We start from the raw sequence: 111,030 nt of genomic DNA on the forward strand, positions 1-111,030 counted from the left end.
GCGGGACCCGCGCCGTCACCGAGGCCGCCGCCCCGGACGCGGCCCTCGCCGCCGTCCGCACGGTCTTCACCCGCTGGGACGAGCGTTTCAGCCTGTACCGGCCCGACTCGGAGATCAGCAGGATCGCGCGGGGGGACATCCGTCTCACCCAGGCGAGCGCCGAGCTACGGGACTGCTACGCGATCGCGCTCGACTGGCGCGACCGCACGGACGGCGTATTCACGCCGCACCGCGCCGACGGCGTGCTCGACCTTTCCGGGGTCGTGAAGAGCCTCGCGATCGCGGAGGCGGGGAGGCCCTGCGGGGTCTCGGACTCTCGGAGTGGTCGGTCAATGCGGGCGGCGACCTGCTCGTGAGCGGCGACCAGTCACCGGGCCAGGACTGGGTCGCCGGAATCGTCGACCCGGCAAGCCGGCATGAACTCCTGGCCTCCGTGCCGCTCGTCGCCCCGGTGCGGGCCGTCGCGACCTCGGGAAGTGCCGAGCGCGGCGAGCACATCTGGACCAGCGCGGGCGGCGGACCCTCGCCGTACCGGCAAGTCAGCGTGATCGGTCTCGACATCGTGACCGTCGACGTGCTCGCCACCACGATCATCGCGGGCGGCGAGGCGGCACTGGGCCGCAGCATCGAGACCTTCCCGATCGAGGTCCTCGCGGTCCTGCGGGACGGTTCGCTCGTCGCCACAGCCGGGCTTCGCTCCGGCCAGAGCTGAGCCGCAGGAGGGTTCCCGAGGGTTCCGGACGGTTCCGCACCGATTTCCACCGGTTGTGCACAGGGACGACCCGGCCCTTGTCGGTGGCGGGGCGGGAGCGTACCGTTGCTCGCGCGGGGGCACCCAGCGGGGGACGTCCCTCTTCCGACGAGGAGGCAGCCACAATGAGAATTGACCCGGACGGGCTCTGGCCACGGCGAACGGACTCCGGCAGCGACGGTCTCGACGAAGACCGCGACATCGACGACGTCGAGCTCACCCTCGAGGAGGGCCTGGTCCCGGAAGACGACCCGGACGATGATCTCGACTGGTCGATCGACGCTGACGACCGCGTCGTCGACCAGGACGACGAGGACGAGGACGACCGCGGTGTCGACGAGCACAGCATCATCGACATCGATGATGCCGAGGAGTTCGACGACGTCGACGACTACGAACGGTAGACCGGGACGCACCGGGGACCGCAGAGCCTGAACCCGCCGTCCAGGCCGTGCCCGGCTCGGGCATGGCTGGACGGCGGCGGGCTCGGCGCGTGCCGGCTCAGCTCGGGCGGAGCAGGCGGTGGTCCGGGTCGAGGGTGCCGAGCAGGCTGCCGCAGATCTCGGAGAGTTGGCTGACCTGACCGGGCGTCAGGGAATCGAAGACGACCGAGCGCACCTCCTCGACGTGGCCGGGCGCGCTCGCGACGACCTTGGCCCAGCCGGCCTCGGTCAGCTGGGCGATCGAGGTGCGGCCGTCGCTCGGCGAGGCGCACCGGGTGAGCAGGCCCTGGACTTCGAGCCGGGCGATCACGTGCGACAGGCGGGACAGCGACGAGTTCGTGCGTGCGGCGAGCTCGCTCAGGGCGAGGGAGCGCTCAAAGCTCTCCGAGATCATCGCGAGCACGTAGTACTCGAAGTGGCTCAGCCCGGCATCCCGTTTCAGCTGCGTCTCGAGTCGCCCCGGCAGGAGCATGGTCACGGCCATCAGGCGCAGCCAGGCCTCGCGTTCGTCATCTGTCAGCCAGCGCGGTTCGGTCATGCCGAGAATTCTACCGGTTAACTTGACGGTTCAACTAAAGAGTCGTAGTCTTTAGTTGTTGCTTCAAGTAATTGTGACGGGAATCCCGCCGGAGGCAGCATCCATCTGACACTCTTCCGGAGGAAAAACAACTATGACGAACATCACGATCATCGGCAGCGGCAACATGGCTCGCGGCATCGGCACCCGTGCCGTCGTCGCCGGAAGCGGCCTCCAGATCCTTGATCGCGACCCGGCCAAGGCTGCGTCCCTCGCCGCCGAGCTCGGCGCCCAGGTCACTTCGGGCACTCTCACCAGCCCGCTCACCGGTGACATCGTGGTGCTCGCGCTCCCGTTCGACGCAGCCAAGGAAATCGTCACCACCCTCGGTGCCGCCCTGTCCGGCAAGACCGTGATCGACATCACCAACCCCGTCGACTTCAGCACCTTCGACTCCCTCGTCGTCGCCCCCGGCACCTCCGCCGCCGAAGAACTCGCAGCGCTCGCCGCGCCCGGAGTGACCATCGTCAAGGCATTCAACACGACCTTCGCCGGTGCCCTCGTCGCGGGCACCGCCGCGGGCCTCCCGCTCGACGTGTTCATCGCCTCCGACTCCGACGAGGCGAACGCGACCGTCTCCGCCTTCGTCACCGCCGCCGGCCAGCGTCCGATCGTCGTCGGCCCGCTGCGTCGTGCCCGCGAGCTCGAGGGCTTCCAGTTCCTCGTGATGACCCTGCAGGCCAACCCGGCCTTCGAGGACTTCAACTGGAACACCTCGCTCAAGGTGCTCGTCTAACCGATTGATCCCCGCCACAGCCAGCGCCCGCATCCGCGGAGCGCTGGCTGTGGCGTCTCTTGGCGGGTCGGGGACCTAGGCTGGGCCCGTGACCTCCCGAGACCCGTTGCCGAGGCGCCGGGCTGTCTGGTATCTCGTGGCTGCCGCCGCGGGAGTCACCGCCGGGGCGCTCGCCCGGCTGCTGTTCGCGGTGCTTCCCGCGCCCTGGGACACCCTCGCGAACACGAGCGCGCTCTGGGGCCTCGTGCCGTTCCTCGTCACCGCCGGGTTCCGGGTGCACGGCAGGGCCGCGGCCGGAGTCGGGGCGGTCGGCCTGCTGACGATGGTCTCCGTGTGGGTGCTCCTGGCGCCGCAGCCGGCTCCGCCGCGCATCCTGCTGCTGTGGGGCGCCGTCGGCGTCGCCGCAGGGGCGTTGTGCGGATGGGCCGGCGCGCTGGCCAGCAGCCCCCTCGCGGGGCAGCGGATCGTTGCCGCGGCGATCATCGGAGGGCTCGTCCTCGGCGAGGGCCTGTACGGCATCGTGCTCATCGGCGGCCCGCAGTGGTGGTGCGAGGCCCTTGCCGGAGCCGGGTTCGCCGTCGCCTGGGGCGTGACACTGCCGGAACGGATGCGCGCGCTCGGCGCCGCGGCGCTCGTCGCGGCCGCGCTGTTCGCGGCCTTCCTCGGCTACGACGCGATCGCGGCCGGCTGAGGCTACTGGACCTGCGTCGAGGCCCGACGACGTGCCTGGATCCGGCGCACAAGCACCGCGATGCCGCGCCAGCCGACCAGGAACAGACCGAGCACGATCGCCGTCACGACGATGAAGCTCGGCTGAACGCCCTGGCCGCTCACGACCCGGAGCAGCAAACCGCCCGCGACCGTCCAGAGCCAGACACCGAGCCCGGTGTAGACGATCCGCTGCGGGGCGTGCCAGGCGCGCATGATCAGCCAGCCGATCGTGAGGCCGCCGAGGAACGGCCACCAGGTCGCCAGCACGCCGAGCAGGTCCTCGCCGTGGCTCGCGCGGCCGATCGCCGCGAAGACGAGCACAAGGGCGGCGTCGATGCCCGCCGCGAGCAGAGCGGATGCTGGGAGCGTGCGTGGTGAGGACATGGCACCAGCCTACGGTCAGACCGAGGTGCCGATCAGGCCGCCGATCGCCCAGGTCACGCCGAGGGCGAGCAGGCCTCCGACGAGGACACGCGAGATCGCGCGGCCGCGGGGGCTGCCGCCGAGGTAGGCGCTCAGCCAGCCGGTGACCACGAGGGCGACCGCTACGGCCAGGAACGTGGCAGGCAGCCGCCACGCCGGCGGTGGCAGCAGCACAGCGAGAAGCGGCAGGATCGCACCGACGGTGAACGCGAGCGCGGATGCGAACGCCGCGTGCCACGGGTTCGAGAGTTCCTCGGTGCCGATGTGCAGTTCCACCTCGAGATGCGCGGCGAGGGCGTCGTGCGCGGTGAGCTCGTCGGCGACGCGTCGGGCCGTCTCCACGCTGAGCCCCTTGGCCCGGTACATCTCGGCGAGCTCGGCGAGTTCCTGCTCCGGCAGGTTGGCGAGCTCCCAGCGTTCCTTGGCGATCAGGGTGCGCTCGGTGTCGCGTTGGCTGCTCACCGAGACGTATTCGCCGAGGGCCATCGAGATCGCCCCGGCGAGGAGGCTCGCGACTCCGGCGATCAGGATCGCCGCGGAAGCCGGCGTGGCCGCGGCGACGCCGACGACGAGTGCGGCGACGGAGACGATGCCGTCATTCGCGCCGAGCACACCGGCGCGCAGCCAGTTGAGCCGTTCGGCGTGGCCGGGGGCGTGCGGTTCGATGCCGTGGTCGAGTTCAGTCATGCCGGAAGTCAAGCAGCCCCCGGGCTTTCGCGCTACTCGCGGAGGCGCGGGACCGCCCTGATCCTGTCGTCCCCCTGTCCGCCGTCCCGATCGTCCCCGCCCCGACCGTTCGTGGTGCGTCGATCCCGTACGTCGCATTGCCGCGCCGGGCCGTCGTGCTGGAGGATGGACTCGTGATCCTCGTGGTCGTGCTCACTCTCGCGTCCGCGCTGTCCTATGGCGTTTCGGACTTCTTCGGAACCCTCGGCGCACGGCGGTTCGGAGTGATGCCCGCGACAACCCTGACCTACCTGTGGGCGACGGTCGCGCTCGTCGCGGGCCTGTTGGTCGTGGGCGGGACCTGGTCGGAGGGCGCCGTGTTCTGGGGTGCGGTCTCGGGGGTGGCGGCTGTTGTCGGCTTCGTGCTGTTCTACCAGGCGCTCACCGTGGGTCCCGTGAGCGTGCTCTCCCCGGTGATCGGCCTCCTGGTCGCCGGTGTGCCGGTCGGCGTCGCGACCGTGGGCGGCACGCGGCTCTCTGGTGCGGCCTGGATCGCCGTCGGTCTCGCCCTCGCGAGCGCGGTGCTGGTGTCGACCTCGCGCCGCGACGGGAGCGTGCGGGTGTCCCGGCAGGCCTGGATCGTCGGTATCGGTTCCGGGATCGCGTTCGGCCTGTCCGTCGTCGCGCTCTCCTTCGCCCCCGGATCCGCCGGTCTTGTCCCGGCGTTCGTGGAGATCGCACTCGGTCTCCTGCTCCTCCTGGTGCTCGGGATGTGGCGCCGCAGGTCCGCCGGCCGGCGCCCGTTCTCGCTGGGTCCGCTTCGGTCGGCCGGGCCGCGCTGGATCGCCGGGAGCATGGTCGCCGGCGTGTTGCTCGGCATCGGGGACGCCCTCCTGCTCATCGCCCTGTACTCCGGCAACCTCGCCGTGGTCGGCGTGCTGGTCGCCCTGTATCCGGTTGCGACGATCCTGTTGTCGATCGCGGTCCTCGGGGAACGCCTCACGCTGCCGCAGTCCATCGGCGTCGGCACCGCCCTCGCCTCCTCCGCCCTCTTCGCGCTCGGCTGATCCCCGCATCCGCCCGCCGGGCCGACGACGGCTCCGGCCGAACGCGCCAGTTGCGCCGCTTCGCGCCAGGCATGCCTGGCGGGCACCGGCGCAACGGGCGCGCACGAGGCGGAAGGCCGCGCGGGCGGATGCGCGGCACAGGCTAGCCGGGAGGGGCGGTGCCGGCGAGGTCGGCGAGGGCGTCGTGGTACTGCCGGGTGCGGTAGTACTCTCCGTGGGTGCCGACCGCGCCCGTGTACCCGCTCGTATCGATCTCATCGGCGAACCGGTCGATCGGGTTGCCCGGCGCCCGGTTCGACCAGGCCGGGAAACCGAGCGGATCGGTCGCCCGCCACAGGCTGATCCAGCGCCGCACCGGCAACGCGGCAGCGGGCGAGGCCGCTTCCGGCACGGGCGGCGTCGCCAGCGCGTCGGCCAGCCACGGGTCCGTGCTCCACAGCCGGGGGCGCAGGCAGGGCAGGGTGCCGAGCACGTCCGGCCCGAGGATCTCGGGAAAGAACCGCCCGAAGTACGGCCGCACCTGCACGCCGAAGCTCAACAGCGTGACCCGGTCCCGCCGCGCCGACCAGTCCGGGTGCGCGGCGAGGGAGAAGAGGGCGGCGACCGCGACGACCGCGCCCATGCTGTGTGCTGCGAGCACGACCTCCCGCTGGCGCGGTGGTGTCCCTTCCTCCCTGCCGTCCAGCCACCAGAGCACCCGGCGGCAGACTTCGGGTACGGCCCGTTCGGTGTAGCAGGGAGCCCCGAGCGGATGCCCGGCGCGCGGCAGGAAACAGGCGAGGTCCCAGACGATCGCGAGCGGCCTCGTCGCCCGCCCGGGAGCCGGGGGGATGATGAGCCCGGCGAGGACGAGCACGGCGACGCCCGCCCATCCGGCCATCGACACGTCGAGCCACGCGAGCAGCCCGGGCGGTGCGGTGATGCCGCCGGTCGGGACGGACCCCGGTGCCGTTGCCGCGGCATCCGCCGGCAGCAGTCGGGGCACGACGGCGGTGAGAACCTCGGTCGCGAAGAGGGCGAGGAAGCCGGCCGAGGCGACGATCCCGGTGACCGGTTCGACGAGGTGCAGGCGAGCCGCGAGCGCGCGCTTGCGGTCGCGCACGGGGCGGAGCAGCGTCACGAGTTCGGCCTCGGATCCCGCCGGCATCGGGGTCTCGCCACCGGGGACGCCCGGGCCGTCGGGTCCACCGAAGCCGGGGTCTCCCGCGTGGCCGCCGGCCGCTCCCGCGGCGTCCGTTCCCGTACCGTCGCCGGACCCGGGCGAGAGGTCGTCCGGGCTCCACTCCGCGACGCGGGGGCCGACCCGGCGCGGCCGGATCAGGGCGCAGGCAACGGAGAGCGCCGCGACGGCGAGGAGCGCGAACGCGAGCCCGCCGAACCACGGGTACACGCCCGGCACGGTCAGGAGGGGCGTCGCCGGCGACCCTGCGGCATTCGTCGGCGCACCGAGGAGGGCGCTCGCACCGGCCCCGCCGTTCAGCCAGGTGCCGACCCCGACGGTGAGGAGGCTCGACAGGATGAGCCCGATGGCGAGCGCGAGGGTCAGGAACACGGCGGGCGCGAGGCCGTGCCACGCTTCGAACCGGAGCCGGCCGCGCGGGGCGGGGTAGCGGAACACGGCGCTCGCCACGACGCAGGCGAGCATGCCGCCGAGGAGTGCGAGCAGCGTGATCGAGGAGACCGGGGAGACGGAAGCAACCGCGGCTGCCGTGCCCTGGGCCGATCCGGGGGTCGCCGCCCCGTTGTCCCCAGGGGCGGGCGGGGCGAGCCCGAGGACGAGGAGCGCCGCGAGGTGTGTCACGATGCCGAGCAGCACGAGCGCGGTGTGCCACCGGGCGCCTGGAGTGCGCGCGATGGGCTCGACGGGAAGGGTGCGCGTGCAGACCGCGGTCACGAGGGCGGCCAGGAGCAGGGTCCCCGCGACCAGGAAGACGACGCCCGCCGCCGTTCCGGACGCGCCCGCGCGCACCCCGTCGCCCCCGCCGGCCAGGGCGGCGCAGGAGAGCAGCGAGGTGAGGCTCAGCCCGGCCGCGAGGTGGGCGAGCGAGAGCCGGTGCGTTTCACCGCGCCGATTCCAGAGGTGCGGGGACTCCAGCAGCGGCCGGGGCGTTTCGGCCGGCGTGCCGGGTCGCCCGTCCGCCGGGCGGGCGCCCGGTCGTGCCGCCGTTGGCGGCCGGGCGGCGAGATAGCGGTCGGCGACGTCATACCGCAGCCGCGCGCCGTTCGAGAGCTGCCAGATCCCGAGGATCATCGCGATCGGCGCGAGCGAGAAGACGGCCATCCGCTGCCCGGTCGTCCACGCGGCGAGGCCGCCGAGCGCGCCGGGCAGCCCGGAGCAGACCAGCGCCCCGTCGACGTAGCACTGCCGGGCGAGCAGGTCGATGCCGAGGTTCGCGACCGTCGCGACGAGCAGGAGCGTCAGCAGCACGCCGAACAGGCGGATGACCCCGGCCCGGACGCTGAGGCCGCGCGGCACCGCCTGGGTCGGGAGCCTCCAGCACCAGGCGGCAGCGTTGGCGATCGAGAACGGGAGCAGCAGGGCCCAGCCGATCCGGGCGAGTGCGGCGATGACCGCCCAGACCGGCCCGGCCCCACCGGGGGTGCTGCGCACCAGTCCGCCCCAGGAGTATGCCTCGCGGCGGATCCGGCGAGGGACGTAGCCGCGCTGCTCCGCGGCATCGGCTGCCCGGCGATGACGCCGGAGGGAATCTGGAGTCGGCGTCCAGAAGCTGCCGAGCACATCGCCGGCGGCGAGCTCGACCTCATCCGGCGGCAGGTCGAGCAGGGCGAACGGCGAGGTGTTGTTGATGCCGTGCACCCGCAGTTCGAGAACGTGCGGGGGAGCGGATGTCCTGAACGGTCCGGCCATGCGCGGTCCTTCCGGGCGGCGGGGGTGTGGCTGGCATGGTACTGCCGTCCGGAAGGTTTGGCGAGGCAGGGGCATGTGGGACGCTAGAGTTTGAACTGGTCAGATTGTCTCGACGTCGAGCTACATTCGATGGCGGACGCTGTGCCGGCACACCCCTCGTACCCAGCAGGAACGCTAAGACGCGGATTGGACAAAGCAGCGTGGACCTTTACGAATATCAGGCAAGAGACCTGTTTGAGCAGTATGGAGTCCCGGTTCTGCCGGGCATCATCGCGGACACACCCGAGGAGGTGCGCGCCGCAGCGGAGAAGCTCGGCGGTGTCGTCGTCGTCAAGGCCCAGGTGAAGGTCGGCGGTCGCGGCAAGGCGGGTGGCGTCAAGGTCGCCAAGACCCCCGACGACGCCTTCGCGGCCGGCCAGGCGATCCTCGGACTCGACATCAAGGGCCACACCGTCAACCGGGTCATGGTCGCCGGCGGCGCGCGCATCAAGCAGGAGTTCTACTTCTCGGTGCTGCTCGACCGGTCCAACCGCTCGTACCTCTCGCTCGCGAGCTACGAGGGCGGCGTCGAAATCGAGGTTCTCGCCGTCGAGAAGCCCGAGGCGCTCGCCTATGTCGCGATCGACCCGAACCTCGGGATCGACCTCGAAACGGCCCGGCGCATCGCGGTCGAGGCGAAGTTCCCCGCCGAGCTCGTCGAGAAGGTCGCCCCGGTCTTCGTGCAGCTCTACAACGTTTTCAAGGGCGAGGACGCGACTCTCGTCGAGGTCAACCCGCTTGTCCTGACCGAAGAAGGCGACATCATCGCCCTCGACGGCAAGGTCACCCTCGATGAGAACGCCGGCTTCCGCCACCCGAAGCACGCCCTGCTCGAGGACGCGGCAGCCGCCGACCCGCTCGAGGCCAAGGCCAAGCTCAACGACCTCAACTACGTCAAGCTCGACGGTGTCGTCGGCGTGATCGGCAACGGCGCCGGTCTCGTGATGTCCACGCTCGACGTGGTCGCGTACGCGGGCGAGAACTTCGGCGGCGTCAAGCCGGCCAACTTCCTCGACATCGGCGGCGGAGCATCCGCTGAGGTCATGGCGGCCGGACTCGACGTCATCCTCGGCGACCCGCAGGTCAAGAGCGTCTTCGTCAACGTCTTCGGCGGCATCACCGCCTGCGACGCGGTCGCCCGCGGCATCGTCGGCGCGCTCGCCGAGCTCGGCAGCGCCGCGAACAAGCCCCTCGTCGTGCGCCTCGACGGCAACAACGTCGAGGAAGGCCGCCGCATCCTCACCGAGGCCAACCACCCGCTGGTCACCTTGGCCGCCACCATGGACGAGGGCGCCGCCAAGGCCGCCGAGCTCGCCTACGCCGCGAAGTAAGGGATTTTCGAACATGTCTATCTTCCTCAACAAGGACTCCAAGGTCATCGTCCAGGGCATCACCGGCGGTGAGGGCACCAAGCACACCGCCCTCATGCTCAAGGCAGGCACCCAGGTCGTCGGCGGCGTCAACGCCCGCAAGGCCGGCACCACCGTCGTGCACGGCGACGTCGAACTGCCCGTCTTCGGCTCGGTCGCCGAGGCGATCGAGAAGACCGGGGCGGATGTCTCGATCGCCTTCGTCCCACCGGCCTTCACCAAGGACGCCGTCATCGAAGCCATCGACGCCGAGATCCCGCTGCTCGTCATCATCACAGAGGGCGTCCCGGTGCAGGACTCCGCCGAGTTCTGGGCATACGCCAAGGCCAAGGGCAACAAGACCCGCATCATCGGGCCGAACTGCCCCGGCATCATCACGCCGGGCGAAGCGCTCGTCGGCATCACGCCGGCGAACATCACCGGCAAGGGCCCGGTCGGCCTCGTCTCCAAGTCTGGCACCCTGACCTACCAGATGATGTACGAACTGCGCGACCTCGGCTTCTCGACCGCGATCGGCATCGGCGGCGACCCGATCATCGGCACCACGCACATCGACGCCCTCGAGGCCTTCGAGAACGACCCGGAGACCCTCGCGATCGTGATGATCGGCGAGATCGGCGGCGACGCGGAGGAGAAGGCGGCGGACTACATCCGGGCGCACGTCACCAAGCCCGTCGTCGGCTACGTCGCGGGCTTCACGGCGCCGGAGGGCAAGACCATGGGCCACGCAGGGGCGATCGTCTCCGACGGCGCAGGCACCGCCCAGGGCAAGAAGGAGGCCCTCGAGGCCGCAGGGGTCAAGGTCGGCAAGACGCCGAGCGAGACCGCGACCCTGCTGCGCGAGGTTCTCGCCGCACTGTAGCCCGGCATCCGCTCGCAGAGCCAGAAGAGGGGCCCGCCACCACGGCGGGCCCCCTTTTTCGCGCGTCACGGCGGGGGCGCGCGGGCCGGTCAGGCGGGCGAGGTAGGCTCCCACCGGATGAACCGCTTAACGACAGCCCTGCTCGCCGCACTCGAGGCGCTCATTGTCGTAGCCATCGGAGTGGGCGTCTCCCTGGTGCCCCTGACCATCCTGTGGGCCACCCAGTACGGCCTCTCGGTCGACTGGCTCGTCTTCTGGCGCGCTTCGGTCACGGTCTGGCTGCTCGGCAACGGCGTCGACCTCGCCGTCCAGCTCGACCCCACCATCGTCGCCGCGCTCGGCCTGCCCGGCGCGGAGGCCCCGTTCTCGCTCACGATCGCGCTCCTCGGCTTCGCCGTGCTCGCCCTGTTCCTCGGCAGGCACACCGGCCGCCGCGCGGCGGACTCGCCGCACCGCTGGACCGGCGTCCTGACCGCGATCCCCGTCTATGGGCTGCTCGCGACCCTGCTCACCCTCACCGTCGGCACGGATGCCCTGCAGCCGTCGATCCCGCAGGGCGTGCTCCTGCCCACGGCCGTGTTCGCCGCCGGGGTGTTCATCGGCGCCCGCCACCGGACCGAGTCGCCAGAGCATCCGGTTGCCGGCCAGGCGCCTCACCTGCAGGGAGCTCCGGCTCACCCGGCTCCTGGTCGCCCGGCAACCGGCCGTCCGGCCTGGCTGCGCGCCCTTCCCGCGCTCCCGGCCCTTCCGCGGTCGCCCCGGCTGCCCGAGGTGCCCGCCGAATGGCGCTCGGTTCTGGCCGGAGCCCTCCGTGCCGGCTTCGGCGCCGCGACCGGAACGGTCGGCGTCGCGGCCCTCGCCGTCTTCGTGCTGATCCTCGGCAACTTCGCGACGATCATCGGCCTCTACGAGACCGTGCAGGCCGGGGTGATGGGCGGCATCACCCTGACGATCGCCCAGCTCGCGCTCATCCCCAACCTCGTGATCTGGGCGGCAGCCTGGTTCATCGGGCCCGGCATCGCCGTCGGCCTCGGGTCGAGCGTCTCCCCGGTCGGCACCGTCCTCGGCCCGGTACCCGGACTGCCGCTGCTCGGCGTGCTCCCGCACGGCAGCCTCGCCTTCGGGTTCCTCGGGCTGCTCGTGCCCGTTCTGATCGGCTATCTCACGGCTTTCGCAACCCGGCAGCGCCAGCACCGTGCGGGCGAGCCCGGCGCCGATCGCGGCCGGCTGGCTCTCACCGGAGCACTGGCCGGTGTCGTCGCCGGCATTGTCCTCGGATTGCTGGCCTGGTGGTCCGGAGGGGCCCTCGGTCCAGGCCGGCTCGTGGACGTCGGGCCGAACCCCTTGCTGGTCGGCGCTTTCGCCGCGCTCGAGGTCGGCGTCGCCGCTGTTCTCGGAATGCTGACGCCCCCGATCCGGCGGCGCGGGGCCACCTCCGGCGCCACGGCCCCCGCCGCGGCCCCACCGGCGAGGACCGGCAAACGATAGGCTCGTCCAGTGCTGTCATTGGTCGTATTGATTTCCGGCGGGGGATCCAACCTCCGTTCCCTCCTGGAAGCGTGCCAGGACGCCGAGTACCCGGCGCGGGTCGTCGCGATCGGGGCAGACAGGGACGCGGACGGCCTCGACCTCGGTGAAGAGTACGGCGTGTCCACCTTCACGGTTCCGTACAGCTCGTTCGAGTCGCGCGAGGAGTGGGGCGACGAACTGCTCGCCGTGATCCGGCAATGGACGCCGGATCTCGTCGTGCTCAGCGGCTTCATGCGTCTCCTGCCCGCCAGGGTCGTCGCCGCACTGACCCCGAACCTCCTCAACACGCATCCGGCCTACCTGCCCGAATTTCCAGGAGCCCACGGGGTGCGCGACGCGCTCGCCGCCGGCGTCCCCGAGACCGGAGCCAGCCTCATCGTCGTCGACACCGGTGTCGACGACGGGCCCATCGTCGCGCAGGAGCGGGTGCCGGTGCTTCAGGACGACACCGAGGACTCCCTGCACGCCAGGATCAAGATCGTCGAACGGCGCCTGCTCGTGCAGGCCGTTCTCGACATCGCCAACGGAAACACGAACCTCAAGGAGCACTCCCAGATATGAGCGGGCACAGCAACGACCAGAGCCTTTACCGCGAACGCGATGTCGTCCCGGTGCGGCGGGCGCTCATCTCGGTGAGCGACAAGACCGGCCTGGTCGAGCTTGCGGCGGCCCTCGTGGCGACCGGCGTCGAAATCGTGTCGACGGGGTCGACCGCGGCGAGCATCCGTGCCGCGGGCTTCGCCGTGACCGATGTCGCCGCCGTCACGGGCTTCCCGGAGTCCCTCGACGGGCGGGTCAAGACCCTGCACCCCGGAGTGCACGCCGGCATCCTCGCCGACCTGCGGCTCGCCGCCCACGAGGCCCAGCTCACCGAGCTCGGCATCGCGCCCTTCGAACTCGTCGTGGTGAACCTCTACCCCTTCGTCGAGACCGTGAACTCCGGCGCACCCGCTGCCGAGGTCATCGAGCAGATCGACATCGGCGGCCCCGCACTTGTGCGCGCCGCGGCGAAGAACCACCCGAACGTCGCGATCGTGGTCGACCCGGAGAACTACGGCGAGATCGTCACCGCCGTCTCCGCAGGGGGAACGACGCTCGAGCTGCGCCGCAAGCTCGCCTCGCTCGCCTTCGAGCACACGGCCGGCTACGACCTGAGCGTCTCCGCATGGTTCACCGAGAACGTCTACGACCAGTGGCAGGACGACACCGAGGCCCTCGATGAGGCCATCCTCGACGAGTTCGACGCCGTGATCGGCACCGCCTTCGACGACGAGGGCCCCTTCCCCGGCACCCTCGCGATCGAGGCCACCCGCGGCAGCGTGCTGCGCTACGGCGAGAACTCGCACCAGGCCGCCGCGCTCTACCTCGGCGAAGGCGGAGAGGGCATCGCCCAGGCGGTGCAGCGCCACGGCAAGGAGATGTCCTACAACAACTACGTCGACGCCGATGCCGCCGTGCGCGCGGCCTTCGACTTCGCCGAACCGGCCGTCGCCATCATCAAGCACGCCAACCCGTGCGGCATCGCCGTGGCCAACACCAAGGCGCCGGATGCGATCGCCTCGGCCCACAAGCGGGCTCACGACTGCGACCCGGTCTCCGCATTCGGCGGGGTCATCGCGGCCAACCGAATCGTGACCCTCGGCATGGCCGAGACCGTCAGCCAGATCTTCACCGAGGTGCTCGTCGCACCCGGCTTCGAACCGGCCGCGTTCGAACTGCTCAGCCAGAAGAAGAACATCCGCCTGCTCGAGCTTCCGGAGAACTACCACCGTTCCTCGCTCGAGCTTCGCCAGATCTCCGGCGGGTTGCTCGTGCAGGAGACCGACTCGTTCGAAGACTTCGACTCCTCGACCTGGACCCTTGCCGCCGGCGAGGAGGTCGACGCGGCCACCCGCGCCGACCTCGAGTTCGCGTGGAAGGCGTGCCGGTCCGTGAAGTCGAACGCGATCCTGCTCGCCCGCTCCGGGGCATCCGTCGGCGTGGGCATGGGCCAGGTCAACCGGGTCGACTCGTGCCACCTCGCCGTGCTGCGCGCCGGGGACAGGGCCGCCGGCTCCGTCGCGGCCTCCGATGCGTTCTTCCCGTTCGCCGACGGACTGCAGGTCCTCCTCGAGGCCGGGGTCACCGCGGTCGTACAGCCAGGAGGTTCGGTGCGCGACCCCGAGGTCATCGCCGCTGCCGTAGAGGCCGGCGTCGCGATGTACTTCACCGGAGAGCGCCACTTCTTCCACTGATCCGCGGAGGCTCCTGCCAGCGGGGTCTGGCACGATGGAAGGGTCCGGTTCGCTAGTCGGCGGTCCGGTCGAAGGGACACCCGTGCCGCTGCTCGACGGTTTCATCGAACCCACCTTTCTGATCGCGTTCGTCGTCGCGGTGATCAGCGCCTTTGTGATCACCGCGGTCGCCGCGCTCGTCTTCCGGATGGCCGCGCGCAAGCGGGCCTGGGCGCGCGCGTTCATCCGCCTGTGCCGGCGTCCCTTCCGGATTGTGATCCTGATCGGCGCCCTCTGGATCGTGACGTCCGTGTACCTGACGACGACGCCGGACCTGACCCTCGCGGTCGACTTCATCATGCGCGCCCTGTTCATCGCGGCGGCGACCTGGCTCGTCGCGGCGCTGATGTACTTCTTCGAGGAAGTCATCGCCGCGCGGTACCGCATCGACGTGCGGGACAACCGGGTGGCCAGGCGGGTCCGCACCCAGCTGCGGATGCTCCGCCGGATCAGCGTCGTCGTGGTCATCGTCTGCGCGATCGGCACGGTGCTGCTCAGCATCCCAGGGGCCGCTGCGGTCGGGGCGAGCCTCTTCGCCTCGGCGGGTCTCCTGAGCGTCGTCGCCGGCCTCGCCGCCCAGTCGAGCCTCGCCAACGTCTTCGCCGGCATGCAGCTCTCCTTCAGCAACGCCCTGCGCGTCGACGACGTCGTCATCGTCGAGAACGAGTGGGGCCGGATCGAGGAGATCACCCTCACCTACATCGTCGTGCACATCTGGGACGACCGCAGGATGGTGCTGCCCTCGACCTATTTCACGACGACGCCGTTCCAGAACTGGACGCGCCGCACGAGCGAACTGCTCGGCTCCGTCGAGTTCGACGTCGACTGGAGGGTCAGCACCGGGGCCATGCGCGAGGAGCTGAACCGGATCGTCGTCCAGACGGAGCTCTGGGACCGGCGCGTTGCCGTGCTGCAGGTGACGGATGCCGTCGGCGGCTTCGTCCGCATCCGTGTTCTGGTCTCGGCCGGGGACGCCGCGATGCTCTGGGACCTGCGCTGCATCGTGCGAGAGAACCTCGTCGGGTGGCTCGTCGCCGAGAACCCGGACGCACTCCCGCTCGGCCGCGTCGAGGTTCGGCAGCCGGCCCGCCGCCCCACGACGTCGGCCACGAGCGCCCCGAGGGAACAACGCCCCGTCACCGAGGCACCCGGCCTGTTCTCCGGAGACTCCGAAGCCGTGCACCGCGGCGAGGAATTCACCCGCTCGATGCCGATCCAGGAGATCAGCGACAAGAAGCTCTGACCGGCGGGGCACCTGCGCGCGGCCGGCGAAGCCGCACCCGGCGAGCCCATACACTGTCGGGATGGACATCCCCGCATTCGAACCCGCCGCTCGCCGGATCGCCCTGGTCCGTCGCCCCGCCGACAACCTCGCCGAGGGCCAGCTCACGCACATCGAGCGCGTCCCCGTCGACCTCGGGCTCGCCCGCACCCAGTGGGCCGGCTACGTCGCAGCGCTCGCCGCGGAGGGCTGGGACGTGATCGAGGTCGAACCGGCCCCGCTGCTCCCTGACTCGGTCTTCATCGAGGATGCCGTCATCTCCTTCGGCGACATCGCCGTGCTGACCAGCCCGGGGGCCCCGAGCCGCCGGGACGAGACCGCGGGGGCGGAGGCCGCCGTCCGCGGCCTCGGCATCCCGGTGCACCGCCTCGCGCTGCCCGGCACCCTCGACGGCGGCGACGTACTCAAGATCGGCCGGACCGTGTACGTCGGCCGCAGCCTGCGCACGAACGACGCCGGCATCGACCAGCTCCGCGACATCCTGGTCCCGCGCGGTTACACCGTCGTCGCGGTCCCGATCAGCAAGGTGCTGCATCTCAAGTCCGCCGTCACCGCCCTGCCCGACGCGACCGTGATCGGCTATCCGCCCCTCGTCGACGACTCGACGGTGTTCGAACCCTTCCTGCCCGTCCCGGAGGAGTGCGGCACCGCTGTCGTTGTGCTGGCCCCGGACGCGGTGCTGATGTCGAGCGCGGCCCCGCGCTCGGCCGCCCTGTTCGCCGCCCGCGGTTACCGCGTCGTCACCGTCGACATCTCCGAATTCGAGAAGCTCGAGGGCTGCGTCACCTGCCTGAGCGTACGCATCCGCTGACCGGGAGTCCGCGGACCCGACTCTCAAAGAGGTGCTTGCGCCGACGCACGGTGGGGTCGTAGTCTGGAAGGCTGCCTGACACGGGGAGCACAACGAGGATTCGACGCGCTCAGGAGGCCGACATGACACAGACAGCACAGCCACAGCTCGCTGGGAATGCGATCACCGGCGCTGGCTCTGCCGTGGGCGTCCACGACAACGCGGCCTAGCCACTCCATCCGCATCGCGCGTCGGCTCCCTCCTCCAGCACCCCGCCCGTAACCCGCAGCCCGCGACCGGCGTCCCGTCGTCGCGACCGTATGGAAGCGCCCAGCTTCCCGCCCGCCGTCGAACGCGACTCCGACGCGACTTCTTCGACTCCTCGACGCCCAGCGCACCCCGCTGGCGTCCATCGGCACCATGTATCCGAACAGGCTCCACTCGTGACCCAGATCACACCAACCACTCCCATCGAAACCACACCACCCACTCCCATGGACACGACTCCGAACCCACCGACCGCCTCGACGCCACCCAGCACACCTGCTGCCACACCGGCAGCGGCCCCTGAGCAGCCCGGGAAGCGCGCGAGCACGCTGCGCACCCTGCTGCGCCTCTTCCCCTACGTGCGACCCGCGTTGCCCCGGCTCGTGCTGGGCATGATCGCCGCGCTCCTGGCCGCGGTCGTCGCCCTCGCGATCCCGCAAGTGCTGCAGGGCCTCGTCGACGGCGCCCTGTCCCGGCAGGACCCCGCCGGAATCTGGCCCGCCGTGCTGGTCGTCCTCGGCCTCGGCGTGCTCGAGGCCATCCTGATCGCCCTCCGCCGCTGGTTCGTGCTGGTCCCGGGCACCCACGTGGAGGCGAGCATGCGGAACGCGCTCTACGCGCGCCTGCAGGACCTGCCGGTTTCCTTCCACGATCGCTGGCCGAGCGGACAGCTCCTGTCCCGCGCGGTGAGCGACCTGAACCTGATCCGGCGCTGGATCTCCTTCGGCCTGGTCCTCCTGGTCGTCAATATCGTCACGATCGTGATCGGCGCCGCCGTGCTGGTCTCGATGAACTGGATCCTCGGCGTCGTTTTCATCGCCTGCTCGATTCCGCTCTGGATCGTCGGGTACCTGTTCGAGGAGAAGTACTCCGTCGTGGCCCGGCGCAGCCAGGACCAGGCCGGCGACCTCGCGACGGCCGTCGAGGAGTCCGTGCACGGCATCCGCGTGCTCAAGGCGTTCGGGCGCGGCGGTTTCGCGCTCAAGAACTTCTCGCAGCAGGCGGAAGACCTTCGTGGCACCGAGATCGAGAAGGCGCGCGCGATCGCCGGCATCTGGCTCTGGCTCCTGATGGTGCCCGATGTCGCGTTCGCGCTCTGCCTCGTGGTCGGAGTCTGGCTCGCCGCCCAGGGTGACCTCAGCGTCGGTGGCCTCGTCGCATTCTTCGCGACGGCGACCGTGCTGCGCTGGCCGGTCGAATCGATCGGGTTCCTGCTGTCGATGACGTTCGACGCCCGCACGGCGACCGACCGGTACTTCGACGTGCTCGACGCCCCAAACAGCATCACGGACCCCGACAGGCCCGTCACGCTCGCCGAGCCGCGCGGCCGACTCGCCTTCGAGGACGTGCACTTCCGCTACCCCGACTCGCCGGCGCGCTTCCCCGACCTGCTCGACGGCGTCAACCTCGTGCTGCAGCCGGGGAGACCATGGCCCTCGTCGGGCTGACCGGCTCGGGCAAGTCCACCCTCACCGCACTCACCACCCGCCTCTACGACGTCACCCAGGGCGCGGTCACGCTCGACGGTGTCGACGTGCGCTCGCTCGGCCGCGAAGACCTGCGCGGCCACCTCGCGATGGCGTTCGAGGACGCGACGCTGTTCTCGGCATCCGTGCGCGACAACGTGCTGCTCGGCAGGCCGGAGTTCGCCGAGCGGTCGGCGGCAGCGGATGCCGCGCTCGAGGAGGCCCTGCAGGTCGCGCAGGCCGGCTTCGTGCGTGACCTGCCCGACGGCGTCGACACCCTCGTCGGCGAGGAGGGCATGAGCCTCTCCGGCGGCCAGCGCCAACGGATCGCGCTCGCCCGCGCGGTCGCGGCGAAGCCGGCGGTGCTCGTGCTCGACGACCCGCTTTCCGCGCTCGACGTCGACACCGAGTCCCTCGTCGAGGCCGCCCTCCGCGAGGTGCTCGCCTCGACGACGGCGCTCATCGTCGCGCACCGGCCGTCGACGGTCACCCTCGCCGACCGGGTCGCCCTGCTCGAGGACGGCCGGATCACCGCGGTCGGCCGGCACTCCGAGCTCCTGCGCACCAACGAGCACTACCGGTTCGTCATCTCGAGCCTCGAAGACGAAGAACGGCGCGACGCCACCAGGCAGGTCGCCAGGGACGAATCGGCCGCACGGACAGAACAGACCGAGCGAGAGGAGGCCGCACGATGAGCGTCACCGGAGTCGAAGGCGAAGAACGCAACAATTTCACCGCGTCCGAAAGCAAGCAGATCCGGGCGCGCTCGCTGCGCCTGCTCGGTTCCCTGCTCCGCCCGGTGCGCTGGCGGGTCACCGCGGCGATGCTCGTCGTGGTGCTCTCGACCGCGGCCCAGGTCGCCGGTCCCGCCCTCATCGCGTTCGGGATCGACAAGGGACTGCCTGCCCTCCTCGCCCAGGACTGGCTCCCGCTCGCGGCGACCGGCGGGGTCTACCTCCTCACCGGCGTGATCGGGGCGATCCTGATCGCCTGGTACACGATGATGTCGGCCAGGATCAGCCAGGCAGTGCTGATCGACCTCCGCAAGCGGGTGTTCCTGCAGACCCAGCGGCTCAGCCTCGAGTTCCACGAGTCGTACACCTCCGGGCGGATCATCTCCCGGCAGACCAGCGACCTCGACGCGATCCGGGAACTGCTCGACTCGGGTATCAACCAGCTCGTGCAGGGCGTGTTGTACATGGCCTTCACGGCGATCGCGCTCGTGAGCCTCGACGGCGTCAGCGGGCTGGTGCTGCTCGGGTCCCTGGTGCCGCTGTTCGCGCTCACCCGCTGGTTCCAGGTGCGGTCGCAGACGTTGTTCCGGCGGTCGAGGACCGCATCGGCGAGCCTGATCGTGAAGTTCGTCGAGACGATGACGGGCATCCGCGCCGTCAAGGCGTTCCGGGCGGAGAGACGCAACGAGGAGGTCTTCGGCGAGCTCGTCGAGGACTACCGAAAGGTGAACGGCCGGGTGATCCAGCTGTTCGGCATCTTCGACCCCGGCCTCATCCTGATCGGCAACGTCGCGGTCGCCGTCGTGCTCCTGCTCGGCGGATTCCGCGTCGTCGACGGGCAGCTCGCGATCGGTGCGCTCCTCGCGGCGCTGCTCTACACCCGGCGGTTCTTCGATCCGATGGAGGAGATGGCGATGTTCTACAACTCGTACCAGTCCGCCGCGGCGGCGCTCGAGAAGATCTCCGGCGTGCTCGAGGAACTCCCCGGCGTGCCGGACCCGGTTGCCCCCGTCGACCTGTGGGAGGCGCGCGGCGCCGTCACCTTCACCGGGGTGCGCTTCGAGTACCAGTCCGACCGGGTGGTTCTGCCGACCTTCGACCTTGCGATTCCCGCAGGGCAGACGATCGCCCTCGTCGGCTCGACCGGGGCAGGCAAGTCGACGCTCGCGAAGCTGATGGCGCGGTTCTACGACCCCACCGACGGCCAGGTGCTGCTCGACGGGGTGGACCTGCGCCGGCTGCACCCCAAGGACCTCCGTCGCGCCATCGTGATGGTCACCCAGGAGGCGTACCTGTTCAGCGGTTCGGTCGCCGACAACATCGCGATCGGCAAACCGGACGCCTCTCCCGCCGAAATCGTGGCGGCGGCGCGTGCCGTCGGCGCGCACGAGTTCATCGAGAACCTTCCCGGCGGATACGACACCGACGTGAACAAACGCGGTGGCCGGGTGTCCGCCGGGCAGCGCCAGCTGATCTCGTTCGCGAGGGCCTTCCTCGCCGACCCGGCGGTGCTGATCCTCGACGAGGCGACGTCCTCGCTCGACATCCCGAGCGAGCGGCTCGTGCAGCAGGCGCTGCAGACCCTCCTCGCCGACCGCACGGCCGTCATCATCGCGCACCGGCTGTCCACGGTCGCGATCGCAGACCGGGTGCTCGTGATGGAGCGCGGGATCATCGTCGAGGACGGCGCGCCCGACGACCTGATCGACGGCACCGGACGGTTCGCCCAGCTGCACGCGGCCTGGCGGGAATCACTCGTGTAGCGGCATCCGCACGCGTTCACAGCGGATGCCGGTCCGCGAGAGTACGAAAATGGCCCCTTCGCTGCGCGCGAAGGGGCCATTTCTCCGCTCTCGCGGAACAGCCCGTCAGGAGGTGACGGTGAGGAAGAGGTCGCCGGCGGCAAGGTCGGCGCCGTCCGTGACGGCATCGGCGAGGTCGATGTTCTCGTGCGTGCGCTCGAGGATGATGACCGGCACGATGGGATTGCGGCCGCCCGCCTCGACGGCCGCGGAGTCCCAGGTCACGATCACGTCGCCGGCTGCAACCTGATCGCCCTGCTTCGCCCGCAGGGTGAATCCCTCGCCGCGGAGCTCGACCGTGTCGATGCCGAGGTGGACGAGGACGCCGATCCCGTCGGGGGAGAGGATCACAAAGGCGTGCGGGAAGACCTTGAGCAGCCTGCCGCTGATCGGCGCAATCGCGTCGACCATGCCCCGCGGCGGGTCGATCGCGGCGCCGGGACCCACGATCGCCTGGGCGAACGTGGGATCGGGGACCTCGGCGAGGCCGACGGCGCGACCGGGCACGGGCGCGAGGACGACGACGGGCGTCACGAGGACGACGGGAGCCCCACGGCTCACAGGAGGTCTTCGATGTCTTCGGCGAGGTTGTCGGCCTCTGGTCCGACGACGACCTGGACGATGGTGCCGGACCGGAAGACGCCGTGGGCGCCGGCCGCCTTGAGCGCAGGCTCGTTCACGAGGGCGGGGTCCTTCACCTCGGTGCGCAGTCGGGTGATGCACGCCTCGATCTCGACGAGGTTGCCTGATCCGCCGAGGCCGGCGAGGATTTGCTCCGCTTTGGTGCTCATGGTGTTTCCTCCAGTGATGGTGGGCCGGGAACCGGCTGCAGCGGCTTGGATACGCGCGAAGCGTTCCGGCCGTGAGCCAAGTCTGCGCCCTGTCTGATTCGGTTTCGGGTGTTCTCGGAGAACCCGAGCGGCTGGGGGTCTTGACAAGCAGGGTGCCGCGGCTTCATCATCGAACTATTGGATCGTACCAGTACGGACCACAAAGCGAAAGTGGTCCTATGCTGGTATCTACACACCCCAACCTTTCGGAGGACGCAGCGAGATGACCGACATCGATGAGGCCCCGGTTCTGGAATCAGGACCGGTCTCCAAGCACGCCCAGCTGCGCTCGATCCTGGAGGAGCTGGTCGAGACCAGCCTCGCTCCCCACGCCGCGATCCCGCCGGAGCGGAAGCTCATGACGCGGTACGGAGTCAGTCGCTCGACCGTGCGCGAAGCGATCCGCCAGCTCGTCGAGGAGGGCGTGCTCTACCGGGTGCAGGGCAAGGGCACCTTCGTGGCCGGCGAACGCGTGCAGAGCGACCTGCACCTCGCGTCCTTCACGGAGGACATGCGCCGGCGCGGCCTCGTCCCCGCGACGATCGTGCGTTCGTCCCGGTTGATCGAAGCGCCCCTCGCGGTACGGGCCGCCCTCGGACTCGGCGCGGGCGCCCAGGTGCTGGAGATCGAAAGACTCCGGCTCGCCGACGGGGTGCCGATGGCACTCGAACGCGGCTACTACCCGGCAGAGCTGCTCCCCGAGCTCGGCGCCAAAGACCTGACCCGGTCCCTGTACGCGACGTTCGCGACCGAGTATGGCCTGCGTATCGACAACGCGGAACAGGCCGTTTGGGCGGAGGGCGCCGACGCCCTGCTCGCGGCTACCCTCGGCATCGCCGCCAATGCCCCCGTGATGGTCTTCCGTCGGACGTCGTCCGCCGGGTCCGCCTTCCTCGAACACGTCACCTCGTGGTACCGCGGCGACCGCTACCAGATTCACATGACCCTCAACCTGCAGCACCAACCCTGACCCACAGACCATCCACGCAACATCCATACCGACAACGCACCACCAGGAGGAAATCAATGTCCAGCATCACCGCCGACGCCGGGACGAAAAGGCCGTTCCCCGGCCTCGCGCAACTTCAACGAGTCGGTCGCAGCCTCATGCTGCCGATCGCAGCACTCCCCGCGGCAGGACTCCTGCTGCGCCTCGGCCAGCCCGACCTGCTCGGGCGCATCCCGGGCTTCGAAACCGGTGCCGCCGTCATCGCCTCGGCCGGCGGTGCGCTCTTCGACGCCCTGCCGCTCCTCTTCGCGGTCGGCGTCGCTATCGGCTTCGCAAAGAAATCCGACGGTTCGACAGCCCTGGCCGCCGTCGTCGGCTACCTCGTCTTCTCCAAGGTCGGAGAGGCAATGTCGCCCCTGGTTCTCGGACTGCCCGCAGAGGGCGGGAAGCAGGTGCTGGTCAATTACAGTGTCCTCGGTGGCATCCTGATCGGCATCACGTCGGCCCTGCTCTGGCAGCGGTTCCATCGGATTTCTTTGCCGAGCTACCTGGCCTTCTTCGGCGGCCGCCGGTTCGTCCCGATCATCACCGCAGGCACGGCGCTGGTACTGGGAGTCCTGCTGGCCTTCGTCTACCCGGCCTTCGCGACCGGTCTCTCCGGCTTCGGCGAGTTCGTCTCCTCGAACAACATCTGGGGCGGTTTCCTCTACGGCACGACCAACCGGCTGCTGATCCCGGTCGGGCTGCACCACATCCTCAACTCGGTGATGTGGTTCGTGATCGGCGACTTCAACGGCGCCCACGGTGACATCGCCCGGTTCTTCGCCGGCGACCCCACCGCCGGCTCCTTCATGACCGGGTTCTTCCCGATCATGATGTTCGCGCTGCCGGCCGGCGCCCTCGCCATCTGGCAGGAAGCCAAGCCGTCCCAGAAGAAGATCGTCGGCGGCATCATGCTCTCCGGTGCGCTGACCGCCATGCTCACCGGCGTCACGGAGCCCCTCGAGTTCTCCTTCATGTTCGTCGCGTTCCCGCTCTACCTCATCCACGCGGTGCTGACCGGTTCCTCGCTCGCCCTCGTGAACGCCCTCGGGATCAGGGACGGGTTCACCTTCAGCGCGGGCACGTTCGACTACGTGCTCAACTTCGGCCTGGCCGAGAAGCCGCTGCTGCTCATCCCGATCGGGCTCGCGTACGCCGGTATCTACTACTTCCTGTTCCGCTTCGTGATCCGCAAGTGGAACCTGAAGACCCCCGGTCGCGGCGAGGACGAGGTTCCCGACGCGACAGTGCCCGACTCCGCGTCGTCCACGACGGTCTAATCCCACCAACGCCGGGGTCGCGGGCGAGCCCGTGACCCCGGCAGCACCACCACGCACCATCATTGTGAAACTGGAGCAGAACATTGGCTGAAGTAATCGTCCTCGACACCGAGACCGCAGCGGGAACGCTTGCTGCGGCATCCATCCGTGCCCTGATCATGCGCAAGCCGGATGCCGTCCTCGGCCTGGCCACCGGGTCCACGCCGCTCTCCGTGTACGCGGCGCTCGCAGCCTCCCTCGCGGAGGAACCCCTCGACATGTCCCGCGTGCGCGGCTTCGCCCTCGACGAATACGTCGGGCTGCCCGCAGGGCACCCGGAGAGCTACCGCGCCGTCATCACCCGCGACGTCGTCGTGCCCCTCGGTCTCGACCCCGCGAACATCCGCACCCCGAACGGCGACGTGGCCACCCTCGAGACCGCGGGACTCGACTACGAGGCCGCCATCGTCGCGGCCGGCGGCGTCGACGTGCAGATCCTCGGTATCGGGCAGACCGGTCACGTCGGCTTCAACGAGCCCGGCTCCTCCTTCGCGTCCGTCACCCGGATCAAGACCCTGACCGAGAAGACCCGGATCGACAACGCGCGCTTCTTCGCCTCTCCCGATGACGTGCCGATCCACTGCATGACCCAGGGCCTCGGCACGATTCGCCGCGCCAGGCACCTCATCCTGCTCGCGTTCGGCGAAGAGAAAGCGGATGCGATCGCGTCCGCCGTCGAGGGACCGGTCTCATCGAGCAAGCCCGGTTCGGTCATCCAGCTTCACCCGCACGTGACCGTCCTCGTCGACGAGGCCGCGGCATCCCGCCTCGCCAACCGGGACTACTACGCATACGCATACGCCCACAAGTACGCCTGGCAGGGAATCTAACCCCGTGGCCGACTCGATTCTGCTCAGCGCCGGCACGGTCGTCGCCGCGGACGCCGTGCACACCCCGGGCTGGGTCGAGGTCAGGGCCGGACGGATCATCGCCGTCGGCGCCGGCCTCCCGCCGCGCGTCGCCGATGCCCACTACCCGGACGGGATCCTCGCCCCCGGCTTCGTCGACGTGCACAATCACGGCGGTGGCGGATTCAGCTTCAACGATGCCGACACGGAGATCGCGGCGGCCGGGATCGCGGCGACCCACCGGGAACACGGCACGACCACGCTGATGGCGAGCCTCGTCACGGCACCGCTCGATGAGATGGAACGCCTGGTGGCCGGCCTCGCCGACCTCGTCGATTCCGGCCTGCTCGCAGGCATCCACCTCGAAGGACCCTGGCTGAGCCCGATCCATCGGGGCGCCCACACGGCGGAACTGCTCCGGGTGCCCGACAGGGGCAGCATCGACCGCCTCATGCGCGCCGGCCGCGGCACGGTGCGCATGGTCACGATCGCCCCTGAGCTCCCTGGCGGGCTCGACGCCGTCCGGCGGATCGTCGGATACGGCGCGGTCGCCGCGATCGGCCACACCGACGCCAATGACGCCATGACCAGGCAGGCGATCCAGGCGGGGGCCACGGCGGGCACGCATCTCTTCAACGCGATGCGTCCCCTGCACCATCGGGAACCCGGGCCGTCCCTCGCTCTGCTCGAGAACCCCGCCGTGTTCGCCGAACTGATCGCAGACGGGGTGCACCTGCATCCCGCGGTCGTCCGCTTCATCACGCAGAGCCCGTCGCGACCGGTGTTCGTGACCGACGCGATGGCCGCGGCCGGGGCGGACGAGGGCGAGTACACCCTCGGCGGCCTCCCCGTTAGCGTGCTGGACGGTGAAGCGCGCCTCGCGGACGGGACGATCGCCGGCAGTGTCCTCACCTTGAGCGAGGCCGTCCGGTTCGCCGTGCACGCGGCAGGGGTCGACCTCGCCACCGCGGTGCGAGCGGCCACGCAGAACCCGGCCGACATGATCGGCCTCACCGACTGCGGCCGCCTCGCCGCGGGGCAGCCGGCCGACCTGATCGTCCTCGATGCCGGGCTCTACGTCACCGCGACCATGCGGTCAGGCGACTGGTGCCTGCCGGCCTGAGCCGGCAGGGGAGACCGGCCTAGGCGAAGCCCCAGGCCTTCTCTTCGTCGCTCGAGGCGTCCGACAACGGGATGCCGATCAGCGGGCGCGGCGCCGGCCCGAGCGGGTGCAGGCTGGGATCGGGGGCGCGCACGGCCTGTTCCTTGAGCTCGACGAAGATCGCGTGGGTCGGCGTGGTGCCGATGTTCACGCCGGCGTGTTCCTGGGCGGGGAGCCAGGCGGTCTCGCCGGCCGGGAGTTCGACGTCGACCTCCCTGCCTTCGAAGGAGAGCCTCCGGGAGTATGCGCTCAGCGTGATCATCACGCTGTCTGGGTGCTCGTGCGGGTTGGTGGTGTCGCCGGGGGCATCGAGGAATTCGAGCACGCGAACGCGGTCGTTTTCGAGCAATACCCGGTAGACGCCGGGATCCGTCACGAGCGGATCGAGGGACTGTGTGGCGTTCTGTTCACTGGACATGCCGCACGCTAACACCGTTTGCCTGCGACTCGCTAGGAGAAGCCCCAGACGTTCGCCTCATCGTCGGTGTCCGGCGCAGACGGGGCGGCGGACTGCGGCCCGAGCGGCGGCTCGTCCGTGCGCCCTCGGGGATGCCGCGCCGGCTCCTTGAGTTCGATGAAGATCGAGTGCGTGTCGGTATGGCCGGTGTTCGCACCGGTGTGTTCCTGGGCGGGAAGCCATCGCGCGACCCCGGCGGGAAGCTCGACGTCGACGGCGCGGCCGTCCGACGAGATCCGCCGGCTGAATTCGCTCAGGGTGACCATGACGCTGTCCGGATGCCGGTGCGGCGCGGTCGCGGCACCGGGCGTGTCCCGGTATTCGAGGACGCGTACCCGCTCATTCTCGAGGATCACCCGGTAGAGGCCGGGATTGGTGACGACGGGGTCCTGAAAGCCTTCTTCACTGTCCATGCCGGCACCGTACCCGGTGCCGGCGGTGCCCGCGAGGGGCAGGTCAGGTCGGTGACCAGCGCGCAGCCCGGTAATCGACCCGGTAGCCGGACTCCGCGGTGCCCAGGAGGACGAGCGGGGTGCCTTCTTCGCGGTAGTGCGGCAGCGCCCTGGCCTCGTGTGCGACCGGCGGGTGGCCGCCGGCCCGGATCACCCGCCACCAGGGGACATCCGCCCCATAATGCGCCATGATCTGGCCGACGACACGGGCGCCGCGAGAGCCGAGCACCGCCGCGACGTCGCCGTAGGTCATCACCCGCCCGGCGGGAATCGAGTCGACGATGCCGAGGACATGCGTGACGAAGTCGCTGTCGGGGGCGAGGCGCATGGCCGGCGGGACCGTCTGGTCGCTACAGCTTGAGCGAACCGATCATCTCGCCGTATGCCGTCTCGCCGATGTCGACGAAGCCGATCCGGTGGAAGAACGACTCCGGGCCTTCTTCGCCGGGTTCCCAGATCACGGTGATGTGGTCGAAGCCCCGCTTCCTGGCCTCCTGGGCGAGTGACTCTGCTGCGAATTTGCCGACGCCCTTGCCCTGGGCGCTCGCGTCTACGTTGATCCTCCAGATGCAGGCCCGGAATTCCTCGTGCTCCGAATCGGGGTCGAAGTTGCCGTGGATGAACCCGGCCACCTCGCCGTCGAGCAACACGACGCGCTGCCACGCGGTCGCGGGATTGATCACGGAAGCCGCCACCGCATAGGAGACGGGAGCGATGTACAGCTCCTGGCCCGGTTTGAGACTGAGGCTATTGGCCGCAACAATGTTGCGTGCGGACAGTTCTTCCAGACGTAGTTCACCCATGGCAACAGGCTAACCTGCGGCCGACCGGCGTGGTAGTCGGGTTTTGTGCGCCGGGCAGGACCGGACTGGAAACTGTCTCGATGTCGAGACAGTTGCGGGGGCCTTGTAGAATTGGCTCGGCCACGTGGCCGGTACCATTCTGAGGAGAATTCATTGGCGAAGATCAAGGTTGAAGGCACCGTCGTCGAGCTCGACGGGGACGAGATGACGCGCATCATCTGGCAGGCCATCAAGGACACGCTCATCCACCCGTACCTCGACATCGACCTCGAGTACTACGACCTGTCGATCCAGAAACGCGATGAGACCGACGACCAGATCACGATCGACGCTGCCCACGCCATCCAGAAGCACGGCGTCGGCGTGAAGTGCGCGACCATCACCCCGGACGAGGCCAGGGTCGAGGAATTCGGCCTCAAGAAGATGTGGGCGTCTCCCAACGGCACGATCCGCAACATCCTCGGCGGAACGATTTTTCGTGAGCCGATCATCATTTCCAACATCCCGCGCCTGGTTCCCGGCTGGAACAAGCCGATCATCATCGGACGCCACGCCTTCGGCGACCAGTACCGCGCCACGAACTTCCGCTTCGAGGGTGAGGGCACGCTCAGCATGACCTTCACACCGAAGGACGGCTCGGAGGCGCAGACCTTCGAGGTCTTCCAGTCCCCGGGCAGCGGTGTCGCGATGGGCATGTACAACCTCGACAGCTCGATCCGTGACTTCGCCCGTGCCTCGCTCAACTACGGCCTCGTGCGGAACTACCCGGTCTACCTGTCGACCAAGAACACCATCCTCAAGGCATACGACGGCCGGTTCAAGGACATCTTCCAGGAGATCTTCGACACCGAGTTCAAGGCCCGCTATGAGGCTGCCGGCCTCACCTACGAGCACCGCCTGATCGACGACATGGTCGCATCCGCCATGAAGTGGGAAGGCGGCTACGTCTGGGCCTGCAAGAACTACGACGGCGACGTGCAGTCGGACACCGTCGCGCAGGGCTTCGGCTCGCTCGGCCTGATGACGAGCGTGCTCTCCACTCCCGATGGCAAGGTCGTTGAGGCAGAGGCAGCGCACGGCACCGTGACCCGCCACTACCGCCAGCACCAGCAGGGCAAGCCCACCTCGACGAACCCGATCGCCTCGATCTATGCCTGGACCCGCGGCCTCTCGCACCGGGCCAAGCTCGACGGCAACCCGGCGCTCGCCGAGTTCGCCGAGACCCTCGAGGACGTCGTCATCAAGACCGTCGAAAGCGGCCAGATGACCAAGGACCTCGCATTGCTGGTCGGCCCGGAGCAGGGCTACCAGACGACCGAGGAATTCCTCGCCGCCATCGGGACGAACCTGCAGACGCGCCTGGCCTAACCGGCCCCGCTCGTCCGGGAGAGGCCCTCGACCCCTGGGGTCGGGGGCCTCACCCGTGTGCCGATCACAACGGTTCCGTCGACGTCGTCGTGGTGCGCGGTACGGGGGAGCAGGCCGTTCCTGGCGAACAACGCGCTCGTCACCGGCGCCTGGCGCGCACTCGTCTCGATCAGGAGATGGCCGCCGGGGGCGAGCCAGCCTGCCGCCGCCGCCGCGACCCTTCGCTGCACGTCGAGCCCGTCAGAACCGCCGTCGAGCGCCAGCCGGTGCTCGTGCACCCGGGCCTCCGGCGGCATCCGCTCGATGGAGCCGGTCGGCACGTAGGGCGCGTTGACGAGCAGGAGCGCGATCCGACCGCGCAGGGCCAGGGGCAGGGGGGCGAAAAGATCGCCCTCGACCACGGTTCGGCCAGGGAGGTTGACGCGGGCGCAGCGGACTGCGACCGGGTCGAGGTCCGCCGCCAGGAGGTCGAGCCCCAGCCCCGGCAGGGTCGAGAGCAGGGCGGCACCGACCGCTCCCGTGCCGCAGCAGAGGTCGACGACGATCGCACCGGGACCGGCGAGCCCGGCGGCCTCGCGTACGAGCGCCTCTGTGCGTCGCCGCGGCACGAAGACCCCGGGTTCGACGTGCACCCGCAGCCCGCAGAACAGCGCCCAGCCGAGGACGTACTCGAGCGGCTCCCCGCCCACCCTGCGCTCGAGCAGGTCCTCGAGCTCGTCCGCCGACCGGGCCTCGCCAACGAGGAGCTCCGCTTCCTCCTCGGCGAAGACGCATCCCGCCGCGCGGAGGCGTTCGACGACGCCGGGGAAGGCCGCGGCGGGATCGACAGGGGACATCGGAACCTTTCGGGTATTGCGCGCGGCATGCGCACGGGAGTCGAATGCCCATAAAATCAGTGCAGGAGACATAGTTTCTCACCTGGACGAGAAAGCGGCGCGGCATGGCACCTGAATGGCATTCGGTGTCCCGCACGCGACCCTCGCGTCGGATGCGGCGCCGCGGGTGAACGCCATGGAACGGATCATCGACGAGGGCCTCCTCATCGCCCTCTCCGCGGTGCGGATGGCCGTGAAGAACCACATCATCGTCGGGGCTCTCCGCGAGCACGACAACTTCGACGAATCGTCCTACCGGACGGTCGCGCGCGATGAACTGCTCCTTCTTGCGGCGCAGAACGAAGAGGATGCCGCCCGCGTCGCGCAGGAAAGACGGGAACTCGCGTCCCGGCGCTGGTCGCAGGGCTTCACCGAGGATGAGCGGCTCGACATCGGCAGGCTCGGCCGCCGTCGTCGCGCCCACAAGGGTCTCGCGCTCATCCTGCACGCGGTCGCGGACGACGACAAGAAACTGGCCGCGATCGTCGAGGACGCGCAACACGACGCGAGTTATGAGATCCGGAAGGCCCTCGCCGCACGCCTGATCCGCCAGACGATCGACGGCCACGCCCCTGGCTACGCGCGGATGCGTGAGGAGCGGATCAAATACCTGCTCGCGATCGACTTCGCGATGCTTCGGGACCGGACATCCGGAACGAATCCATAGCGATTCTTCGGTTTTCACTCTGGCGGCTCACCTAGGATTGAAACAATTCAGGTCGTTGCTCTTGCTCCATTTTTCCCGCCCGATTTCCCGCCCGGGATGCGCCCCAGGTCGACGACGACCATCGGTCATCGCACGGGAAAGAACACCATGACAGGCTTCGCACACGTCCTCAAACCGGGTCGCATCGGTACCCTCGAACTCCCGAACCGGGTGATCATGGCGCCGATGGGCACCGAGATGGGCACCCCGGAGGGGCTCTTCACCGCTCAAGAAATCGCGTATTACACCGAACGCGCCCGCGGGGGCACTGGCCTCGTGATGACCGGCATCAGCGCCGTCTCCGAGGACTACGAGACGCTCAACGCCGGACTCTGCTGCGTGCACACCGATGCCGCGCTTCCGGGCCTCACCGCCCTCGCCGACTCGATCCACGCCGTCGGCGGGCTGGTCTCCCTGCAGCTCACCGCGGGCCTCGGGCGCAACATCAACGTGATCGACCCGGACCGGCTGCCGATATCCGCCTCCGACAACCCGCACTATGCAGACCCGAGCGTGCTCTGCCGGCCGCTCGAGATCGACGAGATCCACCTGCTCGTCCGCCGCTTCGGCGAAGCCGCTGCCCGCGCCGCCGCCGCGGGGATGGATGCGATCGACATCCATGGCCACACGGGCTACCTGATCGACCAGTTCATGAGCGCCTGCTGGAACCGCCGCACGGATGTCTACGGCGGCAGTGTCGAGAACCGCTGCCGGTTCGCGACCGAGATCATCGCCGCCGTCAAGGCCAACGCGCCCGGCCTGCCCGTCAGCTTCCGCCTCTCTGTCAACCACCGTTTCGCCGGGGGCCGCACGACGGCGGAGGGCCAGGCCATCGCCGTCGTGCTCGCCGCGGCTGGGCTCGACCTCATCATCGCCGACGACGGGTCATACGAAGCCATGGACTACGTCTTCCCGCCGTACTACCTCGGCGACGCGTGCATGGTCCCGGCGGCCCGCGCACTCAAGGACGTCGTCTCCATCCCGGTGATGGCCGTCGGCAACCTCACCCCGGAGAACGCGGAGGCCGCCCTCGCCGCGGGCGACGCCGACTTCGCCGGCATCGGGCGCGGACTGATCGCGGATCCGGAGTGGGCGGGCAAGCTCACCGCGGGCGATCGCGCGGACATCCGCCCGTGCATCCGCTGCAACTCGATGTGCGTCGGCAACGCCTTCTTCGCCCTGCCGCTCGGCTGCGCCGTGAACCCCCAGGTCGGCTTCGAACGCGAACGCCGCGTCGAGAAGGCGGATGTCCTCAAACACGTCGTCGTGATCGGCGGCGGCCCCGGCGGACTCGAATCCGCACGGGTCGCCGCGCTCCGCGGCCACTCCGTCGACCTCTACGAGGCAGGGCCCCAGCTCGGCGGCGTGCTGCTGCCCGCGGCGACCCCGGAGTTCAAGAAGGAACTGCGTGCGATGATCGGCTGGTGGGAACGCCAGTTCACCCACCTCCCCGTGACCGTGCACCTCGACACGACCATCGACGCGGACTCCCTCGCGACGTTCGAGGCCGACGAGATCATCGTCGCGACCGGTTCTCTTCCGCTCCTGCCGCCCATCCCCGGCCTCGACGGTGCGAACGTGATCGACGTGCTCGACTTCCACCGTGGCGTCCCCGTCGGCCATAGTGTCGTCATCGCGGGTGGCGGCCTCTCGGGCTGCGACGCCGCCCTCGAACTCGCCGGACAGGGCTGCAACGTCACGATCGTCGAACTCGCCGACGAGCTCGCCCGAGACATGATCGTGATCAACCGGATCACCCTGCTGCGCGAACTCAGTGAGAAGGGCGTCCGGATCCTCACCGGGCACACCGTCACCTCCGTCGACGCCGACGGCCTCACCGCGACCGGCCCGGACGGCGCCGTGCACGTCACCGCGTCCACGGTGATCGCGGCCTTCGGGGTGCGTCCGAACACGGCGCTCACGCTCGCGCTCGAAGGGCGAGCCAACGTGCATCCGCTCGGCGACTGCGTGCACCCGGCCAAGGTCGGCGAGGCCATCAACGCGGCCTTCCTGACCGCGCTCGTGCTCTGAGACGCCCGCCCTCGAGACGGATGCCCGGCGCTCGTCGCCGGCCGGGCATCCGCCCCGGACAGGCGAGCCTCACCTTGCTGGCGGTGAACGGGGGACGGGACAAGACTTGAAGCATGTCCCGTCTGTTCGCCGCCGTACGGCGGTATCCGCTCGTCGCCGCGACCATCGTGCTCGGGGTGGTCGGAATCGGGCTCGCCCTCGCCGGCTTCGCCGACAGCCTGGCCTGGCTGTTCGGCGGTTTCGGCCTGTTCGTCGCCGCGATCTCGGCCGTGGGCATGGTCAAGCAGCTGCGCCACGGCAGTTTCGGCGTCGACCTGCTCGCGATCACCGCCATCGTCGCAACGGTGCTCGTCGGCGAGTACGTCGCGACCATCCTGATCGTGCTGATGCTCACCGGGGGCGCCGCCCTCGAAGACTTCGCCGTGAACCGTGCCAAGCGCGAACTCAACGCCCTGCTCAACCGGGCACCGCAGATCGCGCACCGCCTGAGATCCGCAGATGACCTGGCCGACGTCGAGGACCTGCCAGCCACGGCTGTGCAGCCGGGTGACCTCCTGCTCGTGCGCCCGGCCGAGATCGTTCCCGTCGACGGTGTGCTCGAGTCCGCCAGCGCGGCCTTCGACGAGTCCTCGCTGACCGGGGAGAGCCTCCCCGTTGAACGCAACAAGGGCGAGGGCATCCTCTCGGGGTCGATCAACGGCCAGGCCGCCGCCACCATCCGCGCAACCGCGACCGCGGCGAACAGCCAGTACCAGCAGATCGTGGCCCTCGTCGAGGAGGCCTCCGCGAGCAAGGCACCCGTCGTCCGGCTCGCCGACCGGTACGCGGTGCCGTTCACCGCGGTCGCCCTGTCCCTGGCTGCCCTCGCCTGGATCCTGACCGGTGAGCCGGTCCGCTTCGCCGAGGTGCTCGTCGTCGCCACCCCGTGCCCGCTGCTGATCTCTGCTCCGATCGCGTTCATGGGAGGCATGAGCCGCGCGGCGCGCAACGGAATCATCGTCAAGGGCGGCGGGGTGCTCGAAGCGCTGTCCCGCGCCAGGACCATCGTCTTCGACAAGACCGGAACCCTGACCCACGGCACCCCCGCCATCGCCAGGGTGCTGCCCGCCGCCGGCTTCGACGCCGACGAGGTGCTGGCGCTCGCCGCGTCCGCCGAACAGTACTCGTCACACGTGCTCGCGGCATCCGTGATCGCGGAGGCTCGCAGCCGCGGCCTCGAGCTCCTCGCGACCGCGACGGCGAGCGAGGTGCCTGCACACGGCGTCGTCGCCAGGCTCGACGGCCGCGAGGTGACCGTGGGCAAGCTCTCCTTCGTGGCGGAGACCGCGCCGGCGGCCGTCGCCGCCCCGCTCGACGGCGGGGAACTCGCCATCTACGTCGCCGTGGACGGGAGCTTCGCCGGCAGCATCGTCGCGAGCGACCAGCTGCGCGGCAATGCCCGCCAGACGATCGACGCCCTCGGGGAGCTCGGAATCCGCAACACGGTCATGCTCACCGGGGACGCCCGGCCGACGGCCGAGCACATCGCCGCGCTCGTGGGAATCACGAACGTCCAGGCCGACTGCCTGCCTGTCGACAAGGTCGAGGGCGTGCGGGCGATCACGGAGCGTCCGGTGATCATGGTCGGCGACGGTGTCAATGACGCTCCCGTGCTCGCGGTGGCGGATGTCGGCATCGCGATGGGCGCGCGCGGCGCGACCGCGGCGAGCGAGTCAGCAGACGTCGTCATCCTGATCGACGACCTCTCGCGCACGGCCAGGGCGGTCGCGATCGGGCAGGACACGATCCGGATCGCGTTGCAGAGCATCTGGATCGGTATCGCGCTGAGCCTGGTCCTGATGGTCTTCGCCGCGTTCGGGCTGATCCCGGCGACGATCGGGGCGCTCCTGCAGGAGCTCGTCGACCTCGCGACGATCCTCAACGCGCTCCGTGCGATCGGCGGGCGGCGGGATGCCGCGCTCGCTGCCGGGAGCGTACCGGTGCACCGCGAATCAGCGACGGCGCTCGCGCGCTGAGCCGCGGCATCCGCCCGCGCGGCGACACCGCCGCGACGGCCTAGCCTGAGTAGATGCGCCTCTTCCGCCCCCGCACGCCGCCCACAGGGGCGGATGGGCAGCCGCGACTCTCCCGGGACGTGCTCGTCCTCGGCGTGATCGCCTTCTTCGTCATGGTCGGTTTCGGCGTCGTCGTCCCGGTGCTCCCGGTCTACGTGCGCAGCTTCGGCGTCGGCAACCTCGAGATCGGCGCGGTCGTCTCCGCGTTCGCGCTGATGCGGTTCGTCGCGAGCCCGTTCTGCGGGCGCCTGATCGACTGGGCGGGGGAGCGGACCATCCTCGCGGCGGGCATCGGCATCGTCGCACTCTCGAGCGGGCTCGCGGGCATCGCCCAGAACTACCCGCAACTGCTCCTGTTGCGCGGGGCAGGAGGCATCGGCTCGGCGATGTTCACCGTCTCGGCGATGACGCTCCTGCTCGGCTCGACTGCTCCGGGCATCCGCGGCCGCGCCATCGGCTTCTATCAGGGCGGGTTCCTGCTCGGCGGCATGGCCGGCCCCGCCCTCGGCGGCCTGCTCGCGACGATCTCGCTCACGGCGCCCTTCTTCTTCTACGCCGGCACGCTCGCGATCGCCGGTGTGCTCGGGCTGCTACTGCTGAGCCCCGGTTATCGCAACGCGACGGCGGATGCGTCCGGCGCGTCGGCGCCCAGGGTCCCGTTCCGCGCTGTGCTCGCCGACCCCCGGTTCCGGGCCGCGTGCCTGGCCAACTTCGCGCAGGGCTGGACCTCGTTCGGTGTGCGCAACGCGCTGATCCCTGTGCTCGTCGTCGAGGTGCTGCGCGGCCCCAGCTCCTGGACCGGTGTGGCCTTCGCTGTCGCGGCGGTCGCCCAGACCCTCGCACTCGCGCCCGCGGCCCGCTTCGTCGACACCGTCGGACGCCGCCCGGCGATCATCGGAGCCTGTCTGCTCGCCGCCGTGACCATCTTCGCGGTGCCGTTCGCGCCGAACATTGTGGTCCTCACGGTGCTGCTCTGCGTCTACGGCGTCGCGTCGGCGTTCCTCGGTACGGCTCCCGCCGCCGCGGTCGGCGACGCAGCGGGGGCAGGTGGCGGACGCCCGGTCGCGGTCTTCTCGATGTTCTCCGACTTCGGCGCGATCATCGGCCCGCTCGCGGCGGGCCTGCTCGCCGATTCCGTCTCGTACCCGGTCGCGTTCGGTGTCGGTGCGCTGTTCTTCCTCGCGACGAGCGCCCTCGCCCTGCGGATGCCGCGCGAGACTCGGGCGGTCCGTCCCGCCTGACCGCCCGGACGCGAGCGAGCTAGCGCAGCTCGGCGCGACCGGAGAGGACGCCGCTGACCGTCGCGACGACCGCGAAGACGCCGCCGATGATCGGCAGGCCCATGTCCCACCACGCGATCGCGGCGGCGCCGAACACCGCGATCTCGATGATCGCCTTGCCGAACGGGTCAAGCCGGAAGACGGCCTTCGGCGACCGGAACAAGGCCCAGAGGACGATCGCGAACGCGGGGGCGACGATGCCGACGAGCAGCGCGGGCCACGGGAACGGCCAGGTCGTGAAGCCCCAGACCGCGAGGGTGACGAACGCGAACAGTTCGAGCAGGAACCGCAGAACGTCGTTGAACCCGATCTTCGGCAGGGCACGGGAGTCAGTCACCCGCCCATCTTATCGATCGCGCGCCGCGGCATCCGGCGGCAGGGCCACGGGTGGCCTGGTGCCGAATTCAGGAGTTGAGCCCCAATCGGGCCGGATTAGGCCGGATTCTGCCCGGATTCGGGGCCAACTCCTGAATTCGGAACACCCCGGCGGGGTCTGGGGCCTGGCGGATGCCGGCGGCTACTTGAAGATGATCGTCCGGGCCCCGTCGAGCAGCACCCGGTGCTCGGCGAACCAGGTCACCGCCTGCGTGAGGGTGCGGCTCTCCTCGTCCTGGCCGATCGCGACGAGCTCGGCCGGCGTGCGGGAGTGGTCCACCCGGACCACGTTCCTGCTCGATGATCGGGCCTTCGTCGAGGTCGCGCGGTGACGTAGTGGGCCGTGGCACCGATCAGCTTGACCCCGCGCGCGTGGGCCTGCTTGTACGGGTTCGCACCCTTGAACCCCGGCAGGAACGAGTGGTGGATGTTGATGGCCCGGCCCTCGAGGACCGCGCACAGTTCAGGGGACAGGATCTGCATGTACCGCGCGAGCACGACGAGCTCGATGTCGTTGTCCTCGATAGCCTCGATCACCCGGGCTTCGAAGGCGGCCTTGCTCGCGGCATCCGTGATGGGGAGCGATTCGAACGGCACCCCGTAGAAGCCGACGAGGTCGCGCAGGGTGCCGTGGTTGCTCAGCACCAGCGGGATCTCGATCGGCACCTGGCCGCCCCGGTGTCGGAAGAGCAGGTCGTTCACGCAGTTGCCCGCCGTCGAGGCGAGCACGAGGGTGCGGAGCGGGCGGCCGACGACGTCGATCACCGACGTCATCGCGTAGCGCTCGGCGACGGGTGCGAGCGCCGCCGTGAGCGCCTCGCGTGAGGCGGGAGTCTCGATCTGGAGTCGCATGAAGAACCGGCCGGTGTCGGCGCTCGTGAACTGCTGGCTCTCGGTAATGTTGCCGTGAGCCTGCACGATGGCGCCGCTCACGGCGTGGACGATGCCCGGCTGGTCGACGCAGACGAGGGCGATGACCCAGTGGTGGTGTGCGGGCAGCGGAGTGGAACTAGTCATCCGTCTAGGCTATCGGCTGCTGTCAGGCTGTCGGTTAGGCTGGATGCGGCCGGCACAAGCGACAGGCCCCGGGCGCGCACGCTGCGCGCACACGATCCGGCTGGCGCCGGCCCGGCCCCGCGCGGGCTGCAGGCCCAGCCCTCTGTGAGCACACCCATGTCCCTGACTTCGCCGATCGAGCTGCCCCGCTTCGATCCCGCCAACTCCGCCACCGCGCACTCCGACCGCCCCCGCACCGGCTCGGTCGCCTCGACGCCTCCTGCCCGCTTCCCGTGGATCGGGCTGCTCGCCCTCTCCGGTGCCGTGTTCCTCTCCGTCACCAGCGAGATGCTGCCGACCGGCCTGCTCCCGGAGATGAGCGGATCGCTCGGAGTGCCGCAGTCGCAGACGGGCCTGCTTGTGAGCTGGTTCGCGTTCACCGTCGTGCTCACGAGCACGCCGCTGGCCCTGCTCACGAAACGGCTGCCCCGGCACGGACTCATCGTGTTCGTGCTCCTCGTTTTCGCGCTCAGCAACGTGCTCACCGCGCTCGCCCCGAGCTACGAACTCGTCGTCGCCACCCGGGTGCTCGGCGGCCTCGCCCACGGCCTGTTCTGGGGCGTCGTCGGGGCGTACTCCGCCCACCTCGTGCCCAAGGAACAGATCGGTCGGGCGATCTCGATCACGATCTCCGGCGGCACCCTCGCCTTCGTCTTCGGCGTGCCGCTCGGGACGGCGGCCGGGCATGCGCTCGGCTGGCGGCTGTCCTTCGTGCTGCTCGCCGTGCTCATGCTCATCGGCGCGGCCCTCGTCTGGCGGTTCCTGCCGAAGGTCGAGCACTACGTCTCCCCGCCGCGCGGCGACCAGGGCGTACCGGCGCAGGCAGCGGATGCCGCGGTATCCGCCCCCGATGCCCCGGACGCGAGCGCTGCGCCGCTCGAGACCACGTCAGCAGCCGTGACCGACCAGGCAGCCGTGACCGACCCGGCCCCGACAGCAGCCCCGCGCCCCCAGGCGCCCGCGCGCCGGGACCCCACGATCGCTCCCGTCGCCCTGATCTGCGTCATCGCAGCCCTGATCATGATCGGTCACTACTCCTTCTACACGTACATCGCGCCGTTCCTGATCGACGGCCTCGGGGTCGATCCGTCCGCGATCGCTCCGTTCCTCTTCGCCTACGGGATCGCCGGTGCCGTCGGACTGCTCCTCAGCGGCACGGTGTTCGCCGCCCGGCCCCAGCTCGGCATCGTGCTCGGCCTCGTCGTGAGTGCGGTCAGCGTCTCGGCGCTGAGCATCTGGAGCGGCATGCTCCCGGTCGCCATCGTCGCGTTCCTGCTTTGGGGCATCGCGTTCGGAGCGCTCCCCGCCCTCCTGCAGACCCGGCTGATGCACACCGCCTCCCGTCGCATCCGCGACACCGCGAGCGCTTTCTACACGACCGCGTTCAACACCGGGATCGGCGGCGGCGCCCTCCTCGGAGGGATCCTCCTCGAACGCTCGGGCATCACGTCAGTGCCGTTCGTCTACGTCGGGATCCTCGTCGCCGCGCTCGTGCTCGTGCTGGTGAGCCAGCTGGTGATCCGCCGCCGCTCGGCCGCGTAGCGCGGCATGCGGTGCCGCGTGCCTAGCCATGTGCGTAGCCGCGTGCGTCCCGCCGTGTGCCTCCGCGTGCGTCCCGCCGTGCGTCGACGCGAGCGCACCGCTGTGCGCTCCCGCATGCACTCCTGCGAGCGGATGCGCCGACTCGCGCACCCGGCGCACGGATGCCTCGAGGGCCGTCACGGCGACCGTGGTGGCGGGAGGCGGCGGCCGCACCGGTATTTCCGCCACCGCGTAGATGCTGCGGGCGGCGGCCCGCCGGTTGCTGCCCCTGACCCAGTCGGTGAAGTAGATCTTCGGCAGGATCTTGGCGACGGCCAGGACCACGTAGATGACGGTATTGATCCCGACGAAGGCCGAGAAGACGGCGAAGAACTCTGAGGCGAGGATCGTGTCGGGCAGCAGGATGCCTGCGGGCACCTGGCTGAGGACGTGGACCGGCATCAGGCGGCGCTCCCGGTTCCGACCTGCCTGCTCGCGTGTTCCCAGTCCGCCTGCCTGCCGAGGGTGATGTCGACGATGCCCTTGACGTAGACCACGTTCAGGAACATGTCGAAGCAGAGTTCGGGGAGCACGGTGACCGCGAGCAGGCGGGCCCGCCAGCCGCCCTTCCACACGGTGACCACGCGTTCGGTGACGAAGACGAGGCCCAGGCAGAGCCAGAACGGGAACCAGATCCAGGTGCTGACCGCGAGCAGGGTCAGCACCATCAGCGACAGGAACGAGGTCAGGGCGATGACGCTGTACCCGATGCCGAGTTGCTGCGCCCAGTAGCGGAGGGTCGCCGGGGTCAGGCCGTAGGTGCCGATATTCTCGAGGGCGCCGCGTTGCCAGCGCAGGCGCTGCTGCCAGAGCGCGGGGAGCGTCGGCATCAGCTCCGTCACCACGGTGCACTGGGTGGGGGAGGTGATCAGTCCGCCGAGGGACTTCAACGCGAGGGTCAGCTCGTTGTCCTCGGTGAGCGCGTACGTGTCGTAGACGTCGCCGGGCACCCCGGGAATGGTGACACCGCGGTTCTCGGCCACGGACCGCAGCGCGAGGGGCCGGAACAACGACGCCGTCCCGGTCAGGACGAAGACGCGGCCGCGCCGCCTGGCGAGTTCCCGCGAGTAGCGCACGTATTCGTTGCGCTGCAGCAGTCCGAGCAGGCCGAACCCCGGCTCCCCGTAGAAGAGGCCCCCGATCGCCATCAGGGCGCGATCGCTCGTGAACCGGGTGACCGCCTCGGCGAGGAAGCCGTCATCGAGCGCGGTGTCCGCGTCCATGATCATGACGACGTCGTTGTCGAGCTGTCCGGGCAGGACCCGTTTGAGGGCCTGGTTCAGGGCACCCGCCTTCTTCTGGGTGTTGCCCACGGATTCGACGACCTCGACGCCGTGTGCACGGGCGATGGTGACGGTGTCGTCGGTGCAGTTGTCCGCGACGACGATGACGCGCTCCGGCGGATGCGACTGGGTGAGAAGGGAGGCCAGGGTCACAGGGAGCGACAGGGCCTCGTTGTGAGCCGGGATCAGCACGGTCACCGTCACGGGCCCGGCGAAGACTCCTGCCGGCGGGACCATCACGATCTTCGGTGCGAGCGGGGTCAGGTGCGCGTTGGAGGACCGTCGGGACCGGTTCGTCGCGCGGCGTTCGAGCAGGGCGATGCCTGCGGCGAAGAGCACGGAGAGGGCGATGGCGCCGAGGATCGCCCGGGGCCCGGCGCGCTCGGGTCGTACGACACCGGGAGCACGCCGAAGAGCACGATCCGGGAGGGGGCCGCACCGGGGCGTGCTCGCCGGAGGCGACCAGGAACCAGAGCACGGCCGCCGCGCCCGTGGCGAGTCCCGCGATGACGAGGCCCACCGCCCGGCCCAGTTGTTGTGCCCCCATGCATCAGATCGTATCGGGCCGTGCGGAAGATTGTGCACAATATCGCGTGGTACCGCAGTGTCCCGGCGGGTGCGGTGCGGTGCGGCGTGGTGCGGTTTAGCGGGGAGGCCGCCCGGTCCCGTTCTCGTCGGCGAGCGGCCGGTTCGCCTTGATCGGGAAGGCCCCGGTCTTGCCGTCGCGGGCGAGCGCGATCTGCAGGATCCGGCCGCGGCACGCATACCAGCCGACCACGAGCGCCGGGATGATCACGATCAGGGAACTGATCGTGAGCGTGCCGACCGGCCAGTCGAAGGCCATCAGCACGAGAACCGTCGCCAGGAACCCGAGGCTCGCATAACCGGTGTATGGAGCCCCGAACAGGCGGAACGCCGGCCGTTTCAGGATCCCGCGCTTCGCCCAGGCCTGCAGGCGCAGCTGGCAGAGCACGATCATCCCCCACGCGCTGATGATCCCGATCGCCGCCATGTTGAGCACGATCTCGAACGCCTCATCCGGCACGATCGCATTGAGGCCGACACCGAGCAGGGTGACGAAGCCCGTCAAGAGGATGCCGCCGAACGGCACCCCGGTCCGGCTCACCTTTCCGGCGAAGCGCGGCGCCGATCCCGCGAGCGACATCGACCGGAGGATCCGTCCCGTCGAGTAGAGGCCGGCATTGAGCGACGACAGCGCCGCGGTCAGCACGACGAGGTTCATGATCACGTCGACCCCGCCGACGCCGATGCTGCCGAAGAACGTCACGAAGGGGCTGACGCCTGCCTGGTACGCGGTGTACGGCAGCAGCAGCGAGAGCAGCAGGATCGAGCCGACGTAGAAGACCGCGATGCGCACGATCACGGTGTTGATCGCCTTGGGCATCACCGTCTCCGGATGGGCGGTCTCTCCGGCGGTCGTGCCGACGAGTTCGATCGAGGCGTAGGCGAAGACGACGCCCTGCACGACGACGATCGAGGCGAGCACCCCGTTGGGGAACCAGCCGCCGTTGTCCGCGATCAGGCTGAAGCCGGCCTCCTGGCCCGGGATCGGGGTGCCGAAGATCACCATCCAGGTGCCGACGAGCAGGAAGGACACGATCGCAACGACCTTGATCAGCGCGAACCAGAACTCGAGCTCGCCGAAGACGCTCACCGACAGCAGGTTGAGGCACAGCACGACCGCGAGGGCCGTCAGCGCGTAGAGCCACTGCGGCACGCTCCCGAACGGCGCCCAGTACTTGGCGAAGAAGTTCATGTACAGCGCGACGGCGGTGACATCGACGATCGCCGTCATCACCCAGTTGATCCAGTACAGCCAGCCGGTGACGAACGCGGCCTTCTCGCCGAAGAATTCGCGCGCATACGAGACGAAGGAGCCGGACGACGGGCGGTGCAGGACGAGCTCGCCGAGTGCGCGCAGGATCAGGAACGCGAAGAACCCGCAGATCGCGTAGACGAAGACGAGGGAAGGACCCGCTGAGGCGAGCCGGCCGCCGGCGCCGAGGAAGAGCCCGGTGCCGATCGCGCCGCCGATCGCGATCATCTGCACCTGCCGGCCCTTGAGCCCCTTGTGCAGGCCCGCATCCTCGTGCACGCTCGTCGCATCGTGGATGTGCTCGAGCGGCGTCTCGACGGGCAGGCCGTGGTGCCCGTGCTCGTGAGGCTGCGCTGGCTCTGCCTCAGCCCCTGACCCGGTCGGATCGGGGCGTTGCGGCCCCCGGATGGCACTCGTCATGGGGGCACTTCCGATCCAGTTGCTTTTCGCCCACCCTACCCGTGGGGCGCCGGCGCCCCTAACAGGGTCCGTCCACCGGGCACTCGGTAGACTGGTTTTCCGTACCCCTGACCCGAGAAACAGAGCCGGAGGCCGCATGACGACGATCCTCCTCGCCTTCCTGGCGCTGTCCGTCCTGACGCCGGCGCTCACCCGCGTGCTGTCCACCAAGGTGTTCTACCTGATCGCGCTTCTGCCTGCGGCGGCGTTCGTCTTCACGCTCACGCAGACCGCGACCGTCACGCGCGGAGGTTCCGAAACCTCGAGCATCCCGTGGATCCCGCAGCTCGGCGTCGCGCTGTCCTTCCGCGTCGACACCCTCGCCTGGCTGCTCGCCCTCGTCGTGACCGGCGTCGGCGCCCTCGTGCTCGTGTACTGCGCCCGCTACTTCGACGCTGACGAACCGGCGCTCGGCCGCTTCGCAGCCTGCCTCCTCGCCTTCGCAGGCACCATGTACGGGCTCGTGACCGCGGACGACGTGGTCGTGATGTTCATGTTCTGGGAGATCACGAGCGTGCTCTCCTACCTGTTGATCGGCCATTACACCTTCCGCAGGGAGAGCAGGGGCGCCGCGCTCCAGGCCCTGATCGTGACGACCTTCGGCGGACTCGTCATGCTCGTCGGCGTCGTGATGCTCAGCGTCGAGGCAGGGACGACCTCGCTCGCCCTGCTCGTCGCCCAACCCGTCACCGGCCCGGTCGCGACCTGGGCCATCCTGCTCATCCTCGTCGGGGCCCTGTCCAAGTCGGCTCTCGTCCCCTTCCACTTCTGGCTCCCCGCCGCGATGGCCGCCCCCACCCCGGTCAGCGCCTACCTGCACGCCGCCGCCATGGTCAAGGCCGGCATCTACCTCGTCGCCCGGCTCGCCCCCGGGTATGCAGACACCGAGGGGTGGATGCCGGTGCTCATGACGATCGGCGTCTGGACCATGCTCGTGGGCGCCTGGCGTTCCCTGCGGCAGCACGACCTCAAGCTCGTGCTCGCCTACGGAACCGTGAGCCAGCTCGGCTTCATCATGGTCGTCGTCGGATTCGGCACCCGCGACGCGGCGCTCGCCGGGGCCGCGCTCCTCCTCGCCCACGCGCTCTACAAGGCGGCGCTCTTCCTCGTCGTGGGGATCATCGACCACCGCGCGGGCACCCGCGACCTCCGGAAGCTCTCCGGAATCGGCCGCAGCGACCCGGCGCTCGCCGTGATCGCGCTCGTCCCCGTGGCGTCGATGGCCGGACTTCCACCCCTGCTCGGATTCGTCGCCAAGGAGGCCGTCTTCACGGCGTTCCTCGAGGCGGCACTGCACGGCGACGGCTGGGGCTGGGTGGCGCTCGCCGGCACGGCGGTGGGCTCCCTGCTGACCGTGGCGTACAGCATCCGCTTTTTCCACGGCGCGTTCGGAACGAGGGGGCGCTGGTGCAGACGGCCCTGCACCCGAGCCGCTGGGACATCCTGATCGCCCCGGGACTACTCGCCGTCGCGACGATCGCGCTCGGCCCGCTGGCCGGCCGGCTCGACCCGCTGCTCGCGCCGTACGCGGACACCGTCCCCGGCGGAGGGCACGCGCACCTCGCCCTCTGGCACGGATTCGAACCCGCCCTGGGCATCACCGCTGTCGTGCTCACGCTCGGCGCCGTGATGTTCTGGAAGCGTCGCGGGGTCGCGGTGCTGCAGGAGCGGGTGCCGGGGGCCGTCGACGCCGGTCGGGGCTATGGGCTGCTGGTGCGCAGCGTCGATCGCACCGCGGCGAGGCTCACCCACTTCGCGCAGCGCGGCGGCCTGCCGCAGTACCTCGGCACGATCCTCGTGGTCTTCGTGCTCGCGCTCGGCTTCGCCTCCCTGGTCAACCGCACCTGGCCGGACTCGGTCGTGCTCTGGGACTACCCGGGCCAGGTCATCATCGCCGTGATCATGGGCGTTGCGGCGATCGCGGCGTCCCGCTCAGGGCAGCGGATGACGTCGGTGCTGCTCGCGGGAGTCACCGGCTATGGCCTCGTGGCCCTGTTCGCCTTCCACGGCGCACCCGACCTCGCCCTGACCCAGGCTCTCGTGGAGACGATGACCCTCGTGGTCTTCGTGCTCGTGCTGCGCCGGCTGCCGGCGAGGGTCACCCGCCCGAACGCGCCGTTGCATCGCAGGCGCCGCGCCCTGATCGGGGTGCTGGTCGGGGCGACGATGGGCACCATCGCCATGATCGCCCTCGGCGCCAGGCAGGCGCCGAGCATCGCGCTCGAGCTGCCGCGCCTGACGCTCGAGGCGCACGGCACCAACATCGTCAACGTCGCACTCGTCGACATCCGGGCCTGGGACACGATGGGGGAGGTGTCCGTGCTCATCGTCGTCGCGACCGGCGTCGCGAGCCTGCTCTTCGTGTCCGGGCGCACCGAGACCCTGCCGCGTCTGAAGGGCTCCCGCACCCAGCGGTCACCGCGCAACCGTCGCCGCGTCGTAGCCGACCCGCAGGCCTCCTCGGCCGGCCACGCCGTCACCCGGCAGTCCTGGCTGCTCGCCGGGCGCACGATCAAGCCGGAGGACCGGTCGATCCTGATCGAGGTCATCGTGCGGCTTCTCTTCCACCCCGCGATCGTCGTGTCGGTGTTCCTGCTCTTCGCCGGGCACAACGCGCCAGGGGGCGGATTCGCCGGCGGGCTCCTCGCCGGGCTCGCCCTCGTCGCCCGCTACCTCGCCGGAGGACGCTACGAACTCGGCGAAGCCGCCCCGATCGACCCGGGCAAGATCCTCGGCCTCGGAGTGATCCTCGCCGTCGGCACCGCGGTCGCCTCACTGTTCGTCACCGGGATCCCCCTGCAGTCGGCGTACGCGAGCGTCGACGTTCCCGTGCTCGGGCACCTCTCCTTCGGCACCTCCACTGTTTTCGACATCGGCGTCTACCTCGTCGTGATCGGCCTGGCACTCGACATCCTCCGCAGCCTCGGCAGCGAGATCGACCGGCAGAGCGAGGCCGGTGAGGCTCCGCCCGCCGGGTCCGACGCCTCCGCGACCGGTTCCGGCTCCGATGCCGCGGGTGCCCCGGTGTCAGAACCGGGCGCGGAGCCGGTGCCGGAGGTGGTCCCGTGAGCGCCTCCCTGACCCTCGTCGTCGTCATGGCCGTGCTCTACGCGGCCGGCGTCTACATCATGCTCGAGCGCAGCCTGACCCGGGTGCTGATCGGGTTCGTGCTCGTCGGGAACGCGACCAACCTGCTGATCTTCATCATGAGCGGCCGGCCGGGCAGCTCGCCGATCATCACCGGAACCGCGAGCGATGCCGACATGGTCGATCCCGTGCCGCAGATCCTGATGCTGACCGCGATAGTGATCAATTTCGGCGTGACCGCCCTCATCCTCGCCCTGGTCTATCGCGCCTGGTGGCTTGCCCAGCTCGGCGACGAGGGCGACACCCTCACCGACGAGCACGCTGCGGAGACCGCGTCCTCCGCGGAGCAGGACTTCCGGTCCTCCGCGGACGATGACGCGGCCGTGCGCGCCTCCCTCGACGCGAGCGATCACGACGACGCGAGCGATCACGACGACCCCGACGATCACGACGACCCGGACGACTACGATCACGACGACGGAGCGCCCGCCCGCCCCGGGAACACGGATGCCGCCCGATGAACCTTGCGACCATCCTCGTCCCCCTCGTCGTCGCCGTCCCGCTGCTCGGCAGCGCGATCACGCTCGCCCTCGGCCGGCGCACCGTGACCCAGATCGCTGTCGGCGTCGCCTCGCTGGCCACGGTCGCCCTGATCAGCGCCACGCTCCTCGTGCTCGTCGACCAGCAGGGACCCGCCGTCGTGCACGTCGGCGGCTGGCAGGCGCCGTGGGGGATCGTGCTCGTCGTGGACCGACTCTCGGCTCTCATGCTGCTCGTCTCGGCCGTGATGCTCCTCGGCGTGCTGCTCTTCGCCGTCGGCCAGGGCATCATCGACGGCGACAGGGAAACCCCCGTCTCGATCTTCCACCCGACCTACCTCGTGCTCGCCGCCGGGCTGTTCAACGCCTTCATCGCCGGTGACCTGTTCAACCTCTACGTCGGCTTCGAGATGCTGCTCTCGGCCAGCTATGTGCTGCTCACCCTCGGTGGTACCGGTGCGCGCATCCGTGCCGGCGTCACCTACATCGTCGTGAGCCTGGTCTCGTCGATCCTCTTCCTCAGCTCGATCGCCCTGATCTACGGCGCGACGGGGACCGTGACCCTCGCCCTCCTCGCCGAACGCATCCCCGCCCTGCCCGGAGACGTGCAGGGCATCCTCGGGCTGATGCTCCTCCTCGCCTTCTCGGTGAAGGCCGCCGTGTTCCCGCTGTCGTTCTGGCTCCCGGATTCCTACCCGACCGCACCCGCCCCGGTCACGGCGGTCTTCGCGGGCCTGCTCACCAAGGTCGGCGTCTACGCGATCCTGCGCACCCAGACCCTGCTCTTCCCGAGCAACCCGTTCCAGGTGCCGCTCCTCATCGTCGCCGCGCTCACGATGCTGATCGGCATTCTCGGCGCACTCGCCCAGGCCGACATCAAGAGGCTGCTGTCCTTCACCCTGGTCAGCCACATCGGCTACCTGATCTTCGGCATCGCGATCGGCACCCCGCTCGCCCTCGCCGCGACGATCTTCTACGTCGTGCACCACATCAGCGTCCAGACCACCCTGTTCCTTTCGGCCGGGCTCATCGAGCGCGTCGGCGGCACGACTTCCCTCGCCCGGCTGGGCGGCATGCTCAAGGCCGCTCCCGTCGTCGCAGTGCTGTTCTTCATCGGCGCGATGAACCTCGGCGGCATCCCGCCGTTCTCCGGCTTCCTCGGCAAGTTCGCCCTGTTCCAGGCCGGGGCCCAGCTCGGCACCCCGCTCGCGTGGGCGGTGATCGGGGCGGGAGCGGCCACCTCGCTCCTGACCCTCTACGCCCTCGCCCGCGCGTGGAACATGGCCTTCTGGCGCCCGCGCCGCGAGGTCGAGAACTACGACTCGGCCATGCTCGACCGCCTCACCGACGACCCGCACGACGACGGAACGGTCGTGACCAAGACCGTCTCCCGGCTCATGGTCGGCGCGACCGCCGGGCTGCTCGTGCTGACCATCGGGCTGACGGTCTTCGCGGGTCCCGTCTTCGACTTCGCGGCGCGGGCCGCCGCCGATATCGAGGCCCCGAGCGACTATGTCGACGCGGTCTTCCCTGGCGGCACACCGTGACGACCCGCGCGGAGCGCCGCGCCGCCCTCCTGAACCAGCTCCCGCTCTGGCTCGGGCTCGTACTGCTCTGGATGCTGCTCTGGGGCAGCTTCTCCTGGCTCAACCTCGTGACCGGAGCCCTGCTCGCCGCGCTCGTCTCCGTCGTTTTCTACCTGCCCGCCGTGCAGCTGAGCGGCCGGATCAGCCCGGCAGGCGCCCTCGCGTTCCTGCTGCGGCTGTTCGGCGACATCGTGCGCGCGTCCGTGCAGGTCGCCTGGCTGGCCCTCAGGCCCCTCAGGAGGCCCGCCGGTCCGGACAGCGCGATCATCGCGGTGCCGCTCCGCACCCGGAGCGACCTCATCCTGACCTGGACGGCCGTTGCGACCTCGATCGTGCCCGGATCGATCGTCATCGACACCGACCGGGTGAGCTCCACGCTCTACCTGCACGTGCTGAACGTGCGCACGCACGCCCAGATCGACCGGTTCCGGGTGAGCGTGCTCGCGACCGAGCGGCGCATCGTGCGCGCGTTCGGCTCGCGCGAAGACCTCGAACGACTCGCCCTCGGCGATGCTGTGGCCGCCGTTGCGGCGGCAACGGGCGCCGTGGCCGGGGACGCGCGCGCGGCATCCGCTCGGAATGACGACGACAGGGACCGCCGGAACCTGGACGACACGGGAAAGGAAACCTGATGGGAGTCGTCGTGATCGTAGCCGCCGTGCTGTTCGGCGCCGGGGGACTGTGCGCGGTGTACCGCATCATTCGCGGCCCGTCTGTCCTCGACCGCGTGATCGCCTCCGATGTGCTCGTCGCGACCGTGATCTGCGCGCTCGGCGCGGAGATGGCGATCAACCGGCACGTCGACACCCTGCCGGTGCTGCTCGTGCTCGCCCTGTTCGCGGTGCTCGGCTCGCTCGCCGTCGGCCGCTTCCTCGGCGGGAAGGAGCACTCGTGACCGCGGTGATCGGCGATGTGGTCACGGCGGTGCTCGTGCTCTCCGCCGCCCTGATGTGCCTCGCGGCCGGCGTCGGCCTGCTGCGCTTCCGGGATGTGCTCAGCAGGCTGCACGCGGCGACCAAGCCGCAGATCTTCGGCCTCATCGCCGTGACGGTGGATGTCGCGGTCAACAACTTCACCCTCGGCACCGTCACGCTCTCGGTCGCGATCGTGGCCTTCCAGGCGCTCACCGCCCCGATGGCCGCGCACCTCATCGCCAGGGTCGCGCACGACACCGACCGGTTCCGGCCGGAACTGCTCGTCGTCGACGAGCTCGGACGCGCGAACCGGCGCGGAGACCGCGGCGCCTGATAGGATTTGCGTGTCGCAACTGGCGTAGCACGAAAGATGGGTCACCATCGGGGAGCGACTGACACGGTTAGTGGCCGCACGCCTGGGCCACGACGATTAATTCAAGTCTGAGGAGACCCGTGTCCGAATCTGTGCCTGGTACCACGCTGCATTCCACCTTCAACGAGCCGCTTGAGGTCGTCGACCCCGAGATCGCCGCCGTCCTCGAACTCGAACTGGGTCGCCAGCGCGACTACCTCGAGATGATCGCGAGCGAGAACTTCGTGCCGCGCGCCATCCTGCAGTCGCAGGGCTCCGTGCTCACCAACAAGTACGCCGAGGGCTACCCGGGGCGTCGCTACTACGGCGGATGCGAGTTCGTCGACGTCGCAGAGGAGCTCGCGATCGCGCGGGCCAAGTCCCTCTTCGGCGCAGCGTACGCGAACGTGCAGCCGCACTCCGGTGCCACCGCGAACGCCGCTGTGCTCTCCGCGATCGCAACGCCCGGCGACACCATCCTCGGTCTCGAGCTCGCCCACGGCGGCCACCTCACCCACGGCATGAAGCTCAACTTCTCCGGCAAGCTCTACAACCCGGTCGCGTACGGCGTCGACCCGGACACCTTCCTCGTCGACATGGACGTCGTCCGCGACAAGGCCCTCGAGCACAAGCCGAAGGTCATCATCGCCGGCTGGTCGGCATACCCGCGCCACCTCGACTTCGCCGCGTTCCGCGCGATCGCGGACGAGGTCGGCGCCCTGCTCTGGGTCGACATGGCGCACTTCGCCGGGCTCGTCGCCGCCGGCCTGCACCCGTCACCGGTGCCGCACGCCGACGTCGTGTCCTCGACCGTGCACAAGACCCTCGCCGGCCCCCGGTCCGGCTTCATCCTGTCCCGGGACACCGCGCTCGCGAAGAAGCTCAACTCGAACGTGTTCCCCGGGCAGCAGGGCGGTCCGCTCATGCACGTCATCGCCGCCAAGGCGACCGCGTTCAAGCTCGCGGCCGAGCCGGAATTCAAGGAACGCCAGGAGCGCACCCTGCGCGGGGCCAGCATCCTCGCCGCCCGCCTGACGGCAGACGACTCGCGCGCCGCCGGCGTCGACGTGCTCACCGGCGGCACCGACGTGCATCTCGTGCTCGCCGACCTGCGCCACTCCGAGATCAACGGACAGCAGGCCGAGGACGCCCTCCACGAGGTCGGCATCACGGTCAACCGCAACTCGGTGCCGTTCGACCCGCGCCCGCCGATGGTCACGAGCGGCCTGCGGATCGGCACGCCCGCCCTCGCGACCCGCGGCTTCGGCGACGCCGAGTTCACCGTCGTGTCCGACGTCATCGCTGAGGCCCTCAAGCCCGGCGCCGACGTGCAGGCGCTCCGCGCCCGGGTCAAGACGCTCACCGAGGCCTTCCCGCTGTACCCCGGCCTGCACCAGTAGCGCACGCCGCATCCTGCACCACCACCCCTGACGAATTCGACGGAGTTTTTGGGAAACACGCACGTGGGAAGCCCGTTTTCGGGGTTTTCGACCAGAAACTCCGTCGAATTGGTTCGGCGAACGCGGGGGTCAACCGCGCTCGAAAGCACCAAACGATTGGATCACGCATGACGGCAATCACCCTCGACGGAGTCGCGACCGCGTCCGCCGTGAAGACCGAACTCATCGCCCGTGTCACCGAGCTGCGTGCGCACGGGATCGTTCCCGGGCTCGGCACCCTGCTCGTGGGCGATGACCCGGGTTCACGTTCGTACGTCGCGGGCAAGCACCGCGACTGCGCCGAAGTCGGCATCGAGTCGATCCGCATCGACCTGCCCGCATCGGCGACGACCGCGGATGTCCGCGCCGCGATCAAGGACCTGAACTCCAGCCGCGAGGTCACCGGCTACATCATCCAGTTGCCGCTTCCCGTCGGCCACAACGAGAACGCCATGCTCGAACTGATCGACCCGGCCAAGGACGCGGACGGCCTGCACCCGACCAACCTCGGCAGGCTCGTCCTCGGCATCGAAGGCAAGCTCAGCTCGCCGCTGCCGTGCACGCCGGCCGGGATCGTCGAGCTGCTACGCCGCTACGATGTGCCGATCGTCGGCCGCAAGGTCGTCGTGATCGGCCGCGGGCTCACCGTCGGGAGGCCGCTCGGCCTGCTCTTCACCCGCAAGGGCCTCGACGCGACCGTCACCCTCACCCACTCGCGCACGGTCGACCTGCCGGAGGAGGTCCGCCGCGCGGACATCGTCGTGGCCGCGGTCGGTGTGCCGCACCTGGTCCAGGCTGACTGGATCAAGCCGGGCGCCGCAGTTCTCGACGTCGGCATCACCCGCCTGGTCGACCCCGTCACCGGCAAGGGCGTCCTCACCGGCGACGTGCACCCCGACGTCGCAGAGGTCGCAGGCTACCTCTCCCCGAACCCCCGCGGCGTCGGACCGATGACCCGCGCCATGCTGCTCGGCAACGTGGTCAAGGCCGCCGAGCGCGCCCTGCTCTAGCCCAGCCCCGCGCTTCCCAGCACCCGCCGCGTCGCCCCCGGGAAACGCTCGCGTGATCGCTGAGGTGTCGCATATCGACCTTCGCGTCGATATGCGACACCTCACGGAACCGGCCCGGCCGTCCCGGGCGGGTCAGGCGAGGGCGGCGGTGTGGAGGGCGGCGTGGTCGAGGTAGTTCGCGGCATTCTGGCGGATGCCCGCGACCTCGGCATCCGTCAGGGGTCGGCGTACCTTGGCCGGGACCCCGGCGACGAGCGAATACGGCGGCACGATCGTGCCTTCGAGCACGACGGCCCCGGCCGCGACGAGGGAACCCGTACCGATCACGGCGCCGTTGAGCACGGTCGCCTTCATGCCGATCAGGGCGCCGTCCTCGACGACGCAGCCGTGCAGCACCGCGCCGTGCCCGACGGACACGTCCCGGCCCACGATGAGCGGGAAACCGTGGTCGACGTGGCAGGAGACGTTGTCCTGCAGGTTCGAGCCTGCCCCGATCCGGATCGGTTCCGCCTCCGCGCGCAGCACCGAGTTGTACCAGACGCTTGCGTGTTCGGCGAGGATCACATGCCCCACGAGCACCGCACCAGGGGCGACGAACGCGGAGTCCGCGATGCTCGGCCCCGGCCGGTCGGGAAGAGTGATGATGCGGGCGGCGCTGTCTGCAGTCATACGCGCCAGCCTAGTGCGGCATCCGTCCCGCGCCCTTCCCCTGTCTCAACTCCAGAAGTGGCCTGCGCCGAATTCAGGAGTTGAGCAGTCCTGGCCCCGGGAAAGCGCTTGTGCGACCCGAAACGGGCCGCAACTCCTGAATTCGGGACGGGATAGGCTGGCGCGATGGTGAACACCGCACACCCCGCCGTCGACCGCGTGCGGGAGGCGCTCGCCGCCTTCGGGCTCGCGCCGGACATCCGCTGGCTCGATGAGGCGGCGACGACCGCGCAGCAGGCGGCCGACGCCCTCGGCATCGAGCCGGGCGCGATCGCCAACTCCCTCGTCTTCACCCTCGACGGCGAGCCGTTGCTCGTGCTGACCTCTGGAGCTCACCGCGTCGACACGCAGTGGCTTGGCGAGAGGCTCGGCGGCACGATCGGCCGGGCGTCGAAGGAACTCGTCAAGAGCGCGACCGGGCAGGTCATCGGCGGCGTTGCGCCGGTCGGGCATCCGAGTCCGCTCCGCACCCTCGTCGACGTCGACCTGGATGGGTATCCCGAAGTGTGGGCGGCGGCCGGCCACGCCCACACCGTCTTCCCGACCAGCTTTGCCGAACTGCTCCGCATCACTGCAGGAACGGCCGCGCCCGTCACCCCGCCCGAATCGGCATAACTCCTGCAGGTTCCCGGCCGTCTGCCGTGCCGCCCAGTGTTCTACTGGCAGCGCCGCAGCGGCCGGACCGATGTGCAGGACGGGGAAGCCGGGGAGGGGTCAGCCCTCCCGGCCGGCGCCGTCGGCCGCGCGCACCACGAAGGTGTCCGGGGCGCCGAACCCGGCATCCGCGAACGCGGACCGGACCGCAGCGGTGACCGCCGGGATCAGCTCGTGCGGCGTGAGCGCGATCGCGGCACCGCCGAAGCCGCCTCCCGTCATCCGCGCGCCGAGGGCACCCGCGCCGCGCGCCGCGACGACCGCGAGGTCGAGTTCGGGAACCGAGATCTCGAAGTCGTCGCGCATCGAGGTGTGCGAGGCGTCGAGAAGCGCGCCGATCGCCGCCGGGCCGGACTCGCGCAGCGTGCGCACGGTGTCGAGCACCCGCTGGTTCTCGGTGATCACGTGCCGCACCCGGCGGAACGTCTCGTCGTCGAGCAGCTCAGCGGCCCGCGCGAGGTCGACGACCCCGAGGTCGCGGAGCGAGTCGACCCCGAGCAGCCGGGCGCCGAGTTCGCAGGATGCCCGGCGCGAGGCGTACCCGCCCGTCGAGTGCTCGTGGCTCACCTTCGTGTCGATGATCAGCAGCTCGAGTCCCGCCGCGTCGAAGCCGAGCGGAACGACCTCTGACTCGAGCGTGCGGCAGTCGAGGAAGACCGCGGAGTCCTTCTCTCCGAGCAGGGAGGCGGACTGGTCCATGATGCCCGTCGGCGCCCCGACGGCGCGGTTCTCGGCGAGCTGGCCGACCCGGGCGAGGGTGCGCCGGTCGAAGCCGAGCCCCCAGACGTCGTTGAGGGCGACCGCGATCGCGCTCTCGATCGCAGCCGACGACGACAGGCCGGCCCCGATCGGCACGTCCGAGACGATGTACACGTCGAAACCGGCCGCCGTCGACAGCGGCGCCCCGAATTCGCCGAGCGCCCAGGCGACTCCGAGCGGGTACGCCGACCAGCCCGCGAGGATGTCGGGGGTCAGCCCGTCGAGGGAGACCTCGACGATCTCGTCGGAGAACGAGCTCGCCACTCGCATCAGCCGGTCGCTGCGTGCGGCCAGCGCAATCACGGTGCGCCGGTCGATCGCGAACGGCAGTACGAAGCCGTCGTTGTAGTCGGTGTGCTCCCCGATCAGGTTCACCCGTCCGGGCGCCGACCAGAGGCCGTCCGGCTCGCCGGCGAAGCGATTGGCGAAACCTGCGGTCGCTGCGGAATCGAGGGCGCTCATGCGCGGGCCTCGCTTGCGGCATCCGCAGCCATCGACCGTTCGACGGCGGCACGGATGCCCGCAGCCGCCTGCTCGGGAGTGACGTCGCCGATCCACGCACCCATCGCAGCCTCCGATCCGGCGAGATACTTCAGCTTGTCCTCTGCCCGGCGCGGACTCGTGACCTGCAGCATCAGGCGGATGTCGTCCCGGTGAGTGTGTACGGGGGCCTGGTGCCACGCCGCGATGTACGGTGTCGGCGTCGAATAGATCGCGTCGATGCCGCGCAGGAGCCGCCGGTAGAGCACCGCGAGTTCGTCGCGTTCGGCGAGGCTCGTCGCCGCGAAGTCGGGGATCTGGCGGTGCGGCAGCATGTGCACCTCGATGGGCCAGCGGGCCGCGAAGGGCACGAACGCGGTCCAGTGCTCGCCGCGGATGATGACCCGGTCGGCGGCCTGTTCGCTTGCGAGCACGTCGGCGAAGAGAGTGGGACCGTAGGTTTCGAGCGACGCGATCACGCGCTGGGTGCGCGGGGTGACGTACGGGTACGAGTAGATCTGGCCGTGCGGATGCCGCAGCGTCACGCCGATCGCCTCGCCGCGGTTCTCGAAGGGGAACACCTGCTGGATGCCCGGGAGCTGCGAGAGCACGTGGGTGCGCTCGGCCCATGCCTCGATCACGGTGCGGGCCCTGGTGACGGAGAGGCTCGCGAAGGAGCCCTCGTTCTCGGGGCTGAAGCAGACGACCTCGCAGCGCCCGACTGAGGTGCGGGTGCGCCCGAGGCCGATCTCGGAGAGCTCGGCGAGCCCTGCCGGCGCGTTCGCGTCGGTGAGCAATGGCCCGAAGGACGGCGACTTGTTCTCGAACACGGCAACGTCGTAGTTGCTCGGCACCTCGCTCGGGTTCTCCGGCGTCGACGGCGCGAGCGGGTCGAGGTTCGCCGGCGGCAGGAACACCCGGTTCTGGCGTGCGGACGCGATCGAGACCCATTCGCCGCTGAGCGGGTCCTGGCGCATGCTCGCCGTCGGCGGGCGCGGGTCGAGCTGGCGGGTATCGGCGGCGCGTTCGGGCGAGAGCCGCGTGTCCGGGTCGTCGAAGTAGATGAGGTCCCGGCCGTCGGCCAGGGTGTGGTGGTGACGGGTGATTCCGGGTGCGGCGACGAAGCCTGCGCTATCCATGACGGTGTCCATAACCCTCACCACGTTAGCGGATCTGCGCAACCGAAACCAGCGGTTTCTAATTGATAACTAAAAGAAAGTAAGCGAAGATGGGGTTATGACATTCGAGACGCCGGCAGACCGCGAGCTGCTCCCGCAGCACCAGCGCAGGGAGCAGATCCGCCGGCTCGTCGACGAGCGCGGCTTCGTGCGGGTGAGTGAGCTGCGCGAGGCCTTCGGTGTGTCCGGGGTCACCGCGCGCGCCGACCTCGACGCACTCGAGACGGAGGGGCTCGTGCATCGGGTGCACGGGGAGCGGTGCCCGCGCTGGCCCAGGGGTCGACGCTCGCCGCGGACACCGAGCCCTCTTTCGAAGAGTCGCTCGGGGCATCCGTGATACCGAAGCAGCAGATCGGGGCGCTCGCCGCATCCCTCGTCGTGAGCGGGCAGAGCGTGATCCTCGACGTCGGCACGACCAACCTCGCCATCGCCCGTGCCCTGCTCGCCCGTACGGAGCTGAGCGACGTCGTCGTGATCACCAACGGGCTCAGTATCGCCCTCGAGCTCGAGCCCGCCATCCCGCGCTTCACCGTGATCGTCACGGGCGGTTCGCTCCGGCCGTTGCAGCACTCCCTCGTGGAGCCGCTCGCCGCGACCGTGCTCAGCCAGGTCCACGCCGACCTCGCCTTCATCGGCTGCAACGGCGTCGACGCGGGAGGCGGGGTCACGAACATCAACCTGCCGGAAGCCGGCGTCAAGACCCTCATGCTCCAGGCGGCGACCCGGGCGATCGTGGTCGCGGACGGCTCCAAGCTCGGCCGGGTGCACCTCGGCAGGGTCGGCCCCCTCGATGCCTTCGATTCCCTGCTGACGGATGCCGCAGCGCACCCCGATGCGCTGGCCCGGCTCCGCGAGGCCGGACTCACCGTGCTCCAGGGCGAATAGGCTGGTCCCATGCGCGCAGCCACCGGAACCCAGTACGAACTGACACACGAGACCCCGGACGGGCGGGCCACGGCGACGATCACCGAGGTCGCCGCCGGGATCCGGGCCTATGCCCTGAACGGCATGGACCTCGTGGAGACCTTCGCTGCGGCGGTCGAGCCGCCGATGTCTGCGGGCATCGTGCTCGTGCCGTGGCCCAACCGCATCCGCGACGGGATCTGGCGGCACGGCGAGGACAGGCAGCAGCTCAGCATCACCGAGCCCCTCCTGAACAACGCCATTCACGGACTCCTCCGCTTCACCCCGTATCGCCTCGTCGAGCGGGACGCTGCGGCCGTGACCCTCGCCGCGACCGTGTTCCCCCAGTCCGGCTTCCCGTTCCAGCTCGACACGAGCGTGACCTATGCCCTCACCGACACGGGCCTCGAGGTCACCCACACCGTCCACAACGTCGGCACAGAGAACGCCCCCGTGGCCATCGGCGTGCACCCGTACCTCAAGATCGGCGACGTCCCCACAGAGGACCTCGTGTTGCGCGTCGACGCGGACACGCACCTCGAAGTGGATGCCCGGCTCAACCCGACCGGTGTCGACACCCCGGTCGGCGGCACCGGCTACGACCTCCGTGCCGGTGTGCGCGTCGCCGATCTCGCGCTCGACGACGCCTTCGGCGGCGCCGGACGCGAGCACTCGCTCACCGCTCCGGACGGCCGCAGGGTCACCGTCTGGGGCGACGAGAACATGCGGTACGTGCAGGTCTTCACCCCGACCGAGTTTCCCGTCACGGCGAGCGATGGCGCGAGCCCCATGCCCGGCCGCGCCGTCGCGATCGAGCCGATGACCGCGCCCGCCGACGCATTCAACTCGGGGGCCGGCCTCCGCTGGCTCGCGCCGGACGAGTCCTGGACCGTGCGCTGGGCCATCCGCCCGACCGGATTCCAGGCCTAGGGTCGCATCCATGGCGCTGACGCGCGAACCGACGCCGGGCCGGTCGACACCCGGTCGGCCGAAGCCCCGCGGCACCAGGCGGCGCCGTACCGCTGTGCTCAGCCCCGCAGACGCGGCCCGGCTGGTGGCCCTGGTCAGGATGAAGCGGCTCGCCCTCGCGCTGCTCCTCCTGATGGCGCTCGTCTTCGCGGTCTCGTTTGCGCTGCAGGATCGTATTCCCGCACTGCACTACGTCAGGGCCGCCGCCGAGGGCGGCATGGTGGGCGCCCTCGCCGACTGGTTCGCCGTGACCGCGCTGTTCCGGTATCCGCTCGGCCTGCGCATCCCGCACACCAACATCATCGCGAGCCGTAAAGACGAGATCGGCGCGAGCCTCGGCGAATTCGTGGGTACCAACTTCCTCTCCGAGCAGGTCGTCCGCGGCAAGCTCGACTCGATCGGGGTGTCCAGGAGACTCGGCACCTGGTTGAAGCTGCCAGACAACGCCAGCAGGCTCACCGAGGAGATCTCCGTCGCCGGCACCGGGCTGCTCACTCTCCTGAGCGACGACGCGATCAAGGACCTCATCGAGACCGTGGCGCGCGAGCACCTCGTGCGTCCGGAGTGGGCGCCGCCGATCGGCAGGGTCGGCGCGCGCCTGCTCGCCTCCGGGCAGCAGCACGCGGTCGTCGACCTGCTCCTGGATCGCGCGGAGGCCTGGCTCGAAGCCCACCCGGAGGCCTTCGGAAAGGCCGTGTCCGCTCGGCTGCCCGGCTGGCTCCCCGGCTTCGTCGACCGCCTCGTCGACGACAGGGCGCACCGCGAGGTACTCGGGTTCGTCGCCGCCGTGCGGGCGGATGCCGCGCATCCGCTTCGCGAGGCCATCGACCGTTACCTTGTCGAGCTGGCCGACGACCTCGAGCACGACCCGGCGATGATCAACCGGGTCGAGACCCTGAAGCTCGAGCTCCTGGACAGCGCCCGCCTGCGCGAGTTCGCGAGCGAGACCTGGGAGGCCGTGAAGGTGTCCCTCGTGGCGTCGCTCGGCGACCCGTCGAGCGACCTGAGGGACGGCATCCGTGCGACCGTGATCGAGGTGGGCGAGCGGCTCGCCGGCGACGGCGCGCTCGGAGGGCGCATCGATCGCTGGATCGCCGACTCGGTCACGTACCTCGTGCGGACGTACCGGGACGAGATCGCCGGTGTCATCACCGAGACGGTCGAACGCTGGGATGCCGCGGAGACGAGCGAGAAGATCGAGCTGCAGGTCGGACGCGACCTCCAGTACATCCGGATCAACGGCACCGTCGTCGGCTCTCTTGCGGGGCTCGCGATCTTCGCCGTCGCCCAGGCCGCCGTCACCCTCCTCTAAGCCGGGCGTCTAGGCAAAGTACACCAGAGCAGAGCGGAGCCTCCGCGGCCCGACGCGGCGAGGCCCCGACCGGTATCACCCGGTCGGGGCCTCGCCCGGTCACGGTGGCTGCTCAGGCGGCGCGGCGCAAGCGGGTCGGCGCTTCCGTATCGAGCGGATGCCGCGTCCCGGTCGGTCGTGCCTGCGCGCGTGCCGCGGCGGTCACGATGCCGCCCTGCGGGATCCGGATGTCACGGTCGACGACGGCTCCGCTCTGTACCCGGGCGCCGTCTCCGATCCGGGAGTGGCTTCCGAGACGGGCGGCCGCGCCGATCACGGCGTCGACGCCGACGTGCACGTTCTGGCCGATGAAGGCCCGCGCTCCGACAAGGGCGTTGTGGTCGATCCAGCTGCCCGGTCCGATCCAGGCCTCCGCACCCACCTTGGCTCCGCTCTCGACGTATGCCGTTCCGGAGATGAAGGCGGACGGGTCGACCCGCGCCCCGCCGGAGACCAGTCCGCGTCCGTTCGCGTGCCGGCGGTACTTTTCGATGGTGCCGGTTTCGGTCTCGACTTCTTCGTTAATTCTTTCCACGTGCGACCTCCTTGAATTGTCGCGTCACCCCGCAGCTCCCGCTCCGCTGTGTGCCCGCAGCGCGCGTGGCGCGACTGCGGAGCAACAAGTCTGGCGGCTGAGCCCGAGTGCTGACCGTGTCAACGCTGTGTGCTCCCCGAGAATTCCCCGGGCGGTCGCCCTGCCTGCCGCCTGGAGGCGACGCCCGCAGCCACGGTCGCGACACCGATCGTGATCAGGGCGCCGAGGATCAGAGCGGCCGCCTCGCCAGGCGCAAGCAGCTTCAGCTGGGTCCCGATCGTCGCCGCCGCAACCGGCACGCCGAGCTGGGCGGCCGCAAGCAGACCGTACGGCAGTGGCAGGCCGAGCAGCCGGGCCGAGGCATGCGCGACGACGGCGCCGAAACCGAGGACGAGACCGAGCAGGACCATTCCGGGCCGGGCCAGGAGGTCGAGCACGTTGAGCGAGGCGCCGAGCCACACGTAGAAGAGCGGCCCGAGGAAGCCGTCGGCGATCGCGAACAGTTGCCGGGCAAGGCGCCTCGGCTCTCCGACCATCGCGACGGCCAGCCCGAAGGAGAACCCGGCGAGCATGATCGAGACGTGGCTCACCACCGCGAGGGCGGCGAACGCGAACAGGATCGTCAGCTGCACCCGTAGTTCGAGGGCGAACTTGCGGTCCTCGGACACCCGGTGCAGCCGGAGCCGGGCACCATTCTTCTCGAGTCGTGACAGCACGAGATACAGCAGCGCCGCGGATGCCGCGACCGCTGTGGCGCCGAGCGCGGCCGAGCCTGCATTGGCCGGGTCGATCACGATCGGCAGGGCGACGATCGCAGCGACGTCGGCGATCGCGACCTGCGCGGTCACCTGCAGCACCGACGGGCCGGTCAGTTTCAGCGAGTCGATCACCGGCAGCACGAGCGCCGCAGACGACGACGCGAGCAGCACCGCGTACAGCGGCGCATGCCCGGTACCGAAGAGCACCGCCGTCGCCACGCCGAGCACGATCGCGATGACGGCGGCCAGACCGGCCCTGGCCGTGCCCTTGCCGAGCGCCGAACGGATACCGGCATCACGCACCGGGACGTGGGTGCCTGCCACGAACATGATCAGTGCGAACCCGACGTCAGCAAGCAGGGTCAGGGTCGGATCGCTCGAGTCGACGAGGCCCAGCCCGGTGCGGCCGACGAGGATTCCAGCGAGGAGCTCGCCGAGCATGACCGGAACCCGCCAGCGCTGCGGGGTCGCCAGCAGCGGGCCGAGCAGGCCGACCAGGGAGATGATCGCAAGGGTCTGGAACGTCATCGGGGTGTCCGGACAGGCAACCGGCAGTGCGCCATGGCGCGGTTAGAGCGTCAGGTCCGCCAGCTGAACCGGGATGTCGGTGTTCTCGTTCGTGAGGTAGGTCGCGCAGACGCGGTGGTATCCATCCGCGATGTGCAGCGGAACCGCGGCAGGCAGATTGCCGCGCACGAGCAGGATCGGGCCCAGCCGGCGGCCCTCGCGGATCAGCCTGAGGTAATTGGCGACGTGCGGGTTCTCCGGCGTGAGCAGGGGAGACCGGCTGCGCGCAGGATGTCCTTGGCCTTGTGGAAGGTGATGGGCGCTGCCTCGAGGGCGAGCGAGGTCGCCTCGACCGCGTGCTCGTTCACGAGCAACCGCAGGTAGTCGGCCGCCTTCGGGTAGTTCTCCGGGATGGGCTCCTCGAGCCACTTGACCTTCCTGGGCATTGCGACTCCTCGTGCCGGGCATCCGTTGGTGGGGCGATAGCCTGAGCGTAGTACGAATGGGTGTGCCCATTCGAGCGGCTCGGGCCGATGGCCTGAGGATCGGGAGAAGACACGTGCGGCGAGAGAGCGGTCCAGCGGCGGCCTCGCTGATCCCGCCGTTCGCCTACGTCACGTCGGCCGCCGGCTTCGTCATCGTCATCAGCGGCCTGGTGGATGCTGCGACCTCGGCAGGGGGCGGGCTCGGCTCGCTGTGGACCTGGCTCTGGACCCTCGTGGCCGCCGTGGTCTCCGCGCTGCCCGTCGCGTTCGGAGCCCGGTTCCCGCGCTGGGTCGGGCTCGCGGGAACCCTCGTGTTCTTCGCGGTGACCGCGCTGCAGATGGCGGTCTCGACTGCCCCGATCCTGTCGGTGAACAACCTGGTGCTCTACCCGATGTTCGCCTGTTATCTCGGCTGGTTCTACCGTCCGTTCGTGTCGCGACTGGCGGTCGGATTCGCGTTCGGGGCCTCCGGCATCGCGCTCGCCGTGAATCCCTTCGACGCCGTCCAGATCACCTGGGTCAACCTGGCTCTCGCGTCGCTCTTCTGCCGGGAGGCCGCTGGGTATCTGCGGGCCAAGCTCGACCGGGAGATCACCACCGACCCGCTCACCGGCGTCCTGAACCGGTCGGGGCTGGATGCCCGTCTCGACCTCGAGCTCGCCAGGGGAACGCGTACCGGGCAACCGATGACCGTCGCGATTCTCGATCTCGATGACTTCAAACGCCTCAACGACGAGCACGGGCATGCGGAAGGGGATCGCGTGCTGGTGGCCTTCGCGGGCTGCCTGAGACGCAACACGCGACCCTATGACTCGGTCGTGCGCCTGGGCGGTGATGAGTTCCTGCTGCTGATGACGTCCACGACGGTGGAGCAGGCCAGGGAGATGCTCGCGCGGATCTCCGCACCGGGCGGTCTGGACTGGTCGTCGGGACTGGCAGAAGCCCGCCCCGGAGATGACGCCCACAGCATCCGCGAGCGCGCGGACCAGGAGCTCTATGCCGAGAAGCGGCGCAAACGGAGCGGCCGCATGGGAGTCAGCGGGGGCTAGGCGAGCCCGCCGTTGGTGAAGATGACCTGGCCGTTGACCCAGCGGGCGGGGCCGGCGAGGAACGCGACGGTCTCGGCGATGTCGGTGGGCTGGCCGAGCCTTTCCAGGGGGACGGCCGCGGCGAGGTTCGTGATCGTGGCCTCGTCCTTGCCGTTCAGGAACAGGGCGGTCGCGGTCGGGCCGGGGGCGACCGCGTTGACGGTCACGTCCTTGCCGCGCAGTTCACGGGCGAGGATGAGCGTGATGCTCTCGACCGCGGCCTTGCTCGCCACGTAGGCGCCGTAGCCGGGGAACTGGGTGCGGGTGACGGAGGTGGAGAAGTTGACGATCGCTCCGCCCGGGCGGACCCGGCGGGCCGCCTGCTGGGAGATCACGACGGTGCCACGGATGTTGGTGCGGTAGATCCGGTCGAGGTCGGCGAGGTCGAGGGTCGCGATCGGCGAGAGGAGCATGATGCCTGCCGTGTTCACGACGACGTCGATCCCGCCGAACTCCGCCTCCACCGCGTCGAACGCGGCCGACATGGCTCCCTCGTCGGCGACGTCGCCGCCGATCGCGATGGCGCGGCCGCCCGCGGCCTTGACCGCGGCGATGGTCTCATCGGCTTTCGCCTGGTTGCCGGCGTAGTGCACGCCGAGGGCGAAGCCGTCGTCTGCAAGTCGCTCGACGACGGCGCGTCCGATGCCGCCTGACCCGCCGGTGACGAGGGCGACCCGGGAGCCCTGGATGGTGGGATTGGTGCCGATGGTACTCATGGGGGATTCGCTTTCTGGTGCACTGCGGTGGTGCGCGCCCTGTTTCGGGCGCGACGGATGACGCCCCGGCGGGACGCCTGAAGACCTGCGGTGGGGCTGGCTGTCAGTCGGAGGGCGACGAGGACTGGATGCGCTCCAGCCATTCGTCGAGCAGCCCGGCCTCGCGGCCCGTGAAGAGAGCAGGGGGCAGGGTGGGACGGCTCGTGCGGAGGGTGATCGCCGCAATGCGGGCGGATTCGCCGGCGTCCGGAGCGGGCGCGGTGTCGGATACCAGCCCGCCGAGGACGATGTCACGCATTATCGACGAAATGGCCGGGTCGGGATAGAGCGCAGGGCGGAGGATCAGGGCGAGAGCGACTCCGGTATTCGCCGCCATCACCACCCGTGCCGCGATCTCAGGAGCAACGCGCAGCCGTCCCTGCGCGGCCAGGCGTTCGAGCACGCTCTGGAGGAGTCGCATGGCTTCGTTCGCTGATTCCGCCTTGGCGACGGATCCTGACCCGAACAGGAGCCGGTAGGCGTTCGGCTGGGCGAGGGCGAACGCATTGTGGCTGTCCCAGCCGGCCCGCAGGTCGCTCAACGGATCGGCGGATTCCTCGGCTGCGCGCTTCATGCCCAGGTACTGGTCCCAGACCTGATCGACCGTGGCCGCGAGCAGGCCCTCCTTGTCGCCGAACAGCCGGTAGATGACCGGTTGCTGCACTCCCGCCGCTTCGCACACGGCGCGCGTCGAGATGTCCCCGCCAGGGGACTGCGCCAGCAACTCGGCCGTCGCGTCGATTATCACTGATCGTGTGCTCATGTGACTGACGCTAACACGAGAGTGTTATCACCGCAACCGCTGCGCACATACTGCTGCTAACAGCACATTCTGCTGCTAACACAAGAGTGGGCCCCGTCGGGCTCGAACCGACGACCCAATGATTAACAGTCATTTGCTCTACCAACTGAGCTAGAGGCCCGCGGTAAATAATCTACCGTGGATTCGGGCAAGGTTTTTCTGGGTACCGTGGGGAGGGTCCCCTCACGGACGGATTCGCCCCGCGAGGCCCCACCAGACACGCACCCAACACGCACGAGCCACGCACGAGACACGGAGGATTCGATTGGCAGAGGACTTCCACAAGCCCACCCAGTTCTCGGGCAGCAAGTTCGAATCCTTCGAGGGTGGCCAGGATCCGGCGGCAATCAGCCGCGTCGCGCATGAGACCGCTCATGCGCTGCTCGCCCGGGTGCGGAACGACCCCGATCCCGAGGTCGTCGAGCGCCTCGTCGCGTACACCGACGAACACGGTATCGACGCGGTCGCAGAGCTGTGGTCGCGCGCAACGCCGCGCAGCCTGCCCGGCGCGCTCTGGCGGATCTACCTCGTCCGCCTGCTCATCCGCCAGGATCCTGAAGGCACGTCGTTCCTCTACCAGCGCGGCACCGAGGTCACCGTGGCGATCGACCCCGTCATCGCCGGAGCCGCCGCGCCGACCGGACCCGCTGAGATCATCGCCCTCGCCGACCAGATCCTCCGCGGCATCTTCACGGGCGACTTCGCCGTCGCGCTCGACCGTGCCGCAGCGTTCTGCCGGGTCATCGCAAGCGGATGCGCGAGTGTCGCCGACGACCTTGACGCGACGGAACTCGCCGCATCGGGGGTGTCCCGCGCCTCGGAGCTGACCACTCGCGCCCTGCGGTTCTCGACGACGGCACAGGAGTTCGGATCGTGCGCCCGGTTGTGGCGAAGCGATTCGCTCGACTAGGAATAAACATCCGTCCTCGTCGTTTACACTGGATGCTGGTCGGGCCGCAGTAACCCCGGGCTCCAATATTCGCCGCTCTGAGCGGCCTCGCGCCGAGAGGCGTTCTGCGGCCCGGCCTTCAGCCTTTTCTGACCAATCCATTTCGTGTTCGGCGCCGAACACTAGTCATGGAACGGGATAAGACCTGACATGCTGGTTCTCATGACTGCTGACTTCGCCGCTGACACCGAGTCGACAGCGCCTCCCTCAAAAGAGGAGCTGCTTACCCGGGTCGCCACTGGCGACCAGGCGGCCTTCGGGGAACTGTACGACCAGATGGCCCCTCGGGTGCTCGGTCTGGTCAAGCGCCTGCTCATCGACCACGCCCAGTCGGAAGAAGTGACCCAGGAGATCTTCCTGGAGATCTGGCAATCGGCGACGCGGTACGAGCCGGCGCGTGGCGGGGCTTCCACCTGGATCATGACCATGGCGCACCGTCGTGCGGTCGACCGGATCAGGTCGTCGCAGGCCGGCCGCGACCGGGACACGAAGATCGGCATCAGAGACCTCGCGGTTGCCTACGACGACGTGTCCGAGACCGTAGAAACACGAATCGAGCATGAAAGGGTGGAGAAGGCGATGTCCAGACTGACCGAACTGCAACGCCAGGCGATCAGTCTTGCCTACTACGGGGGCTTCAGCCAGAGCGAAGTCGCCGCCCAACTGCATATCCCGCTCGGGACCGTGAAGACGAGGCTCAGGGACGGGCTCATCCGCCTTCGCGACGAACTGGGCGTGGCATCATGACCGGCACCGAGAACACCGGCACCCCGGAGCGCAACCCCGGCGAGCTGTCCGGCGCCTACGCGCTCAACGCCCTCGAAGCCAGGGAGCGCGCCGCCTTCGAGGCGCACCTGGAGTCCTCCGAAGAGGCCCGAATCGAGTCCGCCGAACTGAGCGACACGGCGGTGGCCCTGGGCCTCGCGACCGCCCCCGTGCAGCCCTCAGCCGCCCTCAAGGCCTCGCTGATGGCGAAACTCTCCTCGACCCCGCAATTCGCCCCCTCGCCGGGCCGGCGAGCACCCGGACGACAGCGCCGGCAGCGGATGCCGCCCCCGCGGCTCCCGGCCTCGCCGCCGTCCCACCCGTTCCCCCGTCCGCAGCCGGCGTGGGCAGCCGCTCGGGTTCCGGCGCGAGCGCAGCAGAGCGGGCCAGAAAGCGCTGGTTCCAGCGCCCCGCGAGCCTGCTGGCCGCTGCGGCCGCTGCGGTCGCCCTGTTCATCGGCGGTACCTTCGTCGGCCTGGGACTGGCCGGCACCTCGGGCACGTCCGATTCCTTCGCGGCCCAGCAGGCGGCATCCCTCGCCCAGCTCAACGCGGCACCCGACGTGCAGCGCGCCTCGGCGACGACCGCGGACGGCCACCAGGCCACCCTGGTCTGGTCCGATACAAGCAGCCTTTCGGCGCTCGTCGTCGACGGCCTGCCTGCGCTTTCCGGCGACAAGGACTACCAGCTCTGGTACATCGGAGCCGGGGGAGCGGTCTCGGCCGGTCTCCTCGACACGAGCGTCAGCGCGAGCGGCGGAACCGCCTGGCGGGTCCTCGACGGCAGCCTCACCTCAGGCGACACGATCGGCATGACCGTGGAACCCAAGGGCGGCTCGAAGCAACCCACCACGACGCCGATCGTGGCCATCCAGAGTTCCTGATCCGCAACTAGGCTCGGGGCATGACGCTGCCATTCACCCTTCTGATCGACCCGGTGCCCGCCGATTCCGCCCAGGCGGACTTTGCGGGCACCTTCCACGAGATGGATTCGGCCGCTCCGGCTCTCCGGGTGGGGGAGCTGAGCACCCAGCGCGGTGACGGCATCTTCGAGACGCTCAGCGTCGTCGACGGGCACCCGCAGGAGGTCGAGGCGCACATCTCCCGCCTGCGGCACTCGGCTGAGATCTGCGACCTCCCGGTGCCGAACCCGGCGCAGTGGCGAGAGGCCATCGCCTACGCGGTGGCGCGGGTTCCGCACGACGGCGAGCTCGCCCTCAAGTTCGTACTCAGCCGCGGCGTCCAATCCGGGCCTGCACCGACCGCGTGGCTGCACGCGACCCGCGCGCCGGACCACTCCGCCGCGCGCGAGAACGGGGTGCGGGCGATCACCCTCGACCGTGGGTACCCGCGCGGGGTCGCCGAGGTCGCCCCGTGGCTGCTGATGGGTGCGAAGACACTCAGCTACGCGATCAACATGGCCGCCCTCCGCGAGGCGCGGCGCCGTGGGGCCGACGACACGATCTTCCTCACGCACGACGGCTACGTCATGGAGGGCCCGACGTCGAGCGTGGTCATCCGTTCGAACGGCGTCTACGTGACGCCGGCGCCGAGCGGTGCGATCCTGCACGGCACCACCCAGCAGAGACTCTTCGAGCACCTCAGGGAGCAGGGCGAACCGGTGGAGTACCGCGACATCACGGTCGCGGAGCTGCGGGCGGCGGATGCCGTCTGGCTGTTGTCGAGCATCCGCCTGGTCGTGGCCGTGACCGAACTCGACGGCCTGCCGCTCGCGACCGACCTGCCGCGCACCCGCGTCTTCAACGCGTACCTGCTCGGCCGCACCGACTAGACCGCCGAAGCGGTCGGGGCAGGCGCGGGTTTAGCCGAAGCGACCGGAGACGTAGTCCTCGGTCGCCTGCACCGACGGGTTGGAGAAGATCGTCGTGGTGTCGTTGTACTCGATGAGCTTGCCCGGCTTGCCGGTGCCTGCGATGTTGAAGAAGCCGGTGCGGTCGGAGACCCGGGATGCCTGCTGCATGTTGTGCGTGACGATCACGATCGTATATTCGGCCTTCATCTCCTCGATGAGGTCCTCGATCGCGAGGGTGGAGATCGGGTCGAGGGCCGAGCACGGCTCGTCCATCAGGATCACGTCGGGCTGCACGGCGATCGCACGGGCGATGCAGAGCCGCTGCTGCTGGCCGCCGGAGAGGCTCGAGCCTGGCTTGTCGAGGCGGTCCTTGACCTCGTTCCAGAGGTTGGCGCCCTGGAGGGACTTCTCGATGAGGGCATCCGCGTCCGACTTGGAGATGCGGCGGTTGTTGAGCTTCACGCCGGCGAGGACGTTGTCGCCGATCGACATGGTCGGGAACGGGTTCGGCCGCTGGAACACCATGCCGACCTGGCGGCGCACGAGTACCGGGTCGACGCCGGGGCCGTAGAGGTTGTTGCCGTCGATGAGCACCTCGCCCGTGACGTAGGCGCCCGGGATGACTTCGTGCATCCGGTTCAGGGTGCGGAGGAAGGTGGACTTACCGCACCCGCTCGGCCCGATCAGGGCGGTCACCGTGCGGGGCTCGATCGTCAGCGTGACGTTTTCGACAGCGAGGAACTTGCTGTAATAGACGTTGAGGTCGTTGACTTCAATGCGCTTGGACATGTGATCCTTCGAGTTGCGGCCAGCGGCCGGGTGGAGCCTAGCGGCCGAGCTTGGGGGAGAAGATTCTGGCGATGAGCCTCGCGAGGCCGTTCAGGAGCATGACGATGAGCACCAGGGTGAGTGCGCCGGCCCAGGCCCTGTCGAGATACGCCTGGGTGTCCGTGCCCTGGTTCGCGTACTGGGTGTACACGAACACCGGGAGGGTCATCATCCGCTGGCTGAACAGGTCGTAGTTCATGCTCGCCGTGAAGCCGGAGATGATCAGCAGCGGGGCCGTCTCGCCGATGACCCGGGAGATCGAGATCATGATTCCCGTGACGATGCCGGCGATCGAGGTCGGAAGCACCACCTTGAGAATGGTCAGCCACTTCGGCACGCCGAGGGCGTACGCGGCCTCGCGCAGCTCGTTCGGCACGAGTTTGAGCATTTCCTCGCTCGAGCGCACCACGACCGGGATCATCAGCACCGAGAGAGCGATGGCACCGCCGAAGCCGAAGCGGATGCCCGCATCCTGGAACAGCAGGGAGAAGAACGCGAAGGCGAACAGGCCTGCCACGATCGAGGGGATGCCGGTCATCACGTCCACGAAGAAGGTGATCGACTGGGCCAGCCGGCCGCGTCCGTACTCGGTGAGGTAGATAGCGGCGAGCAGGCCGATCGGCACCGAGATGAGCGTGGCGACGCCGGTGATCTCGAGGGTGCCCATGACGGCGTGCAGGGCGCCGCCGCCCGCGCCGACGACGTTGCGCTGCGACTCGGTGAAGAACGTCGGGGTGAGGAAGGCCGGCAGCCCGTTAACGACCGTCGTGAAGACCAGTGAGATCAACGGCAGCAGTGCGATCACGAAGGCGGCGGTGACGAGGGCGGTGACGAGGCGGTCCTTCGCCCGGCGCACGCCTTCGACGGCGTAGGAGAGCGCGTAGATGGCGACGCAGTAGAGCACTGTGCCGAAGAAGACCGTGCCGACGATGTTGAAGCCGGAAGTGGCCCCCGACAGCTGGAGCACCAGGAAGACCGCTCCGGTGACGATCCAGCTTGCCAGCAGGACGTAGAGCGTGGAGTTCCTGGGCAGCTTGCCGGCGGCGTATGCGTTGGCCTGGGGCGTGTTCGCGGCCCGGGTGGCGGTCGTGCTGCTCATCAGTTCGCTCCCGAAAAGGCCTTGCGGCGGTTGATGATGTAGCGGGCGATCATGTTGACCGCGAGGGTGATGACGAAGAGGATCAGGCCGGTGGCGAGGAGGATGTTCACGCCGACGCCGTGCGCCTCAGGAAAGTTCAGGGCGATGTTCGCGGCGATGGTCGTCGGGTTCTGCGAGGTCAGCAGTTGGAAGAGCACCGTCGGGCTCGGCGAGAGCACCATCGCGACCGCCATCGTCTCGCCGAGGGCGCGGCCGAGGCCGAGCATCGAGGCGGAGATGATACCGGAGCGGCCGAAGGGAAGCACCGCCATTGAGATCATCTCCCAGCGGGTGGCGCCGAGGGCGAGGGAGGCTTCCTCGTAGAGCACCGGGGTCTGCAGGAAGATCTCCCGGCAGAGTGCGGTGATGATCGGAAGCACCATCACCGCGAGCACGATGGCGACGGTGAGGATGGTGCGCCCGGTGCCGGAGACCGGTCCGGCGAAGAGCGGGAACCAGCCGAACCAGTCGACGAGGTTCGCGTAGAACGGCTGGACGAGCGGGGCCAGCACGCCGATGCCCCACAGGCCGAAGACCACGGACGGCACGGCGGCGAGGAGGTCGATGACGTAGCCGAGGCCCTGGGCGATCCGCCGGGGGCGTAGTGCGAGATGAAGAGGGCGATGCCGATCGCGAGCGGGATCGCGATGATCATGGCCAGCAGTGCCGACCAGAGCGTGCCGAAGGCGAGCGGCCAGACGTAGGCCCAGAAGTTGGTGAAGCCGCCGCTGAAATCGGCGGGTGCCGCGACGAAGGCCGGCAGGCTCTGGACGAGCAGGAACCCGGCGACGGCGGCGAGAACGGCGAGGATCAGGCTGCCGGCGACGACGGTCGCCGTTGAGAAGATCACATCGCCGGGACGCTGGGGGGCGCGGATTCGATCGCGGGCAACTACGGAGGTCATGCCGGGCGTCTCCCTGAGGTTCGGGTGGTGGAGCGAAAACGATGCGCGGTCCGGGGGCCGTACACCCCAGTCTGCCCGGTCCGGGCCGCTGGTACGACGCGGGCCCTGGCCGGGCAGACTTCGGTGGAGCTGGTAGTGCGGGTGGTGCCGGTGAAACGGGTGTTACTTGACGGTCGCGAGAACCGCGGCGACCTTATCGGCCAGGTCGGTCGAGAGCGGCGCTGCGCCACCGGCGGATGCGGCGACCTTCTGGCCGTCAGCACTGGCCATGTACGTCACGTACGCCTTGACGAGCTCGCCCTGGGCGGGCTTGGCGTATTCGGTGCAGACGACCGCGTAGCTGACCAGCACGAGCGGGTAGTGCGTCGCGTCGGTCGTGGTGCGGTTGATCTTGATGGCGAGGTCGCTCGCGTCGCGGCCCGTGACGAGCGGGGACTCGGCGACGACGGCGGCCGCGGCTTCCGCGGTGTAACCGACGAAGGTGTCGCCGACCTTGATCTTCGCAACGCCGAGCTTGCCGGCCTTGGATGCGTCCGCATAGCCGATCGTGCCGACGCCGTTGGTCACGGCGTCAACGACACCGGAGGTGCCCTTGGCGCCTTCGCCGCCCTGGATCGGGAATGCGTCGGCTGCCTTGTCGGTCCACACGGTCGGTGCGGTCTGGAAGAGGTAGTCGGTGAAGTTCTTCGTGGTGCCCGAGTCGTCCGAGCGGTGCACGGCGGTGATCGCCGTTGCCGGAAGGGTCACGCCGGAGTTGAGCGCGACGATGGCCGGGTCGTTCCAGGTCGTGATCTCGCCGCGGAAGATGTGCGCGAGGGTTGCGGAGTCGAGCTTGAGGTCCGTGACGCCGGCGACGTTGAAGATGACCGCGATCGGGGAGATGTAGACGGGCAGGTCGACGGCCTTGGCACCGGCGGCGCAGGACGCGAACGTTCCGGCGAGCTCGGTGTCGTTGAGCGAGGAGTCGCTGCCGGCGAAGTCGGAGCCGCCCGCGATGAAGGTGGAGCGGCCCGCGCCGGAGCCTGACGGGTCGTAGTTGACCGTGACGTTCGGGTTGGAGGTCTGGAACGCTGCGATCCAGGCTTCCTGGGCGGAGCCCTGGGCGGACGAGCCGGCGCCGGTGAGCGTTCCGGTCAAGGTGCTGGTCGTCGCTGCGGTGGTGCTCGAGCCGGTTCCGGCTTCGTTGGAGGCACACGAGGACAGTGCGAGAGCGGCGGCGACGGCGATGACTGCGGGTCGGCCAAAACGCTTGAGATTCACGAATTTTCCCTTTCGAGGGTTGACAGCAGTGAAACTGACTGCAGGGCGGGGCCGGTGCTGGCCCCGGTCAGACGATAATCCGACGGCTTAACGACACCCCCTCCGGAAGATGAACGGAAGGTTAACGTGAACGGGCTGTTCGGCGGGCCGGCGGGCCCTCAGACGCTCGGTCGGTATGTCTCGATGCCGAGGATCCCGGCGCTCGGGTTCTCGCGGGACAGGTGCACGACGGAGAACGATCCGATGTCGAGGTGGGAAGCCTCCTCGATGTACAGGCCGAAGGTGCTCCCCGTGGCGAGCGCGATCTCGTGCAGGATCTCGGGCAGCACCGGGCCGTGGCTGCAGATGACGGCGGTCTTGCGGGAGCGGATGCGCTTGCCGATGCCGGCGCGAACATCCGCTACGCCCTGTTCGAAGGCGTCCTGGCTGAAGAGCTCCGTGCGCTTGATCGGGATGCCGGTCGCGGCCGCGAGCGGGGCGACGGTCGTGATGCACCGGGTGGCCGTGCTCGAAACGATGCGGCGCGGGCGCCACGCCCCCACGGTCGGCACGAGTTCGACGGCCTGGGCGACGCCGCGTTCGGTGAGGGGACGGGTGCTGTCCGGGCCGGCCCAGCTTGAACCGGTGACGGCCTTGCCGTGCCGGAGGGCGATGAGGGCGAAGGTCGTCGTCACGCCCCTGTCGACCAGTTCGGCGAAGGCGTCGATGATCTCGACGTCCTGCGCGTAGCTGAGGTAGCTGCGTGCCTTTTTGATCGTGACCCATTCGATCGCCGCGATCTCGCTGTTCGGCACGAAGGTCGAGCGCTGGATCTCCTCGGGGTGCACCTCGGCGGCCCAGTACTGCACGATCTTTTCCCTGCCGTTGCCGAGCGAGTACCGCGATTCGCCGAGCGGCACGCCCAGGGCGACCGCGAGTCCGGTTTCTTCCTCGATCTCCCGCACGGCCGTCTGCGGCAGCGTTTCGCCGGGGTCGACCTTCCCCTTGGGGATGGTGACGTCGCCGTAGACCGTGCGGTGCACGAGCAGGACGTTCATCTTGCCGTCGATCAGGCGCCAGCAGACCGCACCGGCAGCGTGGATCGCTCCGTTCGGGAGGACCGCACTCATCGGCGACCCGTCGGCCGAACGCGTCGGGAGATCTGCTGCATCAATCGGTCCTGCATATCGTCGAGCGGCTTTCCGGAGTCATCGAGGTGGTGGCGGGTCCATTCGCCGGTGTTGTCGAGCCACCAGGATGCCGTGCGGTCGTCCATGGCGCGGTTGAACAGCCCATCGATCTCCGTGAGGTGATCGGGGTCGACGAGGCGCACGAGGGCCTCGACGCGTCGGTCGAGGTTGCGGTGCATCATGTCGGCGCTGCCGATGTACACCTGGGTGTCCCCGCCGTTGTGGAAGGAGAAGATCCGGGAGTGCTCGAGGTAGCGGCCGAGGATCGACCGCACCTTGATCGTCTCGCTGACCCCGGGGAGGCCCGGCGTGAGGCTGCAGATGCCACGCACCCAGACCTCGACGGGGACCCTGGCCTGGCTGGCCCGGTAGAGCGCGTCGATGATGGCCTCGTCGACCATCGAGTTGACCTTGATGCGGATGCCGGAGGGCTTGCCGTCGAGGGCGGCCTGCGTCTCCAGGTTGATCGCCTTCAACAGCCCGCGACGCAGGTGCAGGGGTGCGACGAGAAGCCGCTTGAACTTCTTCTCGATCGCGTACCCGGAGAGCTCGTTGAACAGGCGGGTCAGGTCCTTGCCGACCTGGGGGTCCGCGGTCAGCAGGCCGAGGTCCTCGTAGAGCCTGCTGGTCTTCGGGTTGTAGTTACCGGTGCCGATGTGGCTGTAGTGCCGCAGCACGCCGTTCTCGTTGCGCACGACGAGGGCGAGCTTGCAGTGCGTCTTGAGGCCGACGAGGCCGTAGACGACGTGCACGCCGGACTTCTCGAGCTTGCGTGCCCAGGAGATGTTGGCCTGCTCGTCGAAGCGGGCCTTGATTTCGACGAGGGCGAGCACCTGCTTGCCGGATTCGGCGGCAGCGATGAGAGCCTCGACGATCGGGCTGTCGCCGGAGGTGCGGTACAGGGTCTGCTTGATCGCGAGAACGTCCGGGTCGGCGGCCGCCTGCTCGAGGAATGCCTGCACACTCGTCGCGAAGGACTCGTACGGGTGGTGCAGCAGGATGTCGCGGCGCGCGATCGAGCTGAAGATATCGGGCTCGGCGTTCGGCTCTGGCGCGAGGAGCTGAACGGCCGTGGTCGGGACATGCTTGACGTAGCGCAGGTCCGGGCGGTCGACGCGCAGGTCGAACAGCCCGCCGAGGTCGAGCGGAGCGGGCAGCCGGTACACCTCCTGCTCGGTGACGTCGAGTTCGCGCACGAGCAGGCCGAGGGTGACCTCGTCCATGTCCTCGGTGATCTCGAGGCGGATGGGCGGGCCGAACCGGCGACGGAGCAGTTCCTTCTCGAGGGCCTTGATCAGGTTCTCGGTCTCGTCTTCCTCGATCTCGACGTCCTCGTTCCTGGTGACCCGGAAGACGTGGTGTTCGAGGATGTCCATGCCGGGGAACAGGTCGCCGAGGTGGTTGGCGATCAGGTCCTCGAGCATGATGAATCGCACGTTGTCGAAGCCTTCGCGGCGGTCGACCCGCACGAAGCGCGGCAGCATGGTCGGCACCTTGAGCCTCGCGAACTCCTGCTTGCCGGTCTTCGAGTTGCGTACCCGGACGGCGAGGTTGAGGGAGAGGCCGGAGATGTAGGGAAACGGATGCACCGGGTCGACCGCGAGGGGCATCAGCACCGGGAAGATCTGGTTGGAGAAGTAGTCGCGGAGCGAGCGGTGGTCGGCCTCGTCGAGGCTGTCCCAGGTGGCGATGTGGATGCCGGCGGCCATCATGGCCGGGCTGACGAGGTCCTGGAAGGCGCGGGCGTGCCGGTCCTGGAGCACATGCGCCATCGCCGAGATGTCGGAGAGGGCGTCCTGCGGTGCGGTACCGATGTTGGTCGGCACGGCGAGTCCGGTCAGGATGCGGCGTTTGAGTCCCGCGACGCGGACCATGAAGAACTCATCGAGGTTGCTCGAGAAGATGGCGAGGAAGTTCGCGCGCTCGAGAACCGGGAGCAGTGGGTCCTCGGCGAGTTCGAGCACCCTCTGGTTGAACGCGAGCCAGCTCAATTCCCGGTCGAGATACCGGTTGGTGGGGAGTTCCGGGTCGTCCTTGCCGGTCAGGGGATCGAAATCGTCATCGAAGTCGCTTCCGAGACCCGATTCGTCCTGAATGTTTTCGCCGTCCATGAGTCCATCCTGACACCGCAGGACCTGCCGGTGCGACGGTTCCGGGTGAACAGTGCCTATCGGGTTGGGCGGCGGTACTGGACGTCGACACTGCGATCGGTGAATCCGAGGGACCGATACAGCCGCACGGCGGGCACATTGTCGCCCTCGACGTAGAGCGTCGCGCTGGTCGCCCCGCGCCGGCGCAGACGCTCGAGTCCCGCGGTCATCAGCCGGCGTCCGAGGCCGTGCCCGCTCCACTCGGGGCTCACCCCCACCACGTAGATCTCACCCTCGGCTGCTCCCGGCTCGATCTTCAGCCAGTTGTAGCCGACCAGGGCGTCGCCGACGCGGGCGACGAGGAAGTCGCCCGCGTCGAACCAGGCCTCGTTCATGCGGTCGGCGAGGTCGGCCGCTGTGATGCCGCCCTGCTCGGGGTGGGTGGCGAAGGTCCGGGCGTTCAGGGCGATCCAGGCGTCGGCGTCGGCGGCGGGGTCGAATGCGGTGATCACGATCGCGTCGTTGGGCTCCACGATCGATGCCTCGGGTGTGATGGCGGATTCCGGGGGAGCGGACGATGCGTCGAGCGCCAGTTCCAGCTGGAGCAGTCGACGGACGGCGTCGAAGCCGAAGCGCCCGGCGAGGGCGCGGGCCGCCGGGTGATCGCCGTGCGCCCAGGCGGTCAGTCCGTCCGGCGCATCCACCGCGTACGCGGGATCGCCGAAGAGCTCGGTCAGGGCCGCGGTGGCGTGGCCGTGCCTGCGGGACCCGGGGTGCACGACGAGGTCGAGCTCACCAGAGCCGAGGACGAGGGCTCCGACGGCCGCGTCGCCGTCGCGAAGCAGAAAGGAGTGCGGCGCCCGGCCGCGAGATCGAGGGTGGCCTGCTCGTTGAGCGGGGCATACCCGTCGACGCGTTCGGCGGCATCCGTCACCGCGGCCCAGGAGAGCGCGAAGGCGCTGTCGTCAGGCCCGTGCGACGGACTGATCACGCACGGCCTCTGGTTCCTGCACATTGAAGCGGTATCCGACGTTGCGCACGGTGCCGATCAGGGATTCCTGGTCGCCGAGCTTGGCGCGAAGGCGGCGGACGTGCACGTCGACCGTGCGGGTACCGCCGAAGTAGTCGTAGCCCCAGACCTCGCTGAGCAGCTGCTCACGCGTGAAGACCCGGGAGGGATGGGCCGCGAGGAAGCGGAGCAGCTCGAATTCCTTGTACGTGAGGTCGAGCGGTCGGCCGTAGACCTTCGCGGAATAGCTCGCCTCGTCGATGACGACACCGGCGGCGCGGATCAGCGCGGACTCCTCGGCCCGCGGCGTGCGGCCGGCGGCGAGGCGGATGCGGGCGTCGACCTCGGCGGGACCCGCCGTGTCGAGGATGACGTCGTCGATGCCCCAGCCGGGGCTGACCGCGGCGAGGCCGCCCTCGGTGATCACGAGCAGCAGCGGGACCTGGCTGCCCGTCGTCTGCATGATCTGGCACAGCGACTTGGCGGCCATCAGGTTGGTGCGGGCGTCGACGAGGATGACATCGGAGTCCGGGGCGGTGATGAGCTGGTCGGGCTGGGCCGGAATGACGCGGATTCCATGCGAGAGCAACGCCAGCGCCGGCAGGACCTCCCCGCCGACCGCGGAGGTCAGGATCAATAATTGCGCCACGCGGGCCCTCCAACCATTGTTGGCCAATCCTAGCGTGCAGCCACGTGCAGCCGATTGCTCCCCTGGCAGGGCACAATGGAAGAGTGAAGTGGCAGTGGAGAAGCGTCGGCCTGGTCTGGGCGTTCGCCGTGGTCTGTTCTGTGCTCACCGGGGCCCTCGCGGCGCCCGGTCGTTCCCTCGTGTGGATCGGCCTCTCCCTCGCGGGGTGCACCATCGGCACCCTCTCCATCCAGCTCGCGACCGGCCAAAAAGAGGGTTACGTGCACCGGGTCACGCTGAGCCTCGTCGGCGCGGTCCTCGTCCTCGCCGCCGCGACCGGAATCTTCGCGCTCGCCGGGCTTCTGTAACGAACTGGTAAAGCCGCGCCGGGTACCCGCGCGCAGGCGTTTCGGCTCTCGCCGGGAGCTAAGGTGGTGTCATGTCAATCCTCGCGCTCGAAATCTTCTTCCTGGGCCTCCTCGCGCTCGCGAGCCTGTCGATCGCCTGGGTCTCCGGCATCGTGTTGTTCAAGCTGTTCCGGGGGCAGCGGTAGCCCTCGATGTTCGAGCTCCCGACCCAGCTCCCGTCCGAACTCGTCCCACTCTCGTGGCTCCTCGGCGTCTGGGAGGGGTCAGGTGTCATCGACTATGCCCTGCCGGACGGTCATCGGGTCTCACGTGAGTTCGGCCAGCGGCTGAGCTTCAGCCACGACGGCCTCCCGCACCTGAACTACAGCTCATACACCTGGCTTGAAGCGGATGCCGCAGCGAGCGTCGACGACGACGCCGAGGCGGTCGACGGGGCCGCGTCCGGCTTCGTCGGGAAGACCCCGCTCATGACCGAGACAGGGTACTGGCGCCTGAGTCGCCCCCAGGGCGCCGGCGACCCAGGGCCCGGGCTGCTGCCGGCAGAGGGCGAGCACCCCTATACGACGGCGTCCGCCGTGGAGACGCTCCGCAATGCGGACGGCGGCTTCGACATCGACGTGACGCTCGTGCATCCCGGCGGTGCCGCCGAGATCTACCTCGGACAGGTCAAGGGGCCGCGGATCGACCTCGCGACCGACGCGGTGATGCGCACCCAGGGCGCGAAGGCGTACTCGGCCGCGACCCGGTTGTACGGTCTCGTCGACGGCCACCTGCTCTGGGCGTGGGACATCGCCGCCCTCGGCCAGAGCCTGCGCACGCACGCATCCGGCCGCCTCAAGCGGGTCGAATAATCCCGGCGGTTCCCGCGTTGTCCCCGATGTGCGCCTCCGCGTCACGCAAACCCCGGAAGAAGTCCTCATGACCCCGCCGACAGCATCCGCTTCAGTCCTGCTCGACCTGCCCGGCGCCGTGCAGGCGACCGGCCCCGATGCCGGCGTCGCCGCCCACTACGGCAACCCGATGATCGAACAGCGTCACCTGCTCGCCGGCGAGGCCATCGTCGACCTCTCCAATCGTGCGGTGCTCGGCGTCTCCGGCCCGGACCGGCTGACCTGGCTCAACTCGATCACGAGCCAGGAACTGCGCTTTCTGCAGCCGGGGGAGTCGGCCGAGACCCTCGTGCTCGACCCGACCGGGCACGTCGAGCACGCGGTGCGGCTCGTCGACGACGGCATGGAGGCGTGGCTCGTCGTCGAGGCCGCCGAACTGCCCGCACTGCTTACGTGGCTCGACCGGATGCGCTTCATGCTGCGGGTCGAACTGCGCGACCGCACCGATGAGTACGCCGTCATCGGCACGATGGGGAGCATCGGCGACCTCGCCGCGGCCTCGCCCGCGCTCGAACCCGCCGCGCCGAACGGAACCCCCTCGTCTGGCACGACCCGTGGGCTGCCGTCGTCACCGGCGGCTTCCAGTACGCGGAAGACCCCGCGCATCCCGGCGCCGACTGGCACTGGACCGAGGCCCTCGTGCCCCGCACCGCGCTTCCCGCCGTGACCCTGGCCGTCCGCCGCGGCACCGTGCGCGCGGCCGGCCTGCTCGCCCTCGAGGCGCTCCGGATCGCGGCCTGGCGGCCACGCCGGGCGACAGAGGTCGACGACAGGACCCTCCCGCACGAACTCGACTGGTTGCGCAGCGCCGTGCACCTGAACAAGGGCTGCTACCGCGGCCAGGAGACCGTCGCGAAGGTGCACAACCTCGGGCACCCCCGCGACGGCTCGTTCTTCTCCACCTCGACGGCTCCCAGGGCGTGCTGCCGGTGCACGGCGACGAAGTCCAGGCCGTCCGCCGGCTTCCCGACGGCGAAACGGAGCGTCGCGGCGTCGGCTCGATCACCTCGAGTGCTATCCACTACGAGCTCGGGCCGATCGCCCTCGCTGTCGTCAAACGCACCGTGCCTGCAACGGTCGTGCTCCAGGTGCTGAGCGAGGAGATCGCGGTCGCCGCGACCCAGCAGGTCATCGTTCCGCAGTCGGCCGGCTCGGTCGCCGAGATCCCCCGGCTGCCCCGGCTGGGCATCCGCACCCCCGGGCACTGACCCCCGGCCACCGACCACCGGCCCGGCTCTCGATAGAGTTGGAGGCATGTCATACAATCTCATCCTCCTTCGCCATGGCCAGAGCCTATGGAACCAAGAGAACCTCTTCACCGGTTGGGTAGACGTTCGCCTGAGCGAGCAGGGAGCTGCCGAGGCCAAGCGCGCCGGCGAGCTCCTCGCAGAGTCCGGCCTCCTGCCCGACGTCCTGCACACGTCACTCCTTAGCCGCGCCATCCAGACCGCGAACATCGCGCTCGAGGAAGCCGACCGCCTCTGGATCCCCGTGAAGCGCTCCTGGCGCCTCAACGAGCGCCACTACGGCGCCCTGCAGGGCCTCGACAAGGCGGAGACCCTCGCCAAGTTCGGCCCGGAGCAGTTCCAGCTCTGGCGCCGCTCCTTCGACGTGCCGCCGCCCGTGCTCGCCGACGATTCCCCCTGGTCCCAGGCGCACGACCCGCGCTACGCGGGCCTCGGCGAGGAGCTGCCCCGCACAGAGTGCCTGAGCGACGTCGTCGACCGGATGCTGCCCTACTGGGAGTCCGATATCGCGACGGACCTCCGTGCAGGCAAGACCGTTCTCGTCACCGCCCACGGCAACTCGCTGCGCGCCCTCGTGAAGCACCTCGACAACATCAGCGACGCGGACATCGCCGAGCTCAACATCCCGACCGGAATCCCGCTCGTCTACCGCCTCGACGAGAACCTCGTCCCGATCGGTCCAGGCCAGTACCTCGACCCCGAGGCCGCCGCCGCCGGTGCCGCGGCCGTCGCCGCCCAGGGCAGCAAGAAGTAGCACTCCCGCACCATTAGTCCGCTATCGACAGTCCCCACCGAAAACGGCCCCGGAAGCATTCGCTTCCGGGGCCGTTTCGGTTGTGCGGCGGTTCGAGTGGTGCGGGCGGACTACTGGACGCCGGTCGTGCTCTGCTGCCAGGCGCCCGTGCCGAGGTACTGGATCTTCTTGGCGATCGAGACGGCGTGGTCGGCGAAGCGCTCGTGATACCGGCTCGCGAGGGTCGAGTCGACCGTGTCGGCGGCCTCGCCCTTCCAGGTCTCCGCGAGGACGGCGTCGAAGACGCTCAGGTGCAGGGCGTCGACCTTGTCGTCTTCGTTGCGGATGACCTCGGCGAGCTTGACGTCCTGGGTGGTGAGCAACTCGGTGAGCATCGTCGAAATGGTCACGAGCAGGGCGCCCATCTCGCCGAAGGTGCCCCGCAGGCTCTGCGGAACGACCTTGTCGGGGAAGCGGTAGCGGGCGAGCTGCGCGATGTGGGTGGAGAGGTCGCCCATCCGCTCGAGGGACGAACTGATCCGGAGGGCGCTCACCACGATGCGCAGGTCGCGGGCGACCGGCTGCTGGCGCGCCAGGATCGTGATGGCGAGTTCGTCGAGCTCGATGGTGAGTTCGTCGATCTTGTCGTCTTCGCTGATGGCCTCTTCGGCGAGGTTGACGTCGGACTCGTTGAAAGCCCTGGTCGACTTCGCGATCGAGATGCCGACGAGACGGGAGATCTCGACGAGGCGGTCCTGAACCTCGGCGAGCTCCTGCTGGAATACTTCACGCATACGTCTGTGTTCCTTCCTGGGCGCGCGATACGCGCAGAAACGTGGAAACCACCTGGCCCCCAGCGAATCTTTGTCGACAGAGGTTAACGGCAGGTGCCGGAGTGTTGAATACTACCTAAAGTAGCCGCCCAGCGGCCCGGCACGGTTCGTTCCGCTTTTTTGTGTCAGTAATCTGGTGGAATGGAATCATCGTGGCTCGTGCTGGTGTCTCTGGCACTGGGCCTCATGGTCGGTGCCGGGTTCATCAGCCTGCTCCAGATCGCGGAACGCCACGGCCGTCGCGCCTCCGAGGTGGTCAACCCGGCCGTGCCGGACGGCATCGACCAGGTCCTCGACGCACTTGACACCGCGGCCGTCGTGCTCGACCCCTCCAACAATGTGATGAAGACATCCCCGGCCGCCGTGTCGATGGGGATGGTCTGGAACCGGCAGATCGTGCACCCGGAACTCCTCGAGCTCGCCGGTAAGGTGCGGCGCTCCGGGGAACCGATCGCCGAAGACCTGATCCTCTCCCGCGGGCCGTTCGGCGACGCGAGCATGCGGGTGCGCGTGCGCCTGGCCACGCTCGGCACCCGCTACGTGCTGCTGCTCGCCGAAGACCGCACGGAGGCCTTCCGCCTCGACGAGGTGCGCCGCGACTTCGTGGCCAACATCAGCCACGAACTCAAGACCCCGATCGCCGCCGTCGGCCTGCTCGCCGAGGCGCTCAACCAGGCCGCCGACGAGCCGGTGCAGGTGCGCAGGTTCGCCAGCAGGCTCACGACGGAGTCCGGGCGCCTGACCCGGCTGACGCAGGAGATCATCGAGCTCTCCCGGCTCCAGGCACAGGACTCCCTGTCCGAGCCGGAAGACCTCCCGATCGACGACGTCGTCGCGGCTGCCGTCGACCAGAGCAGGGTCGTTGCGGATGCCGCACGCATCACGCTCGCCGTCGGCCAGCCCTCCGGTGCCCTCGTCACGGGCGATGAACGCCTCCTCGTGATGGCCGTGCACAACCTGGTCGCCAACGCGGTGCACTACTCCGCTGAGGGATCCCGGGTGGGTGTGGGAGTGCGTCACCACGACGGCGTCGTCGAGGTGACGGTGACCGACCAGGGCGTCGGCATCCAGGAGGCCGACCTCGACCGCATCTTCGAACGATTCTTCCGGGTCGACCAGGCTAGGTCCCGTCACACCGGTGGAACGGGCCTCGGCCTCTCCATCGTGAAGCACATCGTGCAGATCCACGGCGGCGACATCCGCGTCTGGTCCCAACCGGGCAGCGGTTCGACGTTCACCATCCGGCTGCCTGAGGCGAGTCACATCGCCCTGGCCACAACAGGAGAGACCCCGTGACCCACATTCTTTTGGTTGAGGACGAACAAGCGCTGAGCGAGCCGTTGAGCTTCCTGCTCGAACGCGAAGGCTACGAGGTCACCGTCGCCGAGGACGGGCCGAGCGCCATCAGCGAATTCGACCGGATCGGACCCGACCTGATCCTGCTGGACCTGATGCTCCCCGGCATCCCCGGAACCGAAGTGTGCCGCGAGATCCGCACCCGCTCCCAGGTCCCGATCATCATGCTCACCGCGAAGGACTCCGAGGTCGACATCGTCGTCGGACTCGAACTCGGCGCGGACGACTACGTGACCAAGCCGTACTCGACCAGGGAACTGCTCGCGCGCATCCGTGCGGTGTCACGTAGGCGCACCGACCAGACCGAGGACGACGAGAACATGCTCACGGCGGGCACCGTCCGGATGGACATCGAACGCCACACGGTCGCAGTGAGCGGCACCGTAGTGAACATGCCGCTCAAGGAGTTCGAGCTTCTCGAGTTCCTGCTGCGGAACGCCGGCCGGGTGTTGACCCGCGGCCAACTGATCGACCGGGTCTGGGGCACCGACTACTTCGGCGACACAAAGACCCTCGACGTCCACATCAAGCGGATCCGCTCGCGCATCGAGGCGACGCCGTCAGAGCCGACCATGCTCGTCACCGTGCGTGGCCTCGGCTACCGCTTCGAGGCCTGACCCGGTCCGCTTCGACGCCGGACCCGGCCTAACTCGACCCGGTCTGGTTCGAACCGGTCTGGTTCGAACCGGTCGGGCTCGACCAGTTCCGGCCTGACCCGGTCTGGCCGGAACTGCGTCTGCCGGGCGCTACGGCGCCGTGGTCGGCAGCAGGGTCGAGTACTGGGGGAGCGTGCCGTCGAGTACCGGCGTGAGCAACTGGAGGCCGGTCTCGGTGCCGTACTGGAAGTAGACGGGGAACAGCGAGCCGAGCGGGGCGTCGATGTTCTCGAGCGTGATCACGGGGCCGCCGGTCGCACCGATCGCGGTGCTCGACTGCGGCTTTAGGGTGAGCTGCTGGGTGACCTTGCCGGTCGTGGCCGTGTACTGCACGGACAGGCTGTGCGCTGAATCGCTCGGGTTGACCACGGTGACGAGGAGGCTCCCGGTCTTTCCGTCCGTCGAGAGCACGATCGCGTTGCGGACCTGCAGGTCGCCGACGTTGCCGCTGACCCCGTCGCTCGCGTCGTAGTGTTTGGTCGTTGACTGCGGGGCCAGCAGGTTGCATCCACTGGTACCCAGCAGGATACCGGCCGTCAGCAACACGGACAGCAAGACTCGAGCCCTCACAAGACCTCCAACAGTTCGACGGTGCGCCTGAAGGCGCGAACGCCGCAGATTTCGCTTCGAGCCTAGCGTATCGGGGAGGCCGGCCTCGTGGCCCCGCCGGCCCATGCCCCGGTCAGGGTCGCAAACCCTACCACCCCTCGCTGTGGTATCCTAGACGTTGCTGAAGGGATATCCATACATGCTTTTTGAAGTAGGCGAAACCGTCGTTTATCCCCACCACGGTGCCGCGACAATCACGGAAGTGAAAACGCGGATCATCAAGGGTGAGGAAAAACTGTACCTGAAGCTCAACGTCACTCAGGGCGACCTCACCATCGAGGTTCCCGCCGAGAACGTCGACCTCGTCGGCGTGCGCGACGTGATCGGTCGTGAGGGCCTCGACAAGGTGTTCGAGGTGCTGCGCGCCCCGTTCACCGAGGAGCCAACCAACTGGTCCCGCCGGTACAAGGCCAACCTCGAAAAGCTCGCCTCCGGCGATGTCATCAAGGTGTCAGAGGTCGTTCGCGACCTGTGGCGCCGCGACCAGGACCGCGGCCTGTCCGCCGGTGAGAAGCGGATGCTCGCCAAGGCCCGTCAGATCCTGATCAGCGAGCTGGCCCTCGCCGAAAAGACCGACGAAGAGAAGGCCTCAACGGTCCTCGACGAGGTTCTGGCTTCCTGACCCACCCTGACTTTCTTCACACGCTGAAAGGCGGCGCCGCGAGGTGCCGCCTTTCGCACGTTCCGGTGTGAACGTTCCGGTGCGAACTATCCCGCAGCATCCGCCCTCCAACAGATAGCCTCCAGACATGACTGAATACGCAGCCCCCGCGGTCGCGGTCATCGTCGTCGCCGCGGGCAGTGGCGCCCGGCTCGGAGCGACGGAGCCGAAGGCGTTCGTCCTGCTCAGGGGCCGCACGCTCCTCGAGCGGGCGCTCGGTTCCGTGTTCGGAATGGTCGAACCCGCCCAGGTGATCGTCGTGGCGCCGGACAGTCACCTCTCGGAGGCCGGGGTGATCGCGGCACTCCGCCGCCAGGGCTGCCGCGTCGTACGTCGACGTCGTGGTGGGCGGCCCCACCCGTGCCGACTCCGTCAACCGGGGCCTCGCCGTGCTGCGCCCGGGCGTCGAGACCGTCCTCGTGCACGATGCCGCCCGCGCCCTCACCCCCGCCGGACTGTGCGACGCCGTCGTCGCCGCTGTGCGGTCGACCGGGCACGGCATCGTCCCCGGTCTCGCCCTCGTCGACACCATCAAGCACGTCGACGCCGAGGGCACCATCCGCGCGACGGTCGACCGTTCGGCCCTCTCGGCCGTGCAGACGCCGCAGGGCTTTCCCCGGGGCGTGCTGCTCGCCGCCATGAGCGCCGCAGACCCCGCGAGCACCCCCACCGACGACGCCGAAATCGTCGCGGCCGCCGGACATCCGGTCGGGGTCATCCCCGGAGACCCGCTCGCGTTCAAGATCACGACCCCGTGGGACCTGCACCGGGCCGAGGCCCTCCTCGACGAGCGTGCCCGCACGGATGCCGCCGCGGTCGGCCAGCAGGCCGAGGCGCCGTCACCGCGGATCGGTTCGGGCCTCGACGTGCACGGGTACGACGATGCCGCGCCGCTCTGGCTCGCCGGCCTGCACTGGCGGGGGAGCGCGGCCTCTCCGGGCACAGCGACGGCGACGCCGCCGTGCACGCCATCTGCGACGCGCTCTTGTCCGCGGCCGGCCTCGGCGACGTCGGCGGTGTCTTCGGCGTGGCCGACCCGCGTCTCGAAGGTGCGCACGGCGACGTGTTCCTCCGCGAAACCCTCCGCCGGGTCACCGCGGCCGGGTTCCGGGTCGGCAACGTCACCGTCCAGATCATCGGCAATCGCCCGAAGGTCGGCCCGCGCCGACTCGAGGCCGAGGAATACCTCAGCGGGATCCTGTCCGCGCCGGTCAGCGTGTCCGCAACGACGACGGACCGGCTCGGTTTCACCGGGCGCGGCGAGGGCATCGCGGCCGTCGCGACGGCCCTCATCGTGCCCCTCATCCCGCTGCCGGAAACCGGCCCTGTTCTAAGCTGGGACGTGTGACGATCCAACTGTACGATTCCCGGGCCCAGGCCTTGCGTGACTTCATCCCGACGACCCCCGGTGCGGTCGGAATCTACGTGTGCGGGCCGACCGTGCAGTCCTCTCCGCACATCGGCCACCTGCGCAGCGCCCTGGTCTACGACCAGCTTCGGCGCTGGCTCACCTACCGCGGCTTCGACGTCACGTTCATCCGCAATGTCACCGACATCGACGACAAGATCCTCGCCAACGCGGCAGGCACCGCAGAGCAGTGGTGGGCGCTCGCCTACCGCTACGAACTCGAGTTCACGGCCGGGTACCAGCGTCTCGGCATCCTCGCCCCCACGTACGAGCCACGTGCGACCGCGAGCATCCAGCAGATGCAGGACCTGATCACCCGACTGATCGACCGCGGCCACGCGTACCCGGCGGCCGACGGCTCCGGCGACGTCTACTTCGACACCAACAGCTGGGCGGAGTACGGGGCGCTCACCCGCCAGGGTCGCGGCGACATGGAAGCGGCGGCGGACGCCGACCCGCGTGGCAAGAACGACCCGCGCGACTTCGCCCTCTGGAAGGGTCACAAGGCCGACGAACCGGCCTCGGCGTCCTGGCCATCCCCCTGGGGACCAGGCCGGCCCGGCTGGCACATCGAGTGCTCCGCGATGGCGAGCCGCTACCTCGGCGCGGGCTTCGACATCCACGGCGGCGGCCTCGACCTGCGGTTCCCGCACCACGAGAACGAACTCGCCCAGTCAACGGCGGCCGGCGACGCGTTCGCGAAGTACTGGATGCACAACGGTCTCGTGCACGTGCACGGCCAGAAGATGTCCAAGTCCCTCGGCAACTCCGTCTTTGCTGCCGAGCTGCTCGATCAGGCCAGGGCCATCGTCGTGCGCTACTACCTCGGAGCCGCGCACTACCGCTCCACGATCGACTACACCGACCACTCCCTTGCCGAGGCCGAAGCCGCCCTCGAACGCATCGAGAGCTTCCTCGACAGGGCCGACCGCCGCCTCGCCGAGACGCGTTTCGCCTCGAGCGGCGTCGAGCTCGTCCCCGACGAGTTCGCGGTCGCCATGGACGACGACCTCGCCGTGCCCCAGGCCCTCGCCGTGTTGCACGAGACCGTGCGCACCGGCAACGCGGCGCTCGACGCCGAAGACTTGCGCGCCGCCGCCGCCGCCCGTGGCCAGGTGCTCGCCATGAGCGAGGTCCTCGGCATCAACCCCCTGTCGCCCGGCTGGGCCGTCGCGACGGACGAACCAGCCATGGTCGCACTCACCGCCCTCGTCGAGCGCCTGCTCTCCGACCGGGAGACCGCCAGGGAAAGCCGCGACTACAAGGCCGCAGACCGTATCCGGGACGAGCTCGTCGCCGCCGGAATTACCATCGAAGACACCCCCTCGGGTGCGCATTGGAGTTTTGACTGATGAAGAACACAGACCGCAAGGCTCGCACCGGGTCCGTGCGCAAGGGCAGCCGCGGCCCCCAGGTCGGCTCCGGCGGACAGGGCCGCCAGGCCCTCGAGGGTAAGAAGCCCACGCCCAAGGCCGAAGACCGTCCGTACCACCCCGCCGGGAAGCGCAAGGCCGCCCAGGACCGCTTCGCAGCGGCCGGCGGTGGCCGCAGCCGCCCCACGACGGGTTCGCAGGGCGGGCAGCGCTCCACCGCCAACTCCGGCGGCGGTGGCACCTCCACCCGCAAGGCGAAGTCGATCGACGAGCATGAGATCGTCACCGGGCGCAACTCGGTGCTCGAGGCCCTGCGCGCGAAGATCCCCGCGAGCACCCTGTACATCGCAACCCGCATTGAAATGGATGACCGGGTCAAGGAGGTCCTGACCCTCGCGACGGGCCGCGGCATCCCCGTGCTCGAAGTGATGCGCCCGGAACTCGACCGCCTCGCCGGCCGCGACGCCGTGCACCAGGGCCTCGCGCTCAAGGTGCCCGCGTACGAGTACGCGCACCCGATGGAGCTCCTCGAGCTCACGATCAGCCGCGGCTTCAAGCCGTTGTTCGTCGCCCTCGACGGCATCACCGATCCCCGCAACCTGGGCGCCATCATCCGTTCGACCGCGGCATTCGGCGGCCACGGCGTGATCGTGCCCCAGCGCCGGTCGGTCGGCGTCACGGCTTCCGCGTGGAAGACCTCCGCCGGTGCGGCGGCGCGCACGCCCGTCGCCATGGCGAGCAACCTCACCCAGACGCTCAAGTCGCTCAAGGAGGTCGGTGTGCTTGTGATCGGCCTCGACGGCGGCGGGGACACCTCGCTGCCCGAGCTCGGCCTCGGCTTCGCGGAGCGCCCGATCGTCGTCGTCGTCGGCAGCGAGGGCAAGGGCCTGTCGCGCCTCGTCACCGAAACCTGCGACGCGATCGTCTCGATCCCGATCAGCGCGAGCACCGAGTCCCTCAACGCCGGCATCGCCGCGAGCGTCACGCTTTACGAGATCTCCCGCCTGCGCGCGGCAGCGAAGGTCGCGAAGGCCGTCAAGCTCGCCGCCGCCAAGGCAGCCGCCACCGCCTGACCCGTCACCGGGTCAGGGTTCGCCATGACGGAGGATGCCGCGGACCGCGGCATCCGGACGTCGCCCGACCGGACGTTTAGACCTTGAGGCGCCAGTCCTGGGCGTCGTCAGCGCTGGTGTCGCCGGCGCCTGCGGCGACGTCGTCGTTCGTGACGTCGATCGGAAGCGTGATGGACCCGGTCGCGGGTTCGATCACGGTCGCCTCGTCGCGGCGGTGACGCAGGACATCCTGCACGTAGGACGTGACCGCTTCGGCGAGCGGGATGTCCCTGGACTGGTTCTGGGCCATGTACCAGCGGTGGTCGAGCAGCTGGTGGAACACCTCTGCCGGCTCGAGCTTGCCCTTGAGGTCGCGCGGAATCGCGCGGATGACGGGTTCGAAGACCCGGACGACCCACTCGTGGGCGAGGGCTTCTTCGTCGCTCGCCGGGTCGCCGTATGCGAGGCGATAGGCGTCGAGGTCGTTGAGCAGGCGCCGGGCCTGGTTCTCCTCGGCGTCGAGGCCGGTCAGCCGCAGCAGGCGGCGCTGGTGGTGCCCCGCGTCCACGACCTTGGGCTGGATGCGCACGGTCGAGCCTGTCGCATCAGTCTTGATGGCGAGTTCCTCGATGTCGAAGCCGAGGTCGTTCAGGCGCTCGACGCGTTCGGTGATGCGCCAGCGCTCGGAACTCGCGAAGGATTCGGAGCCGGTCAGCTCGGTCCAGAGCAGCCGGTAGGCGTTCACGATGCCGTTGCTGACCCGGATCGGGTCGAGTTCGTCAGCGGCGCGGCCGCCGGCCTCGAGGTCCATCAGTTCGCCGGCGATGTTGACCCTGGCGATCTCGAGGTCGTTCTCGCGCTGGCCCTTGGACAGGCCGCCCGGGTAGAGCTGCCCGGTCTCCGCGTCGACGAGATAGGCGGCGAAGGCGCCCGCGTCGCGGCGGAAGAGCGTGTTCGAGAGCGAGACGTCGCCCCAGAACAGGCCGGCCATGTGCACGCGCACGAGCAGGAGGGCGAGGGCGTCAACGAGGCGGGTCGCGGTCGTCGGTCGCAGCGTCTGCGAGTACAGGGCGCGGTAGGGGAGTGAGAACTTGAGGTGCCGGGTGACGAGGACCGAGTTCAGCGGCTCGCCGTCTTCGTTGGTGCGGTTCGTGATCACGGCGAGCGGCTCGACGCAGGGGATTTCGAGTCCCTTGAGGGTGCGGAGCATTTCGTACTCGCGCTTGGCCATCTCGCTCGTGGTTTCCTTGATCGCGACGACGCGACCGCTGAGGTGCGCGAACCGTACGAGGTGACGGGACAGGCCCTTCGGCAGGGCGGCGATGTTCTCGTTCGGCCAGGCATCCAGCGGCAGGTGCCAGGGCAGGTCGAGGAGGGCCGGGTCGGCCGTGGCCGAGGTGATATTGACAGAACCGCTCATGGATTGAGCCTACCGGTGCGGGTTGGCGGCCGGTGCCGGATGCCCCGCGGACAGGGGCTGTCCCGGGTCGAGGCATCCGCTTCACCGAGGCAATTGTGGCTCGTCACTGTCACGCTGGGCACGGGACGCAGAACGGCCGGGCGGAATGAATCCGCCCGGCCGTTCTTGTGAATCGTTGTCGACTAGTCGGCGACGGCTCCACCGAGGCGGAGGCCGCTCTCGGCGTCGAAGACGTGCAGGTGGTGCGCGGTCGGCGTCAGGTAGACCGTCTCTCCGGCGTTCGGGTGTGAACGGCCGTCGACGCGGGCGACGATGTCGGTGCGCTTGCCCTCGACTGTGGAGTGACCGTAGAGGTAACCGTCGGCGCCGAGCTCTTCGACCAGGTCGACGCTCACCTCGAGGCCCTCGCCGTGGGTGGTCGAGAGGTGGATGTCCTCGGGGCGGACACCGATGGTGACCTTCGGGCCGGTCGCGCCGGCGATGATCTCGCGGGCGACGGGGATCGTGGCGGTGCCGAACTTGATGCCACCCTCGACGGTGTCCGCGAGGAAGAGGTTCATGGCCGGGCTGCCGATGAATCCGGCGACGAAGACGTTGTTCGGCTTGGCGTACAGGTCGCGCGGGGTGCCGACCTGCTGGAGCACGCCGTCCTTGAGCACCGCGATGCGGTCACCCATGGTGAGGGCTTCGGTCTGGTCGTGGGTGACGTAGACGGTCGTGACGCCGAGGCGACGCTGCAGCGAGGCGATCTGGGTGCGGGTCTGCACGCGGAGCTTGGCGTCGAGGTTCGACAGCGGCTCGTCCATGAGGAACACCTGGGGCTGACGCACGATGGCACGGCCCATGGCGACGCGCTGACGCTGGCCACCCGAGAGGGCCTTCGGCTTGCGGCTGAGGTAGGGCTCGAGGTCGAGCAGCTTGGCGGCTTCGAGAACGCGGGCGGCGCGCTCGTCCTTGTTGACGCCGGCGATCTTGAGCGCAAAGCCCATGTTCTCGGCGACCGTCATGTGCGGGTACAGCGCGTAGTTCTGGAAGACCATCGCGATGTCGCGGTCCTTCGGGGGAACGTCCGTCACATTGCGCTCACCGATGAAGATGTTGCCGTCGTTGACTTCTTCAAGCCCGGCGATCATGCCGCAATAGACGTGGATTTGCCGCAGCCGGAGGGACCGACGAGGACGAGGAATTCACCATCGGCAACCGACAGGTCGAGGTGGTCGACCGCGGGGCGGGTGGAACCCGGGTAGAGACGGGTTGCTTTGTCAAAGGTGACTGAAGCCATTTTCGGTATTCTCCTTCACCGGCAGGTACGTGCCGGACGATCCGTAGTGATGGGATTTATTGTCGGCCTGCGCATCATGGCAGGATCCGACTGTTCCAGTATGACACGCCCGAACAGGGGGTCTGCGGCGGTTTTGCCCAGCGGATGCGTCGCAAGGCAGCCCCTGTCTGGTCATTTCCCAGACTGGAGTCCTATTATTTGGAGGGCATTTACATAGGAAATGTCGATCCAAAGACCTACCCGAAGCGAGCATTCATGACTATTGGCGGATCTGGCGAGAGTCGACCTTCCCGAAATAAGCGACGCGACGCGGTCCGCACGAAGGCTACCCAGCTGCGTGTCGAGCAGAAGAAGAAGAACCGTCGCAACCGGTTCCTGCTGCAGGGCGGCATCCTGGTTGTCGCACTCGCGATCGTCGCAGTCATCGCACTCGTCGTCATGAATTCGATCCGCCCCGCAGGCCCCGGCCCCGCGAACATGGCCAGTGACGGCGTTCTCATCGGCGAGGGCATGAAGGTCACCGAGACCACGGCCCTCAAGGCCGGCGCCGACGCCGTGCCGTCCACGCCGGATGCGACCGGAACCGTCGCCGACATCCGCGTGTACGTCGACTACCTGTGCCCGTTCTGCGGCCAGTTCGAAACGACCAACAGCGACCAGATCGTGAAGTGGGTCACCTCGGGTGCCGCAACGGTCGAGATCCACCCGATCTCCATCCTGACCAGCAAGTCAGCTGGAACCCAGTACTCGCTCCGCTCGGCGAACGCTGCCGCGTGCGTCGCCAACTATTCCCCTAGTGACTTCTTCACCTTCAATGCCGCACTCTTCGCGAACCAGCCGAAGGAAGGCACCGCAGGGCTGGACGACGCCGCGATCATGGGGCTCGTGACGAGCTCCGGAGTCGCGTCATCCGTCTCGGAGATCAACACCTGCATCACCGACGTGCGCTACAAGGCCTGGGTCGTCGCCGCGACCAACCGGGCGTTGTCCGGGCCGCTGCCCAACACCACGGTCGAGGCCGTGACCGGCACTCCGACCGTGCTCGTGAACGGTAAGCAGTACTCGGGCGCCCTCGATGACCCCAAGGAATTCGCCGCATTCGTGCTGCAGTCCGCCGGAGAGACCTACTCGACGTCGACGCCGACGCCCACGCCGACACCGGCGGGCTGATCCTCGACGGGTCCGCAGCTTTCGTCCGCAGCTTTCGTCCGCAGCGGGCTCCCGGTCGGCGGATGCTGCCGGTCTGGCCCCGCGGACCCCGTTCGTCATTTAGGATGGGGGACCGAGGCGGGAATCCGCCTCATGCCGGCCTGGCGCAATTGGTAGCGCACCACTCTTGTAAAGTGGGGGTTACGGGTTCAAGTCCCGTGGCCGGCCCCACACCCCTTGAAAACACTGGGATCCACGCCGATCCGGTCATGATGGGCGGTTGTCTCGCCGAGAATCTCGCCTATCCCGGTACTGCGGCGACTGCCGGAACCCGATCGTGTGGTCGAGTAGATCCTCCCACTCGACCAGCAGTAGGTACGTGCTCTGCGACTCGATAGACCGCGACAACGACACGCTGAGGCATCCGGGCATGGAGGCGATGATCGGGCGAGCCAGGGTGAAGGCTCGCTCGAATTCAACTTCTCGTCCGGCGATGACGGGCAGTAAGGCGTGTTCGGTGACCACGAGGCCAGTGTGTCATTCGGGGTGGCTACGCTGACTCACATGAACGCAGAGGAACACGCCCGGGAGGTAGATCGGCTGGAGAGATTGAGGACGCTACTCGCGGCCCGGAACCGCATCGAGGAGGTTTCTCGGGCCGTCGTTGCTGCGTCGAGTGACGATGACGCCGCGGAGCGAGTCCGTCGCCTTCTGGGTTGCTCAGAGATCGCAGCGCGGCACGTCATCTCGACACCGTTGCGCATGTACCGTCGCGGCGACGCACTCGCACGGGAAATCGCGGACCTTGAGGAGTACTTGACTGGCGTGGTGCCGCTGGACCCGGCGGTGTCCACGCGCGCCCTGGCTGACGGTACCGAGGACGTAACGGCCGCTCATCCGCTCGCGGAGCTGGAAGCCGGCGAGCCGAGCATCCCTGTCGAAGATATCGTCCGGGACCCGGGCATCCCATTGGACTAGCCCCCAAGGGCGTCCGAAATTCTTATTCGGTGACCAGCCCGATTGCGCACAGTGCCGCCAGTGCAGCGTTCAGGGCTACCAGCGTGCAGAATCTTGACGTCACTGGTCCTGAGTTGATCCCTCCGCGGGCGGATGCTCGGCCAGACAGAAGAGGTTGCCTTCCGGGTCCGCCAGTGTGGTCCACTGCACGTGTGGGAACTCGTCCAGGACGTCCCACTGGTAGACGGCGCCCAGGCCGAGGAGACGTTCGACCTCAGCACGTCGTGACCCCCACGGGACGGTGAGGTCCAGGTGGGCGCCGCGGCGATTCGGATGGGGGAGTCACAAGGCCGGAAGAACATCCCGAAACCGTTCGCGCCGGCCGGCGGCAGGTAGACGCTATCGCCGCCGGGTGAGGGTGTCGCTCCGGTGACCGACGCCCAGAAATCGGCAAGCGCAGTCGGGTCATGTGCCTCGACGTTGATCGCGCCAAGGGTGATTTGGGGAGCCGTCATCTCGCCGACGCTAGCACGCGTCCGACACGCATCTCTGGACAGCGGATCGCGAATGTGGGACGTCTCCGGTCCAAACGATTGCGACCCGCTCCCGAAGGCGGTTTGATGGACCGGCCCGAGATTCCGGATTCCACCAGCGAAGGAGCAGAGATGTCATTTCAGGCCTACCTCGACAACATCGAAGACAAGACTGGCCTGACCCCGCGTGAGTTCATCACCCTCGCCCACGAGAAGGGGTTCGACGACCCGTCCACGAAGGCCGGCGTGATCGTCGACTGGCTGAAGGCGGACTTCGACCTGGGCCGAGGTCACGCGATGGCCCTCGTACACGTCATCAAGAACGGCGAGAAGATCGACGCCAAGCACGTCGGGACCGGAACCACGCACAGCGATGCGTCCGACACGCTCTGGCTCGACGGGAAACTGAACCGCCCCGGGTGACCAGGTGCACGCAGCCGTCGCCAAGATGTCGTAGTTTGACACTGCAGGCAGACGCCGGGCGTGAAATGGTCGATGATTGCATAGTCGCGCTCGAACGCGCCATCGCGTCGACCGACGCCGCCAGACCAGAGGGATGCACGCCCATGCCGCACGACGCCATCGCCCGGGAGGGAGACCGGTGACAGCAGAGCGCTCCGGACTGCTCGGCTTCGGTCGAACCGCCTGGTTCAGGCTCGCCGTGGCCATCATCCTCGCGATCGGCCTGCTCGCCGCCGCCGTGCTCGCCGCCAAGGGCCTCCGCTCGCTGCCGGCCGTGCAATCCTTCCTGACCGACTTCCCGGGAACGTCGCAGCTGCCGTCCGGGGCGCCCGTCGGCTTCCCGGCCTGGCTGGCCTGGCAGCATGGGCTCAACGTCTTCTTCCTCCTCTTCATCGTGCGTTCGGGCTGGCAGGTCCGCAGCGCCGGGCGGCCGACCATGTTCTGGACCCGGCGCAATACCGGGCTGATACGCACGAAACAAGCGCCCACCCGGATGGGCATCAACGTCTGGCTGCACCTCTCGGTCGACGTGCTCTGGGTGCTCAACGGGCTCCTCTTCTACGTGCTGCTCTTCGTCACCGGCCAGTGGGTGCGCATCGTTCCGGTCAGCTGGGACATCATTCCCAACGCCGTGTCGGCCGCGCTCCAGTACGTCTCGCTGGGCTGGCCGGTCTCCGACGGCTGGGTGAACTACAACGCCCTCCAGACCCTGAGCTACTTCACCATCGTGTTCGTGGCCGCTCCGCTCGCGCTGGCCACCGGCATCCGCCTCTCGCCGCTCTGGACGTCACGCCGGCTGAGCGAACTCGTCCCGCTCCGCCCGACCAAGGCGGTCCACGTCGGCGTGATGATCGTCTTCCTGATCTTCGTCGTCGTGCACGTGACCCTGGTCTTCGCGACCGGGGCGCTGCGCAACCTCAACCACATGTACGCCGTGCAGAGCGACGACGGCTGGACCGGATTCTGGATCTTCGCGGCCTCGGTCGTCGTGATGATCGTGGCCTGGTTCGCTGCCGGCCCGCGCCTGCTGCGGGCGATCGCCTCGCTCGGCGGCACTGTCATCTCGCGCTGAGTCGCACCGGCGACGGTCAGCGCTCCGCAGACTCCTGCGCGGCCGCCTCGACGCGTTCCCGGTAGCCCTCCCACCAGGCGCGGTCGGCCGGCGGCATATTGTCGTTGCCCTGCCGGAGTCCGACCTCCCCGTCGATGAGCTCTCGGACGAGGTCGGCGTGCCCGGCGTGCCGGTGCGTCTCCGCGATGAGGTGCACGAGGATCTCGTGCAGGCTCGCCGCGCTCCGATCGCCCGTCCACCACGGCACCCGGCCGATGGTGTCGAGCGTGAGCGCCTCGATCGTCGCGCTCGAGTGCGCCCCGACCCGGCGGTAGAGGGTGATGAGCGACTCGCGGGACTCGTCCGGCTTCGCCCACATGTCCGCGTTGAACTCGACGTCGTCCGCCGTCCACGGCAGCGGTTCCGGGAAGGGCCGGCCGAAGACGAGCCCGAGATACCCGGCCTCGACGCCGGCCATGTGCTTGACGAGTCCGAGCAGGTTGGTGCCGGTCGGCACGAGCGGGCGCCGCACGTCGTACTCGCTGAGCCCGTCGAGCTTCCAGATCAATGCTTCCCGACCCGACACCAGGTACCGCGTCAGATCCGTCTTGGCTGCAGTCTCCGTTGCATCAGTCATCCCGCCAGCCTCGCAGACCCGGCTCGGCGGGCCAAGCGATCCGTGCTGATCCGGTCCGACCCGGGTCGATCCGGGCGGGTCTGCTCCAGGACCCATCGACCGGCTGTGGGCGCCGCGCGACTGCGCGTTCCGCGATCCGTCCGACAACACGGCACGCGCAGGCCGAGCGACCTACGGGCGAGCGCTCGTCTGGTCGAAGTCGGGGCTCACGGGTCGGCGGATGCTGCCGGCGCTCGACAGTCCGATGGCCGGCAGTCCCACAGCGGGGTAGTCCGCCTGCGGCCACACGATCGGCTCGAGCTCCCGGCTCTCCGAGCGGGGCCGCGGCCCCTTGGCGAGGAGGACGACCCAGACATAGCAGCCGACGAGCGCCCAGAGGAACCGGAGCACGACATCCACGAGCGGTTCCAGGAAGGTGGCTTCGGCATCGTCGAGGCTCGGGCTCCGCGGAACCGCGGAGGCGGAGGCAGCAGGAGCGTGGGCGATCAGGGGTGCTGTGGCGGCCGTCCGCAGGACGGTCAGCGTACCGAGGGAGATGGTGTCAGGCCGGACGAGTGTGCTGATTTCTGCGCTCACGCCACGAGGATACGTCGCGCCCCTGCTGCACCCGGGACATTCTGCCGACGTTCAGGTGAAGAAACGGTGAAGCCTCGCCTTCGCGCGCCAACTGCGCCGCTTCGCGCCAGGCCTGCCTGGCGCGAAGCGGCGCACGTGGCGCGCGACCCTGAAGAACCGAAAACGGGGGCAGTCAGCGGCGGCGGTCAGGGGGTGGTCAGAGGGCGGTGAGGTGCGCGGCAGGGTCGATCGGGAGCCGGACGCCCGGCTTCGCACCAGACGGCACTCCGCCGACATAGAGCCAGCCGAGCAACTCCTCCGATTCGGCGAGCCCGTGCAGCCGGTGCACCTCGGCGGTGCGGGTGAACGCCCCGGTGCGCCACATCACACCCCAGCCGGCGTGTGTCAACAGGAGGCTCAGGGCGTGTCCGACACCCGCCGCTGTGACGTCCTGTTCCCACGGTTCGACCTTGTCGCTCTCCCGATGGCTCGCGACGACCGCGATCAACAGTGATGCCCGAAGCGGCTTGCCCGCGAGCTTGGCCAACTCCGCAGCGGACGGCGGTTCCGCACCGGCCTCAGCAGCGAGGCGTGCGGATGCCGCGGCGAACGCAGCCCCGAGCCGCATGCGGGCGTCCCCGCGCAGCTCGATCAGGCGCCAGGGTCGCAGGGCCCCGTGGTCGGCCACGCGCGCACACGCGGCCACGAGCGGGAGCAGGTCGTCGTGCGTGGGGGCATCCGGTGTCACGGCGGACGACGAACGCCGCCCGCCGATCGCCTCGAGCGGCGTGCACACGGTCTAGTCGACCGGCTTGAACTCGAGCGAGATGGAGTTCATGCAGTAGCGGTCGCCGGTCGGGGTGCCGAAACCGTCGTCGAAGACATGCCCGAGATGGGAACCGCAGTTCGCGCAGCGCACCTCGGTGCGGACGACGCCGAGGGAGGTGTCCTCGATGAGTTCGACGGCCTCCGGGCGCACCGACTCATAGAAGCTCGGCCAGCCGCACCCGGAATCGAACTTCGTGCCGCTCTTGAAGAGTTCGGCGTGGCAGGCGCCGCAGGTATAGATGCCGGAACGGCTCTCGTCGAGCAGCTCCCCGGTCCAGGCTCGCTCGGTGGCGGCCTGCCGCAGTACGGCAAACTTCTCCGGCCCGAGTTCCGCGGCCCATTCAGCGTCTGACTTCGTGACTTCGTAGTCCATGGTTCATCCTTCCCATCGGGCGAGGGCGCAGTGCAGCGTGGCCGCCAACCCTCCCAGCAAGCTTAAACTCAGCCCGGCAGGGGCGTATTCCGATTCCCGGGCCCGTTCAGCACTTTCACACCGGGACGCTCACCGGCACGCTCCCGCGCCTGCCCGGGCACTTTTCCTCCCGGCGAGGGAGCGACCCGCGTGGCCCAGCGAATCCATAGCCGACGCCAAATAGGATTCGAGCAGCGAATGGCGATGGTGAAAGAGGTGGATGGTGGACGGCGTGCGTGACCCGGACCCCGCCGACTCCCCGGGCGGCGTCACCGACCGCGACCGCGGCATCCTGAGCTTCGAACGGCGCTGGTTCACCCATGCCGGAGCCAAGGAGCAGGCGATCCGTTCCGAGTTCGGGCTGTCCTCGGCCCGGTACTATCAACTATTGGGCGTTTTGATCGACTCCCCTCTTGCCCTGGCTCACGATCCCATGCTGGTGAAACGGCTGCAGCGGATGCGTGCAGCCCGTGAGCAGGCACGGGAGCGCCGGACAGTGCGCGCTCCGGAGCACCGAACCAGCCCCGCCCCCTAGGCGCAGCCGGATTTCGACCCCGACGTTCCACCCATTCGCCCGCGACAAGAGGATCGACCCAGCCCCACAATGCCTCCCACCTATCCGAAAGACCGCTTCGACCACCTGCCGCACTCCCTCGACCGAGTGGGCGCCCATCGCGCCCCCGGAAAGAAGGGACGCCACTGGGTTGCGTTCTGGTGGGCACTGGGGGCAACGGCCGTCCTGATCGGCCTCGGAGTCTTCGGGATGGCCTCGCTCAGCAACAAACTCAACATCGCGATCCCCGGGCTGTCCTCCAGCTCGGCGACAGACACGGCGACGGATGCCGCGACCGCCGTTCCGACGGCCGTCGCGACGGTCGATCCGAGTCTCACCGTGACCGTGCTCAACGGCACAAAGGGCACGGGTGTCGCCAAGGCTGCCGGGGAAGCCCTCTCCGCGGCCGGCTGGACCGTCGGCGCGCTCAGTAACGCGAGCACAGAAGATGTGACCAAGACGACCGTGTACTACGCCGATGCGACCCTCGAGGGCGCCGCCCGCGGGGTCGCGGCTTCGTTTCCGGGATCCACGGTGCTCCTCGCGAGCGACTTCGCAACCTCGGGGGCCGACCTCACGGTCGTCGTCGGGGCTGACTTCGTGTCAAGCACCACGCCTGCGTCCTGACCGGCCATTCGCCTCCGGTTGTATAACTCCACGGGGGCTCCTCGTCAACCCCCTTTCGTTCTTTCTTGGCTTCAGTAATCTTTGACTCAGGTCGCTCATCTCGTTCGTCCGGTTGCCCCCTGGGGCAACCGACCGGTCGGACCGGATGGACGCAGTCACATGCGCCAGGCCCGGTACGGCCAACGGGCGGTTGCCGAAAATATCAGAGCACTGGGGAGTTACACATGGCGAACGGAACCGTCAAATGGTTCAACGCTGAAAAGGGTTTCGGCTTCATCACCGTCGACGGCGGCGGACAGGACGTCTTCGTCCACTATTCCGCCATCGACATGCACGGGTACAAGGTTTTGGAAGAGGGACAGCACGTCATCTTCGAACTGGGAACCGGGGCAAAGGGGCCACAGGCCGAGTCGGTACGTCCCGTCTGATCTGAAAAGATCAGGCGCACCCACACCAAGCGCACCCAATCTCGGGCAACACCCCGAGCCGCGCGGCATCCGCGAGTTTGCCGCGTTAGGGTGTGGGGCGTGACAGCGAAAAGAACTGCAAGAATCCACGGGCGAAGCACGGCACGACTTTTCGGTGCCGTGCTTCTTCCATGCCTCCTCTTGGTGATGACGGCGTGCTCCGGAACCGAGCCGCCCACCACGGCGACGCCGACGGCGACCGTGGAACCCACCGCCGCTGCCGTCGACGCCCCGGCGCCGCTGGCGATCGCGCCGCTTCGTGGCACGATCGTGCCGGCCGGGAAGGCTGCGAACCCGTCCCTCGCCGTGAAGATCGACAACCACGAGGCCGCCAGGCCCCAGATTTCGCTGGATCGGGCTGACATCGTCTTCGAGGAACTCGTCGAGGGCGGACTGACCCGTTACGTCGGCGTCTGGCAGTCCGACATTCCCGACGCGATCGGCCCGGTGCGGTCGATCCGGCCGATGGACCCCGACATCATCACGCCGTTCGGCGGAATCGTCGCCTACTCCGGCGGACAGCAGGTCTTCGTCGACATGATGAAGGCCACCCCCGTCATCAACTCGGTCTTCGACTACGACACGACGGGCCTGTTCTCCCGCGTCGCCGACAGGGAGGCGCCGCACAACGTCGTGCTGAAGGCCGCCGAACTCGTCGGGCGCAACGCTTCTGTCGCGCCGCCGGTGCAGCAGTTCGCGTACGCGGGCAGCATCGCGGCATCGACCGCCGGGGTCGATGGCACCCCGATCACCCAGATCAACGCGCGGTTCTCCGCATCGCGCTATCCCGGCTGGAGCTGGGACACCGCCTCACAGGCCTACCTGCGCTCGCAGGAGGGCGCCCCGGACCTCGACACGACCGGCGCCCGCAGGGGCGCCACCAACGTCCTCGTGCTCCGGGTCGACATCGACGGCACCTACGGCGAGGTGCCCAAGACCGTCATGATCGGTACGGGGGAGGGCTCGGTGTCCGCCGGCGGCAAGACCGTGCACGCGACGTGGTCGAAGGCCGGGCAGGCCGACCCGATCCGGCTGATCGACGACAACGGGGTCACCATTCGCCTCGCCCCGGGCAATACCTGGATCGAACTGATCCCGAACGGCACCGGCTCCGTCGAACTCGTCCCGTAGCCTCCCGACGCTTCCCGGCGCTCACTTGCACTCTCGACCCCTGAGTGCCAGAATCGACTTGGCACTCTCTCCTTTTGAGTGCCAACCCATCACCGTTTTGGTAACGTCCGGGAGGGACGAGAAACACATATGGCAAAGATCATTGCTTTCAACGAAGAGGCCCGTCGTGGCCTTGAGCGTGGCCTGAACATCCTCGCTGACACGGTCAAGGTCACCCTCGGCCCGCGCGGACGTAACGTCGTATTGGAGAAGAAGTGGGGCGCCCCCACGATCACCAACGACGGTGTCTCGATCGCCAAGGAAATCGAACTCGACGACCCGTACGAGAAGATCGGTGCGGAACTCGTCAAAGAGGTCGCCAAGAAGACCGACGACGTTGCCGGCGACGGAACGACCACCGCGACCGTCCTCGCCCAGGCGCTCGTCCGCGAAGGCCTGCGCAACGTCGCAGCCGGCGCAGACCCGATCAGCCTCAAGCGCGGCATTGAAAAGGCCACCGCTGCGGTCATCGCAGAGCTGATCGCCAACGCCAAAGAGGTCGAGACCAAGGAAGAGATCGCGGCCACCGCATCCATCTCTGCCGGCGACGCTGAAATCGGCGCGATCATCGCCGAGGCGATCGACAAGGTCGGCAAGGAAGGCGTCGTCACCGTCGAGGAGTCCAACACCCTCGGCACCGAGCTCGAGCTCACCGAAGGCATGCGCTTCGACAAGGGCTTCCTGTCCGCGTACTTCGTGACCGACCCCGACCGTCAGGAAGCGGTCTTCGAAGACCCCTACATCCTGATCGTCAACTCCAAGGTCTCCAACATCAAGGACCTCCTCCCGATCGTGGACAAGGTCATCCAGACCGGCAAGCAGCTCCTCATCATCGCCGAGGACGTCGACGGCGAGGCTCTGGCCACGCTCGTTGTGAACAAGATCCGCGGCATCTTCAAGTCGGTCGCCGATCAAGGCGCCCGGCTTCGGCGACCGTCGCAAGGCCCATGCTGCAGGACATCGCCATCCTCACCGGTGGCCAGGTCATCTCCGAGGAGGTCGGCCTCAAGCTTGAGAACGTCACCCTCGACCTGCTCGGCAACGCGCGCAAGATCGTCATCACCAAGGACGAGACGACCATCGTCGAAGGCGCCGGAGACCCCGAAGCCATCGCCGGTCGCGTTCAGCAGATCCGCAACGAGATCGAGAACACCGACCAGCGACTACGACCGTGAGAAGCTCCAGGAGCGTCTCGCCAAGCTCGCCGGCGGCGTTGCCGTCATCAAGGCCGGCGCCGCGACGGAGGTTGAGCTCAAGGAGCGTAAGCACCGTATCGAGGACGCCGTCCGCAACGCGAAGGCTGCTGTCGAAGAGGGCATCGTCGCCGGTGGTGGCGTCGCCCTCATCCAGGCCGGCAAGACCGCGTTCGAGAAGCTCGAGCTCGTCGGAGACGAGGCGACCGGCGCGAACATCGTCAAGGTTGCCATCGACGCCCCGCTCAAGCAGATCGCCCTCAACGCGGGTCTCGAGCCCGGCGTCGTCGCCGACAAGGTGCGCAACCTGCCGATCGGTTGGGGCCTCAACGCCGCGACCGGTGAGTACGTTGACATGCTCCTCGCCGGCATCAATGACCCGGTGAAGGTCACCCGCTCCGCGCTGCTCAACGCCGCGTCGATTGCCGGACTCTTCCTCACCACCGAGGCCGTTGTCGCCGACAAGCCGGAAAAGAACGCTGCTCCGGTCGGCGACCCGTCCGGCGGAATGGACTTCTAAGTCCACCCTGCTCGATAGCTAGACCGCTTCACCGCTTCACCGCCAACAGGGCGTCTCCTCCGGGAGGCGCCCTGTTTTCGCGTCCGGACAGGCACGATCCCGATCCGGTCTCCGCACGTCCGGCATCCGCCGCGTCCAGGCATGCGCCACAATGCGGCGGACGCCGCTACCGGGCGAAGAGCCGCGCGTTGGCCTGCTCGATCTCGGCATACTGCTGGCCGGCCTGGTTGAGCGCCTGGCCGAGGCTTTCAGCGCTCTGCGCAACCTGCTGCTGAGTCGCCCGCCAGTCCGTCACGGCGGCCTGGAACGCGGCGGCGGCCTGCCCGGTCCACGAACCCTCCAGCCCGGTCAGTTGGCCGAGCAGCGCGGCAACCTCCGCCTGGATCCGACCGAGCGTCGCCCTGGCCGTCGTCGTGGTGCTGAGCACGAGTTCACTGTCTACCTGGTACCGGGGCATCTGCAGTCCTTTCGAGGGGTGTGCTGCCACCGTATGGCGGATGCCGCGCCGGGCCGGCGAGTACGCCCCGGCTGGGGACAACTCACCGCCACCCGCGCCAGGGGAGGAGCCGCCGGGGTCAGGGCGCCGGGGTGATCGCGAGGCGCTGCGGCGCGTTCGGGGACTCTGCGAGAGGGAACCAGACCCGGAAGGTCGCGCCGCCGCCCGGGGTTTCGACGACCTGGACGGTGCCGTTGTGGCTGGCGACGATCGACGCGACGATCGCCAGGCCGAGTCCGCTGCCACCGGTCTCGCGTGCACGGGAGGTGTCGGCGCGCCAGAAGCGCTGGAATATCTTGTCGCGGATCTGCGGCGGGATGCCCTCGCCATGGTCGATTACGGCGACGGATGCGCGCTGGTTCCGTCGGTCGACGGCGATCTCGAGTTCGATGGGGCTGTCAGCGGGGCTGAAGCGAAGGGCATTGCCCATCAGATTGGTGATGACCTGTCGGATCTTGTTCTCTTCGGCCATGACGACGGCGGGGATCGCGGCGGTCGGGGCAGCGGTCGGCACTGGCTCGGGGAGGATGGCGAGAGCATCCGCTTTACGGGGGCGACGGGTCCGTAGTCGCGCGAGGGTCGCACCGGCGAAGGAAACCGTGTTCGTGTGCGGGACGGCCACGGCCTCGCCTGCCCGCTTGGGGACCGTCACGAGTGCGGAGGTCGGGACCTCGCCGGTGGAGTGCGCGAGGTCGATGGCGGGGGCCAACGGGACGACAGGCTCTTCGTCCGTGTCGGGAGCCGCCGTCACGACCGTGATGGTGCGACCGGGGGCGGAGGCCATCGCGTCGAGCGCCGCATCGCGGGCGAGGGGGAGCAGGTCGACGGGGGTGAGCGCGAGTGGCTTCGTCTCGTCCAGACGGGCGAGTTCGAGGAGGTCCTCGACGAGGCCGCCCATCCGGATCGCTTCCTTCTCGATGCGCTCCATCGCCTGGGCGACCTCTTCCGGAGTCTGCAGGGCACCCATCCGGTAGAGCTCGGCGTAGCCGCGCACGGAGACGAGGGGGTGCGGAGCTCGTGACTCGCGTCGCCGACGAAGCGGCGCATCTGGTCGATCGTGCGCGCCCGTTCCTTGAACAGGCGATCGATCCTGCTGAGCATGGTGTTGAGGGAACGGTTGAGCCGGCCGACTTCGGTGTTCGGGGTCGCCCCGCCGAGCCGCTGGCTGAAGTCGCCGTCAGCAATCGCCGCGGCCGTGCGCTCCACCTCGCGCAGGGGGGCGAACGTGCTCGTCACGAGCAACCGGGTGATCAGTCCGCCCAGGAGCACGACGCCCAGGCCGAAGCCGAGGAAGATCGTGAGGTAGGTGCCGACGGTGTTCTCGGACTGCTTGAGCGAGACGGCCATGACGAGGGTGCCGTAGGTGCCGTGGACGTTGGTGACGAGCGGCACCGCGACCGCGAGGAACTCGGTGTCGTGCGAGGCGTCCTTCAGGCGCATGGTCTGGCCGTTGAGCGCGTTGACCGACTGGAGGTCAAGGGGCATGGTGATCTGCGGCAGCTCGCGTACGGGCACGTCGGTCCAGGAATGGTAGCGGAGTTCGCCGTTCTCGTCGTACAGGGCGACGAAGTAGTCCGAGGGAACGACGGTGCCGTTATTCTGCCCGAGGGCGTTCGCGGTGTATGCGACCGACGTCGTCTGGGCATCCGCCTGGAGCTGCGCGTCGACCTGCTGGATCACGTACTGCCGGAGCATGGCCATCGTGCCGATCCCGGAGACCAGGAGACCGAGCGTGAGCATGAGAACGGTCACGCCGGTGATCTTGGACCTGAGGGATATGCGGTTCCACCGCTCCGTGAGTGACTGATGCATCAGGCTGCCAGTCTATTTGTGCAGTCTGGGACTATGCCTTGGCAGCCTTGAGCATGTAGCCGAAGCCGCGCTTGGTCTGGATCAGCGGCTCTGAGGAGTGCGCGTCGACCTTGCGCCGTAGGTAGGAGATGTAGGACTCGACGATGCCGGCGTCGCCGTTGAAGTCGTATTCCCAGACGTGGTCCAGGATCTGCGCCTTCGAGAGCACCCGGTTCGGGTTGAGCATCAGGTAACGGAGCAGCTTGAACTCGGTCGGGCTGAGCTCGATGGGTTCTTCGCCGACGAGGACCTCGTGGGTGTCCTGGTCCATGGTCAGTTCGCCCGCGCGGATGACGGCGTCTTCGTCGGCGTGCATCGTGCGGCGGAGGATGGCCTTGATCCTGGCCACGATCTCGTCGAGGCTGAACGGCTTGGTCACGTAGTCGTCGCCGCCGACCGTGAGGCCGGTGATCTTGTCTTCGGTGTCGTCCTTGGCGGTGAGGAACAGGATCGGCGCCGTGTAGCCGGCGGAACGGAGGCGTTTGGTCACGCCGAAGCCGTTCATGTCGGGAAGCATGACGTCGAGGATGATCAGGTCGGGTTCCTCTTCGAGCACGGCGGAGATCGCCTGGGCGCCGTTGCCGACGGCCCGCACGGCGAAGCCGGCGAAGCGCAAGCTGGTGGTGAGGAGATCCCGGATGTTGGGCTCGTCGTCGACAATAAGAATGCGGGGGCCATCAGTCATTGGACCAGTATCTGCGCGTTAGCTGGACCTTTGCTGTGAGTGACCGGTGTGGTTCGGACGTGAGTAGATTGTGGGTGGGGAGCGGAGCCGCCGGGGCTGATCGGAGGTGGACGCCGCGACGGATTCGAACGGGAGAACGCCATGAAAATCGCAACATGTGTGATCGTCGGGGCCGGCCTCGCCGGGGCGCGCGCGGCAGAGGCGCTTCGCGTCGAAGGCTTCGACGGACGGGTCGTTCTGCTTGGCGAGGAGGCCGAGTACCCCTATATCCGGCCGCCGCTGTCCAAGGATTTCCTCGCCGGGACATCCGCCCGCGACTCGATCGACGTGCACCCGGCCGACTGGTATGCCGCACAGGACATCGAGGTCGTGCGGGGTCGCGCGGTGACGGCGCTCACCCTCGACGCGCGGCAGCTGAGCTACGCCGGCGGCGGGACGCTGCACTATGACCGGCTCCTTCTCGCGACCGGGGCGGCCGCCCGGCCGTTCCCCGGCCCCGGGGAGACCTGGACGGCGTCCACCTCCTGCGCACCGTGGCCGACTCGACCCGGCTGAAGGCGGCGCTCGCGCCAGGGGGACGCCGGATCGTCGTGGTCGGAGCCGGCTGGATCGGACTCGAGGTTGCGGCGGCTGCCCGCAGCTACGGCAACGACGTGACGGTGCTCGGCCAGGGCGCCGTGCCGCTGCAGCGCGCGGTCGGCGCGGAGATCGGCGGAGTCTTCGCCGCGCTCCACCGGGCCAACGGGGTAGACCTGCGAATGGAGACCGGCGTGGCCGAGATCCTCGGCACGGACGGAAGGGTCACGGGCGTCCGGCTCCAGGCGGCCACGGACGGGACCCCCGGCCAGGACGGGTCGTCCGGAGAGGTCGTGCTCGCGGACGTCGTCGTGGTCGGGATCGGCGCGACACCCAATACGCGGCTCGCTCTCGACGCGGGGCTCGAGGTGGCAGACGGCATCGTCGTCGACGCGGCCTTCCGCACCAACGAGCCAGGGGTTTTCGCGGTCGGTGACGTCGCGAGCGTGTTCCATCCCGTTCTCGGACACCACCTCCGGGTCGAGCACTGGGCGAACGCCGAGAATGCCGGCCGGGCCGCCGCACTCTCCATGCTCGACCGTGCGGTGAGCTACGAGGAGATTCCCTACTTCTACACGGATCAATTCGACCTCGGAATGGAATACTCGGGGTATGGTGATTTGGCGAGGGATGCGGAGCTGGTGTTCCGGGGAGACCGGACTGCCCGCGAGTTCGTCGCGTTCTGGGTCGCCGACGGCCGTGTGGTTGCGGGCATGAACGTCAATGTCTGGGATGTCAACGAATCCGTCCAGAATCTGATCAGGTCGCGCGTCCGCGTCGACGTGTCCGCGCTGAGGGACGAATCCCGAAGCCTCGACAGCCTCCTCGGCCCCGCGGCCGCCCGGAGCCACGGCGCCGACGCCGGTCGAGCGGTCGCCGAGACGCCAGGGGTGGGTTCCTGATGGCGGGCGGTACCGCCGCGTTTCCCGTTTTCATCCATCCCCGTCGCATGATCGGCGGCCGCGAATTCGATTTCGATCGCGAGATCGCGGTGATGGCGATCATCAATCGCACCCCAGACTCGTTCTTCGACCAGGGCGCCACCTTCGCCCTGGACAAGGCCGTCGCTGCCGCGCACCAGGCGATATCCGATGGCGCGGACTGGGTCGACATCGGCGGGGTCAAGTTCGCGCCCGGCCCGCCCGTCCCCGTCGAACAGGAGATCGACCGTGTCGTCCCGGTCGTCCTGGCCTTGCGCGGCGCCGGCGCGGTCATCTCCGTCGACACTTTCCAGCCGGCCGTCGCACGGGCGGCGCTCGCGGCAGGCGCCGACGTCATCAACGACACCACCGGCATCCACGACCCGCTGATGGCGGACATCGTCGCGGACAGCGACGCGACCCTCGTCGTGACGCACAGCCTCGCTCGCCCGCGGATGCCGCACCCGGCCCCGCGCTACGGCGACGTCGTTGGCGAGGTCGCCGCGTTCCTGCGTGAGCGCACCGAGCTGGCCCTCTCCCGGGGGATCCCCGCAGAGCGGATCATCATCGATCCCGGCCATGACCTCAACAAGAACACCCGGCATTCGCTCGAGCTCACCCGGCGCCTCCCCGAGATCGCCGCGCTCGGCTACCCGACCCTCGTCGCGGTCTCCAACAAGGACTTCATCGGCGAGACCCTCGGCCGCGCCCGTGACGAACGTGTCGAGGGCTCCCTCGCCGCCGCCGTGTTCAGCATCATGCAGGGCGCCCGGATCGTGCGGATGCACAACGTGCGCGCCGCCGTGGACGCCGTTCGGATGACCGAGGCGATCCTGGGCTTCCGCGAACCGGCGTACGAGCGCCACAACCTGGCCTGAACGATGACCGACTTCAGCCAGGCGGGTCTCCTCGACGCCTACCGCATCGAGGACAGGACCGCCGCGCGGCTGCGGGTGAACTTCATCGCGAGCCTCGACGGCGCCGCGACCCACGACGGCCTGAGCGGTGGCCTGAACAATGCCGACGACAAGCTCGTCTTCGACACGCTCCGGACCCTCACCGACGTGATCCTGGTCGGCGCCGGAACGGTCCGCGCCGAGGGCTACGGTGGCATCCGCCTGGATGCCGCAGCCGAGGCCTGGCGCGTCGCGCACGGGCTCCCGCCGCAGCCGCGGATCGCGGTCGTGAGCGGGCGCCTGGATCTCGAGGCCGGGCATCCGCTGTTCACGGACGCCGCGACGCGCCCGATCGTCATCACGCACGCGGGGTCACCTGCCGACAAGCGCGCCGACCTCGAGGCCGTGGCCGACGTGCTCGTTTGCGGGGCGGCGACGATCGATCTCCCGCTCGCGCTCCGCGAGCTTGCCGCGCGGGGCCTGCGCCAGGTGCTCTGTGAGGGCGGCCCGAGCCTGTTCGGGGCGCTGCTCACGGCCGATGCCGTTGACGAACTCTGCCTGAGCCTGAGCCCGGTTCTCGAGGCAGGCACCTCTGGCCGTATCGCGCACAGTGCCGCGGCCGCGTCACGCCCGATGCGTCTCGGCCACGTGCTCACTGCCGGAGACATGCTCTTCCTGCGCTACACGCGCCCGTCGCCCTGACCGATTCCGTCGGATCGGTCAGGGCAGGTCAGCGGATGCCTGCTGCGGCCTCGTCGACCAGGGCGTCGGTGTCGAGGTTGTTCGCGTCGAGAATGGTGTAGCTGTACCCCTGCTCCGCGAGGAAGCGCTGGCGGTTCTGTGCGAAGTCCTGGTCGACGGTGTCGCGGGCGACGAGCGTGTAGAAGTTGGCGGCGAGGCCGGACTCCTTGGGACGGAGCAACCGGCCGAGCCGCTGCGCCTCCTCCTGGCGCGAGCCGAACGACCCGGAGACCTGGATGGCCACGGTCGCCTCGGGCAGGTCGACGGAGAAGTTCGCGACCTTGGAGACGACGAGCAGGTTCTCCTCGCCGACCCGGAAAGCCTGGTAGAGCCGTTCGCGTTCGTCGACGGGGGTCGCCCCGGTGAGTTTCGGCGCGTTGAGGGCGTCGGCGAGTTCGTCGATCTGGTCGAGGTACTGGCCGATCACGAGGATGCGTTCGCCGGGGTGCTTGGCGACGAGACGCTTGACCACGTCGAGCTTGGCCGGGGCGGTCGCGGCGAGCCGGTATCGCTCGTCGTCCGCTGCGGCGGCATAGGTGAGCCGCTCGGACTGCGGCAGGTCGATCCGTACCTCGTAGCAGGAGGCGGGGGAGATGAAGCCCTGGGCCTCGATCTCCTTCCACGGTGCGTCGAAACGCTTGGGGCCGATCAGGCTGAACACGTCGCCCTCGCGGCCGTCCTCGCGGACGAGCGTCGCGGTGAGGCCGAGGCGGCGGCGGGCCTGCAGTTCGGCCGTGAGCTTGAATACCGGCGCGGGAAGGAGGTGCACCTCGTCGTAGATGACGAGGCCCCAGTCCATCGCGTCGAGGAGTTCGAGGTGGGCGTACTCGCCCTTCCGCTTCGCGGTGAGGATCTGGTACGTCGCGATCGTGACGGGCTTGACTTCTTTGACCTGCCCCGAGTACTCGCCGATCTCGTCCTGGGTGAGGGTCGTGCGTTTGAGGAGCTCGTCGCGCCACTGCCTGGCCGAGACGGTGTTGGTCACGAGGATGAGCGTGTTGGTCTTCGCCGTCGCCATCGCGCCGGCGCCGACGAGGGTCTTGCCCGCTCCGCAGGGCAGGACGACGACGCCGGAACCGCCGTCGAAGAAGCTCGCGACGGCCTTGTTCTGGTAGTCGCGCAGCGCCCAGCCGTTCTCGAGCAGCGCGATGTCGTGCGGGGTTCCCGGCGTGTAGCCGGCGAGGTCCTCGGCCGGCCAGCCGAGCTTGACGAGTTCCTGCTTGAGTTGACCGCGGGCCCAGGGTTCGACGAGAAAGGAATCCGGGGTCGGGTGGCCGATCAGCAGGGGGGCGATCCGCTTGGCGCCGGAGATCTCCATCAGCACGGCCCGGTCGTTGCTCTGCAGCACGAGCTGGCCCTCGTCGTCGCGCTCGATGATCAGGCGGCCGTAGCGCCCGACGGTCTCCTCGATGTCGATCCGCACGGTCTGCGGGATCGCGAACTTGGAATACTTCTCGAGGGTCCCGAGCATGTCCGAGGCCGCATGTCCCGCCGCGCGGGCGTTCCAGAGTCCGAGCCGGGTAATCCGGTAGGTGTGGATGTGCTCAGGGGCCCGTTCCAGCTCGGCGAACACGGCGAGGTCGTGGCGCGCATCTTCGGCGAGGGGGTGGGCGACTTCGAGCAGAACCGTGCGGTCGCTCTGGACAATCAGTGGGCCATCAGACATAGCCGTTAATCCTACGCCCGCATGGCTGGGAGCCTCCCATCGGCCCACCCCCGCTTATGGGGCGGGTGTGATGCTGATGATGCTCGAGAGCGGCAGAGTGCGTTCGATGTCGGCACGGCGGTCCCTGGCGCGGAATCGGCCTCCTCCGACACTGGCCGGTTCGAGCAGGTAGTCGACGACGACCCCGCCCGGCATCGCAATGCTGACGATGACGGTCTGCTTGGACTTGATCGCCGAATCGAGTTGGCGGGCGAGCCAGGCGTCGGCGGCGACGTCTTCGCCGCCGTCCGTGGCACGGAGCTTTTCGACCAGGATGAGTGCAAGGTCAGGGGCCTCAGGGGGAGGACCCTGGCGAGCTGGTGCCTGCGGAGGTGCAGGACCTCTCCGTCGGAGCTCTCCGCTGCGACCGGGTACTTGGCGTCGTTGAGCGCCCAGAACACGACGTCCGAGGTGAAGCGGCTCGTGAGGCGGTGGGCGTCCGCGCGGACGAGTCCGAGCGGGCCGAGGGTCTGGTCGACGGCGAGGGTGCCGAGGAGTTCATCGTCGTCCGAGCGGACGTAGCTCCGGCTGAGCGCGGTCGGTGCGGCCACCTCGCCGACCCGGATCCGTCCATACCGGCCTGCGGACTCCCGGATCAGGTACTCGATGGGCTGGGGGATACCGGTGAGTGAGATCGTGCGCAGGAAGTCGAGGAGTGACTCGGCGGTTTCACCCGCGGCGAGTGCCCGGTTGACCGAGGTCGCCGAGATTCGGTAGCTGAGGGCCAGTTCGCGGCTCTCGACGTCGGCGAGGCCGCGGAGCCGGGCGTCGATCGAGGGAGCCAGGGGGCCTGGGGAGACGATCGAGAGGTCGTTCTGCAGGTAGACGGCGCCGACTTCTGCAGGCAGGGACGCCCCGATCGTGGCGATGGCGCCCTCGAGGTCTTCGGCCAGGACAGCGGCACCGGCCGGGCTCGTGGTCTGGTGAGCGGTGATGCCGATCAGCTCGGCGTCGCGGGCGAACTCGGTGACGCGGGTGTCCATCCACTCGCCGCCTGCTGGGTAGAGCCAGGTCACGAAGCTGCGAAGTCCCTCGCCCCAGGAGACGCCGGGGCGGTGCGCGAGGATGCTGCGCACGTCGGCGGGCAGTGCCGCCTGCCAGGAGCCGGCCAGGGCCGCCCAGCGGTGCGCAGTGCCCTCGAGGAGCCAGGCCTCGCCGGCCTCCGTCTCGTTCCAGTACCCGGTCGAGTGCGCGATGAGCTGCGCCCTGGCTGCTGTCGCGACGTAGGTGGCGACGGCGTCGATATCGATGCCCATGACGGACGAGAGGCGCTTGGTGTCCGGCAGGCCGAGTCCGCCCCGGCTGAGCTCGCGCACGGGCTCCCGGGAGAGTTCGGTGACGAGCTCTGCGATTGAGGAGACCGCCGCGAAGGCACGTTCGGCGGCGAGGCGGTCGGTGAAGCGGCTGTCGGTCGTGATCACGGTCGCGAGTGCGGAGGGCGCGGGTGTCGATGCGAGTTCGAGGGCGGACGGCAGGCCGAGGTCGGGCCAGGTGGCCAGGTGCTCGGCGACCGCCGGATATACCCTGAGGCCGTCGTCGGACAGGAGTGCGAGCATCAGTTCGTCGAGCACGGCTGCGCGCGCGGCGACATCCGCTCGGGTGACGGGCAGGCCGCCGAGCTCGGTGAGGCGGGAAGTGAGCGCATCGAGGCCGAGGGACGCGCCGGGCACACCCGTCGGCTCGGTCGGTTCGGCGGGCGCCTCGGTGGCGGTGATCGCAAGCACGGCCAGAGTCGACCGGTCGAGCCGGGAGAGGGCTGCCTGGACCGCGGCCGGATTCAGCAGGGCTTCGGCGAGGTCGAAGAAATCACGGATGCCGTGGGCTGAGATCGCGCGGATCTCGATCGTGCGGCGCAACGCCGCGTCGTCGAGGGCACGAAGGCGTGAGGCGAGCGTCAGCACGGCGTTACTCCCCGTTCTGTCGTGCCTCGCGAGCGCGGCGGACGGTGGTCGTCACCAGGAGAACGATAATCAGGATGAATCCAATCGGCAGTCCGACAAGCGGGAGCGCGAGGATCGCGGGCCAGACACCCTCGCCGAAGCCGTTGTTGGCGCCGGCGCCGAGCCAGGTGCCGATGATGACGGCGAAGAACGCGAGGATCGACAGGCCGACGGTGGCGGCGACCATATAGGCGAGGATGCGTTCCGGCCGGCCGGCGGCGTGTGGAGTTTGATTGGTCACAGTGTCAAGGATACGGGGCGGGGACGAGTGCAACCGAATAAGCTGGGTGCGGTTGGCGCGCATGTCGCGCGCCCGGAATTCAGCGAGGTCCAGATGCCCACCGGCAAGGTCAAGTTCTACGACGAGGAGAAGGGTTTTGGC

112 protein-coding genes, 2 tRNA genes, 9 pseudogenes and 1 riboswitch (2 of these 124 running past the window's edge) are annotated in these 111,030 nt (G+C 69.1%); of the genes and pseudogenes, 72 read left to right on the forward strand and 51 right to left on the reverse strand.

Annotated elements, in window-relative coordinates; all coding sequences use genetic code 11:
• The 3 genes from RGU41_RS19835 to RGU41_RS19845 form a co-directional block, all read left to right on the forward strand.
• Positions 1–356 carry the 3' portion of an FAD:protein FMN transferase gene (locus tag RGU41_RS19835; protein ID WP_322137179.1) on the forward strand. 100 nt of this gene lie to the left of the window's left edge, so only the last 356 of its 456 coding nucleotides appear in the window; its start codon lies off the left edge, out of view; the stop codon is at positions 354–356.
• The gene (locus tag RGU41_RS19840) at positions 353–712 is read left to right on the forward strand and encodes an FAD:protein FMN transferase (RefSeq protein WP_322137180.1); all 360 of its coding nucleotides are present in this window, start codon (positions 353–355) and stop codon (positions 710–712) included. The genes RGU41_RS19835 and RGU41_RS19840 overlap by 4 nt, the downstream gene beginning before the upstream one ends.
• Positions 713–876: 164 nt before the next feature.
• Positions 877–1,155, forward strand: coding sequence for a hypothetical protein (locus tag RGU41_RS19845; protein WP_322137181.1), 279 nt, complete (start codon positions 877–879; stop codon positions 1,153–1,155).
• Positions 1,156–1,252: 97 nt separating this feature from the next.
• Here the strand turns inward: RGU41_RS19845 and RGU41_RS19850 are convergent, their stop codons facing one another.
• Positions 1,253–1,732: a MarR family winged helix-turn-helix transcriptional regulator gene (locus RGU41_RS19850; RefSeq protein ID WP_134449956.1), complete on the reverse strand. Its 480-nt coding sequence runs from the start codon at positions 1,730–1,732 to the stop codon at positions 1,253–1,255.
• Between the two features lie 133 nt (positions 1,733–1,865).
• Between RGU41_RS19850 and RGU41_RS19855 the strand changes: the two genes are divergently transcribed.
• A complete protein-coding gene (locus RGU41_RS19855; protein ID WP_134449957.1) occupies positions 1,866–2,507 on the forward strand; it encodes an NADPH-dependent F420 reductase in 642 nt (213 codons plus the stop codon).
• Positions 2,508–2,595: 88 nt separating this feature from the next.
• On the forward strand, positions 2,596–3,198 hold the full coding sequence (locus RGU41_RS19860; RefSeq protein ID WP_134449958.1) for a DUF6518 family protein: 603 nt from the start codon (positions 2,596–2,598) through the stop codon (positions 3,196–3,198).
• Between the two features lie 2 nt (positions 3,199–3,200).
• Here RGU41_RS19860 and RGU41_RS19865 read toward each other — a convergent pair whose 3' ends face one another.
• Positions 3,201–3,602, reverse strand: coding sequence for a DUF3054 domain-containing protein (locus RGU41_RS19865; RefSeq protein ID WP_134449959.1), 402 nt, complete (start codon positions 3,600–3,602; stop codon positions 3,201–3,203).
• A gap of 15 nt (positions 3,603–3,617) precedes the next feature.
• Positions 3,618–4,328 (reverse strand): VIT family protein, encoded by a 711-nt coding sequence (locus RGU41_RS19870; RefSeq protein WP_322137182.1) that lies wholly within the window; start codon positions 4,326–4,328, stop codon positions 3,618–3,620.
• Positions 4,329–4,501: 173 nt separating this feature from the next.
• Here RGU41_RS19870 and RGU41_RS19875 point away from each other — a divergent pair, with 173 nt between their 5' ends.
• Complete coding sequence (locus RGU41_RS19875; protein ID WP_134449961.1) at positions 4,502–5,374, forward strand: EamA family transporter; 873 nt, start codon at positions 4,502–4,504, stop codon at positions 5,372–5,374.
• 142 nt (positions 5,375–5,516) lie between these two features.
• Here RGU41_RS19875 and RGU41_RS19880 read toward each other — a convergent pair whose 3' ends face one another.
• Entirely contained in the window at positions 5,517–8,243 is a 2,727-nt protein-coding gene (locus RGU41_RS19880; RefSeq protein ID WP_322137183.1) for a hypothetical protein, read from the reverse strand.
• A 200-nt stretch (positions 8,244–8,443) separates the two neighbouring features.
• Between RGU41_RS19880 and sucC the strand changes: the two genes are divergently transcribed.
• The 9 genes and pseudogenes from sucC to RGU41_RS19925 all read left to right on the forward strand — a co-directional run bounded on the left by sucC (position 8,444) and on the right by RGU41_RS19925 (position 20,619).
• Complete coding sequence (gene sucC, locus RGU41_RS19885; RefSeq protein ID WP_134449962.1) at positions 8,444–9,613, forward strand: ADP-forming succinate--CoA ligase subunit beta; 1,170 nt, start codon at positions 8,444–8,446, stop codon at positions 9,611–9,613.
• Between the two features lie 13 nt (positions 9,614–9,626).
• Positions 9,627–10,514 (forward strand): succinate--CoA ligase subunit alpha, encoded by an 888-nt coding sequence (sucD, locus tag RGU41_RS19890; protein ID WP_134449963.1) that lies wholly within the window; start codon positions 9,627–9,629, stop codon positions 10,512–10,514.
• A 117-nt stretch (positions 10,515–10,631) separates the two neighbouring features.
• Complete coding sequence (locus RGU41_RS19895; RefSeq protein ID WP_322137184.1) at positions 10,632–12,002, forward strand: DUF6350 family protein; 1,371 nt, start codon at positions 10,632–10,634, stop codon at positions 12,000–12,002.
• Between the two features lie 9 nt (positions 12,003–12,011).
• Entirely contained in the window at positions 12,012–12,605 is a 594-nt protein-coding gene (gene purN / locus RGU41_RS19900; protein WP_322137185.1) for a phosphoribosylglycinamide formyltransferase, read from the forward strand.
• Entirely contained in the window at positions 12,602–14,278 is a 1,677-nt protein-coding gene (gene purH / locus RGU41_RS19905) for a bifunctional phosphoribosylaminoimidazolecarboxamide formyltransferase/IMP cyclohydrolase (protein WP_322137186.1), read from the forward strand. Before purN ends, purH begins: the two co-directional genes overlap by 4 nt.
• An 82-nt stretch (positions 14,279–14,360) precedes the next feature.
• Complete coding sequence (locus RGU41_RS19910) at positions 14,361–15,560, forward strand: mechanosensitive ion channel family protein (protein WP_322137187.1); 1,200 nt, start codon at positions 14,361–14,363, stop codon at positions 15,558–15,560.
• A gap of 61 nt (positions 15,561–15,621) precedes the next feature.
• Complete coding sequence (ddaH, locus tag RGU41_RS19915) at positions 15,622–16,410, forward strand: dimethylargininase (protein ID WP_322137188.1); 789 nt, start codon at positions 15,622–15,624, stop codon at positions 16,408–16,410.
• 473 nt (positions 16,411–16,883) lie between these two features.
• Positions 16,884–18,817: pseudogene (locus RGU41_RS19920) on the forward strand (ABC transporter ATP-binding protein).
• Positions 18,814–20,619, forward strand: coding sequence for an ABC transporter ATP-binding protein (locus RGU41_RS19925; protein ID WP_322137189.1), 1,806 nt, complete (start codon positions 18,814–18,816; stop codon positions 20,617–20,619). The pseudogene RGU41_RS19920 and the gene RGU41_RS19925 overlap by 4 nt, the downstream one beginning before the upstream one ends.
• 105 nt (positions 20,620–20,724) lie before the next feature.
• Here the strand turns inward: RGU41_RS19925 and RGU41_RS19930 are convergent, their stop codons facing one another.
• Entirely contained in the window at positions 20,725–21,219 is a 495-nt protein-coding gene (locus tag RGU41_RS19930; protein ID WP_322137190.1) for a PTS glucose transporter subunit IIA, read from the reverse strand.
• Positions 21,216–21,449, reverse strand: a complete 234-nt coding sequence (locus RGU41_RS19935) for a glucose PTS transporter subunit EIIB (RefSeq protein ID WP_134449968.1) — start codon at positions 21,447–21,449, stop codon at positions 21,216–21,218. Before RGU41_RS19935 ends, RGU41_RS19930 begins: the two co-directional genes overlap by 4 nt.
• A 262-nt stretch (positions 21,450–21,711) precedes the next feature.
• Here RGU41_RS19935 and RGU41_RS19940 point away from each other — a divergent pair, with 262 nt between their 5' ends.
• The 4 genes from RGU41_RS19940 (at position 21,712) to nagA (ending at position 25,769) form a co-directional block, all read left to right on the forward strand.
• Positions 21,712–22,458: a GntR family transcriptional regulator gene (locus tag RGU41_RS19940; protein ID WP_322137191.1), complete on the forward strand. Its 747-nt coding sequence runs from the start codon at positions 21,712–21,714 to the stop codon at positions 22,456–22,458.
• Between the two features lie 56 nt (positions 22,459–22,514).
• Entirely contained in the window at positions 22,515–23,759 is a 1,245-nt protein-coding gene (locus RGU41_RS19945; protein WP_322137192.1) for a PTS transporter subunit EIIC, read from the forward strand.
• Between the two features lie 83 nt (positions 23,760–23,842).
• Entirely contained in the window at positions 23,843–24,628 is a 786-nt protein-coding gene (locus RGU41_RS19950; protein WP_134449971.1) for a glucosamine-6-phosphate deaminase, read from the forward strand.
• Positions 24,629–24,632: 4 nt separating this feature from the next.
• Positions 24,633–25,769 (forward strand): N-acetylglucosamine-6-phosphate deacetylase, encoded by a 1,137-nt coding sequence (nagA, locus tag RGU41_RS19955; protein ID WP_322137193.1) that lies wholly within the window; start codon positions 24,633–24,635, stop codon positions 25,767–25,769.
• Between the two features lie 19 nt (positions 25,770–25,788).
• Here nagA and RGU41_RS19960 read toward each other — a convergent pair whose 3' ends face one another.
• Genes RGU41_RS19960 through RGU41_RS19975 form a run of 4 tightly spaced genes read right to left on the reverse strand, consistent with a single transcriptional unit; the run spans position 25,789 to position 27,520 of the window.
• Positions 25,789–26,226, reverse strand: coding sequence for a cupin domain-containing protein (locus RGU41_RS19960; RefSeq protein WP_198413389.1), 438 nt, complete (start codon positions 26,224–26,226; stop codon positions 25,789–25,791).
• A 32-nt stretch (positions 26,227–26,258) separates the two neighbouring features.
• Positions 26,259–26,678: a cytoplasmic protein gene (locus RGU41_RS19965; protein ID WP_322137194.1), complete on the reverse strand. Its 420-nt coding sequence runs from the start codon at positions 26,676–26,678 to the stop codon at positions 26,259–26,261.
• A gap of 43 nt (positions 26,679–26,721) precedes the next feature.
• Entirely contained in the window at positions 26,722–27,045 is a 324-nt protein-coding gene (locus RGU41_RS19970; protein WP_322137195.1) for an MGMT family protein, read from the reverse strand.
• Positions 27,046–27,067: 22 nt separating this feature from the next.
• Complete coding sequence (locus RGU41_RS19975) at positions 27,068–27,520, reverse strand: GNAT family N-acetyltransferase (RefSeq protein WP_134449973.1); 453 nt, start codon at positions 27,518–27,520, stop codon at positions 27,068–27,070.
• Between the two features lie 153 nt (positions 27,521–27,673).
• Here RGU41_RS19975 and RGU41_RS19980 point away from each other — a divergent pair, with 153 nt between their 5' ends.
• Positions 27,674–28,888: an NADP-dependent isocitrate dehydrogenase gene (locus RGU41_RS19980; RefSeq protein WP_322137196.1), complete on the forward strand. Its 1,215-nt coding sequence runs from the start codon at positions 27,674–27,676 to the stop codon at positions 28,886–28,888.
• Here the strand turns inward: RGU41_RS19980 and RGU41_RS19985 are convergent.
• Positions 28,885–29,724: a putative protein N(5)-glutamine methyltransferase gene (locus RGU41_RS19985; protein ID WP_322137197.1), complete on the reverse strand. Its 840-nt coding sequence runs from the start codon at positions 29,722–29,724 to the stop codon at positions 28,885–28,887. The two genes, RGU41_RS19980 and RGU41_RS19985, sit on opposite strands and share 4 nt — an antisense overlap.
• A gap of 115 nt (positions 29,725–29,839) precedes the next feature.
• Here RGU41_RS19985 and RGU41_RS19990 point away from each other — a divergent pair, with 115 nt between their 5' ends.
• From RGU41_RS19990 to RGU41_RS20005, 4 genes are all read left to right on the forward strand, one after another.
• Positions 29,840–30,430 carry a hypothetical protein gene (locus RGU41_RS19990; protein WP_322137198.1) on the forward strand — a complete coding sequence of 197 codons (591 nt, stop codon included), beginning with the start codon at positions 29,840–29,842 and terminating at the stop codon, positions 30,428–30,430.
• A 147-nt stretch (positions 30,431–30,577) separates the two neighbouring features.
• Complete coding sequence (locus RGU41_RS19995; RefSeq protein ID WP_322137199.1) at positions 30,578–32,500, forward strand: FAD-dependent oxidoreductase; 1,923 nt, start codon at positions 30,578–30,580, stop codon at positions 32,498–32,500.
• A 113-nt stretch (positions 32,501–32,613) separates the two neighbouring features.
• Positions 32,614–34,515 (forward strand): heavy metal translocating P-type ATPase, encoded by a 1,902-nt coding sequence (locus RGU41_RS20000; protein WP_322137200.1) that lies wholly within the window; start codon positions 32,614–32,616, stop codon positions 34,513–34,515.
• Positions 34,516–34,568: 53 nt separating this feature from the next.
• A complete protein-coding gene (locus RGU41_RS20005) occupies positions 34,569–35,795 on the forward strand; it encodes an MFS transporter (RefSeq protein WP_322137201.1) in 1,227 nt (408 codons plus the stop codon).
• A 19-nt stretch (positions 35,796–35,814) separates the two neighbouring features.
• On the opposite strand, the gene RGU41_RS20010 is transcribed toward RGU41_RS20005, so the two are convergent.
• A complete protein-coding gene (locus RGU41_RS20010; protein WP_322137202.1) occupies positions 35,815–36,171 on the reverse strand; it encodes a YrdB family protein in 357 nt (118 codons plus the stop codon).
• 180 nt (positions 36,172–36,351) lie between these two features.
• Positions 36,352–37,226 (reverse strand): annotated as a pseudogene (gene purU / locus RGU41_RS20015) (formyltetrahydrofolate deformylase).
• A 156-nt stretch (positions 37,227–37,382) separates the two neighbouring features.
• Between purU and RGU41_RS20020 the strand changes: the two are divergent.
• Positions 37,383–38,807, forward strand: coding sequence for an MFS transporter (locus tag RGU41_RS20020; protein WP_322137203.1), 1,425 nt, complete (start codon positions 37,383–37,385; stop codon positions 38,805–38,807).
• On the opposite strand, the gene RGU41_RS20025 is transcribed toward RGU41_RS20020, so the two are convergent.
• The 3 genes from RGU41_RS20025 to RGU41_RS20035 all read right to left on the reverse strand — a co-directional run bounded on the left by RGU41_RS20025 (position 38,715) and on the right by RGU41_RS20035 (position 42,386).
• Entirely contained in the window at positions 38,715–39,248 is a 534-nt protein-coding gene (locus tag RGU41_RS20025; protein ID WP_322137204.1) for a hypothetical protein, read from the reverse strand. The genes RGU41_RS20020 and RGU41_RS20025 overlap by 93 nt on opposite strands.
• Positions 39,248–40,468: a glycosyltransferase family 2 protein gene (locus tag RGU41_RS20030; RefSeq protein WP_322137205.1), complete on the reverse strand. Its 1,221-nt coding sequence runs from the start codon at positions 40,466–40,468 to the stop codon at positions 39,248–39,250. The genes RGU41_RS20025 and RGU41_RS20030 overlap by 1 nt, the downstream gene beginning before the upstream one ends.
• 304 nt (positions 40,469–40,772) lie before the next feature.
• On the reverse strand, positions 40,773–42,386 hold the full coding sequence (locus tag RGU41_RS20035) for an amino acid permease (protein WP_134449985.1): 1,614 nt from the start codon (positions 42,384–42,386) through the stop codon (positions 40,773–40,775).
• A gap of 136 nt (positions 42,387–42,522) precedes the next feature.
• On the opposite strand from RGU41_RS20035, the gene RGU41_RS20040 reads away from it, so the two are divergent.
• The 9 genes from RGU41_RS20040 to RGU41_RS20080 all read left to right on the forward strand — a co-directional run bounded on the left by RGU41_RS20040 (position 42,523) and on the right by RGU41_RS20080 (position 51,352).
• Positions 42,523–43,872, forward strand: a complete 1,350-nt coding sequence (locus tag RGU41_RS20040; RefSeq protein ID WP_322137206.1) for a proton-conducting transporter membrane subunit — start codon at positions 42,523–42,525, stop codon at positions 43,870–43,872.
• Positions 43,833–45,494, forward strand: coding sequence for a hydrogen gas-evolving membrane-bound hydrogenase subunit E (mbhE, locus tag RGU41_RS20045; protein WP_322137207.1), 1,662 nt, complete (start codon positions 43,833–43,835; stop codon positions 45,492–45,494). Before RGU41_RS20040 ends, mbhE begins: the two co-directional genes overlap by 40 nt.
• On the forward strand, positions 45,491–46,033 hold the full coding sequence (locus RGU41_RS20050) for a sodium:proton antiporter (RefSeq protein WP_322137208.1): 543 nt from the start codon (positions 45,491–45,493) through the stop codon (positions 46,031–46,033). Before mbhE ends, RGU41_RS20050 begins: the two co-directional genes overlap by 4 nt.
• Positions 46,030–47,598 carry a Na+/H+ antiporter subunit D gene (locus RGU41_RS20055; protein ID WP_322137209.1) on the forward strand — a complete coding sequence of 523 codons (1,569 nt, stop codon included), beginning with the start codon at positions 46,030–46,032 and terminating at the stop codon, positions 47,596–47,598. Before RGU41_RS20050 ends, RGU41_RS20055 begins: the two co-directional genes overlap by 4 nt.
• Complete coding sequence (locus tag RGU41_RS20060; protein ID WP_322137210.1) at positions 47,595–48,269, forward strand: Na+/H+ antiporter subunit E; 675 nt, start codon at positions 47,595–47,597, stop codon at positions 48,267–48,269. Before RGU41_RS20055 ends, RGU41_RS20060 begins: the two co-directional genes overlap by 4 nt.
• Positions 48,269–48,532 carry a monovalent cation/H+ antiporter complex subunit F gene (locus RGU41_RS20065; protein WP_174774608.1) on the forward strand — a complete coding sequence of 88 codons (264 nt, stop codon included), beginning with the start codon at positions 48,269–48,271 and terminating at the stop codon, positions 48,530–48,532. The genes RGU41_RS20060 and RGU41_RS20065 overlap by 1 nt, the downstream gene beginning before the upstream one ends.
• The gene (mnhG, locus tag RGU41_RS20070; RefSeq protein WP_322137211.1) at positions 48,529–48,885 is read left to right on the forward strand and encodes a monovalent cation/H(+) antiporter subunit G; all 357 of its coding nucleotides are present in this window, start codon (positions 48,529–48,531) and stop codon (positions 48,883–48,885) included. The genes RGU41_RS20065 and mnhG overlap by 4 nt, the downstream gene beginning before the upstream one ends.
• Before the next feature lie 5 nt (positions 48,886–48,890).
• Positions 48,891–48,980, forward strand: a riboswitch (ZMP/ZTP riboswitch).
• A 24-nt stretch (positions 48,981–49,004) separates the two neighbouring features.
• Positions 49,005–50,303: a serine hydroxymethyltransferase gene (gene glyA, locus RGU41_RS20075; RefSeq protein WP_134449992.1), complete on the forward strand. Its 1,299-nt coding sequence runs from the start codon at positions 49,005–49,007 to the stop codon at positions 50,301–50,303.
• Between the two features lie 167 nt (positions 50,304–50,470).
• Complete coding sequence (locus tag RGU41_RS20080; protein ID WP_134449993.1) at positions 50,471–51,352, forward strand: bifunctional methylenetetrahydrofolate dehydrogenase/methenyltetrahydrofolate cyclohydrolase; 882 nt, start codon at positions 50,471–50,473, stop codon at positions 51,350–51,352.
• Positions 51,353–51,484: 132 nt separating this feature from the next.
• On the opposite strand, the gene RGU41_RS20085 is transcribed toward RGU41_RS20080, so the two are convergent.
• On the reverse strand, positions 51,485–52,021 hold the full coding sequence (locus RGU41_RS20085; RefSeq protein ID WP_134561609.1) for a gamma carbonic anhydrase family protein: 537 nt from the start codon (positions 52,019–52,021) through the stop codon (positions 51,485–51,487).
• Positions 52,022–52,186: 165 nt separating this feature from the next.
• On the opposite strand from RGU41_RS20085, the gene RGU41_RS20090 reads away from it, so the two are divergent.
• Positions 52,187–52,675, forward strand: a complete 489-nt coding sequence (locus RGU41_RS20090; protein ID WP_322137212.1) for a YbaK/EbsC family protein — start codon at positions 52,187–52,189, stop codon at positions 52,673–52,675.
• Between the two features lie 99 nt (positions 52,676–52,774).
• Here RGU41_RS20090 and galK read toward each other — a convergent pair whose 3' ends face one another.
• Both galK and galT read right to left on the reverse strand, forming a co-directional pair.
• Positions 52,775–53,935: a galactokinase gene (gene galK, locus RGU41_RS20095; RefSeq protein WP_322137213.1), complete on the reverse strand. Its 1,161-nt coding sequence runs from the start codon at positions 53,933–53,935 to the stop codon at positions 52,775–52,777.
• A complete protein-coding gene (galT, locus tag RGU41_RS20100; protein ID WP_134449997.1) occupies positions 53,932–55,092 on the reverse strand; it encodes a galactose-1-phosphate uridylyltransferase in 1,161 nt (386 codons plus the stop codon). Before galT ends, galK begins: the two co-directional genes overlap by 4 nt.
• 97 nt (positions 55,093–55,189) lie before the next feature.
• Between galT and RGU41_RS20105 the strand changes: the two genes are divergently transcribed.
• Genes RGU41_RS20105 through RGU41_RS20120 form a run of 4 tightly spaced genes read left to right on the forward strand, consistent with a single transcriptional unit; the run spans position 55,190 to position 58,315 of the window.
• Positions 55,190–55,468 carry a DeoR family transcriptional regulator gene (locus RGU41_RS20105; RefSeq protein ID WP_322137214.1) on the forward strand — a complete coding sequence of 93 codons (279 nt, stop codon included), beginning with the start codon at positions 55,190–55,192 and terminating at the stop codon, positions 55,466–55,468.
• The gene (locus tag RGU41_RS20110; RefSeq protein ID WP_322137215.1) at positions 55,465–56,016 is read left to right on the forward strand and encodes a hypothetical protein; all 552 of its coding nucleotides are present in this window, start codon (positions 55,465–55,467) and stop codon (positions 56,014–56,016) included. The genes RGU41_RS20105 and RGU41_RS20110 overlap by 4 nt, the downstream gene beginning before the upstream one ends.
• Before the next feature lie 9 nt (positions 56,017–56,025).
• A complete protein-coding gene (locus tag RGU41_RS20115) occupies positions 56,026–56,964 on the forward strand; it encodes an aldose 1-epimerase family protein (RefSeq protein WP_322137216.1) in 939 nt (312 codons plus the stop codon).
• Positions 56,965–56,974: 10 nt separating this feature from the next.
• The gene (locus tag RGU41_RS20120; protein WP_322137217.1) at positions 56,975–58,315 is read left to right on the forward strand and encodes a DUF445 domain-containing protein; all 1,341 of its coding nucleotides are present in this window, start codon (positions 56,975–56,977) and stop codon (positions 58,313–58,315) included.
• A 112-nt stretch (positions 58,316–58,427) separates the two neighbouring features.
• Here RGU41_RS20120 and RGU41_RS20125 read toward each other — a convergent pair whose 3' ends face one another.
• The 4 genes from RGU41_RS20125 to RGU41_RS20140 form a co-directional block, all read right to left on the reverse strand.
• On the reverse strand, positions 58,428–58,889 hold the full coding sequence (locus RGU41_RS20125; RefSeq protein ID WP_134450001.1) for a hypothetical protein: 462 nt from the start codon (positions 58,887–58,889) through the stop codon (positions 58,428–58,430).
• A gap of 119 nt (positions 58,890–59,008) precedes the next feature.
• The gene (locus RGU41_RS20130) at positions 59,009–60,175 is read right to left on the reverse strand and encodes a cation:proton antiporter (RefSeq protein ID WP_322137218.1); all 1,167 of its coding nucleotides are present in this window, start codon (positions 60,173–60,175) and stop codon (positions 59,009–59,011) included.
• A 42-nt stretch (positions 60,176–60,217) separates the two neighbouring features.
• On the reverse strand, positions 60,218–60,343 hold the full coding sequence (locus RGU41_RS20135) for a hypothetical protein (RefSeq protein WP_322137219.1): 126 nt from the start codon (positions 60,341–60,343) through the stop codon (positions 60,218–60,220).
• Between the two features lie 35 nt (positions 60,344–60,378).
• Positions 60,379–60,600: a hypothetical protein gene (locus tag RGU41_RS20140; protein WP_322137220.1), complete on the reverse strand. Its 222-nt coding sequence runs from the start codon at positions 60,598–60,600 to the stop codon at positions 60,379–60,381.
• 113 nt (positions 60,601–60,713) lie between these two features.
• On the opposite strand from RGU41_RS20140, the gene RGU41_RS20145 reads away from it, so the two are divergent.
• A complete protein-coding gene (locus RGU41_RS20145) occupies positions 60,714–61,688 on the forward strand; it encodes a GGDEF domain-containing protein (protein ID WP_322137221.1) in 975 nt (324 codons plus the stop codon).
• Here the strand turns inward: RGU41_RS20145 and RGU41_RS20150 are convergent.
• From RGU41_RS20150 to RGU41_RS20160, 3 genes are all read right to left on the reverse strand, one after another.
• Positions 61,685–62,443, reverse strand: a complete 759-nt coding sequence (locus RGU41_RS20150) for an SDR family oxidoreductase (protein ID WP_322137222.1) — start codon at positions 62,441–62,443, stop codon at positions 61,685–61,687. The two genes, RGU41_RS20145 and RGU41_RS20150, sit on opposite strands and share 4 nt — an antisense overlap.
• Positions 62,444–62,546: 103 nt before the next feature.
• The gene (locus RGU41_RS20155; RefSeq protein WP_134558966.1) at positions 62,547–63,245 is read right to left on the reverse strand and encodes a TetR/AcrR family transcriptional regulator; all 699 of its coding nucleotides are present in this window, start codon (positions 63,243–63,245) and stop codon (positions 62,547–62,549) included.
• An 87-nt stretch (positions 63,246–63,332) separates the two neighbouring features.
• Positions 63,333–63,405: transfer RNA gene (locus RGU41_RS20160), tRNA-Asn, on the reverse strand.
• A gap of 144 nt (positions 63,406–63,549) precedes the next feature.
• On the opposite strand from RGU41_RS20160, the gene RGU41_RS20165 reads away from it, so the two are divergent.
• The 4 genes from RGU41_RS20165 (at position 63,550) to RGU41_RS20180 (ending at position 66,789) form a co-directional block, all read left to right on the forward strand.
• Positions 63,550–64,194, forward strand: a complete 645-nt coding sequence (locus tag RGU41_RS20165) for a DNA-directed RNA polymerase subunit beta (RefSeq protein WP_134450007.1) — start codon at positions 63,550–63,552, stop codon at positions 64,192–64,194.
• Positions 64,195–64,395: 201 nt separating this feature from the next.
• The gene (locus RGU41_RS20170; RefSeq protein WP_241975328.1) at positions 64,396–64,980 is read left to right on the forward strand and encodes a sigma-70 family RNA polymerase sigma factor; all 585 of its coding nucleotides are present in this window, start codon (positions 64,396–64,398) and stop codon (positions 64,978–64,980) included.
• Positions 64,981–65,341: 361 nt separating this feature from the next.
• Positions 65,342–65,881 carry an anti-sigma factor gene (locus RGU41_RS20175; RefSeq protein WP_416173173.1) on the forward strand — a complete coding sequence of 180 codons (540 nt, stop codon included), beginning with the start codon at positions 65,342–65,344 and terminating at the stop codon, positions 65,879–65,881.
• A gap of 20 nt (positions 65,882–65,901) precedes the next feature.
• Positions 65,902–66,789, forward strand: coding sequence for an aminodeoxychorismate lyase (locus RGU41_RS20180; RefSeq protein ID WP_322137223.1), 888 nt, complete (start codon positions 65,902–65,904; stop codon positions 66,787–66,789).
• A 30-nt stretch (positions 66,790–66,819) separates the two neighbouring features.
• Here RGU41_RS20180 and pstB read toward each other — a convergent pair whose 3' ends face one another.
• The 9 genes and pseudogenes from pstB to RGU41_RS20225 all read right to left on the reverse strand — a co-directional run bounded on the left by pstB (position 66,820) and on the right by RGU41_RS20225 (position 75,857).
• On the reverse strand, positions 66,820–67,599 hold the full coding sequence (gene pstB, locus RGU41_RS20185; RefSeq protein ID WP_134450011.1) for a phosphate ABC transporter ATP-binding protein PstB: 780 nt from the start codon (positions 67,597–67,599) through the stop codon (positions 66,820–66,822).
• Between the two features lie 37 nt (positions 67,600–67,636).
• Positions 67,637–68,737: a phosphate ABC transporter permease PstA gene (gene pstA / locus RGU41_RS20190; RefSeq protein ID WP_322137224.1), complete on the reverse strand. Its 1,101-nt coding sequence runs from the start codon at positions 68,735–68,737 to the stop codon at positions 67,637–67,639.
• Positions 68,737–69,680, reverse strand: a pseudogene (gene pstC / locus RGU41_RS20195) (phosphate ABC transporter permease subunit PstC). Before pstC ends, pstA begins: the two are co-directional and overlap by 1 nt.
• Positions 69,681–69,842: 162 nt before the next feature.
• Positions 69,843–70,940 (reverse strand): phosphate ABC transporter substrate-binding protein PstS, encoded by a 1,098-nt coding sequence (gene pstS, locus RGU41_RS20200; RefSeq protein ID WP_322137225.1) that lies wholly within the window; start codon positions 70,938–70,940, stop codon positions 69,843–69,845.
• Between the two features lie 158 nt (positions 70,941–71,098).
• Positions 71,099–72,049 carry an NUDIX hydrolase gene (locus RGU41_RS20205; protein WP_322137226.1) on the reverse strand — a complete coding sequence of 317 codons (951 nt, stop codon included), beginning with the start codon at positions 72,047–72,049 and terminating at the stop codon, positions 71,099–71,101.
• On the reverse strand, positions 72,046–74,220 hold the full coding sequence (locus RGU41_RS20210; RefSeq protein WP_322137227.1) for an RNA degradosome polyphosphate kinase: 2,175 nt from the start codon (positions 74,218–74,220) through the stop codon (positions 72,046–72,048). The genes RGU41_RS20205 and RGU41_RS20210 overlap by 4 nt, the downstream gene beginning before the upstream one ends.
• Before the next feature lie 56 nt (positions 74,221–74,276).
• On the reverse strand, positions 74,277–75,044 hold the full coding sequence (gene mshD, locus RGU41_RS20215) for a mycothiol synthase (RefSeq protein WP_322137409.1): 768 nt from the start codon (positions 75,042–75,044) through the stop codon (positions 74,277–74,279).
• On the reverse strand, positions 74,933–75,190 hold the full coding sequence (locus RGU41_RS20220) for a hypothetical protein (protein ID WP_322137228.1): 258 nt from the start codon (positions 75,188–75,190) through the stop codon (positions 74,933–74,935). The genes mshD and RGU41_RS20220 overlap by 112 nt, the downstream gene beginning before the upstream one ends.
• Entirely contained in the window at positions 75,165–75,857 is a 693-nt protein-coding gene (locus RGU41_RS20225; RefSeq protein ID WP_241975327.1) for a winged helix-turn-helix transcriptional regulator, read from the reverse strand. Before RGU41_RS20225 ends, RGU41_RS20220 begins: the two co-directional genes overlap by 26 nt.
• Before the next feature lie 83 nt (positions 75,858–75,940).
• On the opposite strand from RGU41_RS20225, the gene RGU41_RS20230 reads away from it, so the two are divergent.
• The 4 genes and pseudogenes from RGU41_RS20230 (at position 75,941) to RGU41_RS20245 (ending at position 79,095) form a co-directional block, all read left to right on the forward strand.
• Positions 75,941–76,204: a hypothetical protein gene (locus tag RGU41_RS20230; RefSeq protein WP_134450018.1), complete on the forward strand. Its 264-nt coding sequence runs from the start codon at positions 75,941–75,943 to the stop codon at positions 76,202–76,204.
• 191 nt (positions 76,205–76,395) lie between these two features.
• The gene (locus tag RGU41_RS20235) at positions 76,396–77,055 is read left to right on the forward strand and encodes an FABP family protein (protein ID WP_134450019.1); all 660 of its coding nucleotides are present in this window, start codon (positions 76,396–76,398) and stop codon (positions 77,053–77,055) included.
• A gap of 67 nt (positions 77,056–77,122) precedes the next feature.
• Positions 77,123–78,302, forward strand: a pseudogene (locus RGU41_RS20240) (YgfZ/GcvT domain-containing protein).
• A 46-nt stretch (positions 78,303–78,348) separates the two neighbouring features.
• On the forward strand, positions 78,349–79,095 hold the full coding sequence (locus RGU41_RS20245; RefSeq protein ID WP_322137229.1) for a phosphoglyceromutase: 747 nt from the start codon (positions 78,349–78,351) through the stop codon (positions 79,093–79,095).
• Between the two features lie 110 nt (positions 79,096–79,205).
• On the opposite strand, the gene phoU is transcribed toward RGU41_RS20245, so the two are convergent.
• Positions 79,206–79,868, reverse strand: a complete 663-nt coding sequence (gene phoU / locus RGU41_RS20250; protein WP_134450022.1) for a phosphate signaling complex protein PhoU — start codon at positions 79,866–79,868, stop codon at positions 79,206–79,208.
• Between the two features lie 180 nt (positions 79,869–80,048).
• Between phoU and RGU41_RS20255 the strand changes: the two genes are divergently transcribed.
• Together RGU41_RS20255 and RGU41_RS20260 are read left to right on the forward strand one after the other, a co-directional pair.
• Entirely contained in the window at positions 80,049–81,203 is a 1,155-nt protein-coding gene (locus RGU41_RS20255) for a sensor histidine kinase (RefSeq protein ID WP_322137230.1), read from the forward strand.
• The gene (locus RGU41_RS20260; protein ID WP_134450024.1) at positions 81,200–81,880 is read left to right on the forward strand and encodes a response regulator transcription factor; all 681 of its coding nucleotides are present in this window, start codon (positions 81,200–81,202) and stop codon (positions 81,878–81,880) included. The genes RGU41_RS20255 and RGU41_RS20260 overlap by 4 nt, the downstream gene beginning before the upstream one ends.
• A 129-nt stretch (positions 81,881–82,009) precedes the next feature.
• Here RGU41_RS20260 and RGU41_RS20265 read toward each other — a convergent pair whose 3' ends face one another.
• Positions 82,010–82,465 carry a hypothetical protein gene (locus RGU41_RS20265; RefSeq protein WP_322137231.1) on the reverse strand — a complete coding sequence of 152 codons (456 nt, stop codon included), beginning with the start codon at positions 82,463–82,465 and terminating at the stop codon, positions 82,010–82,012.
• A gap of 202 nt (positions 82,466–82,667) precedes the next feature.
• Between RGU41_RS20265 and RGU41_RS20270 the strand changes: the two genes are divergently transcribed.
• The 6 genes and pseudogenes from RGU41_RS20270 to rlmB all read left to right on the forward strand — a co-directional run bounded on the left by RGU41_RS20270 (position 82,668) and on the right by rlmB (position 87,043).
• Entirely contained in the window at positions 82,668–83,150 is a 483-nt protein-coding gene (locus tag RGU41_RS20270; protein WP_035879449.1) for a CarD family transcriptional regulator, read from the forward strand.
• 127 nt (positions 83,151–83,277) lie between these two features.
• Positions 83,278–83,517, forward strand: a pseudogene (locus RGU41_RS21135) (2-C-methyl-D-erythritol 4-phosphate cytidylyltransferase); the annotation flags it as partial.
• Between the two features lie 16 nt (positions 83,518–83,533).
• A pseudogene (locus tag RGU41_RS21140) lies at positions 83,534–83,917 on the forward strand (IspD/TarI family cytidylyltransferase); the annotation flags it as partial.
• Between the two features lie 251 nt (positions 83,918–84,168).
• Positions 84,169–84,537 (forward strand): annotated as a pseudogene (locus tag RGU41_RS21145) (2-C-methyl-D-erythritol 2,4-cyclodiphosphate synthase); the annotation flags it as partial.
• Complete coding sequence (cysS, locus tag RGU41_RS20280; protein ID WP_134558856.1) at positions 84,534–85,949, forward strand: cysteine--tRNA ligase; 1,416 nt, start codon at positions 84,534–84,536, stop codon at positions 85,947–85,949. The pseudogene RGU41_RS21145 and the gene cysS, both read left to right, overlap by 4 nt.
• Positions 85,949–87,043: a 23S rRNA (guanosine(2251)-2'-O)-methyltransferase RlmB gene (rlmB, locus tag RGU41_RS20285; protein WP_134450028.1), complete on the forward strand. Its 1,095-nt coding sequence runs from the start codon at positions 85,949–85,951 to the stop codon at positions 87,041–87,043. The genes cysS and rlmB overlap by 1 nt, the downstream gene beginning before the upstream one ends.
• 76 nt (positions 87,044–87,119) lie before the next feature.
• Here rlmB and RGU41_RS20290 read toward each other — a convergent pair whose 3' ends face one another.
• A complete protein-coding gene (locus RGU41_RS20290; RefSeq protein WP_322137232.1) occupies positions 87,120–88,442 on the reverse strand; it encodes a DUF4032 domain-containing protein in 1,323 nt (440 codons plus the stop codon).
• A gap of 182 nt (positions 88,443–88,624) precedes the next feature.
• A pseudogene (locus RGU41_RS20295) lies at positions 88,625–89,724 on the reverse strand (ABC transporter ATP-binding protein).
• Between the two features lie 255 nt (positions 89,725–89,979).
• Between RGU41_RS20295 and RGU41_RS20300 the strand changes: the two are divergent.
• Positions 89,980–90,894: a DsbA family protein gene (locus tag RGU41_RS20300; protein ID WP_322137233.1), complete on the forward strand. Its 915-nt coding sequence runs from the start codon at positions 89,980–89,982 to the stop codon at positions 90,892–90,894.
• 134 nt (positions 90,895–91,028) lie between these two features.
• Positions 91,029–91,104, forward strand: a tRNA-Thr gene (locus RGU41_RS20305).
• Positions 91,105–91,140: 36 nt separating this feature from the next.
• On the opposite strand, the gene RGU41_RS20310 is transcribed toward RGU41_RS20305, so the two are convergent.
• On the reverse strand, positions 91,141–91,398 hold the full coding sequence (locus RGU41_RS20310) for an antibiotic biosynthesis monooxygenase family protein (protein ID WP_322137234.1): 258 nt from the start codon (positions 91,396–91,398) through the stop codon (positions 91,141–91,143).
• A gap of 39 nt (positions 91,399–91,437) precedes the next feature.
• Between RGU41_RS20310 and RGU41_RS20315 the strand changes: the two genes are divergently transcribed.
• On the forward strand, positions 91,438–91,851 hold the full coding sequence (locus tag RGU41_RS20315) for a hypothetical protein (RefSeq protein ID WP_322137235.1): 414 nt from the start codon (positions 91,438–91,440) through the stop codon (positions 91,849–91,851).
• 99 nt (positions 91,852–91,950) lie between these two features.
• On the opposite strand, the gene RGU41_RS20320 is transcribed toward RGU41_RS20315, so the two are convergent.
• Positions 91,951–92,142 (reverse strand): VOC family protein, encoded by a 192-nt coding sequence (locus tag RGU41_RS20320; protein ID WP_322137410.1) that lies wholly within the window; start codon positions 92,140–92,142, stop codon positions 91,951–91,953.
• A 353-nt stretch (positions 92,143–92,495) separates the two neighbouring features.
• Here RGU41_RS20320 and RGU41_RS20325 point away from each other — a divergent pair, with 353 nt between their 5' ends.
• The 3 genes from RGU41_RS20325 to RGU41_RS20335 are packed head-to-tail and all read left to right on the forward strand — an operon-like array spanning position 92,496 to position 93,897.
• Positions 92,496–92,786: a DUF4287 domain-containing protein gene (locus RGU41_RS20325; protein WP_134450042.1), complete on the forward strand. Its 291-nt coding sequence runs from the start codon at positions 92,496–92,498 to the stop codon at positions 92,784–92,786.
• Positions 92,787–92,821: 35 nt separating this feature from the next.
• On the forward strand, positions 92,822–92,968 hold the full coding sequence (locus RGU41_RS20330; RefSeq protein WP_322137236.1) for a hypothetical protein: 147 nt from the start codon (positions 92,822–92,824) through the stop codon (positions 92,966–92,968).
• Entirely contained in the window at positions 92,965–93,897 is a 933-nt protein-coding gene (locus tag RGU41_RS20335) for a hypothetical protein (protein ID WP_322137237.1), read from the forward strand. Before RGU41_RS20330 ends, RGU41_RS20335 begins: the two co-directional genes overlap by 4 nt.
• 16 nt (positions 93,898–93,913) lie before the next feature.
• Here the strand turns inward: RGU41_RS20335 and RGU41_RS20340 are convergent, their stop codons facing one another.
• The 4 genes from RGU41_RS20340 to msrB form a co-directional block, all read right to left on the reverse strand.
• Positions 93,914–94,513, reverse strand: coding sequence for a DinB family protein (locus RGU41_RS20340; protein ID WP_322137238.1), 600 nt, complete (start codon positions 94,511–94,513; stop codon positions 93,914–93,916).
• A gap of 171 nt (positions 94,514–94,684) precedes the next feature.
• On the reverse strand, positions 94,685–95,089 hold the full coding sequence (locus RGU41_RS20345; RefSeq protein ID WP_322137239.1) for a hypothetical protein: 405 nt from the start codon (positions 95,087–95,089) through the stop codon (positions 94,685–94,687).
• Between the two features lie 196 nt (positions 95,090–95,285).
• A complete protein-coding gene (locus tag RGU41_RS20350; protein WP_322137240.1) occupies positions 95,286–95,864 on the reverse strand; it encodes a nitroreductase family protein in 579 nt (192 codons plus the stop codon).
• 3 nt (positions 95,865–95,867) lie between these two features.
• On the reverse strand, positions 95,868–96,269 hold the full coding sequence (msrB, locus tag RGU41_RS20355) for a peptide-methionine (R)-S-oxide reductase MsrB (protein WP_134450046.1): 402 nt from the start codon (positions 96,267–96,269) through the stop codon (positions 95,868–95,870).
• Between the two features lie 259 nt (positions 96,270–96,528).
• On the opposite strand from msrB, the gene RGU41_RS20360 reads away from it, so the two are divergent.
• The 5 genes from RGU41_RS20360 to RGU41_RS20380 all read left to right on the forward strand — a co-directional run bounded on the left by RGU41_RS20360 (position 96,529) and on the right by RGU41_RS20380 (position 100,838).
• On the forward strand, positions 96,529–96,843 hold the full coding sequence (locus tag RGU41_RS20360; protein WP_322137241.1) for a DUF3263 domain-containing protein: 315 nt from the start codon (positions 96,529–96,531) through the stop codon (positions 96,841–96,843).
• A gap of 69 nt (positions 96,844–96,912) precedes the next feature.
• Positions 96,913–97,488 (forward strand): LytR C-terminal domain-containing protein, encoded by a 576-nt coding sequence (locus tag RGU41_RS20365; protein WP_322137242.1) that lies wholly within the window; start codon positions 96,913–96,915, stop codon positions 97,486–97,488.
• A 224-nt stretch (positions 97,489–97,712) separates the two neighbouring features.
• On the forward strand, positions 97,713–97,916 hold the full coding sequence (locus RGU41_RS20370) for a cold-shock protein (RefSeq protein WP_134362230.1): 204 nt from the start codon (positions 97,713–97,715) through the stop codon (positions 97,914–97,916).
• A gap of 159 nt (positions 97,917–98,075) precedes the next feature.
• A complete protein-coding gene (locus tag RGU41_RS20375) occupies positions 98,076–99,086 on the forward strand; it encodes a DUF3048 domain-containing protein (protein ID WP_134564054.1) in 1,011 nt (336 codons plus the stop codon).
• Between the two features lie 129 nt (positions 99,087–99,215).
• Positions 99,216–100,838, forward strand: a complete 1,623-nt coding sequence (locus tag RGU41_RS20380; RefSeq protein ID WP_322137243.1) for a chaperonin GroEL — start codon at positions 99,216–99,218, stop codon at positions 100,836–100,838.
• 166 nt (positions 100,839–101,004) lie between these two features.
• On the opposite strand, the gene RGU41_RS20385 is transcribed toward RGU41_RS20380, so the two are convergent.
• The 3 genes and pseudogenes from RGU41_RS20385 to RGU41_RS20405 all read right to left on the reverse strand — a co-directional run bounded on the left by RGU41_RS20385 (position 101,005) and on the right by RGU41_RS20405 (position 103,870).
• Positions 101,005–101,295, reverse strand: a complete 291-nt coding sequence (locus tag RGU41_RS20385) for a WXG100 family type VII secretion target (protein WP_134450051.1) — start codon at positions 101,293–101,295, stop codon at positions 101,005–101,007.
• Between the two features lie 118 nt (positions 101,296–101,413).
• Positions 101,414–103,146, reverse strand: a pseudogene (locus tag RGU41_RS21150) (ATP-binding protein).
• Between the two features lie 31 nt (positions 103,147–103,177).
• Entirely contained in the window at positions 103,178–103,870 is a 693-nt protein-coding gene (locus tag RGU41_RS20405) for a response regulator transcription factor (RefSeq protein ID WP_134450053.1), read from the reverse strand.
• Positions 103,871–104,011: 141 nt separating this feature from the next.
• Here RGU41_RS20405 and RGU41_RS20410 point away from each other — a divergent pair, with 141 nt between their 5' ends.
• Genes RGU41_RS20410 through RGU41_RS20425 form a run of 4 tightly spaced genes read left to right on the forward strand, consistent with a single transcriptional unit; the run spans position 104,012 to position 106,964 of the window.
• The gene (locus RGU41_RS20410) at positions 104,012–104,425 is read left to right on the forward strand and encodes an FAD-dependent oxidoreductase (RefSeq protein ID WP_322137244.1); all 414 of its coding nucleotides are present in this window, start codon (positions 104,012–104,014) and stop codon (positions 104,423–104,425) included.
• The gene (locus tag RGU41_RS20415; RefSeq protein WP_322137412.1) at positions 104,395–105,348 is read left to right on the forward strand and encodes an NAD(P)/FAD-dependent oxidoreductase; all 954 of its coding nucleotides are present in this window, start codon (positions 104,395–104,397) and stop codon (positions 105,346–105,348) included. The genes RGU41_RS20410 and RGU41_RS20415 overlap by 31 nt, the downstream gene beginning before the upstream one ends.
• Positions 105,348–106,244, forward strand: coding sequence for a dihydropteroate synthase (gene folP, locus RGU41_RS20420; protein WP_322140971.1), 897 nt, complete (start codon positions 105,348–105,350; stop codon positions 106,242–106,244). The genes RGU41_RS20415 and folP overlap by 1 nt, the downstream gene beginning before the upstream one ends.
• Positions 106,245–106,247: 3 nt before the next feature.
• On the forward strand, positions 106,248–106,964 hold the full coding sequence (locus RGU41_RS20425) for a pyrimidine reductase family protein (RefSeq protein WP_322137245.1): 717 nt from the start codon (positions 106,248–106,250) through the stop codon (positions 106,962–106,964).
• Between the two features lie 28 nt (positions 106,965–106,992).
• On the opposite strand, the gene RGU41_RS20430 is transcribed toward RGU41_RS20425, so the two are convergent.
• The 3 genes from RGU41_RS20430 to RGU41_RS20440 are packed head-to-tail and all read right to left on the reverse strand — an operon-like array spanning position 106,993 to position 110,889.
• Positions 106,993–108,669, reverse strand: coding sequence for a DNA repair helicase XPB (locus RGU41_RS20430; protein WP_134450056.1), 1,677 nt, complete (start codon positions 108,667–108,669; stop codon positions 106,993–106,995).
• A gap of 11 nt (positions 108,670–108,680) precedes the next feature.
• Positions 108,681–110,609: a helicase-associated domain-containing protein gene (locus RGU41_RS20435; protein ID WP_322137246.1), complete on the reverse strand. Its 1,929-nt coding sequence runs from the start codon at positions 110,607–110,609 to the stop codon at positions 108,681–108,683.
• Between the two features lie 4 nt (positions 110,610–110,613).
• A complete protein-coding gene (locus RGU41_RS20440) occupies positions 110,614–110,889 on the reverse strand; it encodes a hypothetical protein (RefSeq protein WP_134450058.1) in 276 nt (91 codons plus the stop codon).
• A 93-nt stretch (positions 110,890–110,982) separates the two neighbouring features.
• On the opposite strand from RGU41_RS20440, the gene RGU41_RS20445 reads away from it, so the two are divergent.
• On the forward strand, positions 110,983–111,030 hold the 5' portion of the coding sequence (locus RGU41_RS20445) for a cold shock domain-containing protein (RefSeq protein ID WP_322137247.1). The gene runs 333 nt beyond the window's last position; 48 of the gene's 381 nt are visible here — the first part of the coding sequence; its start codon is at positions 110,983–110,985; its stop codon lies beyond the right edge, outside the window.

Origin of the sequence: Cryobacterium sp. 10C3 (assembly GCF_034314285.1) — a bacterium.
Classification (GTDB): domain Bacteria; phylum Actinomycetota; class Actinomycetes; order Actinomycetales; family Microbacteriaceae; genus Cryobacterium; species Cryobacterium glucosi.

What these genes read in the sequence shown, in the direction of transcription:
- RGU41_RS20120 (WP_322137217.1), top strand. Translation starts at nt 56,975, where the DNA reads ATGGCGCTGACGCGCGAACCGACGCCGGGCCGGTCGACACCCGGTCGG.
- ddaH (WP_322137188.1), top strand. Translation starts at nt 15,622, where the DNA reads ATGGACATCCCCGCATTCGAACCCGCCGCTCGCCGGATCGCCCTGGTC.
- RGU41_RS20130 (WP_322137218.1), bottom strand. Translation starts at nt 60,175, where the DNA reads ATGACGTTCCAGACCCTTGCGATCATCTCCCTGGTCGGCCTGCTCGGC.
- RGU41_RS20140 (WP_322137220.1), bottom strand. Translation starts at nt 60,600, where the DNA reads ATGCCCAGGAAGGTCAAGTGGCTCGAGGAGCCCATCCCGGAGAACTAC.
- RGU41_RS20380 (WP_322137243.1), top strand. Translation starts at nt 99,216, where the DNA reads ATGGCAAAGATCATTGCTTTCAACGAAGAGGCCCGTCGTGGCCTTGAG.
- pstA (WP_322137224.1), bottom strand. Translation starts at nt 68,737, where the DNA reads ATGAGCAGCACGACCGCCACCCGGGCCGCGAACACGCCCCAGGCCAAC.
- RGU41_RS20410 (WP_322137244.1), top strand. Translation starts at nt 104,012, where the DNA reads ATGAAAATCGCAACATGTGTGATCGTCGGGGCCGGCCTCGCCGGGGCG.
- RGU41_RS20085 (WP_134561609.1), bottom strand. Translation starts at nt 52,021, where the DNA reads ATGACTGCAGACAGCGCCGCCCGCATCATCACTCTTCCCGACCGGCCG.
- folP (WP_322140971.1), top strand. Translation starts at nt 105,348, where the DNA reads ATGGCGGGCGGTACCGCCGCGTTTCCCGTTTTCATCCATCCCCGTCGC.
- RGU41_RS20040 (WP_322137206.1), top strand. Translation starts at nt 42,523, where the DNA reads ATGACGACGATCCTCCTCGCCTTCCTGGCGCTGTCCGTCCTGACGCCG.
- RGU41_RS20270 (WP_035879449.1), top strand. Translation starts at nt 82,668, where the DNA reads ATGCTTTTTGAAGTAGGCGAAACCGTCGTTTATCCCCACCACGGTGCC.
- sucD (WP_134449963.1), top strand. Translation starts at nt 9,627, where the DNA reads ATGTCTATCTTCCTCAACAAGGACTCCAAGGTCATCGTCCAGGGCATC.
- phoU (WP_134450022.1), bottom strand. Translation starts at nt 79,868, where the DNA reads ATGCGTGAAGTATTCCAGCAGGAGCTCGCCGAGGTTCAGGACCGCCTC.
- RGU41_RS20360 (WP_322137241.1), top strand. Translation starts at nt 96,529, where the DNA reads ATGGTGGACGGCGTGCGTGACCCGGACCCCGCCGACTCCCCGGGCGGC.
- RGU41_RS20115 (WP_322137216.1), top strand. Translation starts at nt 56,026, where the DNA reads ATGCGCGCAGCCACCGGAACCCAGTACGAACTGACACACGAGACCCCG.
- RGU41_RS20090 (WP_322137212.1), top strand. Translation starts at nt 52,187, where the DNA reads ATGGTGAACACCGCACACCCCGCCGTCGACCGCGTGCGGGAGGCGCTC.
- pstB (WP_134450011.1), bottom strand. Translation starts at nt 67,599, where the DNA reads ATGTCCAAGCGCATTGAAGTCAACGACCTCAACGTCTATTACAGCAAG.
- RGU41_RS19970 (WP_322137195.1), bottom strand. Translation starts at nt 27,045, where the DNA reads ATGCGCCTCGCCCCCGACAGCGACTTCGTCACGCATGTCCTCGGCATC.
- RGU41_RS19870 (WP_322137182.1), bottom strand. Translation starts at nt 4,328, where the DNA reads ATGACTGAACTCGACCACGGCATCGAACCGCACGCCCCCGGCCACGCC.
- RGU41_RS20300 (WP_322137233.1), top strand. Translation starts at nt 89,980, where the DNA reads ATGACTATTGGCGGATCTGGCGAGAGTCGACCTTCCCGAAATAAGCGA.
- RGU41_RS19850 (WP_134449956.1), bottom strand. Translation starts at nt 1,732, where the DNA reads ATGACCGAACCGCGCTGGCTGACAGATGACGAACGCGAGGCCTGGCTG.
- RGU41_RS20005 (WP_322137201.1), top strand. Translation starts at nt 34,569, where the DNA reads ATGCGCCTCTTCCGCCCCCGCACGCCGCCCACAGGGGCGGATGGGCAG.
- purH (WP_322137186.1), top strand. Translation starts at nt 12,602, where the DNA reads ATGAGCGGGCACAGCAACGACCAGAGCCTTTACCGCGAACGCGATGTC.
- RGU41_RS19985 (WP_322137197.1), bottom strand. Translation starts at nt 29,724, where the DNA reads ATGTCCCCTGTCGATCCCGCCGCGGCCTTCCCCGGCGTCGTCGAACGC.
- RGU41_RS19995 (WP_322137199.1), top strand. Translation starts at nt 30,578, where the DNA reads ATGACAGGCTTCGCACACGTCCTCAAACCGGGTCGCATCGGTACCCTC.
- RGU41_RS20055 (WP_322137209.1), top strand. Translation starts at nt 46,030, where the DNA reads ATGAACCTTGCGACCATCCTCGTCCCCCTCGTCGTCGCCGTCCCGCTG.
- RGU41_RS20255 (WP_322137230.1), top strand. Translation starts at nt 80,049, where the DNA reads ATGGAATCATCGTGGCTCGTGCTGGTGTCTCTGGCACTGGGCCTCATG.
- RGU41_RS20235 (WP_134450019.1), top strand. Translation starts at nt 76,396, where the DNA reads ATGTTCGAGCTCCCGACCCAGCTCCCGTCCGAACTCGTCCCACTCTCG.
- RGU41_RS19925 (WP_322137189.1), top strand. Translation starts at nt 18,814, where the DNA reads ATGAGCGTCACCGGAGTCGAAGGCGAAGAACGCAACAATTTCACCGCG.
- RGU41_RS20155 (WP_134558966.1), bottom strand. Translation starts at nt 63,245, where the DNA reads ATGAGCACACGATCAGTGATAATCGACGCGACGGCCGAGTTGCTGGCG.
- RGU41_RS19935 (WP_134449968.1), bottom strand. Translation starts at nt 21,449, where the DNA reads ATGAGCACCAAAGCGGAGCAAATCCTCGCCGGCCTCGGCGGATCAGGC.
- RGU41_RS20000 (WP_322137200.1), top strand. Translation starts at nt 32,614, where the DNA reads ATGTCCCGTCTGTTCGCCGCCGTACGGCGGTATCCGCTCGTCGCCGCG.
- RGU41_RS20365 (WP_322137242.1), top strand. Translation starts at nt 96,913, where the DNA reads ATGCCTCCCACCTATCCGAAAGACCGCTTCGACCACCTGCCGCACTCC.
- RGU41_RS19940 (WP_322137191.1), top strand. Translation starts at nt 21,712, where the DNA reads ATGACCGACATCGATGAGGCCCCGGTTCTGGAATCAGGACCGGTCTCC.
- RGU41_RS20035 (WP_134449985.1), bottom strand. Translation starts at nt 42,386, where the DNA reads ATGACGAGTGCCATCCGGGGGCCGCAACGCCCCGATCCGACCGGGTCA.
- RGU41_RS19975 (WP_134449973.1), bottom strand. Translation starts at nt 27,520, where the DNA reads ATGGGTGAACTACGTCTGGAAGAACTGTCCGCACGCAACATTGTTGCG.
- RGU41_RS19895 (WP_322137184.1), top strand. Translation starts at nt 10,632, where the DNA reads ATGAACCGCTTAACGACAGCCCTGCTCGCCGCACTCGAGGCGCTCATT.
- RGU41_RS20210 (WP_322137227.1), bottom strand. Translation starts at nt 74,220, where the DNA reads ATGGACGGCGAAAACATTCAGGACGAATCGGGTCTCGGAAGCGACTTC.
- RGU41_RS20150 (WP_322137222.1), bottom strand. Translation starts at nt 62,443, where the DNA reads ATGAGTACCATCGGCACCAATCCCACCATCCAGGGCTCCCGGGTCGCC.
- RGU41_RS20025 (WP_322137204.1), bottom strand. Translation starts at nt 39,248, where the DNA reads ATGCCGGTCCACGTCCTCAGCCAGGTGCCCGCAGGCATCCTGCTGCCC.
- RGU41_RS20425 (WP_322137245.1), top strand. Translation starts at nt 106,248, where the DNA reads ATGACCGACTTCAGCCAGGCGGGTCTCCTCGACGCCTACCGCATCGAG.
- RGU41_RS19990 (WP_322137198.1), top strand. Translation starts at nt 29,840, where the DNA reads ATGGCATTCGGTGTCCCGCACGCGACCCTCGCGTCGGATGCGGCGCCG.
- RGU41_RS20430 (WP_134450056.1), bottom strand. Translation starts at nt 108,669, where the DNA reads ATGTCTGATGGCCCACTGATTGTCCAGAGCGACCGCACGGTTCTGCTC.
- RGU41_RS20315 (WP_322137235.1), top strand. Translation starts at nt 91,438, where the DNA reads ATGAACGCAGAGGAACACGCCCGGGAGGTAGATCGGCTGGAGAGATTG.
- RGU41_RS20065 (WP_174774608.1), top strand. Translation starts at nt 48,269, where the DNA reads ATGGGAGTCGTCGTGATCGTAGCCGCCGTGCTGTTCGGCGCCGGGGGA.
- RGU41_RS20245 (WP_322137229.1), top strand. Translation starts at nt 78,349, where the DNA reads ATGTCATACAATCTCATCCTCCTTCGCCATGGCCAGAGCCTATGGAAC.
- galT (WP_134449997.1), bottom strand. Translation starts at nt 55,092, where the DNA reads ATGGATAGCGCAGGCTTCGTCGCCGCACCCGGAATCACCCGTCACCAC.
- RGU41_RS19945 (WP_322137192.1), top strand. Translation starts at nt 22,515, where the DNA reads ATGTCCAGCATCACCGCCGACGCCGGGACGAAAAGGCCGTTCCCCGGC.
- RGU41_RS19880 (WP_322137183.1), bottom strand. Translation starts at nt 8,243, where the DNA reads ATGGCCGGACCGTTCAGGACATCCGCTCCCCCGCACGTTCTCGAACTG.
- galK (WP_322137213.1), bottom strand. Translation starts at nt 53,935, where the DNA reads ATGAGCGCCCTCGATTCCGCAGCGACCGCAGGTTTCGCCAATCGCTTC.
- RGU41_RS20180 (WP_322137223.1), top strand. Translation starts at nt 65,902, where the DNA reads ATGACGCTGCCATTCACCCTTCTGATCGACCCGGTGCCCGCCGATTCC.
- RGU41_RS20080 (WP_134449993.1), top strand. Translation starts at nt 50,471, where the DNA reads ATGACGGCAATCACCCTCGACGGAGTCGCGACCGCGTCCGCCGTGAAG.
- RGU41_RS20370 (WP_134362230.1), top strand. Translation starts at nt 97,713, where the DNA reads ATGGCGAACGGAACCGTCAAATGGTTCAACGCTGAAAAGGGTTTCGGC.
- RGU41_RS20325 (WP_134450042.1), top strand. Translation starts at nt 92,496, where the DNA reads ATGTCATTTCAGGCCTACCTCGACAACATCGAAGACAAGACTGGCCTG.
- RGU41_RS19865 (WP_134449959.1), bottom strand. Translation starts at nt 3,602, where the DNA reads ATGTCCTCACCACGCACGCTCCCAGCATCCGCTCTGCTCGCGGCGGGC.
- RGU41_RS20205 (WP_322137226.1), bottom strand. Translation starts at nt 72,049, where the DNA reads ATGAGTGCGGTCCTCCCGAACGGAGCGATCCACGCTGCCGGTGCGGTC.
- RGU41_RS20405 (WP_134450053.1), bottom strand. Translation starts at nt 103,870, where the DNA reads ATGACTGATGGCCCCCGCATTCTTATTGTCGACGACGAGCCCAACATC.
- RGU41_RS19845 (WP_322137181.1), top strand. Translation starts at nt 877, where the DNA reads ATGAGAATTGACCCGGACGGGCTCTGGCCACGGCGAACGGACTCCGGC.
- RGU41_RS20340 (WP_322137238.1), bottom strand. Translation starts at nt 94,513, where the DNA reads ATGACTGATGCAACGGAGACTGCAGCCAAGACGGATCTGACGCGGTAC.
- RGU41_RS20105 (WP_322137214.1), top strand. Translation starts at nt 55,190, where the DNA reads ATGACATTCGAGACGCCGGCAGACCGCGAGCTGCTCCCGCAGCACCAG.
- RGU41_RS19855 (WP_134449957.1), top strand. Translation starts at nt 1,866, where the DNA reads ATGACGAACATCACGATCATCGGCAGCGGCAACATGGCTCGCGGCATC.
- msrB (WP_134450046.1), bottom strand. Translation starts at nt 96,269, where the DNA reads ATGGACTACGAAGTCACGAAGTCAGACGCTGAATGGGCCGCGGAACTC.
- RGU41_RS19960 (WP_198413389.1), bottom strand. Translation starts at nt 26,226, where the DNA reads ATGTCCAGTGAACAGAACGCCACACAGTCCCTCGATCCGCTCGTGACG.
- RGU41_RS20385 (WP_134450051.1), bottom strand. Translation starts at nt 101,295, where the DNA reads ATGCCCCGGTACCAGGTAGACAGTGAACTCGTGCTCAGCACCACGACG.
- rlmB (WP_134450028.1), top strand. Translation starts at nt 85,949, where the DNA reads ATGAAGAACACAGACCGCAAGGCTCGCACCGGGTCCGTGCGCAAGGGC.
- RGU41_RS20170 (WP_241975328.1), top strand. Translation starts at nt 64,396, where the DNA reads ATGACTGCTGACTTCGCCGCTGACACCGAGTCGACAGCGCCTCCCTCA.
- RGU41_RS20020 (WP_322137203.1), top strand. Translation starts at nt 37,383, where the DNA reads ATGTCCCTGACTTCGCCGATCGAGCTGCCCCGCTTCGATCCCGCCAAC.
- RGU41_RS19965 (WP_322137194.1), bottom strand. Translation starts at nt 26,678, where the DNA reads ATGGACAGTGAAGAAGGCTTTCAGGACCCCGTCGTCACCAATCCCGGC.
- RGU41_RS20290 (WP_322137232.1), bottom strand. Translation starts at nt 88,442, where the DNA reads ATGAGCGGTTCTGTCAATATCACCTCGGCCACGGCCGACCCGGCCCTC.